This is a genomic window from Campylobacter fetus subsp. fetus (assembly GCF_900475935.1).
Lineage (GTDB): Bacteria > Campylobacterota > Campylobacteria > Campylobacterales > Campylobacteraceae > Campylobacter > Campylobacter fetus.
In genome coordinates this window covers 1611894-1727236 of sequence record NZ_LS483431.1, presented here as the reverse complement: position 1 = coordinate 1727236, position 115343 = coordinate 1611894, and the positions used below count along the sequence as shown (strand labels likewise).

The window sequence follows — 115343 nt, the reverse complement described above, 5'->3', positions numbered from 1 at the left end:
AGCGCGGATAAAAGTATTGGTTTAAATATATTAAAAACTCTTCGTTCTCATAGAGTAAGTGAAGGCGTAAGTAACAGTGATACGCATTATGAGTTGACAAGCGCACTTATAAAAAGTCTGCGCGGTAGCGATATAGATGCTAGTATTTATTATCTAGCAAGGCTTATACAAGGCGGTGAAGAGCCGGCATTTTTAGCTAGACGTATGGTGATATTTGCTAGTGAAGACATAGGAAATGCAAATCCTAACGCACTAAATTTAGCTACTAACGTTATGTTAGCTGTTAGTAAAATAGGCTATCCTGAAGCTAGAATTATATTGGCTCAATGCGCCGTGTATTTGGCAAGTTCACCAAAATCAAACTCAAGTTATAAAGCTATAAATGATGCTATAGAATTTGTAGAAAACAGACCTGCGTTGCCGGTGCCAAAGTATCTCATAAATACAGATAAGGCAAAAAGCGAATATCTATATCCGCATGATTTTGGAGGCTGGGTAGAGCAAAAATATATGAGCACACAAGTTAAATTTTATAAAAGTAATGCAATAGGTTTTGAAAAAACCTTAGATGAATGGATAACAAAATTAAAAGAGAGTTATAATGAAAAGATCTGAATTGAAAATCGGTTTAGCATTGTCTGGAGGAGGCATTAGAGCTGCGATTTATCATCTTGGAGTTCTAAAATATCTAGCCGAAAATAACCTTTTAGAGCAAGTTACGCATATATCGTCAGTATCTGGAGCTAGTATGTGTGTAGGGCTTTTGTATGCTAAAAACAATATGCGTTTTCCTACTAGTAGTGAGTATTTAACTACTATTTTGCCGACTCTTAAAGACCAAATTTTAAACGTAAATTTAGAGCAAAAGGCTATTATAGAAGCTATTTTTAAGTTTAAATTTAATAAAAAAGCTAACGCCATTGCTTTGGCTCTTGCTAAACATTGGGGAATTAATGGAGGATTTGGCGATATATCTAAAAAACCTTTATGGAGTGTTGTTTGCACGAGTTACGAAACAGGTAAACACTTTCGTTTTTCACAAGATATTGTTGGAGACTGGGCTTTTGGATATATTAAAGATTCTAATTTTCCATTAGCTGACGCGATAGCCGCTAGTGCAGCGTTTCCATTTTTGATAGGAACTTACGAGATAGATACTAAGCCTTTTGAATGGTGCGATAAATCAGGAACTAAAATCGAGCCTAAAAGCGATAAATTGCATTTGTGGGATGGTGGCGTTTATGATAATTTTGGTCTTGAGCCGATTTATCAAATGGAAAATAACGGAATGTACTCAGATGATGTTAATTTTTGCATACTTAGTAATGCGGGTAAATCTATATCATTTCAGTCAAAAAAGACAGTCACGCGTATAGTTGATGTAACGACAGATCAAATATCGATCTTAAGAGCTAGAGCATTTCGTGATTTCATTTTTAGAAATAAAAACGGTTATTATCTAAAAATGGGTCGGGATTTTAGTGAAGTTGTTAGACGAGCAAAACAAGATATGAGTTTGGCAGATAAGTATAAAAATGATTTTTTGAGCGAAGAGGACTGCCAAAAAGTGGCAAATTATCCAACTACGCTTAAAAATCCTACTGAACAGGATTTTGATCTTATATTAAGGCAAGGATATGAGAGCATCATATACAATAAACTTGTTTTTGATTTTATAGAGCCATAAAGTTTAATCCGCTTAAATTGAGCTATTTTGCTTATATTAAGCGGACCGAATCTCCTTGTGTTACTTCACCTATAACATATCCGTTACAGTTTGCTAACACGTTAGTAACATTATTTTTTGGTACTACTAAGATCATTCCGACTCCGCAATTAAATGTTCTATCCATCTCGCTAACAGATACGTTTTTAGCTAGAAGTTTAAATATCTCAGGAGTTTTTATTGAGCTTCTTTCTATTTTTGCGCCAAGACCAGATGGAAATACTCTGGGTAGGTTTTCGACTATTCCGCCGCCTGTTATATGTGCTAGAGCAGATATTTTATCTTTTAAATTTAAAAAATCATCTACATAGATACGAGTCGGCTCTAAAAGTGTTTCTATAAGAGTTTTATCTTCAAATTTATCATTTAAATTTAATCCCATTTTCGATACAACTGCACGAGCTAATGAATATCCGTTTGAATGCAAACCAGAGCTAGGCAGAGCTACTAAAATATCACCGTTTTTTACAAATTTAGTTCTATCTATCTCATCTTCTTCGGCAATTCCCACCGCAAACCCTGCTAGATCAAAGTCTTTTCCATCATACATACTAGGCATTTCAGCGGTTTCTCCTCCTATAAGAGCGCATTTTGCAATGATACATCCATCGCTTATACCTTTTACGACTTTTTTGGCACTATCAACATCAAGCTTTGCGCTAGCGTAGTAGTCTAGGAAAAACATAGGCGTAGCAAAGTTACAAATAAGGTCATTTACGCACATAGCTACTAGATCTTGCCCAATAGTTTCTAATCTATTTGAGTCTATAGCAAGGCGAAGCTTAGTTCCTACTCCATCCGTAGCTGCTAAAAGAGTCGGTTTTTGATATCCGCTTGGTAGACGAAATGCTCCTGAAAATGATCCTATACCTCCTATTACATTTGGCGTAAGAGTTGATTTCACAAAAGGTTTTATACCTTCTACAAAGCTATTTCCCGCGTCTATATCTACACCGGCTTCTTTATAACTTATCATTGTTTAACCTTTATTTTTGGCAGGATTTTAGCTAAATTCAGCTTACATTCTATTAAAAGAGCTTCTTATGCTTTTTAGGTAGTCTTTTTAAATTTATAAATTTATGATAGAATGTAATCTATAATTTTTTAAGGAGATATAAGATGAAAACAAGCGAAGTACTCGGTAATACCGATGTTTCCTTGAGATACCCAAAAGCTATCGGACCATACAGCGCTTATCGAGAAGTTGGTGATATGATATTTTGCTCAGGTCAAATTCCGGTAAATCCCAACAACGGTTTAATAGCTAGCAGTATAGAAGATCAAACTACTCAAGCCTTAAAAAATGTCGGAGGTATATTAGAAGAGCTTGGACTTAGTTACAAAAATGTTGTTAAAGCCACCGTATTTTTAACTGATATAAATGATTTTTCAGCTATGAATGAAGTGTATGCTAAGTATTTTAGTGAGCCATATCCGGCTAGAAGTGCGGTTGGCGTTAAAGATCTGCCAAAAGGCGTAAAAATAGAAATAGAGGTAATAGCCCATAAACTCTAAATTCCGCAACGCATATGTTATCACCGGAAACATCGGATCTGGCAAAAGTACAGTCGTAAATATGCTAAAATTGTACGGTTTTAGCGTGATTGATGCAGATAAAATATCTCACGACGTGCTAGATAAGAGTTCTGATAAGATAGCAAAAGAATTTGGAAAAGAGTTTGTTAGCGGAAGCAATGTCGATAGAAAAAAGTTAGGAGCTCTAGTTTTTAAAGATAGAGAAAAATTGAAACTTCTTGAGAGTATTTTACATCCGCAAATAAGATCTATTATATATGAAAAAGCACATTTTTTGGAAGATAAAGGTCTTCCGTACTTTATCGATATTCCGCTATATTTTGAAAAAAACGCATATAATTTTGATAAAGTTGTTTTGATTTATGCTCCGGAGCATATTTTATTGCATAGAGTTATTAGCAGAGATAGACTCAGCAAAGAAGATGCTAAGCTTCGTTTGAGTACGCAGATAGATATAGAAGAAAAAGTGGCTAAGTCCCAATTTGTCATTAAAAATGACGGTAACTTAAAAAATCTAAATTTAGAACTAAATAATTTTATAGAAAAATTAAAGGAAAATTATGCAACTCTCAAAATATAATGCCAGCGGAAATGACTTTGTTATATTTCATACGTTTAAAAGCTTGAATAGAAGAGAGTTGGCTATGAGTTTATGTGATAGATTTAACTCTATAGGAGCAGATGGACTTATAGTTATTTTGCCCAGCAAAGAGTGTGATTTTGAATGGGAGTTTTACAATAGCGATGGGAGTTTAGCATCAATGTGCGGAAATGGTTCAAGAGCAGCCGCGCTTTATGCTTATCAAAACTCACTATGTTCTAAAAACTGCTCATTTAAAACAGGTGCAGGGATCATAAAAGCGAGCATAGACAATGATTTTGTAGAAGTGGCTTTAACGGCGCCAAAAAAGCTGAGTGAGCCATTTATAGAGTACGGTTTTGAGTGGAGTTTTTATGATACGGGAGTTCCTCATTTAGTAACTTTTGTAGATAATCTTTCTAAATTTGATCTCAGCGTTTGTTCCGAACTTAGAAAAAAATACAACGCAAATGTAAATTTCGCTCATCTAAAAGACAACGGAGTTTTAGGGGTGCGCACGTTTGAGCGTGGAGTTGAAAACGAAACAAATGCTTGCGGTACCGGTATGGCGGCTTCATTTTATACTGGAGTCGATCGTTTTAAATTTAATCCCTGTTTAAAAGTAAATCCAAAAAGCAAAGAGGATTTATGGCTTAAATTTGATGGCGAAACTATATATTTTAAAGGCAAGGTCAAACACTGCTTTGATACGAGTATTAGTTAAAATTATACTTATATTTATGGCTGTTAAGTTAGCTGCAGGCTTTTCTCCTAACTATTATATGCTTAGTATAAATGAACAAAAAGTAGAGTTTGCCAAAACTATTTCTAAGCTTACTAAAAATGCAAATACCCAGACTTTGCAAAAACGCGCGTTTGCATTGAATTATCTAAAACAAATTTACCAAAAATCTTTTAGAGATATAGATGTCTCAAATTTAAAACGGCTCGTATCTATCCAAAAAGAGTATAAAATCTCAAATTTATTTGATGAGAGCGAATATAAGTTAAAATTAGACTCCGTGCCAGTTTCTTTAGCTATAGCTCAAGCTACTATAGAGAGCGGTTGGGGAAAGAGTCGTTTTGCAAAAGAAGCAAATAACCTTTTTGGTCACTGGACGTGGGGCGGCAAAGGACTAGTTCCTCTAAATAGAGATGAGGACAAAATGCATAAAATCAAGATATTTAACTCTCTTGATGATTCGGTAAATGCTTACGCTTTAAATTTGAACTCTCATCCTGCTTACGCTCAGTTTCGAGATATGAGAGCTATTTACCGAGAAAAAGGGCTAATATACGATGGTTTAGAGGCTGCAAAAACTATGGAAAATTATTCACAAATGGGTAAAACATATGTAAAACAGCTGGAAAAAACTATTAAATTATACGATCTTACTAAATTTGATTTTTAAATTTAGCCCGGTTTGATCGTAGCGGTATTTTACTTTTTCAAATTATCGTTGATAAAAATTTAAAAAATTTAAAAAATCAAATTCGGAACAAAAATTGCTTATATAACATCAAATTTTAATCCGCAGCAAATGCAGCCAACATAAAGGATAAGATATGATGAGAGCATTATGGGCTGGAGTTACTGGACTTCAAGCTCACCAGATAGCCATGGACGTCGAAGGTGATAATATAGCCAACGTTAATACAGTAGGCTTTAAATATTCACGTGCGAGCTTTGCAGATTTATTTAGTCAAACAGCAAAAGTAGCAACCGCTCCACAAGGCGACTTAGGCGGTAAAAACTCAATGCAAATAGGTTTAGGTACTCAGATAAACTCAGTAACAAAGATATTCAAGCAAGGTTCAGTTCAAACAACAGATAAAAATACAGATTTAGCCATACAAGGTGATGGATTTTTTGTCGTTTCTCCAGACGGTGGAAAAACGTATAAATATACTAGAAACGGAGATTTTAGCCGTGATAGTTTAGGAAATTTTGTCGATAAAAATGGTTATATCGTTCAAGGCTGGCTCCGAAATGAAGATACGGGCACTATAGATCCTACCGGTCCTGTTAAAAATATCCAGATAGAACCGGGTCTTAGCACTCCGGCGCGCGCTACTACCGAAGTAGCTTTAATAGGAAATTTAAACTCAGGAAGTTCGATAGGAACTAAAAGCTCACCTATTTATTCACTTGATTCTAAAAACGGTTGGTTAGATAAAAATGGTAACGGTATATGGGAAGATGGTGAAACTAAAAACGAAAATGATTTGAGCAAAAACGAATACTATGTAGATAAAGATAAACAAGTCAAGGTTAAAGAAACGGGAGTTGATCTAGGAGTTCTCTTTAACGCAACAGGCGAAGCTTTTAACTTAAGAGACGGCCAAGGTATGTGGGTAAGCTACGCCGATGCTAAAGCTACATTCGGTGGTTTAGCTCCCGCTCCAGTAGGAGGACATAGACTCAATATAGCGATAAACGGTATAGAGATACCTTCTACTAGCGTTACCAATATAGAAGATGTGGTAAATAAGATAAATACGATTACTGATAAGACAGGCGTCACTGCTAGCCTTATAAACGGCAACCAAATCCAACTAGTAAATCAAAATAATCTCGGTAGCACCGATACTATGAAAAATATCAAGATAACTAAGCTTAGCGGGGATACTACATCTATGACATCTACAAATGTTATTACGGCTTATAAATATACTTATACCGCTACAGCTACCGGAGGTAACCACTCATACAACGATAGCTCTGCTAGAAAGGTGCATACTACTGAAGATTTAAGAAAAGCTATGCAAACAGATGCAAGGGAGTATGTAAACTATCAAGGAGAAAATGTAAGTCAAGCAGCTACAAATGCTCAACTTGTTGCTACGGCGGCTGTAGGAGCAGATAGGGCTGCTATGCTAAATGCTGCAACAGCTGAAAAAACTAGAGTAGATGCTATAGTTCCTATAAGTCAAGGAGCGATAGCCGCTACTGCCGCTATAATAGCCGCTATAAATGCTACTCCAACTACAGCTACTCCAGCAGAAGTTACTGCTGCTATAAATGCCGCCATATCAAATGATAAATTAGCTGAATATTCGGCTTTAGATTGGTCCGGGGCTATAGATACTGATGCGGCAGCCGGTATTCAGTTACCAGCAGCAGATCCAGACGGTAAATACTCAAATGCAAGCCTTAAAGATAGAAATAGAAACGACGGTGTAGAGATAACCGTAAATGAAAAAGGTCAGTTTGTGGTAAAAAATCCACAAGGCGACGCTGCATACGGAGAAAATGATAGTCATTTAGCCGTAGATGCGACAGGTGCTTTAGTTACAGATGGTAGTGCGTCAGATAATCCTCTAGCTACTACAAATCCGGATGGTACCGTAAATGTCCCTGTAAATAACGATACGTTTACCAACGACTACAATATGCATTTAGCTATCACTGGACTAAGTGATCCAAACACGAATATAAATGAAAATACTAAATTCACGGATGTATTTTCGAGCTTGGGCGGCGGTTTAAGTACCGGAACTGGTGAGAAAACTTCGTCAAATATAGTTATGTCAAGTCACGCTGCTACAACCGAAATTTACGATAGTTTGGGTTCAAAACACGAGATAAAAATGGAATTTAGAAAGATCAGTTATAGCCCTGAAAACGGTACTGAGTGGTCTATGCTTATCCAAGTACCAGAACCAGGTAAAATAAATACCGAAACAGGTGAAGTCGCAAATGTCATAGCAGGTACCGTTAGATTTAAATCCGATGGAAGCTTACTAGGCTATAGTCCATCAAATCTTACTTTCACTGCAAATAACGGTAGTGCTCCAGGACAAAATATAGAGATAAATTTTGGAAAAATCGGAGACTACAACGGATTAAGAAGCAATGATAATACCAGTACTACAGATAACATTGTTCAAGACGGTTACACAGCCGGTACGCTAAATGAGCTAAGAGTAGATGAGAGCGGAACTATCATCGGAGCATTTACAAATGGTAGAAGCTTTGGACTAGCTCAAGTGGCACTTGCTAAATTTACGAATAACGAAGGTTTAGAGAGCGATGGCGGTAACGTATTTGTTCAGACTGCAAACTCTGGAGCTCCTGTTATCGGTTCGGCTCAAACAGCAGGCCGTGGAAAGATAAATGCTTCTAGCCTTGAGATGAGTAACGTTGATCTATCTCGTTCTTTAACTCAGCTTATAGTCGTACAACGTGGATATCAAGCTAACTCAAAAACGATAACCACCGGCGATCAGATGCTTAATACTTTACTTCAATTAAAACAGTAATTTAACTTTTTTAATGCTTTGTTCTTTTAGCTTTTATTTGCTAAAAGAACAAAAATAATTATTTATTTGCACATATAAATTACATTTGCGCTTAGTTTTTGATTTTGTTCATCTGTTATAGGCAGCGCTATGCCATCTCCTTGCATACTCATAGTTTTATAATTTGCTCTTAAAAGAGTAGGTGGCATATCAAAATTTATATCTTTGGTTGTGCATAATTTATTTGTAATTTCTGAATAATGCTTCTCGAAAGATAGTGCTTTTTGAATGATTTTATCATACAGTATCTCTGCGTTTTTGGCTGCTACTTCTGGATCGCTACTTTCTCTTATAGCTGGAGTTACAGATGATATGAATTCGTTTGTTTCAAGTATCGTATCTACATCGGCTAGAAATTTGTTGTATAAGTTGAGGTTTTCTTTTGTGATTTTGCAACTGAGTTTTGCATTGGCATTTTGTCCTACTATAACTTCTTTACCGTTTTCATATGAATAGCTAGGTTCTATACTATAGCTACCTCCCGTGCATATACCGTCTTCTTTTGCACGATTTATGATAGCGTTGAACGTGTTTTTGATAGAATCTTTTTCTAAGGTAGTGAGTGAGCTTTTGTTTCTTAGTAGAGCAGAAGACACGAATCTTGGTTCAGAAATAAATACCGAAGGTTCTACTTTGATACTTTCATCAACATTTCTAGAGAATGTGAGCTCTTTGTCGCTGAATTGATTTTGCATCAAAAACTTTGCATCAAATGTAACTCCTGCTACGAATATAACTAAAAACGCGAGAGCAAATGCCATCTTTTTAAGTAAATTTAACATAATTGTTCCTTTTTTGTATAAATTTTTAAACGTTATTGTACCTTAAAAATCCAAATTTATCTTAAAAAAGATTAATTTAGATATAAGCTTTCATAGGATATAATGCGCTTCTTACTTTTGGTGCGCCTCGGTAGCTCAGCTGGCTAGAGCGCTGGTCTCATAAGCCGGAGGTCGGGAGTTCGAGTCTCCCCCTAGGCACCATATTCTACTATATTTTTTATATATTTTTAAATTTATAATCCGTCATTTAAGTTTTTTATTGATTTACAATTTTATTATAATAAGTTTATATAAATTTAATTTTTAATTTACTATAATTTAGTAATTAATTTATTATTTACTAAATTTAATTATACTAATTCCTTATTAAAATTTTAAGGAGAAATAATGAATAAAGTTTTTAGTTTCTGTGCTGCAGCATGTCTTTTCGTGTCTGCGCTAAATGCTGAGCAAAAATTACCGAGCTCATATAGTGCCGAGGATCTAGCTGATATATTTTATCAACTAAATTACTCTGCAGAGCATCCAAAAGCTAAGATAAATCATACAAAAGGTTTTTGCGCAAGCGGTGTTTTTGAGCCTTCAAAAGAGATTTCAAAATTTGTTAATGTTCCTCTTTTTAAAAAAGATAAGATAGATGCTCAGATAAGATACTCTTTAGGCGGAGCTATCATGGATGATAAAAGCAAACCTCGCGGTATGGCTATAAAAATGCAAGGTGATGGCGATTTATGGACTATGGTTATGCTAAATTTACCTATAGTTTTTGCTAAAAACGCTAAATAATTCGGAGATTTTTTTAAAATGCGTATTCCTGTAGATGGAAAAGTTGATTCTGATTTTATCAAAGAGTCTATGCAAAAAGTAAATTCTTATAGAAACTTTGATAACTATATAAATAGCATCGGAATCACTTCTAGCGTTGCAAATACGCCATTTTTCAGTGCTCATACATTTTGGTTTAAGAGTGCTAAAGATGATAAAATGATAGCTGCTAAATGGAGATTTGAACCTGTTAGTGGTGTGAAGTATTTAAATAAAGATGAGGAAAAAACTCTTAGTAACGACTATTTATCACAAAGATTTAAAGAGCATGTAAAAAGCTCGCCGGTTGAGTATAAAATGTACTTGACTTTGGCAAATGAAAATGATCCTGTAGATGATCCTGCTACTCTTTGGAAAGGAAAACACAAAGAGGTGTTGGCCGGAACTTTAAAAGTATATAAATACGATGGCGAGGGTTGCAACTCTGATGTGTATTTTCCTTCAGAAATACCTTCTGGAGTTGGCGCACCAAAAGATAAGTTATTTGATATAAGAAATGAAGTTTATGCTATAACTTTTGGTAGAAGACAATAAGAGTTAAATAGAGTTCATTTTAGGAAGCTGCTTGTTTTTGCTAAATGCTATTTTGGCGTTTAAAAGGTCATTGTTATCTGGATGAGTGCTAGCTTCCTTCCATCTAGCTTCTCTATGCGGTGTTGATTTGCCTGCTTTTGTAATTTTATTTATTAAATTCGGGCTTATAGCGCCTTGAGATATGAACTCTTTTTTAATATTGCAACCATTTATTTGCATCATATATTTTACATTTTGCATACATTTTTTAGCGTGTTCGCCTTTTGGATCTGCTCCAAGAGTCATAAAAAGACCGATATTTTTATTTTTTATGCTTTGCATAAAAGCTTTCATATCTCTATCTGGATATCCTTTATCTACCCAAAATCCAAGAGCTATAAATTCAAATTCATCTAAATTTACAAAATTTGCGTCTTTGAAGCTGATATAGATACAACTAAGAGATTCAGATACTGCTTTTGCTATCTTTTTTGTGTTACCTGTGACGCTTGAGTATATAACTATGTTTTTCATGCTGTCTCGTTTTCTACTATTTTTTGATATATTCGTTTATATATTATTTCTCAAAATATATCGTTTTATGAGACGGCATTTTATCATATTATTATTAATGCTTATAATTTGTTTTTGTATGTTATCTTAACAATTTATATAGTTTTTTTGGTTGTTTAACTAGCTTTAAATGCTGTTTAAATTTAAAAGAAGTGGATTTAAATTCACTTCTTTTTCTATTTTTTAAGTCCGGAGTATTGTCTACTTTTGATAGAAGAAATATCAGCTATATTTATTTTGCTAGAATTTCATAAATTTTTTCTATACTTTGAGTTATTCTTGGAGTTCCTCTTAATATAAGGGCTGAGGGCACTGAGATTATCTTGCCATCTTTGGCAGCTTTAGTTTTGCTTAAAACAGGATAGAGTTGCAAGAGACTTTTGGAGTTGTTTGCTGTTTCTACAACTATGATAAAGTCGGGATTTTGCTCTAAAATATACTCAGTTTGAATCACCGAAGTAGCCCCTTGCAGATTTTCGGCTATGTTTTTTAGACCTAAGTTATTTGTGATATCTATGGGCAGAGTTCCGCTATTAAAAGCCATTAAATTTAGTGCAGAAAATAGAACTACAACCTTTTTACCACTTAATTTATCTTGATGTGATAACTTAGATTTTATCTCATCTATAAGCTGTTTGCCTTCTTCTTGTTTTTGAGTTATATCTGCTATTTTTTCTATATTTTTATAAATGTCGTTCAAACTGTTTGCATTTAAACTTAATGTTTTTAAGCCTAGATTTTTTAGATCGTTATCTACATTTATAGAGTGGAAACTTGTTATCACAAGATCCGGGTTTATCTCCACTATGCGTTCTAAATTCGGTTTCATATAAGAGCCGACATTTGGAAGTTGTGCGGTTTTATCTTCTGGATAAATTTTAGTCATAGATGAAATGGCTATAGCGGCTATATTATCTTCGGCTTTGAGCATATATAGTATTTCTACCGCAGCAGGATCCAGCACTACTAATTTTACTCCAAATGCAAATTCAAACAGAGCTACAAGTATGATTAATATTTTTTTCATTTTTATCCTTTATTTTTTGGTATTATTATCGAAAAACCGTTATGATTTAGCACGTCGCATTCAAGATTGTAAATTTCTTTTAAAATATCTTTTTTGTATAGTTCTTTTGGAGTACCGCTGTAAGCGACTTTTCCATCTTTTAGCATTATAATTTTATCACAAAATATACTTGCCAAGTTTAGATCATGTAGAACTACTATGCTAAATATATTTAATTTTTTAGTTATCTTTTTGCAAAGACTCATGATCTCGACTGCATAGTTAAGATCAAGAGCGCTTGTAGGCTCATCAAGAAGTAGTATTTTAGGATCTGAGACTATCGCTCTGGCTAGTAAAACTCTTTGAAATTCGCCTCCGCTAAGAGAGTTTGCGGATCTATCTTTAAACTCTTTTAAATTCAAAAGCTCCATTACTTCACTCACTTTTCTATAGTCATCTGAGCCGTAGTTGCCAAATATCCCTTTTATACTCACATATCTTCCCATAAGTATCAAATCCTCTACGCTAAGAGGAAGTGCTAAATCAGATTTTTGCGGTACAAAACCTATAATTTTGGCTAAATCTTTTTGCGAATACTCTTTTAGCGGTTTGAAGTTTATCTTTATAACGCCGCTATTTGGCTGCAGAATTTTTAATATATTTTTAAGAAGAGTTGATTTTCCGCAGCCGTTTGGACCTAAAATTCCTATAAACTCTGCGCTGTTTATCTGAATATTTAGCTTATTTAGTATCTGATTTTTATTAAATTTAAAACTTAAATTTGATATCTCGATACTCACTAGATGACTCCTTTGCTATATTTAATAGCCAAAAATAGAAAAAACGGAGCTCCAAAAAATGCTGTTACGACTCCTATCGGAATTTCTGTCGGATTGAGCACATTTTTAGCTACAAGATCGCAAAATAGTAAAAAAAGTGCACCTGCTAAAGTAGATATAGGTATCAAAACAGCATTGTTTGACGTGCCTAGTATCATTCTTAAAATATGAGGTATGATGAGTCCGACAAAACCTATCATCCCGGTAAATGCAACTGAGAATGCCACGCTTAAAGATGCTACTATGAGCAGTCTTTTTTTTGTTATATCTACATCGGCTCCTAAGCTTTTTGCTTCTTCGTCTCCGCTTAAAAGTAAATTTAACTCATTTCTCTTTTTATAAAAATATATTAGCGAAAGTATCAAAGGTAGAGTTAGCAAGCCTACTTTAAACCAGCTTGCGCCTCCAAGATATCCCATCATCCACGCTATTATCTTAAAACTATCTTCTCCTATAAGATAAGTAGCAAGTGATGTAAAAGCTCCAAGCATAGATGAAAATGCTATGCCTATTATAAGCAAAGTAGCTACAGAGCGACCGTTTTTTGATAGTTTAAATATAACTATAGAAAGAATGCACGAAGCTATAAAAGCAAAAATACCGTAATATATATCCTCTAATCCAAATATATAAGCTACAACCGCCCCAAATGTTGCGCTTGATGCAATTCCTATTATATATGGATCTGCTAGAGGATTTAAAAATATAGTTTGAACGACAACACCGGAGCTGGCCAAAAGAGCTCCTATTAATATAGCCATCACTATGCGAGGAAGTCTTATGTCAATCAGTATAGTTTTTTGCGTATCGCTTAGATCTTGCGAGTATAGATTAAAAATCTCATTAAATCCTACGTTAGCTCCTCCCAAAGCTAGCGAAATGATCGTTAAAACAAGAAGGCAGATTAAAAAGCTTATAATGAGATAGCTTTTAATAGACATATTTAAACTCTACATAATAATTTCTTGCGTTTGCCGGTTTATACTGGTCTTTGATTTTGTCTTGATATGTAAAGTATCTCTTGTCAAATAAATTTTTTATCCCGGCAATGACTAAAAAGCCTTTTGGAAAACTGTATTTTGCCCCTATATCTACTATGGTTTTCGAGTTTATTTTCTCATATCCGTTATCGAGCATATCAGAAAAGTATTTTATATCGCCAAAAACATTTAGATTTCTAATCACTTTGTAGTCTGCTCCGAAAACTAATTTATGTTTTGCCGCTAGAGGTATTCTTTTATTATTAAACTCACCGCTTGTGATTTTTGCATCTACGTATGAATATGTTTGTTTTAAGCTAAGATCATTATCTAACATATATTGACTTGCGTAAAGTTCTATCCCAAGCCTTCTTGTTTTATCTAAATTTATAAAACGCCATAGAGTATGGTCTTCTTCCATTATGTTTCTTATCTCATTTTTTTTATCCGTGATAAATGCCGTAGCGCTCATGTACGAGCCTAGAAAATAGTCTTTAGCGCCGATCTCGTATGTATAAAATATCTCTGATTTTAAATTGTTAAATTTATAAACTGAACCGCGAGTAGCGCCTTGAGGACGTACGCTATTTGTTAGTTGAGTCGGAGATGCAGAGTAAAATCCTCTTTCAAATTTAAAATATATATTTCCGGTATCAGAGTATTTTAAATTTGGAGTTATTTCAAATGCGTGATTATTTGTATCTGGCTGATTTGCAATATTTTTTACCGTTGTCATCGGGCGTGTCGAGTTTGGCATATAAATATTCGTGATAGAACTTCTATCCAAATCATAACTAGCTTTTTCAAATCTATATCCGCTACTTATACTAAACCAGTCGTTAAAATGGTGATTATCCATGACATAAATTGAGTGAGATTTTTTTTCTAAATCTACGTTTATACTGTTTTTTACGGTTACGCCTCTTCTGGAGCCTTGATTATTTCTATATCTTAATCCTTTGTTTATATAGTATTCATAGCCATAAATTAGCTCGCCGTTGCCGTAATCCATACGGTTTTTTAAATTTATTCCATATTTTTTATCTTCAAATCCGCTATTATCATCTAGCTCTTGTTTAATTTTTTGATAATATGGGAAGATATGAAAATCTACGTAATCTCCGTATTTTAAAGCATAATCAAGCGTGAGATCAAGTCTTGTTTCATCTTTGGTCGTTTTTTTACCGCCTTGTTTTGGATCACTATTTACTTGAGCTTTACTAAGAGCGTTTAAAGTGCTAGTTGTTGCGTTATAATAGCTCGAGTTGAGCATTACGCTTTGGTTGTCGTTGATTTGATACGTTGCTCCGCCGCTTGTGTAGTAACCTCTATTTTTCTCGCCGTCTCTGTAGCCTTTCTCATCAAACTTTTTTGCATTGAATTTTAAAAACAGATCATCGTTCGCCATTCCTCCGACTGCGAAATTTAGATCTTTATAGTTGTATGATCCGAATTTGGTAGATAAATTTGTATAAAAATCTCTAGGCTGATTTTTTGTAATTATATTTATAACTCCTCCGCTAGTGCCATTTCCATAAAGTACGCTTCCGCCTCCTGGTATTATCTCTATTTGCTCTATATCATCGACTGATATAGTATTTATAGGCACTGTTGCGTGAGATGTGTCTAGCATATTTAGAGCGACTCCATTTAACATAATTTTTGTTGAGAAATTTGAGTTTATGCCTTGACCTCTCATATCTATAGTTCTGCCAAAACCGGGATCTATAAAGCTTATCGAAGGTTCTGCTTCTAAGATCTCTTCTACGTTTTTATAGCCTTTATTTTGGATATCTTCACTAGTTATGACAATCACGTTTCTTACTTCATCTTTTAGTTTGGTTTCAAATCCGCTAGTTGATATAACTGTGGTATCTAGCCTAATTTGTGTACCAAATACAAGCGTAGCCGCACTTAAGCTGCAAATAGTTATTTTTTTTAACATAGATGAACTCCTTTAATTTAGTTTGATATTCAGTTTTATGTTATTAATATTTACTTGCTCAATATGTAATTAAGATAGGCTTTATCGTTATAATTTATACTTTTGTTTTTGGAAGATTATGTATTTGGTAAATTTATCAAATTTAGCATCAAATTTGAGATTAGAGTTTTTTGCCCTCATCAAACAGACCGGCTTTTCTAATATCACCCATAAAACAGTGATTAACAAAGAAAAATAAGACATAAATAGCTTGCCGGTCTCTTTTGGTTTGACATTTTTCATTACCTCTTATTGTTGTGAGGATTTGCACCATGCGCTCTTTGGATAATTTCAAAACCATCCGTATCATACGCAGCTCCAAAACCTTTTACAAATCTTCCTTTGTTAATTTCTATCTTAATTATGTGAAAATCAGACATATTTTTTATCATTTTTATAGCCGATTCGCTTTTAAATTTACTTTCAAATTTAGAAAACAGACTCTCTTTTTTATCATCTAAAAATATCGCTTTAGATCTAAAACTTGCTCTTTTTCTAGCAAAAACAGTTTTAGCTTTGCTCTCATCTTCTAAAAACATAATTGATATTTTGTCGCTATTTTCTTTTATGGATTTGAAATGTTCGCTAACTTCAGATATAAGTATATAAAAATCATTATTATCTCTCACTACTGGAGCATACGAACAGACGCAGTGATCGCCGTTTAGGCTCGAGATAAGAACGCTGTTAAAGCTATCTATGAAATCTATCATATCTTTTGAAACCGCAGCAATACCTTCTTTTATATCAAGACTACTCATAAGATCTATTATCGCTGTTTTAAATCCTTCGCCGTTTTGTTCGGCTTTTTTTAGAAACGCAACTCGTACTAAAAGTTGATCACACGCTATATCCATACCGTCTTCGTCTATAGAATCAAGCCTTACGTTTGTAGGATTTTGTACCGCCCCAAAGTGTTTGCAAAGCATTATAAGCGTATCTATATGCTCGCTGTTCATATGCTCTATTGCTTTTCGTTTCGCATCCATTTATTCTCCTTTTTTAAAATTAATATTGATATTAAATACCAAAATTTAACATAAATTTTCTTAAAACTTTATAAATATTAAATTTAAAAATTATAAGTTATGATAAATAATTTATAAGTTTTCTATCTATTAGTTCGTATATTCTATCTGCGTATTTGAAATATCTATCATCATGACTTATAGCAAAAACGGTAATTTTTTGCTGTTTAAATAGCTTTAAAATTTCAGTATAAAACTTTGCTCTAAAGTGTGGATCTTGATCTGCTGCCCACTCATCAAGTAGCAAAATATTTCTATTTTCTAATAGCGCATTTATCAGAGCTAATCTCTTTTTTTGACCTTGAGAGAGATTTTGAGGATCTATTTGAGAGTCGTTTGGAGCTCTAAACTCAAGTAGTTCAAACCATTTTTTAGCATCATTTTCTATATCGCTAAATAGATAAAATTCACTAAATACCGCGCTTATAGTATTTTTATAAATTTGAATGTTTGAGCTGTCTATTTTTACGTCATCGATATAAATTTCACCGCTACTGGGCTTCAAAAGTCCCGCTAAAATAAGAAATAAAGTTGATTTTCCGCTGCCGTTTTCTCCTATTAAAAACAGACATTCGCCTCTATCTAATCTCATATTTATATTATCCAATATAAGCTTGTTTTCATAACTAAAACTAATATTTCTAAGTTCGATTCTTTGCCAGTTATCAAAACTCTTATATGTATCAAATTCCTCTTTATACGCGGCTAACTCTAAAGATTTTATCTTTTGAGCGGCAACTTTTGATTTTATTATCGATGGATAGGCAAAAAGCACCATCATAAGCGGAGCTCTTAAAAATAGTATAGTGATAGATATAGTTACGGCTCCGGCCATATCAAGCAGTTCAAATCCAAGACTGAGATAAATAACCAACCCAACAGCTCCTAGCGTCATCATACTTACCCAGTTACTTACTAGCGATTGGTAAAAATCTATGCTTAGCATATTTTTTCTCATATCTTGTACATTTAATCTAAATTTGAGATTAAAAAAATCCGCCGCTCTTTTTAAATTTAGACTAAATTCTTTATGAGCGTCTATAGATGTTTCATAATTTTTGTAGAGTCTATCCTCATTTTTTCTATGCTGCTTAAAAAGATTATATAGTTTTTTGATAAAATACAAACACAAGATAGCCCCAAATCCCAGCCATATAAAAACACTAAAAGCTAAAATAGGAGATAGATATAAAATATAAAAAAACGATACAATCGCAACAAGACCTCCTTGCAAAATCTCAGGTATGCGTACAAATCCATTTGTTATGCTTGCTATATCGCTTGAAAGCAGAGCTATGAGTTTAGCTCTGCCGATTTGCCTTGTATGGTGGTAATCAGTATCTAAAATACGCTTTATTATGCTTAATCGCATATCATAAATATAGTTTTGACTAGCTAAAGATATGGTATATCTAAAAGCCAAAGATGCTATAAAAAATAGTAAAAGTAAAATGATAAAATATAAGATTAAACCGTATTCGCCGCTTGTTATATTTAACAAATATCTATTTATAAACGCAAGAACGGCTAAATTTAGAGCGCTATAAAATACCGATAGTAAAGTTATAGCGCTTAGAATTAGATTTTTATTTTTAAGATTCATTGTCTTTGCGATGGTTTTTTGCTACTTTTGAAAATACAAGCAGATATATATATCCTATAACTCCTGCGGTAAATGAAGCTAATAAAATACCTAGTTTATCTGCGTGGAAGAACTCGTTGCTATCATGATATGCTAATGAATTTACAAACAAACTCATAGTAAATCCTATACCAGTTAGTATACACACTCCATAAAATTGCGTCCAAGACGAACCTTCAGGAAGTTTAGCAAAGCCTAGCTTTATAAAAATATAGCTAAACAGAAAAACTCCTACTTGTTTGCCTATAAGTAATCCAAAGAATATTCCCATTCCTACTGAATTTAAAAGTTGATTTATCTGTACTCCGGCAAGACTTACGCCCGCATTTACAAAAGCAAAAACTGGAAGTATGAAATAGCTGGTTATTCCTTGAAGATCATGTTCAAGCTCTACTAGCAGACTTTTTCCACTATCGTCTCTCATAGGTATAAAAAATGCTGCCACGACTCCTGCAATGGTAGCGTGGACTCCGCTTTTTAGTACGCTTACCCAAAGTATCAAAGTAACTAATATATATGCTGATTTTTTTGATACTTTAAATTTGTTTAATACCCAAAGCGCAAACAAACAGATCCCGGCTATAACAAAAGAGATAAAAGATAGTTTAGTCGTATAAAATATAGCTATTATAACAATAGCGCATAGGTCATCTATGATGGCTAAAGTAAGTAAAAATATTTTAAGACTTGATGGTATTCTTTTACCAAGAAGCATCAAAACTCCTAGCGCAAAAGCTATATCGGTCGCAGTAGGTATAGCCCAGCCTCTAATAGCAAAATCATTTCCGTGATTAAATGCCCAAAATATAACGGCCGGTAGTATCACTCCGCCAAGTGCGCCTATCGTAGGTAGAGCTATTTGAGATGGTTTTGAAAGTTCGCCTTGCAATATTTCTCTTTTTAATTCAAGTCCCACAACAAAGAAAAATATCGCCATCAATCCATCATTTACCCATAAAATCAGTGGTTTTGATAGATTAAAATCCCTAAAACCGACCGTAAATTCAGCTCTTAAAATTTCGGTATAAAAATGGTTTAAAAACCCATTTTGAAATAAAAGTGCTAAAATAGTAGCGATGATAAGTAAAACACCGCCGAATGATTCGTGTTTTACAAAGTTTAAATTTATTTTCATTTATTTCTCCTGATTCTTTAGTTCATATATCTCTTTTATTAAAAGTTGAGGCGTGATAAGACCTCTAAATGAGTTTTTTGATACGGAGACTAAAAGATCTATATTATCTCCGACATGAGGCGTATAGTCGTAGTTAAAAAATATTGCTTCATACGATTTGCCGCCTTTTTGAAGTATGAGTTTTAGATGATTTTCTTCTTTGCCTATAAATTTGGTATTTTTTACTTTTGCACTTTTTAGCTCAAATAACGGTCTTGGATTTCTTTGACCGTATGGTTCAAAATACTCTAAAATCTCCAAAAGCTCATAATCAATCGCATTGTGATCAATTTCGCCTAAAACCTCGTCGCTTCCACTAAAATCATATAAATCTTGTAAAAAGCAGGAGTTATTTACGGCATGTTTAAACTCGTCTAGATTGTTAGTTTCTATAACTAATCCAGCCGCGCCTTTATGTCCGCCAAATCCGCAAAGAAGTTTTTCTTGTGATGCTATAAGGGCCAATATATCAAATTTACCTACGCTTCTAGCACTTCCTTTTGCTCTGCAGCCATCAATGCTAAATACAATTGCGGGCTTTTTATATCTTTTTGCAAGTCTGCTAGCAACTATTCCTATTACGCCCTCGTGCCACTCATTTCCCCAAGTAACTATGATATCTTCGTTATCGTTTACATCTTTTATAGACGATTCGAATAATGCTTTTTCTTGCTCTTTTCTTGAATTATTAAAACAGGTTATCATATCAAGATAACTGTTTGCTTCATCTATAGTTTTACTTCTTAAAAATTTAAAAGACACGCTTGCATCATCCATTCTTCCGGCCGAGTTTATAAGTGGAGCTATAAGAAAGCTTATATCGTCAAATTCAAATTTATCTTTTCCGTAAAAACATTTTATAGCTTCAAAACATGCTCTTTTACTAGAGTTAATTCGAGTTATACCAAGTCTAACTAGTATCCTATTTAAATCTCTCAACTCCATCATATCAGCGATAATTGCTAGCGCTAAAAGATCAATGAATTTGCCCATATCGTAATTTTTTAGACTGCAAACCTCTTTTAACGCTCCAACAAGATACCATGCTACTTGAGCACCGCAAATTTCAATATTTGGAAATGTGCATTCTGGCTGTTTTGGATTTATTATCGCGTAGGCTTGAGGCAAAATTTGCGGAGGCATATGATGATCTGTGATGATAAGATCTATACCTTTTTTGGCGCATAGATCAGCTGCTTCATTTGCACTTATACCGTTATCTACTGTTATTATGAGTGCAACGCTTTCAAGTTCATTAACTATATCTGAGTTAAGACCGTAACCGTCTTTGAATCTATTTGGAATTCGTATTATAAAATCCGTACTCATATCTGTTAAAAACTCAGCCATTATAGCAGTACTAACAACTCCATCTACATCATAATCTCCAACTATAGCTATAAGCTCATTGTTTTGTATCGCAGTTTTGATACGCTCTGCAGCTTTATAAGTATCTTTGAGTTCGCAAGGCAAAGGAATCTCTGAAAGTTTTTTATGTAAGTCGTTACTAAACCTTTTATTAAGCAGATTCCTGATCTCGGTTTTATCTAACATTTTTTATTGTCTATACCGGCTTTTATAAAGCCTAAAATAGCAGGATTCGGTTTTGTTAGACGTGAAGTAAATTCAGGGTGAAACTGCACACCTAGAAAAAACGGATGATCTTGTAGTTCGACTGCTTCTATAAGGCCTTCGCTCTCTCCGCTAACTATAAGACCATTTTTTTCAAATGCTTCTCTGTATTTTGGATTTGCTTCGTACCTGTGTCGGTGTCGCTCTTTTATCTGTTTTGCTCCATTATAAATTCTACTTAAAAGAGAGTTTGGAAGTATATTGCATTTATAGCTTCCAAGTCTCATAGTGCCTCCAAGCGGACTTTTGTGGGTACGTAACTGTTTTTTACCGTTTGCATCTATAAATGAATCTATAAGATATATTATAGGATTTTTGCAGTTTTCTTGAAATTCAATCGAATTCGCATCTTCTAAATTTAAAATATTTCTAGCAAATTCGATCAAACTAAGCTGCATACCAAGGCAAATTCCAAGATATGGTATTTTATTTTCTCTAGCGTATTTTATGGCTTGCATTTTGCCTTCTATACCGCGTGAACCAAAACCTCCTGCTACAAGTATTCCATCTACGTCTTTTAATGTTTCAGATGCGCTATTTTCATCTATTTTTTCACTATCGCACCATTTTAAATGTACTCTTGCATCGAGATTTGCTCCAGCGTGAATGATGCTTTCTGTTAAACTTTTATAACTCTCTTTTAAATCAATATATTTTCCTACAAATGCAATTGTTACGCTATCGCTCGGAGCTATAACTCTTTTTACCAGATTATCCCAATTTTGCATATTTGGTCTTAGATCACCAAGATCTAACACGTCAGCTATAGGCTCAAGTATATCTTGTTTTAAAAAACTAAGCGGAACTTGATATATGCTTTGTAAATCTGGGCTTTCTATAACTGAGTTTCTCTCAACGCCACAGCTAGAAGCTATCTTATCTTTTAATTCGCGATTTATAGGAATTTCTGAGCGGCATATTATCATATCTGGACTTATTCCTATGCGGCGCAGTTCTCCGACGCTATGCTGAGTCGGTTTAGTTTTTAATTCACCGGCAACTTTTATATACGGTACTAAAGTTAAATGAATAAACATACCGTTTTTTCGTCCTACTTCGCTTCTTAAGGCTCTTATCGCTTCTAAGAAAGGAAGCCCCTCTATATCACCTACGGTGCCGCCGATTTCTACTATCAATATATCTTTGCCAACTCCGGCTTTTTTGATTCGTTCTACTATTTCGCCTACGATATGAGGTATAACTTGAATTGTTTTACCAAGATAGTCGCCGCGTCTCTCTTTTTCTATTACCGAGCTATAAACTCTACCTGTAGTGAAGTTGTTATTTTGCGTTAAATTTTCATCTAAAAATCTTTCATAATGTCCAAGATCAAGGTCAGTTTCAGCACCATCATCGGTTACGAAAACTTCACCGTGCTCAAGCGGACTCATTGTGCCTGGATCTACATTTATATACGGATCTGCTTTTAAAATACTTACTTTTAAGCCTACATTTTTAAGCAAAGTGGCGATACTAGCAGCTGCTATGCCTTTTCCAAGACTAGAGAGCACTCCGCCTGTTACAAAAATGTATTTTGTTTGATTCAATTTGCTCATTATCATTCCTTTTCTAAAGCGATTATATCAAAAGTTTTTTTACTATCTGATAAATTTAGTTTTATTGCTTTAGTGCGTTAGCAAATTATATAACATCGAATTTAAAATTTATTTTTATAAATTTATGGCGACTATATAATTTAAATTTTACCTTCAAGAAGTTTTAAATACTCTATAAACGCTTCATTTAAAGTCACCGATGAGTCAAATTTATTTATCCCTTTTTTTAAAATAGCATAACCGTCTCCTCCGTTAGCTAAAAAATCAGTAACCGCTATAGTATAAAGTTTAGATGGATTTATAGGCTCATTTTTAATTTTTAAATTTAAAATAGTTTTATTTGAACTATCTATAGTAAAACTAACGTCTTTTGATATTTGAGCAAATCCTCCGAATCCCGGTTTTATATTGATTATATAATTAAATAATTCCATCACTTCATCACCTTTTAGGCTTACTGCAGATATCGTATTTGGAAAAGGCATAGAGATCAAAATATCTTTTTTACTTACGTCTCCGGCATTTATACCAGATCTTATAGCTCCTGAGTTTATGATACCAAAGTCCGCTTTTATACCAAATTTAAAAAGCAAATTTATCATAGAGTCGGTTACGTGCCTTCCTATGGGCAACTGCTTGAATCTGATCTCGTTATTTTCAAACAGTAACGGCTCTTTTAACGTTATGATTTTACTATTTAAAGCCTCGTCGTGAATCCGTATAAACGGCTCTAAAATTCCGTTCATTTCATCGTCTAAATCAAAATCTTTGCTAGTTAGCTCAACTAAATTCCACTTTATCTTTTTATCTTTTAAATTTAAAACAGCTTTTCCTATATAGCGGTTATTGCTTCCTGCGCTCACTATGGGTACGCCATTTATTACCAAAGGTTTTTGAAATACCGAGTGCGAATGCCCGTCTATTATAAGATCTATACCATGTGTATTATTAGCTAGATCAACCGACGTTATATGCACGGGATCACCTTTAATATCTCCAAGATGTACTAAAGCGATTACAAAATCGGGGTTTGTATTTTTTATTTCATCCAATGTTTCTTTTGCGGCATGGATTTCTGGTAGAAATTCGATCTTTTCTCCATTTGCGCCATCAAATTTTGCCGGAATAGTTATATACTTTGTCGTACTCGTAGTAAGCCCCATTATGGCGACTTTAAATCCATTAAAATCTTTGATAATATATGGTTTTGCGATATAATTATTTTCAAATTTAACATTTGCGCTAAGCCAAGGGAAATTCTAAAGCTCCATTTGCATTTTTAATTTTTCATATGTACCGTCAAATTCGTGATTTCCAAGAGTAGCGGCGTCGTATTTTAGAGCATTAAAAGCTAAAATATCCGGTTTTGCATCAAATATATTTGAAAGCGATGAGCCGGTATTTACATCTCCTGCGTCAAGTAAAAGCGCATTTTTATATTCGTTTCTCATCTGCTTTACTAAGTTAGCTTGCAAAGCTACACCGCCAATTAGCGTACCGTCTTTAGTTTCATATGGCAAAAGAGCGCCGTGGTGATCATTTGTGTGAAGAATTAACAGCTCGTTCTCGTGTTTGTTATTTAAATTTACACAACCGTTAAATATCAATAAAAATGCAGCAAAAATCACTGTTGAAGCGACGTATTTTTTGAGTTTGTTCATATTTGTTCCTAGTATATATTTATTATCTTTTTAGTTAAAAATATAATAAATATATAATTTAAGCATAAGAATACTTTATTAATGTAAATATTTTTTATTTTCTTATTTATATATTTTACGGATATTGAAAATTGATATTTTGATTTTTTTAAGATTTATATAGAAAAATTGATTATATATTTTTAAAGATTAAGTTTTAAGATGAGCATAAAAGGCGATTTTTCCGCCTTTTATAAATTTATGCTTCCAAAATCGCGCCATTGCTCGCGTTTGTGACTAGTTTTTGGTATTGTCTTAACCAGCGGCTATTTACTGGTTTTCCAGCGTATTTCCACTCTTTGCGTCTCGCTTCTATCTCAGTGTCGCTTAAACGTACGTTTATGCTAAATTTATCTACGTCGATATCTATGATGTCACCGTCTTTTAAAAGACCTATCATACCGCCCTCAGCAGCTTCAGGGCTTACGTGCCCTATGCTTAGGCCGCGAGTCGCTCCGCTAAAACGCCCATCGGTTATAAGAGCTACGTCCGCTCCAAGTCCACGTCCTACTATAAGGCTAGTCGGGCTTAACATTTCTTGCATTCCGGGGCCTCCTTTTGGTCCTTCGTATCTTAAAACTACGACGTCGCCTTTTTGTACTTTTCCCTTTGATATGCCTTTTATAGCTTCATCTTGAGAGTTAAAGCAGACCGCTTTTCCGCTAAATTGTCTGCTACCGATGATACCGGCGGCCTTTATCACGCATCCTTGCTCGGCTAAATTTCCAAATAAAATAGCTAGTCCGCCCACTTTTGAGTAAGCATTTTGCACGGTATGGATCACGCTTTCATCTAAAATTTCAGCATTTTTTACTCTATCTCCTAAGCTCTCGCCGCTCACGGTAAGAGCGTCTAAACTTAATAAATCACTATTGAATTTAGCTATCTCGTTTATAACCGCGCTTAGTCCGCCGGCTTTGGCGACGTCTTGCATATGCACACTAGGCAGACTCGGAGCTATTTTAGTTATGTGCGGTACCGAGCGACTTATGTCATTGAGACTAGCGATATCTAACGGATATCCGGCTTCTCGACTGATGGCAAGCATATGAAGTATAGTATTTGAGCTTCCGCCCATCGCCATATCCACTACCATAGCGTTTTTGATAGTTTTTTCATTGATTATATTTCTTATCTGATAGCGCTCATCAAGTGCGATCTCGCAGATCCTACGTGCAGCTTTTCTTATGAGTTCTTCACGTTCAGGGGTAAGCGCAAGTACGGTACCGTTTCCCTCCAGAGCTACGCCCATAGCTTCGCAAAGTGTATTCATCGAGTTTGCGGTAAACATTCCTGAACAGCTTCCGCCACTTGGACAGGCGTTGCACTCGATAAATTTAAGCTCTTTTTCGTCTATCTGTTTTGTTTCATAAGCTCCGACCGCTTCAAAAGCAGAGTTTAGATCCAAAGCTTCTCCTTTGGCTCCGACTCCAGCAGCCATAGGACCGCCGCTTACGAATATAGTTGGCACATTTACCCTAAGTGCGCCCATAAGCATTCCAGGGACGATCTTGTCGCAGTTAGGTATGCAAACAAGCGCATCAAGAGCGTGAGCGTTCATCACTGTTTCAACAGAGTTTGCGATGATCTCGCGGCTTGGAAGTGAGTAAAGCATACCCTCGTGCCCCATAGCGATGCCATCATCAACGCCGATAGTGTTGAACTCAAACGGTACGCAGCCGTTTTTGCGGATTTCGTCTTTTAAAATTTCAGAGTATTTATTTAGGAAAAAATGACCGGGGATTATCTCTATAAAGCTATTTGCTACGCCAATAAACGGTTTTTTAAAGTCGTCGTCTTTAAGTCCGGTCGCTCTTAGAAGTGAGCGATGCGGAGTCCTTGTGTAGCCGTCTTTTATGATATCACTTCGCATGAGTTTTGCCTTTATTTTTAAATTTGCTCCATTTTATCAAAATTTAGTTTAAAATGTTTAAAAATTACAATTTATTCAACTTTAAATAAATTTAAAGTAAAATTAAATTCATTTAAGTCGTTTTTCAAGGATACTTATGCTTTTTAACTCGTTTGAGTTTATATTTGTATTTTTACCTATCACGTTTTTTCTATATTTTTTACTATCTAAATTTAGGCTGATGAAAGCTAGCATTTTTATATTAACAGCGGCATCTTTGGTTTTTTATGGATATTGGAATTTTATCTATGTGCCGCTTATTTTGGTGTCTATCACATTTAACTTTTTTACAGGAAATCATCTTTGTAAAGAGTTTAAATTTAAAAAGATATTTTTGTGGTTTAGCATATTGTGTAATCTAGCCTTTCTCGGATATTACAAATATACGGACTTTTTTATAGAAAATTTTAACGGTATGTTTAGCTCGAATATTCCTTTGCATCATATCATTTTACCACTTGGTATCAGCTTTTTTACATTTACTCAAATTGCGTTTTTAGTGGATTGTTTCAGCGGTAAGGTTAAAGAGACGAATTATCTCAAATACGCTTTATTTGTAACGTATTTTCCGCATCTTTTAGCAGGTCCTATCATACATCACGCTGAAATGATGCCGCAATTTGCAAATTTAAGGCGTAAAAAAATACATTATAAAAATATCAGTATAGGTATATTTTTATTTGCTATTGGACTGTTTAAAAAGGTCGTGATAGCCGATTTTTTTGCTAAATTTGCAAATTATGGATTTGATAGTGTTGCTATGCTTAGTATGAGTGAAGCGTGGATAACAAGTTTGAGTTATACTTTTCAGCTATATTTTGATTTTAGCGGATATACTGATATGGCAATAGGTATCTCATATATGTTTAATATAGTTTTACCTCTAAATTTTAACTCTCCTTATAAATCACTTAGTATTCAAGAGTTTTGGCGTAGATGGCATATGACTCTCTCAAGGTTTTTACGCGATTATATTTATATTCCTCTTGGTGGAAATAGGCTTGGAGAGAGCAGGGCGTATATAAATATTTTTATCGTATTTTTACTTGGTGGATTATGGCATGGCGCCGGTTGGACATTTATTATATGGGGAGCTCTTCACGGAACAGCTCTTATGATTCATCGTTTTTATAGTTCTCATTTTAAACCTTTGCATAGGATTTTGGCGTGGATTATCACCTTTAATTTTATAAATATTACATGGGTATTTTTTAGAGCTAAAGATATGGAGTCTGCTTTTAAGGTATTAAAAGGAATGTTTAATATAAACTCTATAGCCCCAAATAGCGGCTTTATAATTGTGATAAATGAAGCATTTGGTTTTATGGAAAATGTTACTCATAAAATAGCTGCTAGCCTTAGTATCTTTATAGTTACTGCTTTAGCTTTTATAATTTGCGTATTGTTTAAAAACTCAAATGAGATGGTCGCAAACTCTAAATTCGGATATAAGACGGCGATTTTTGTTGTGTTTTTATTTGTGTGTGCGTTTTTTGCTACTAGAAGCGTTCAAGAATCACAATTTTTATATTTTAATTTTTAGGGCAAAATAATGGGTAATTATAAAAGATTTTTAATTATGTTGTTAGCTTTTTTAGTTCTGTTTTTTGCATTTTATTTTGTTTCTTATATTATAATTTTACAAAAATCTTCCTCAAATTTCCACTCTTTTAAAAATTATCTCATATCTAATACCGGAACAAAAAGTAGAATAATAATAGATAGCGGCTCAAACTCGTTTCATAGTATAAACTCTAAAACAATAGAAGAGCATTTCGGTAAAATTACTATAAATTTAGCAGATAACGCAGAGTATCCTTTACAAGCGAAATTATATAGAATTAATAAATTTGCCAATAGCGCAGATATCGTAATACTTCCTTTGGAGTACAGATTTTATTTGAATGATATCGCTCCTAAAATATTTTATGATCATATATTTTTTGAACTTAGCCATTATTTCGTATATTCTCCGCTTTTGTATAAGATAAAATTAATATTCAACACTCCTATTTCTAGTCTATTAAAATCTTTTATAAGATATATTAATACTGACTTTAAAATGCTAAAAAGTTATAATCATGCAGATTATTTTGAAGATTTTAAAAACGGATTAAGAGGAGATCATATATTCAATTCTAAACTTCCATTTAGAAATGATATTACGAATTCATGTAAACAATTTATATTTTTAAAAGAAATAGTTAAAAAAGGTAGTTTAATTAATAAAATTTTTAAAGAGAATTTAGAATTGATGAAAAAGATAGAAAAAGAAAAAGGCGTAAAGTTTATATTTACTTATCCTGCTGTTGTAGGGGATGATTGCTATGATTTTAGTGGCAAAAACGGTGCTGAATATAAAAAGTTTTTAACAGATATTAAAAAACTATGTAATTCAAATGGATTTGAGTTTATAGGCGATTTTCGATCAAGCTATTTTCCTAGAAAACAGATACATGATACATGGTATCATATTTTGCCGGAAGCTAGAGACATTAGAACCAAAAAGCTGATTGAAAATTTAGATAAATCAAATTTTAAAAATGATTTATACGCAGATAGTTTGTCAAATAGTTCTATTTCAAATTAAAATTAAATTATATTATATTAATATTTTCTAAATTTAAGCTATACGTTTGTATAATGCTAGCTTATTAAATTTCAAAGGTAGATTATGTTGCTTACAAATCCCGTGGTGCTTAGCGTTTTGCTTATGTGCGTTTTGTGCTTACTGCGCTTTAACGTTTTTTTAGCCATACTTATCTCGGCTTTAGCTGCTGGAATGCTAGCCGGAAAAGGTTTGGTAGAGACTACGAATTTACTCATAACAGGAATGCAAGGCAACTTAGAAACCGCACTTAGCTACATACTTCTTGGAGCGCTTGCGGCGGCTATCAGTATGACGAATTTAACTCCTATTTTGATACATTACGTTAGTAAATTTATAAGTAAAAAGGTTTTTTGGTTTTCTTTGAGCATAGCTTTTATAGCATGTTTTTCTCAAAATCTCATACCTGTTCATATAGCTTTTATACCTATTTTGATACCACCGTTACTTGCTTTGATGAATAAGCTTAAGATAGACAGACGAGCTGTGGCGTGCGCACTTACTTTTGGATTAAAAGCTCCTTATGTAAGCATTTCAGTCGGTTTTGGTATTTTGTTCCATACTATTCTTAAAAAAGAGTTAAATAGTAACGGTATGAACGTAGAGATAGGCGATATAAGTAGCGTTATGTGGATAGGCGGCGTAGCTATGCTCATCGGTTTAGTTTTGGCGCTGTTTTATTATAGAAAACCTAGAGATTATACGCAAAGCGCTTTAGAAAGTAAAGAGATAAAAGTAGCGGATAAAAAAGATCTTTGTATGGGGCAAAAAGAGTGTGTCGTGCTTGGCGGCGCCGTCATAGCTTTTGGTGTCCAAATTTGGAGTAGCTCTCTTCCTTTAGGAGCTCTTTTGGGGCTTATAGTTATGATAATCTTTGGCGGTATCGAGTATAAAAAGATGGATAAAGTTATGGAGCAAGGTCTTGCTATGATGGCTTTTATCGCTTTTATCATGCTTGTAGCTGCGGGATTTGGTTCTGTTATCAGAGAAACCGGCGGTATAAATGAGCTTATAAATTTTGCAAGTTCTATAAGCGGCGGTAAGCTTGGTGGAGCTATCATTATGCTAGTTATCGGACTACTTGTAACTATGGGTATCGGAACTAGTTTTGGAACTATTCCTATCATAGCCGCGATTTACGTGCCACTTTGCGTGAGCCTTGGATTTAGCGTTTCTGCGACTATACTTTTAGTCGGTATCGCCGCGGCCGTGGGAGACGCCGGAAGTCCTGCTAGTGATAGTACTTTAGGACCGACTTCAGGATTAAATAGCGACGGCAAGCATAGCCACATCTACGATACTTGCGTACCGACTTTTATATTTTTCAATATCCCGCTAATCGTATTTGGCGTGATATTTTCGCTATTTATCTAAATTTAGAATTATTTTAGATAATGAATAAACTTATAAGCTAGTATTTACTTAGCTTTTTGCATACTGCTTTGGTCTTTGATACTGGTATTTGATAAATTTGCCCGGACTAGCTTAGATTATCAGTATCTTTTTTACTCAAGCATACTCACTTTGTCGGCATTTTTGGTGGTTTTGATGTTTGGCGAAGAGGTATTAGGGTTTATCTTATCTCGCTTATGCTAGCCATAGTCTCTGGAGTTTTGGCTAGTGTAAAACAAAGATGAATATAAATTTATGATTTATGCAAAGTAAGTTAAAACGATTATCAACGCTGGTGCAGTGTGCGTTACTATACTAAATAACTTCATATATCTAAAAAGAGTAAAGTTTAATTTACTCTTAATATTATCTCTTATTTTAGCAAATACTCAACTTGAGTTACAACTCGGATATTTTTCTTCTCCTCTAATCCTACGGCCGCATTTTCGATACTAAAAAGCCCTTGAGTCGCCTTTTTTATTTTGCCGACTTCGCTTCCTGAGAGAGTCGCAAATTGCTCGGCTGCTAGTTTAGCGTTTTTTGTCGCTTCGGCTATCATTTGCGGTTTGATATCATTTAGTTTTGTAAATTCAAATGCAATTCTGTTTTCATAGTCTTGACTGATGGCGATATTGTCACTAGCTAGCTCCAAAGATTCTCTTTGTGCTTGTTTTATTTCAGATATTTTATTTGTGCGTATCAGTAAGGTGGCTTTGGCTATGTATGTGTAGCGAATTTTTTGAGAATCCATATAAGGATTTATAGAATTATCAGTAATAGAAGGCGCCTGAATAGTGTAATCACTAGCATTTAAACCTCGTTTATTTAGAAAATTTTCGGCTATTTTCGTTTTTTCTAACACTTTCTTTTGAAGCTCTACTAGGTCATTATCTCCGACCGAAAAACTCATTTGCCATACTGCTAAGTCCGCAAGCACTTCTTTTTCTGCCAATCCCCTGACGCTTACGCTGCGTTCGCTTTTTACGATAGTGCTAAAACCTATAGCCAAAATCACTGCAGCTATGACTATCGAAGCAGGTAAAAATATAAGATTATGTTTATCGATTTGCATATTTCGCCTTTAAATTTGATGCGATAATTATATCAAAATTCTATAATTCCTAGCTTAGCTGACTCCGACTAAGTAGGCGCATTTTTGGCAATAATTTTCAACAATTTTACCTTGCTTAAATCCGTTTTTGATATTTTTTACTCTCTGTGATCTTAAAATTTGAGCTAAACTTTCGCTTTTTATATTACCTAAATTTATAGCTCCTGCGTAATCTATGCAGCAAGGTACAACCACTCCATCGCTCAAAATTCCAAGTTGATCTTTTAATGCATAACAAGTTTTAGTGCTGTTTATTAAATTATCATTTCTCCATTCAAAAGAGGTTTTAAAATTTAATAATACCTTTCTTGCAAGCCGAATTTTTACGTTTTTTTCATAAATTTTTTGAGCAAAATTTAGCTTTATATGTTTTAGATGCTCGCTTAAATTTATATCAAAATGTTTTTCAAATTTATCTAAAACTTGAATCATTTTTTCATTATCACTTAATAAAAAATCGCTTTGAATACGTAAATTTATAAAAGTATCGCTCCTATTTGCTAAACTAAAATCACAAAATTCAAGTAAATTCGCGATATAATCATCTTTAAAATGGTTATTTTCATCCAAAAACGCACTCAAAGAAAATGAAATTTGATGAAAAGGAGGTTTTAAAAGCATATCAAAATCATGATCGCAAATCATTTTCCCAGTCGTAACTAGATCGATTTTTAGGTTGAATTTGGATACTAAATTTATATATTCTTTTAAATTGCTTACTTCTAAAGGATCCCCTAAAATATGCAAACAAATTCTCTTAGTTAAAGGTGATACTTGATACAAAACTTTTTCAAACAGCTCAAGACTCATTGTTTTACGCATTGTTTTCATAAGAGGAGATGGACAAAAACTGCATTTACAAGAGCAGATATCGCTGATTTCAATATATACTTTTTTAAACATAAACTTAGTAAACTTACTTTATAAAATACGTTTGTGCTATATTTTTATTATCGAATGGTGATACGTCGAGCGTTTTGTCGCCTATTTTTGCTCTATATATTTTGTCTTTTTCGCTTTTGCAATAAGTGATGGCAAGACGTGCGCCAAACTCTAAATCCTCTTTTGATGCGTTTTTGCTGATGAATGAATGAGCGCCGATGATATCATCGAATTTTATACTTTCCATCTTTTTTAAATTCAAAGCTTCTAAATAAGCATTGTCTTTTTCATCTCGACCGATTATCATTTTTGCTCCTCCAAGCAGTCGTAAATGGCGGCCGTAGCGCAGACTTTGAAGATCGTCTTCACTCATATTTTTATCAAATTTAATGAAGTCTCTAATGCGATTAGAAAATCCTTCCATCGTGTACAGACATCCTCCCCCCGGAGTTTCAAAATCACTAAAGCCAAATTCATGTGCAAGTTCTAGTTGTCTGCTTCTGCCGCGTCCGTTAAAATCAAGTAAAAGCTCTCTATCTACTAAACCCTCGCGCTCAGGACGAGTAGGTTTTAAAAGTTTCGCGCAAAGCGGTCGCAAAATTATATCATTGTCATCTAAGGCTAGATTTTTTACATGCACCATAGCGTCGTTTCTTTGGCTCATCGGTCGCTGACCGACTACTTCACCGCTGATAACAAAGCTCGCGTCGTAATCCTCTAGCATAGATATAGCTGTTCTAAACATAAAACCATGACAATCAATACAAGGATTAAACTGTTTTCCATATCCGAATTTAGGATTAAAAAGAACCTCTTGCAGATATTTGCTTCTTGCATTTATCACTTCAAAAGTAGCTCCAGCCATTTTAGCTCTACGACTCATAAGCTCTGCTTTATCCGGGTTTCCTCCAAAACCGATATCGATATTTAAAGCATGCACTTCAATACCTTGTGAGCTTATAAGTTTGATAGCAAGCATACTATCAAGCCCTCCGCTAAATAGTGCCAGACATTTTTTATTCATTGAATTCCTTTTAATTGCTTTTTTATATTTTGTAATTGTGCTATTTTTTCAAATTTAGATTTGTCGTTTGAGCTAGCAAGCAAAACGATAGTTTTATCACAAAAGTTGATTTTTAGTATATTTAGTGCTTTTTTTAGTCTATCTAAACTATCGTAAATTTCAAAATTATCATTTAAGCTTAGCTCTCTTATGTGTGGATTATTTGGATTTTGAGAGATAGTTACTGCTTTATAAATTTCATTGTGAGTTACGAACATATCGCTTCCGCAATCTGATTTTACTACCTCTAAATAATCTTTATTTAAAAGCATATTTTTTAAAATTTCAAGCTCTAAAAGATCTTTTTTTGCACTTTTGGTCTCTTTTGCCATCTGCTTTTTGGGTGAATATCTAAAACCATTGCCACAAAGACTAAAGCTATTTGGAGCTAAACTCAGAAGTGAAGATACCAGCGGCACGTATGAGTTTGCCACTATTTCTTTTAGTCCTTTTGTGAATTCCTGTACGCTTTCAAGAGTTTTAGCAACTTCAAGAGGAGTTTTTGGATTTGAGGATTTTATGAGATGTCTTATGTAAAACTCTCCAAGTTCAACCCCGCCTTCTAAACTATTTCTTAACTCATTTGCTCTACCGCTAGCTACAAGCTCAGCCGGATCTTTCCCCCCGCTTATAAGAACTACTCTTCCGTCGCACTCGCTGCTAGCTAACAATTTTGCACTTTTAAATGCAGCATTTACGCCGGCTTCATCGTTATCAAAACTTAAAATAACTTTTATATCAGAACGCTTCAAAAGAGGAATATGTTTTTCGGTAAGTGCAGTTCCAAGCACGGCTACAGCGTTGCTAATTCCTGCTAGATGCAGCATTATGCAGTCCATATATCCTTCGCAAATGATGATTTCGCCTTTTTTAAATATCTGATTTTTGGCTTTATCATATCCGTAAAGCAGTTTTGATTTATCAAATATAGCAGATTGAGGCGAATTTACATATTTTGCCGGATTATTTGATATTGTGCGACCGCCAAATCCGACAAGTTTTCCAAGATGATTATAAATAGGAAAAGTTATGCGGTTTATAAAGCTGGCATAAAGCCCCGTTTCGTTTTGCTTGACTGCTCCTACGTACAGCGCTTCTTTTGGTTCTATCTCTTCATTTTCTAGTAAATTTATAGTTGCTTGAGACGCTCCAGCCCAGCCAAGTTCCCACTTTTCTATCATAGCATCGTTTATACCGCGACTATATAAATAGTTTATAGCTTCACGGTTTTTATAAAGCATACTTTTATAATATAAATTTAAATTTTCTAATATTTTTTTATCATAGTGATGTTCGTTTTTGTTATCTGTGTAATTAAGCGTGAAGTTGTACATATTTGCTAGTTTTTCTATAGCTTCAGGATAGCTTAGTTTTTCATAATCCATTATAAATTTAATACTATCTCCGCCGGCTTTGCATGAAAAACAGTGAAAAATACCTTTGCTAGGACTTACTCTCATAGACGGATTTTTATCATTATGAAACGGGCATACGCATACAAAGTCGCTTCCGGAACGTTTAAGAGGCAGATAACTTCCTACAACGTCTGCTATATCAACGATATTTTTTAAATTTTCAATGCTACTAGCTTCTATCATAAGCGAGATTATACCTTGAATTTGCTATAATGGTCATTAAATTTAATATATAGGTTTGTATTTGGACTTCTTTTTTGTAGAGTATAGAGATCCGATTTTTGGGCTTATTGTATTTTTTGGAGCGCTTCTTTTAATAGCCGTGCTTAGCTATGTTTGGGGTATTTTTTCTATCAAAGATGAAAAACACAGCATAGAGAAATTTGTTAAAAAATTTGAAAATAGTAGCGGACTTAGTGAAAAGCACAAAAAGATGCTTCTTGAACTTGATGTTGATACAAACTCGCTTAGCGTTTTAGCCCTTACATTCGCAAAAAGCGGAGATTTTGATAAGGCTATAAGCGTGTATTTGGTTGCTATCGATAAATCACCCGGTAAAAAGCAGCGTGAGTTTTTATTGGTAGCGTTAGGAAAAATATATCTAAAAGCTGGATTTTTAAAAAAAGCCAGTGAAGTGTTTTTAGAATCTCTCAAACTAAGCCCTAGAAATAGTGAAGCTTTAAGATATCTTGGCGTAACATATGAAAAACTTAGAATGTATGAAAATAGTCTTGAAACTTTAGACGCTTTAAATGAACAAGGTGCGGATACAAAAGCAGAAGTTGCCTATATAAAAGCTCTTATCATAACTAGCAAAACTAGTAAATTTAGTGAAAAAGTGGCTCAAATTCTAAGTCTTAGTGAAGATTTTCCACTTTTAAAAAGAATGGTTTTAGAGCAGTTTATAAAGCATAATGAGCCTTTAGACGGTCTAAGTATGCTGCGTCTTGATGAGTGTATAGACATAGTTTTTAGACTTGATAATCTTTTAAATTTAGAAAATACGGAGTTTAAAGAGCTTTTAGGCGCTAAGGGTCTATCTGATGATAAGCCAAAAGATTTTAATTTAGCTCTTTTAAGGGCCGCAAACGATAATTTTCTTGGAGCAACTCTTAGTTTTAGTTATTTTTGTACCGAGTGCAAAACAAGTTATCCGTTATTTTTCTACCGCTGTCCAAACTGCGCGAGATTAGGAAGTGTAAAAATTTTAACCCACGTTATAAAGGATACTAGTGAAGAAGATATGCCTTTTTAGCGATGGAAGTTGTTTAAATAATCCAGGAGCCGGCGGCTGGGCTTATATACTTGAGTATGAAGGGTATAAAAAATCCTCTAGCGGCGGAGCTGCTTATACTACAAATAACAAAATGGAGATACAAGCCGTGATAGAAGGTTTAAAAGCATTAAAAGAGCCGTGCGAAGTAAGCCTTTATACAGATAGTAGTTACGTAGCAAACGCTATAAATATATGGCTTGATAGTTGGATTAAGAAAAAATTTAAAAATGTAAAAAACGTAGAACTATGGCAGGAGTTGCTAGAACTTCTAAATATTCACAAAGTTAGTGCAAACTGGGTAAAAGCACATAACGGTCATCCGCAAAATGAAGAGTGCGATAAATTGGCAAGAAATCAAGCGATAAAGGCACAAAATGGATAAATTAAATAGATTAGAAGAGCATTTAGGTTATAAATTTAAAAATAAAACGTTGCTAAAAGAGGCGCTAACTCATAAGAGTATGAAAAGTAGCGTAAATAATGAGCGGCTCGAGTTTTTAGGAGATGCTGTTTTGGATCTTATAGTAGGAGAGTATCTATTTTTTAAATTTAAAGATACGGATGAGGGAAATCTCTCAAAGCTAAGAGCGGCTTTGGTAAATGAAAAGAGTTTTGCAAGTATAAGTTCGCAGATAAGATTAGGAGATTTTTTGTATCTGTCTGCTGCCGAGGATAATAATAACGGAAGAAATAAGCCAAGCTTAGTTAGCGATGCTTTAGAAGCACTTATGGGAGCTATATATTTAGAAAGCGGTTTAGAAGCGGTCAAAAAAATTTTTATAAATCTTTTAGAATCTCAGTATAATAATATAGACTTACAAAGCCTTGGGAAAGACTATAAAACGACTTTACAAGAGATTACTCAAGCGAGGTTCGGCGTTACGCCTAGGTACGAGCTTGTAAGTTCAAGCGGACCGGATCATAAAAAAAGTTTTGAAATGGCTGTTTTTTTAAACGACAAGGAGCTTGCTCGCGCTATTGGAAATAGCAAAAAAGAGGCTGAACAGAGTGCTGCGTGGAAAGTTTTGCAAGGAATGAATATATGAATACGTTTGGAAGCAAGCTTAGACTAACTACATTTGGGGAGAGTCACGGAAAAGCTATCGGAGGAGTTTTGGATGGATTTCCTGCCGGAGTAGCTATAGATGAAGAGTTTTTGCAAAGCGAGATGGATAAAAGAAAACCGGGCGGAAAGTACGCTACAAGTAGAAAAGAAGCCGATGAAGTAGAGATATTGAGCGGTATTTTTGAAGGATTTAGTACAGGAACACCTATAGGATTTATAATAAAAAACTCAAATCAGCACTCAAAAGATTATGATAGTATAAAAGATCTTTTCAGACCAGGACACGCGGATTTTACGTATTTTTCTAAATTTGGAGTGCGAGATCATAGAGGCGGAGGCAGAAGTAGCGCTAGAGAAACTGCCGTTCGAGTAGCCGCAGGAGCTTTTGGAGCTATGATGTTAAAAGAGTTTGATATAGATATTAAAAGTGGAGTTTTTAGTATAGGAAAACTCAAATCAAATAAAATTGATTTTGAATTTGCCAGTAAAAGTGAGATTTTTATGCTTGATAGCGATATAGAAGAGGACGCAAAAAATCTTATACTAGATGTAAAAAATAGCAACGATAGCGTAGGAGCTGCTACTCTTACTATTATAAATGGCGTTCCTGCTGGGCTAGGAGAGGTGCTTTATGATAAGCTTGATGCTAGACTCGCGGCTGCTATGATGGGTATAAATGGAGTAAAAGGAGTAGAGATAGGTTTAGGAAGCCAAGCTAGTTTTATTTTAGGAAGTCAAAATAATGATTTTATGGATAAAAACGGATTTATGAGCAATAACGCAGGCGGAATCTTAGGCGGAATCTCAAACGGTGAGCCTATAATGATAAAAACTTATTTTAAGCCGACTCCAAGTATATTTAAAGATCAGCCTACCATAAATTTAAACGGCGATGAGGTGACTTGCGCTTTAAGAGGTCGTCATGATCCTTGTATAGGCATAAGAGGCAGCGTAGTTGCTAATGCTATGGCAAGACTAGTTATATCTGATATGCTTCTTTTAAATGCTAGCTCAAAGCTTTCAAATTTAAAAAAAATCTACTCTTAAAATTTATCTCAAATAAGCTAAAATCCGTTTAGGAGTTTAGCTTCTCGCTTATAAAATTTGCTATAGCCTCGCTAGAGCTTCTTAAATTATAAACCTCATTGTCTCTATAGCTTTTTATTTTGGTTTTAAACTCATCTAAATTTAAATTTTTTATAGCTTTTATTATATCGTTAGAGTTTTTTGCTACTATGTGCAAGTCGCTATTTGCAAGTGAATAATCTACTTTATTTATACGATGTTTTCCAAAGTTTTTACCAAATACATGTTCAGGGTAATACAAAATACATGGTCTAAGATTTGTAAGTGGCAGCGTAAAAGCAAGGCTTGAGTAGTCGCTTACGCAGCAGCAAATTTCACTTATAAGCTCATCGTCTATCTTAGCATGAGATGTTTTTCTCGTGTTTGTATCAAATTTAAAAAGTTCATTTGTACTAAACTCTTTTAAAATATTTTGATTGCAGTCTAATTCCTCTTGTCCTGGTTTTGGTCTAAATATAACTTTATAGCCGTTTTTTAGTAGATCTCTTAAAGCAGGCACGATACTATCTACGCTTTTTGTGCTATATAAAGCTATAAGAATCGATTTTTGCGCTTTGAGATCTTTGTGATTTTTTAAATTTAAATCCAAACTTGGGTAACCAAGCGGTACAAGTTTATTTTTATCTATACCCATATCTAAAAACAGTTTATAATTTGTACGACTAGGAACTATGAAGTAGTCTATGGCCATATTTTGATACTCTTTTATCTCTTCTTCTATGTGAATATCTTTTCTTGCGTAGTAGCTTAAAAGTGCAAGCGGAGTCGTATATCCATGCGGAATCATAATTTTTATAGATTTTGGATGTACCATAAGTTTTTTATTAAATTTCTCAAAATTACCCGTTGCCGCTACTACTTTGAAATTCAAAAATTTAAGATATTCAAAAGGGATAAGCAGTATTTTGTCATCACTGCTTTGAGATGATTTTCGTATTTGGTAATTGAAATAATCTGTAAATATCTCTACAAAGCAAGTTTTGCTATTTTGCAGATATTTTATGATATCGCCAAGATGCTTTCCGTCGCTCATACCAGAATGAAGCAGAGCCGCAGTTTTATGAGGTTCTATTTTTAGATAGCTTAGGATTTCGCTCATTATCCATTTAAATCCATCCACCGGTATCAAATTTAAACTTTTAACTTTTTTGATCAGCTGTTTTTTTAAAATTAGATTTTTTGGATGAGTCGTGTCACAAGCTATTAATGCCAACCCCCCCCTATGGTATTTATTTTGTCTGAGTTTTCTTCTATTTTAAGTCCTGCTTTGAAGTCATCTAAGAATTCGTACGTATGACCTAAAATTTCTAAATTATGGGCGAGCATAAGCGAATGCCCGCCGTTTGGATATATGAAATAATGCATTAATACTCGTAGCTCTCTTCTTCATCTTCATCATCGTAAGAGTAGTCGTTTTCATCATAATTATAACTATCTTTTTTATCGTCGTTAAATTCATCTTCAAAGTTCTTATCAAGATCTTGCTCTTCCATATCATCATCTAATTCTTCATCTAATTCTTCAAAATCTTCACGCATTTTTATCCCCTTTCAAATTTAAGTTTTCAAATTCAATTTTTGGCATCTGCTCTATGTATATGCTATTTGACGGAAATGCAAAACTAGCATCATCGTATTTTTCTACTATATCCATAATCTTTAACATAACATCTTGTTTTGTAGCTAAAAATTCTCCCCATACCACCGTTTTACTGAAGCAGTAAATCAGTATATTTATAGAGCTATCTGCAAATTCGTCAAGCACTACAAAAAGGTTGCTTTTATATCCGGCTAAATCATCTACCGAGATCATATTTTGGCGATATTTCATTCTAAAATCTTTAGAGTTTAGCGCGCTATCTACTCCGCTTTTAGCAATCCCCGGATGGTTTAGCAGCATTGTTCTTATATCGTTTATGCAAGCTTCTATACTCTTTTTTGAACAAGAATAGCTAAGACCTACAGTCATTTTAATCTGTCTGCCGACTTTTCTTCTATTCCAGTTTTTTACGTTTTCGCTCATTATTTTTGAGTTTGGCACAAATACTAAAGCATTATCAAATGTTCTAACAGTAGTTTTTCTAAGTCCTATCTCTACTACAGTTCCCTCGACTCCTGCGCAAACTATCCAATCTCCTTGAGAAAATGAGTTGTCAAACAAAAGCATAATGGAAGCAAAAAAGTTTGCTATTATATCTTTTGTAGCAAGAGCTACTGCAAGTCCTCCTATGCCAAGAGACGCTATAAGGGTACTTATATCAAATCCAAGCCTACTTAAAATCAGTAAAATTGTGATTATAACTACTATAAAATATAAGATCTTTATAATAAGATTTACTACCTCTTTTCTACCACTTTTTTGAGCAATTTTGCTTAAAATAACCATTCCGTATCCATCTAATATACCAAGAACTAGCCATGATATAAGAACTATATAGATTATAGTAAAATAGTTTGCAAAATTTATAGGAACTGGACTCGGGTAGTAAAATATACTAAGGCATATATCTACAGAATACGCTATTAAAAAGACGGAAATCGGTTTTTTGATAACTAGTATAAACTGCTCTTGTAGCTCTTTGTGGGCTATTTTCTTTTCTTTTGATAAAAATGCCGTAAATATGCTAAATACAATCTTTGAAAGCATTCTTCGTATAGATATGAAAAATACAAAAATAACTAAAATAAGAAAAAATTTACCGAAATTAAACGTGTCTTGATCAAACGGAACAAGTTTATTTATGTAGTTTATCACATCTTTTAATTTTAAACTCGAAAACAAAAAGTTGCCTGCTAATAAGTCTGAATGGCTTTTTAAATAGTCCAAAATCTCTTGATAGCTATGTCTTTTGATCTCTAAATTTATAAAATTATCGTTAAATTCAGCTTTTAATTCGTCGCTAAGCGAGTCTTTTAGAGCTTTTATATCTTGATATCCCGATACTTGAACATTTGTTATGGTATTTTCTAGTATAGAGTTTATATCATCTTGTTTTGCATCTTTTAGAAACGCGTTTGCCAAGTTAGATATCGCGCTATAAAATATCTCGTCTAAATTCGCGTTTTCAGCATTTAGTTTTGCTCTTATAAATTTATCAGAAACTTGATTATCCGATAAAAGTTCAGCCTTTTTTTGTAAATTTAGTCTTTCTCGTTTGATTTTATTTAAATTTGCACTATCATAACTTGTTATAAAAAGAGGAATTTGCTCAAGAAGTGCAGCTTTTTTTGATTTTAACGAGTCAAGATCATGTCCTAAACTAGCATTTTTATCTTTGCTCTGCTCGTCTATGATTAAAATTTGATGATTTATCGTGAATATTTCATCTGTTATACTAGTTAACGACTCGTTTGCCTGTAAGCCAATACTAAAAATCAGTAAAAATTTGATTAAAAATTTTATCATAGTCTATGCTCTTTTCAAGTAATTTAAATGTTTTTGTAGGTTCATCATAATTATAAACTTCTCCTGTTTCTATGATGTAGTGCCAACCGTAAATTTTGATCTCTGCGTTTTCTATTTTTTCCTTAGCTCCAGGAAAAGTTAATAGATTTTGAGTGGAGTTTATGATATTTAACCTCTCTGTTATCCATGCTCTTTTAGCAGGACTTAGAGTTTTGTATTTTAAAACCTCTTCTTTTATATCCGATATCAACATCAGCCATCTTTTTACGATAGGAACTTTGCTTAATTGCTCATCGCTATCGTACAAAGCCGCACAGCCTCCGCAGTTGCTATGTCCGCATACGATTATATTTTTTATATGTAAAACATTTATAGCGTATTCTATTGCTGCGGTAGTTGCTAAGAACTCTTCACTTACTCTGTAGTGCGGTACGATATTTCCTATATTTCTTACTACAAAAAGTTCGCCCGGAAGCGTATTTGTTATCAAATTCGGAACAACTCTTGAGTCAGAACATCCGATAAACAGAGTGTGAGGTGTTTGTTTTGTGCCTAATTTTTCAAATAACTCTTTATGCTCTAAGAAATCTTCTTCCATAAATTTAACTGCACCATTTATAACATCATGCACGAAAACTCCTTGCTAATCTATATTACTAGGATGAATAGGTTTGCCAAGTAAAAAGCCTTGAGCGTATTTTATACCGTAGCTAAGTACTTGTTCTAAAATTTCATTAGATGATACGAATTCGGCTACAACATCGTATTTTTGTCTATTTGCAAACTCTACTATAGTTTGTACGACGCTTCTTGCATTTTCGTCAAACGGAAGTTTTTTGATGATCGAACCGTCTATTTTTAAGTAATCGATGTCAAGCTCAAGCATTCTATAGTAATTTGAGTATCCGCTTCCAAAATCATCTATAGAGAGTTTACATCCGTGATCTTTTATGCTTTCTATAAATGGATTTATCGATGCATAGTCGTCTATACCTTCACTTTCTAATATTTCTACAGTAAGGTGGCTAGGCTGTGAGCAAAGAGAAAGTTTTTGCATAAATAGCTTTTTAACAGATTCGTTTACCATGTCTATGCTTGATAAATTTATAGAAAACTTTTTATCGCAAAATGTTTCTAATAGATCAAAAGCTTTGCTTATAACTTGTTTTGTGAGTGCTATATAAAGCGATGTTTGTTTTGCTACTCCTAAGAACTCTCCAGGATAGTGTATTTTATTTTCGGAATCTATGATGCGTATTAGAATTTCATATGACGACAATATAGGTTTATTGCTTGATCTAATATCAAATATGCCTTGACACTCGACTATAACTCTATTTTCATTTAGTGCGTATTGTATCATTCTTGAGATTAGCTGGTTTTTATGATATTGTTGTTCTATTATGTTGTTATCTTGATAAAATGCTATATTTTGGTCGTTCGATATCGCTTCATGGTGAGCTAAGATAGACTGAGTGAGGCGGTTTGTATTTGGAGTGTCTGCCTCCATGCTAACGCCCATTGTGATATTTATATTTGGTAATATTTCTCTGCCTTCGCTTGTTATTATGTCTATATTTTTTACCTTAAAATACTCTAAGATATGTTTTACATCTTTATTTATATTGCTTCCTTCATACCATATACAAAACTCATCTAGTTGTATTCTGTATATGCTTGAGTTCATTTTATATGTTTCTATGCATAGTTTAAGCGTTTCTGATATCGCAGTTAATATAAGATCCACAGTCGATGTTTTATAAAAAAATCTTAAATTTGAAAAGTGATTTACATTTATATAGATGACGATACCTTTTTTCTTATCATCTATTTTTTCCATAAGCGCTATGTGATTTCCTAAACCTGTTAGTTTATCTGTTAGAGCGCTGTTTCTTATCTCTGCAGTTTTAAATCCAAGCTCTTTTGCTATAAGTCTTTCTTTTGTGATATCTTGTTTGACTATGATAGCTCCAGATATTTGTGAATACTCGTCTAAAGTCGGTATGGCTATTATTTTTTCATATATCAAAAGTCCTTTTTTTGACTTGCTTATAAACTCGTTATATCTGCAGATTTGCTTACTTTGGAGTATATCGTCATAGATATTTGTACCTTTTAAATTTGTATTTAAGAAGCTTAAAGTTTTATTTAAAACTTCTGATTTTTTATATCCACTTATCTGTTCAAAAGCAGGATTTGCATCTATGATTTTGCCTTCTCGATTTATGATTAAAATTTGATTTGGACTATTTGCTATCATATCTCCCATCTGGTTTATTTTGGCTGCATTTTTTCTATTTTTTACGCTTGTATAGATATTTCTAGTAGATGATAATATAATAATAAACAAAAGTACGACTACGCTTATCATAAGATCATTGATGTTTGATTTGAAATGCTTATTTATAGCATTTAAAAAGGCGTCTATTTTTTGCGTGGTTTTTAAATTTATATTATCGTACGATAAATTTGAAAGCGCTAAAATACTATTTCCTACATCTTTAATGGCGCTTAAAAGAGAATAATCAAAACTTTTAGTATCTCCTATATCGTTTAATTGCATATTTATATCGTGATTGAACATAGTTGCGTTAAACTCTGTTCCTAACTTGCTAAGAATTATATACGAGTATAGTTTGCTTACAAACTTTAAATTTGATGCGTATTGTATATTTTGACTTATGTATACAAGATCATTGCTTGATATTGATTTTAGAGTTTGGTATTTTTCTATGATAATTTTTTTATTTTCTATAGCCTTTTTTAGGCTCATAAATATCTTTTTATTTTTGATCTTAAAGAAAAATTTAGAAAAGTCTTTTGACATCTCTATTTCGTGAATAAGTCTGTTTATCTCTGTTATTTTAGCGTTCATATCATCGTAATTTATCATAGATAGTTGTTTAGACATTTGAATATCTATATCGTTATTTAATATTTTTATCTCCGATGCTTTGTCAAGCCAAAAGTTATTTTTTGATATAATTTCACTAGTGTGAAATATAAAATACGCACAAAAAAGAGATAACACCAAAACCATAACAACAATTATTTTATTCGTAATATATCTTTTATTCATATAATATCTCCGGAGTGTTTCCCTCTAAAGTAAGTAGAAATTTATATATCAGTTCGCACTCTTCCTCGTTGTGTTTTCTCGAGTGTATCCTTGATCTTATCATTTCGATAGCGTCTCTAAGCTCATTTACGCGTCCATCGTGAAAATACGGTTTTGTAAGAGAGATGTTTCTTAGCGTTGGCACTTTTAATATCTCGTTTGTATTTATCATTTCATTTTTCATAATGCTTATTATATTTCCGCCTAAATTTATTCCGTTATGACAGCTAACGCAGCCAGATCTTATAAATATATCAAGTCCTTTTTGTTCGTCATCGCTGAGTGCGGTTTTATCTCCTGCTAAAAATTTATCAAAACGACTAAGCGGCGTAGTAAGTGCTTTGATAAACTCAGTTAAAGCATCTACTGAATTTTCAAACGTCACGCCGTCTTTGTAGAGATTTTTAAATTTAGCTTCATATTTAGGATTTTTGTTTATTTGAGATACTATAAATTCCTCTTTACTGTTAAGTTCTTTATCGCTAGTTAATGATTTTTTTATCTGTTCACTGAGATTTTTTATATCTCCTTTACTAGAAAATATAAAATTTAAAGAGGAATTCAGCAGAGTCGGAGGATTTAACAGTTTTTGATTTGAAGTTCCGGTTGCGGTGATTTCAAGATTATGACAAGTTTCACAAGAGATAGTTTTATCTTTGCTTAGTCTTTTATCTCTAAAAAGCTCTTTTCCTAGATCTGCTTTTTGCTTGTTATATGCTTTTTGCTGCGTAAGAGGCATAAATATCTCATCTCTGATCTGTCCAAACAAACTCGTGATAATTCCTAAAATCAGAATTAACTTTATCATCAAAATACCAATACTTTCATTATGCCAATGCTTTCATTATACTGATGTTTTTGGCGAGCTATTTTTACTAGCGTATTTTGCAATTGCTAACCTTTTTTAAATGTATCATTTTATAAAAAAAAGGCTTAAAATCAAATCTATCTGTTGGAAATTTAAAATATCTTACTAGCTGCATTTTTCGCAAATACCCTTTATAACGGCACTTTTTATATTTTTACCAGGTAAATTTGGAACTTCGATTTCTTCCATCTCATGGCATGTTTCGCATACAAAATATGCTTTAGCATGATCTGCTAACTCATAAAAACTTTTATGCTCTATTTCATTTTTGATGATCAAATTTTTGCTTAAAAGAAGATCTAAATTTCTATAAATTGTTGTTTTATTTGCTTTGATTTTAGACAAAAACTCATCATAACTTATAGGTTTGTTTGCGTTTTGCAACATCTTTACTAACTCTATTCTAAGCGGAGTTGAAGATATATTATGGCTTTGTAAAAAAGTAGTCGCTTTCATTTAACCACCTCATTTTTTTGGTTAAAATCATATCATAAAAACAGTTAAATTTAAAATATATAATAAAAAATAAGTCAAATTTTAGCCATATTAGAATATAATTTTTGAATTATTTACTGTTAAGTTGCAACTAAGTTGCATTTGATATAATGCTCTGCAAAATATCAAATTTAAAAGGAAAAAGATGAACAAATTTCTTTGCGTTTTATGTATAGGCGCTGCATTTATATATGCAAAACCAGTTGTAACTACTAGCATTTTACCTACGAAGTATTTTGTTGAGCAAATAGCAGGAGATAGTGTAGACGTAAATTATATGGTAAATGCCGGTGCCGATCCTCATATTTATGAGCCGCGTCCCGAACAGATGAAAAATCTAGAAAAAAGCGATATATTTTTTGCCGTTGGAATGGAATACGAAAATACGTGGCTTCCAAGATTTGCTAAAAGCTATCCGAGCTTAGATATAATCAAAACTCAAAAAGGTGTTCCGCTTATAACTAGCGAGGCTCATGAGCATGGAGATCACGACCATGAAAAACACGATCACGCTAAACAACATAAAGATAGTTATTACGGAATTTTTGATGATAATGATGTAAAAGATAGAGATATCAGCGACTGGAACGGAGATTTTAATAGTGTATATCCGTATTTGATCGATGGTAGTCTTGACCCTGTTTTAGAAGCCAAGGCAAGCTCTCCAAATAGCGATAAAAATTTCAACGAGTATAAAAAACAGTATGAAAAAGGCTATAAAAGCAGTATAAATCGTATAGTTATAAACAACGGTAATATAAGTTTTTATACTTCTAACGGTGTAAATACTGGAAAATATGCTTATAAAGGTTATGAAATTCTAACATATAAAAGCGGTAAAAAAGGTGTCAGGTATCAGTTGGAAAATATAGATAAAAATAGTAATGCACCTAAATTTATTCAGTTTAGCGACCATGAGATCGGTCCTGCAAAAATCTCTCATTTTCATATTTATATGGGAGATGATAGTTTTAAAACTCTTAGTTTAGAACTTGAAAATTGGCCTACTTTTTATAAATCAAATATGAAAAAAGCAGATATCATAGAAGATATGTTAGAACATATAGACAGGAATTTTGATACTCATATCTGGGTTGATCCTCTTCTTGTTAAAATACAAGCTAAAAATATAGCCGACGCTTTAATAGCTCATTATCCTAAAAATAAAGCTTTATATGAAGCAAATTTAGCTAAATTTCAAAATGAACTTGATATGCTAGATAGTTATATAAAAGAGCAACTAGCTTCTGTAAAAAATAGAAATTTCATAGTTTACCATCCGTCGTGGGTGTATTTTGCTAAGCGCTACGGCTTAAATCAAATAGCTATAGAGACTGAAGGAAAAGAGCCAAAACCGGCTCAGTTGGCAAATATCATAAAAGAAGCCAAAGAAGAGAACGTAAAAGTTATCTTTGTAGCGCCGCAGTTTTCTAAAAAAGCAGCACAGCTTATAGCTAAAGAAGCCGGTGCAAATGTTGTAGAGATAGATAATTTAGCCGAGGATTGGGTAGAAAGTATGAAAAATACGGCAAATGCATTTAAAGAAGGTTTATGAAAGTAGTTTTTTTAACTTTAATTTTATTATTGCAAAGTGCGTTTGGATGCGCGCTTTGCTCACTTTATTCACCTACGGCTCATACTGAGATAAGTTTTATCGAAGATGATGATAAAATAAAAGATGCAAAAGTCAAATGGATATTTTCTGAGAATTTTACCGAATTGACTTTTAAAACATATGATATAAACTCAAATTTAAAACTAGAAGAAGATGAATTATCAGAGATTCAAAAAGCTCTTTTGGACTATTTGGAGCCTAAAGATTATTTAATGGATTTTTCGTATTATGACGGAGAGGAAAAAAGCAAAAAACTAAATTTAAAAGCAAATGAGGTAAAAACCGCTATCGAGGACGGAAGACTCGTTTTTACATTTTTATTTCCTTTAAATTTGGATTTAAAAGATGGTAGAGTAATTCGAATAAGTATATTTGATACGCAAGAGTATTTTAACTTCAAAATCGCAGATTCTAGTGCATATGAGACAAAAAGTGGACTTTTCATCAATCCAAATATAAATTTAAATATTGCATTTTACGAGATTGATAAAGAGAAAAAAACAAATCCCGATAAGCCTAGTTTAGCTAGTATAATACCTAAAAATACGAACCCCTCAAATGCGGATGAAAGTCCAAAATACGACTCTACGCAAAACGCTACTTTGGATTCTTTAAAAGATATAGATAGAATCGATGAAGAAAAATATAATCTTTTAGCAAAAGTTAGTACAAATTATCTTGATAATTTAAAGATGCTTATTAAAGATAGCAGCGGTTCTGGAGTGTTTGCTATTTTGCTAGTTTCGTTTGTTTATGGATTTTTACATGCTGCTGGTCCGGGACATGGAAAACTTCTTACTACTAGCTATTTTGCGGCTAACCGCGCTAGTTATATGAAGGCGATCAGCTTGTCCTTAAAAATCGGCTTTTTGCATGTTATTGGAGCGTTGATTTTGGTTTATGTTATGATGTTTGTTATAAATGCTTTTATAACAAAAGCTACAAACGAAGCTGCTAGTATCACGACAAAAATCTCGGCCGTCATAATTATATTAATAGCTATTTTTATGATTTTTACTAAATTAAAGATATTTTTCAAATCAAAAAAAATTAAATTTAAAACAATTAGCGATCAATCCAAAATATATACCAAAATTTTTAACTATTCAAATTCGAATCATGAACATAACGGTACTTGCGGCTGTGTTTGCGCCTCTTTTTCTTCAGGATTTCCTCGCTCGGTTTATGAGTGGATGCTTGTTTTTGCCGCAGCTCTTGTACCTTGCCCAGGAACAGTGCTTGTTTTTGTTTTAGCATTTAGTTTAGGTAGTTTTGGTATAGGATTGGCAAGTGCTTTTATGATAGGTCTTGGTATGGCTAGTGTGATATTTATAGCGGCGGTATTTGGTAAAAGTATGAATGATTCGTTATTTAAATTTAAAAATCTTAGAGTTTATCTTGAGTTTTTAGCTCTTGCTTTAATGATAGTTCTTGGTGTTTATATGTTTATTATTTCAAGTAGAGTTAGTGTTTTATGACAGTAGAATTAAAAAACGTAACATTTGGTTATGACGGCTCTACTATCTTAAAAAACATAAGTTTAGTCTATCATTCTAGTGATTTTCTTAGCATAATAGGACCGAACGGAGGCGGCAAAAGCAGTCTTTTGCGTCTTATGTTAGGTCTTATCGCTCCTTTAAAAGGCAGCGTATTAATAGACGGTAAAAGCCCAAAAGAGCTCTGTAAATTTATAGGGTATGTTCCTCAGCATATACCTATAAATAAAGCATTTCCTATGAGTGTTTTAGAAATTGTTTTAATGGGTAGACTGGATAATAAAATATTTGGATTTTACTCAAAAAAAGATAAAGAATTAGCTATGAATGCACTTAAAAAAGTTTCTATGCAAGATTTTTATAAAAGAGGAATAGGAGAATTAAGCGGCGGAGAGAGACAAAGAGTTTATATAGCAAGAGCACTTTGCAGCGATGCTAAAATTCTTATGCTAGATGAGCCTACGGCTAGTATAGACACAGAGGGTCAGGCAGAAATTTATACTAGACTTAAAGATATAAACGCAACTGGTATAGGTATAGTTATAGTAAGTCATGATATAAATATGGCTATAAGTTTTGCTAGTAAGGTTGCTTATGTTAGTCGCGAACTGTTTTTGCATAGCATAGACGGTAGAGACAAGCAGAGTTTTATAGAGCATTTGAGTCGCTCTCACGATCATTTTTGTGATGTTGAGATAGCTTTAAAAAAGTGCGGCTGTAAGGAGCATGTATGATAGACGCTTTTAGTTTTAGTTTTATGCAAAATGCTCTTTTTGCCGGAATATTAGTAAGCGTGGCGTGTGGCATTATGGGCTCTCTTATAGTTGTAAATAAAATGACTTTTATAGCAGGCGGAGTTGCGCACGGAGCATATGGCGGTATAGGAATAGCATTTTTTTTAGGCTTAAGTCCACTTTTGGGTGCTACTTTTTTTGCCATAGCACTTGGACTTTTAATAGCTTTTATAAGCCTTAAAAATAGAGATCGTACAGATAGCATAATAGGTGCTATATGGGCGTTTGGTATGGCTATAGGTATTATTTTTATAGATATTACTCCAGGATATAATAGCGATCTTATGAGTTATCTTTTTGGATCGATTTTGGCTGTTTCTAGCAGTGATTTATGGTTTATGGCTTTCATAGATCTGCTTTTTATAGCTTTTAGTATAGGACTTTATAGGCAAATTTGCGCAGTAAGTTTTGATAGCGAGTTTGCTAAACTTAGAGGAGTCGACACAACGCTTTTATACTATGCAATGACGGCTCTTATGTCTCTTTGCGTGGTAGCCACTATAAGAGTAGTCGGACTTATACTTGTTATAGCTCTTCTTACTATACCTCCTTATATCGCTGAAAAGTTTAGTCCGAATTTAGGTATTATGATGATTTTAGCAGGCGTTATATCTGCACTTTTCACTATTTTTGGTTTGTGGCTTAGTTATAGTTATAATCTTACGAGTGGTGCTAGCATTATCTTAGTCGCCACGATCTGCTTTTTTGGTGTTGAGGTATTTTGCACATTTAAGTCTAAGCTAAAAAATAAAACTCAAATTTAATTTTCAAATTTAAGAGTCGCTTGCTTTATTAAATTTGAACCTATTTCGCTAAACAGCACTCCAAAAAGTATAGCCGTAGCTCCTAGTACCTGCGTTACGCTTAAAATTTCATTTGCGATATAATAACCGGCTAATCCGGCGCTTACTGGCTCAAGCGTGAATATCAAAGCTGTTTTTGTAGCAGTTGTATAAATTTGAGCGTAGCTTTGTACGAAAAATGCAAATACGGTAGCAAATAGAGCGCAGACTATAAGTGCCATTAAAAACTCTGTTTCAAAACTAATTTGAAGTCCTTGAAATAATGAATTTGTATCGCCACTCTCAAAAAATATCGCTCCAAAAAAGCTTAAAATCGTCACGGCAAAAAATTCGCAAATTACCATCGCATAAATATTACATTTGCTAACCAAAACTCCTGTAAATGAGATATGCAAAGCATAACAAACAGCGCAAATAATGGATAGAATTTCGCCTTTACCAAGCCCAAATTCTCCCGTGCCGCTAAGAAAATATAGTCCGATAAAAGCTATAAGAGCTCCTCCAAATGCAAATTTATTCACACTTTGCTTAAAAAATACAAGCATCAAAAACGGTACTAAAACGACGCTTAATCCTGTGATAAATGCTACTGTTGAGCTATATGAGTATTTGAGCGCATATGTCTGAAAAGCAAATCCGCAAAATAACCAAAATCCTAAAAATAAACCATAATAAATTGATTTTTTATCAAATTTACATATTTTGATGCAAAAAACAAACATAAAAATAGTAGCGATTAAAAATCTCCAAAACAAAAAGCTAAAAACATTAACGCTTTTTATAGCTTCGGCTACCGGTACAAACGTCATTCCCCAAGAGATCGCTACAAAAATAAGCAAGATCTCAGCTATGACACTCTTTTTCAACTTAATCTTCTTTCAATAAAAAATGCGTTAATTTTAGCATAATGTAAATTAAGATATAATTACACTCTTTTTAAAATAAGGATAATAATGGAGCTGATTTTTTTATCTATCGCTTTAGCAATGGACAGTGTGGCTATAAGTATGGCAAACGGCGCAAGGTGTATGAACATAAAAGCTTTGCAAATTTTTAAAATGTCTTTTTTGTTTGGAATATTTCAAGCTTTTATGCCGGTTATCGGTTATTTTTTGGGTCTCGCATTTGTTGGGTTTATATCTTATATAGATCATTACGTAGCTTTTGCTATTTTGCTATTTTTAGGTATAAAAATGATAAAAGAGAGTCGACAGATTAGCGTACATTGTAGTTTAAATTTAAGTTTAAGAATGCTTATGTTAGGAGCTTTTGCGACTAGTTTAGATGCGCTTGCCGTAGGAATTACTTTTAGTTTTGAAGAGATAAATATAGCTATCGCGGCTTTTGTGATAGGCTTGGTATGTTTTGTTTTATGCGTTATTGCTAGTTACATGGGCAGAGTTTTGGGCGAAATGTTAGAAAGCAAAGCTCTAGTTCTTGGCGGCGTTATACTTATTTTGATAGGCTGTAAAATTATCATAACTCATCTGATAAATTAAGTCTATATAAACCGTTTTTTATCTTTGTTAAAACGCCTTTTTCCTCTAAGAGCTTGAAGGTCTGAATAACTGTGGGTTTGCTTACTTCGAGCTCATCGCAAATCTCTTTTATAGTATATTTTACAAGATATTTTTCATCCATATTTTCTACTAGAAGCTCCATTATAAGCGTTTTCTTTTCGCCTAGAATTTTTTTAAAGAGTTTTGTTAGAATATTAAATTTAAAATTATACTTATCCATACTAATCCCGCTAAACATATACTTAAAAACACAGCCGCACTTGCAGCGTCTTTTGCTTTTTTAGCTAGTATATGATAGTTTGTCGTAGTAAGGTCTACGGCTCTTTCTATAGATGAGTTGATACACTCTACTACAAGAATCAAAAATAGCACGGCGGCTAAAAGTAGATGTTCGCTTAGGGTTAAATTTAAAAAAACAGATACGATAAGTAGAGGAATTATGATGGCTAGTTCTATTTTAAAGCTTTTTTCGCTAGATATGATATCAAAAAGTCCGCTAAAGGCATATGATGAGTTTTTAAAAAAGCTATATTTCGGTTGATTTCTCACTTTATATCCTTAGCAAATAAGTCCAGATTGTTATCATACACGTTTGAATCTATACTAAAAAATCCAAGCATAGAGTGAAAAACATAGTCTTGTGATAAATTCTCATCTTTTAATCTGCTCAATTCATCTAATTTTTTATTGTCGTTTAACCAAAGTATGGCAGGAACATGTATTTGAAAATCCGGAGCAAAAGCATAAGGCATACCGTGCAAATATAATCCGTTTTCTCCCAAACTCTCGCCGTGATCACTTACGTAAAGGAGCCCGGTCTCAAATTTAGAATCTTTTAGCATATTTATTATTTTATTCATAACATAATCGGTATATAGTATAGTATTATCATATGTATTTACTATTTCATCATGCGTACAGTCTTTTAGTACGGCAGTATCGCAAGTAGGGTTGAACTTATCAAACTCTTTTGGATATCTTTTAAAGTAAGTTGGCCCATGGCTTCCTTGCAGATGAACTACTATAAAGCTGTTTTTTGAAGCGTTTTGTATTTTGGAATTTATATCTTTTAGCATGACTTCATCAAAGCCCTCTCCGCCGTAATTTTTAGCGTTTTGCAGTCTATCGCAGACTCCTTTGCACCATCCAGAATTGTTACCAAACCAGCTTACATCAATATTTGCTACAGTAAATACGTCTAATAAATTACCCGTATTGTTAGCTTTGCTTGGAGAAAACGTTTTTTTTGTTAAATTTGAAAACATACAAGGTACGCTTATAGCAGTAGATGTTCCGCATGAGTAGAAGTTCGTGAAGCTAAGTACGCCGTTTTCTTTCGAGTATGGGTTGGTATCGTTTTTCATATAGTTATTTAACGAGTAATTAGCAGCTCTCGCAGTTTCTCCTACTACAAGTACAAATAATCTTTTTTTATCATCTTTTAGAGTTGCGTCAAGTCCTATTTTTTGAAATTCTGCTTTAGGAGTTAGTGATTTTGTAAATTTAATTATAGAGTATATAGGATAAAACGGAGTTGTAAAAAACCTGATTTCCGGATAGTTTCTAAAAAATGGTATAAAGTTTTTGCTAAATATACCAAAAGAAGCTCCGAAAATGGCTAAAGCCGCTACTATAAAAATAGATCTGATTTTTATCTCGTGCAAAACCTTAGAATAGATAATTTTCGTTTTTACTACGATAATCACGACGAAAACGGCGCCTAAAATCCATAAAATTATATCCCAATTTAGTAGATCTTTCACCTCTTTTACATCCGTTTGCACCGCATTTCTTATCATATCGCTATCTATTATTGTGCCGTACGTGTTCATAAAGTACGCTCCGGCAATTCCGCTAATACCTATAAAAATTGATAATGGTTTAGTTAGATAAGGTAGGAATAATAAGCTAAAAGCTATTATCAATAGTGCAAAAAATAGCACCGGAAGCGTTAAAATAACAATTTTGTTTTCGTAAAAACCTGCTTTATTGATTGCAAATTCAAAAAATTTGTAGTTAAGCAAGGTTATAAAAAGAGCAAAACTCAATATAAAAATATTTGAGCTGATTTTCATGAAGATCCTTAAAATTATTTGTTAAAATTATAATTCAATATGGTAAATAGATAAAAATTTAGTATAAGTATTTTAAATTTGAAGTTATAATTTAAGCAAGAAAATATATAAAAGGATTAAATTTGAAACTAATTTCGTGGAACGTAAATGGACTTAGAGCAGCGCTTGGAAAAGAGTCTTTTTCGTGGCTAGATGAGCATAAACCGGACTTTTTAGCTTTGCAAGAGATCAAAGTAAGTGAAGATAAGATACCAGCAGAAATTTATAATCTGGGATTTGAAAATATATCCGCAAATTCAGCCAAAAGACCTGGCTACTCAGGTGTGATGAGTTTGTCGAATTTAAAATCTCAAAATTTAAAATCGCAGTTTTTTGATGATGATGAAGGCAGAGTTTTGGAACATAAATTTGATAATATACATCTTTTCAATATATACTTTCCAAACGGTCAAAGCGGAGATGAAAGACTAGCATATAAGATGGATTTTTATGACAAATTTCTATCTTATATCAATGCTTTGGTGAGCGAAGGCAAAGGAGTGATATTTTGCGGCGACGTAAATACCGCTCACCGTGAAATCGACCTTAAAAATCCAAAAGCCAACTCCAAAACAAGCGGATTTTTGCCTATTGAAAGGGCGTGGATAGATAAGGTTATCGATAGCGGATTTATAGATACTTTTAGATTTATAAATGGCGACAAAGAGAACGCTTACTCATGGTGGAGCTATAGATTTAACGCAAGAGCTAAAAATGTCGGTTGGCGGATTGATTATTTTTTCATTAGCTCAAATTTAAAAGATAAACTAAAAGACGCCTTTATACTTGATAGCATAGAAGGTAGCGATCACTGTCCAGTGGGTATCGAGATAGATCTATAAAAAAACGGAGGAAAATCATGGATAGTATAGTCACGGTTATCGATATGCAAACTAAGCTTTTAAACGTGATGAGCGATAAAAATTTGTTGCAAAACAGTGTTAAATTTCTAAAAATAGCAAATGATCTAGGACTTAAGGTGATCGCTACGCAGCAGTATAAAAAAGGGCTTGGCGATACCGATGAGCAGATATTAAATTTGATAAATTCCAAAATATTTGATAAGTCGGAATTCTCGGCTTTTAACGTTATAAAAGATGAAATTTCAGGTTATAGAAATGTGATTTTGATCGGAGTAGAAGCTCATATATGCGTATATCAAAGCGCAAAAGATCTGCTAAATAATGGTTATAATGTGACTTTGGTAGACGAGTGTGTGGGCAGTAGAGACGAAAGAAACAAAGAGCTTACTTTTTTAAATTTAAATGGCGTTACCGTAAAATCTGCCGAAATGATAGCGTTTGAGATGATGCGAAGTGCCGAGCATGTCAAATTTAAAGATATCTCAAAGTTGATAAAATAGTTAAAGAGTTATTTTATAACTTTGCGAAATGAGATCAAAAACCATCTTATTTTCCGCCTTTTCAAGCAAAATCGATATCCAGTTCTTTTTGTTCATGTGATAAGCGGAAAAGATGGCTTCGTTATCTTTTAGCAAAATAGCCAAATCTTTCTCGCATTTGACATTCAAAACATCAACCGCGTCATCTCCATTTAGTCCGAGTTTGTTTCTTGGTATATTGATTACGGCTCCGTACCATTTTTGATTTTTTAAATGTCTTAAAATGGCGTATTTCGGATATTTTTTCCATGGATGATCGGGGATCGTACCGTACTTTTCTTTTGCATACTTAAATACGGTCTCTCTGGTCATAATATTTATTTTAAAAATAGTTAATTTATAGTCCGGCGTTTGCTATGGCTTCTGCTTGGTAGTGCGCGATGAGCGGGTCTATGATCTCATCAAAAAGTCCTGCTGCCATAATCGCATCTAGCCTATAAAGAGTGAGATTTATGCGGTGATCGCTGATGCGGTTTTGTGGGTAATTGTACGTGCGGATACGACCGCTTCTATCTCCGGTGCCGACTTGATCTTTTCTCTCTTTGCTTTCTTTTTCTCTGCGTTCGCGCTCTTGCATATCGTAAAGCCTAGCTTTTAAGACCTTTATAGCGGCGTCTTTGTTTTTGTGTTGGCTTTTACCGTCTTGATTGACTACGACTAAGCCTGTTGGTATGTGAGTTACGCGCACGGCACTGTCTGTGGTATTTACCGACTGTCCGCCATGACCCGAGCTTCTCATAACGTCTATTTTAAGATCGTTTGGATTTATATCTATCTCGCTATCTTCTACTTCTGGCATGATGGCTACTGTGATAGCCGAAGTGTGCACTCTACCTTGACTTTCTGTTTCTGGCACCCTTTGAACTCTGTGAGTTCCGCCTTCATACTTAAGTCTTGAGTAAGCACCTTCGCCTTTTATGAGTAAAATCAGCTCTTTATATCCGCCTGCACTTCCTTCACTTGAACTTACTATCTCGTATTTATAGCCTCGCTCTTCGGTATATCTTATATACGCAGTAGCTAAGTCTCCTACAAATAAGGCAGCTTCATCGCCTCCTGTACCGGCGCGTAGCTCTAAAAAGATATTTTTTTCATCGTTTGGATCTTTTGGAAGAAGCAGAAGTTTTATCTCTTCTTCTAGTTTCGGAAGCTCTGTTTCTAGCGCTTTTAGCTCATCTTTAGCTAGTTCGCCTAGTTCTGGATCTTCAAGTAGAGTTTTATTTTCTTCTATACCGTTTAAGATACTTAAGTATCTTTGAGTAGCGTCTTTTATGGATTCTAAGTTTCTTTGCTCTTTTGAGAGTTTAGTCATACGAGATATATCGTTTATGACTTCTGGATCGCTAAGAATAGAGTTTAACTCATTGTAGCGATCTATAAATGGACGTAGTTTGTCAGCTAACATTTAAATTTAAATTATGCAGCTAAAGTACTAACAAGTTTTGCTAAGCGGCTAACTTTTCTAGAAGCGGTCTCTTTTTTAAGGAATCCTTTGCTTACAAAGCTATGGAAGTTTTTATTTGCATCTTTTAAAGCTACTAATGCAGCGTCTTTGTCGCCGCTTGCTACTGCAACTCTTACCGCTTTGGTTAAATTCTTAAGTCTTGTACGGTAAAATCTATTTCTCTCGGTTCTTTTTATAGTTTGTCTTGCTCTTTTTTCAGCAGATTTGTGGTTTGCCATAACTTACCTTTTTTTATAATTTTAGTCGGTGATTATATCCTAAAGATAATTAAATAAATCTGAATTTAAGTCAAATTTAATCATTCTCATTCTGTTTTTTAATGTAATTATTTTCCGTTTTTAAATTTAGAATTGTATTTCATATGCAAATTTAATATTGTTTTTGATAAAATAGCTAGTTAAATTTAAAAAAAGAAGGCAAAAATGAAGCTTTTTGGAACTGATGGAGTTAGAGGCAGAGCCGGAGAGAAGCTAAACGCGATGACTGCGATGAGACTAGCGATGGCTGCTGGAATTTACTTTCGTAAAAACTCAATTACAAATAAAATTTTAGTCGGAAAAGATACCAGAAAAAGCGGATATATGATCGAAACCGCGATAGTAGCCGGACTTACCGCAGTTGGATATAATGTTATACAAATAGGTCCTATGCCGACTCCAGCGATAGCATTTTTGACTGAAGATATGCGCTGTGACGCCGGCATAATGATAAGCGCCAGTCATAATCCATTTGATGATAACGGTATCAAATTTTTTGATAGTTTCGGAAATAAGCTAAGCGTAGAGGCTGAACAAGCCATAGAAAATATATTTTTTCATAATGAAATAATAGAAAACAATCAAAAAATAGGTCTCGAAATCGGTCAGTCAAAAAGAATTGACGATGTTATAGGCAGATACATAGTTCATATCAAAAACTCATTCCCTAAAAGTCTTACTTTAAAAGGTTTAAGAGTTGTTTTGGACGTTGCAAACGGCGCAGTTTATAAAGTCGCTCCGACCGTATTTAGCGAGCTTGGAGCAGAGACAATAGTTTTAAACGATGAACCAAACGGCGGAAATATAAATGATGGCTGCGGTGCTTTGCATCCTGAAAATTTGGCAAAAGAAGTTAAAAGATTAAGAGCCGATATAGGATTTGCTTTTGACGGTGATGCCGATAGACTTGTGGTTGTCGATGAAAATGCAAAAGTTGTCGATGGAGACGCTTTGCTCGGCGTTTTGGCTACTTATCTTGATGAAAATAAGATGCTTGATAAAAAGGAGATAGTAGCCACCGTGATGAGTAATGCCGCACTTGACGACTATCTTGCAAAACACAAAATTAAGCTTCTTCGTTCAAACGTCGGAGATAAATTCGTTCTTGAAATGATGAAAGAAAACGGCATAAATTTCGGCGGTGAGCAGAGCGGACACATCATATTTAGCGATTTTTCAAAGACCGGCGACGGACTTGTTTCAGCTTTGCAAGTAAGCGCTTGTCTCTTAGCTAAAAATAAAAAAGCCAGCGAGATATTCGGGAGTATTAAAGCATATCCACAAAAACTTTCAAATTTGAAAATTATAGAAAAGAGACCTCTTGATGAGCTTAAAGGCTTAAAAGAACTTGAAGACGAGCTTAAAAAACTAGGAATTCGCACTCTTTTTAGATATTCTGGGACTGAAAACGTTATAAGACTTTTGCTTGAGGGAAAAGACGAAGCATTGGTAACTAAAAAGATAGCTGAAGTAGAAAAATTCTTTATAAAAGCATTAAATGAGTAAGGTAATTTTTAAATTTTTATCATATTTTGCAGCTATATTTGCCGTTGATCAGATTATAAAATGGATATTTTTAAACGGATTTAGATATAAAGGCGAGTTTATAGATCTTGTTTTGGTCTTTAATAAAGGTGTGGCATTTTCTATGTTTGAGTTTTTGGGAACAAATTTAAAATACATCCAGTTAGCTCTCATCGCTGTCCTTTTGGGCTATCTTTTTGGACAAAAAGAACTTTTAAAATCCCATCCCGCGGCATTTGGTCTGCTTCTTGGCGGAGGCTGCTCAAATATACTTGATCGATTTGTGCATGGCGGTGTGGTTGACTATATTTTTTGGCATAAATGGTTTAACTTTGCCGTATTTAACTTTGCCGATATGATGATAGATCTGGCGATTTTGATTATTTTGATTCAGAGTTTTATGCATAGGAAAAAGTAATGCAAAGAAATATTTATATAGCGTATGCGCTCTGGTTTTTTCTAGGCGGTTTTGGTGCTCATAGGATATATTGCGGCAAATTTTTGAGCGGATTGTTGCAATTATTGCTATTTTGGATCGGAAGTTTAACCGCTATATTTTTAGTTGGATATATATTTCTTGCTATTTGGGGAATTTGGTGGCTTGCAGATCTGTTTTTTACCTCTAATTGGGTAGAAAAATTAAATTCAGTTAATTGTATAGAAAAAAGCATTAGCGATTCTCATAAATTAAAAAACGTAGAAAAACTATATGAATTGTATAAGAACGGCGCTATGAGTTACGATGAGTATCTCAGGCGTAAAGATGAAATTTTAGGCTAAGATTTAATATTATTTGAATTTATATGGTAAACTAACGGAAAAATTTTATTAAGGAGTTACAAAATGAGCTATGAAGCTTATTTATGGGTCAAATGGCTGCACTATGCTGCGTTTATCTCTTGGATGGCGATGCTATTTTATCAGCCACGACTTTATGTTTATCACGCAGAACACATACAAAATCATGGATTTGTCGATGTAGTAAAAATTCAAGAAAGTAAGCTTTACAACGGTATAGGCTGGATAGCTATGATAATTACCATTTTAAGTGGTCTTTCGATACTGATTTTTGAAAAACCGGAGCTTATGAAACAAGGGTATTTTCATATGAAATTGCTTTGTGTGATTATCTTAGTTGCGTATCATTTTAGCTTGGGGTACTATTTAAAACAGTTTAAGAATAACCGCTGTACAAAAAGCGGAAAGTTTTTTAGAATGTATAATGAAGTGCCGACAATAATAATGTTTATCATTCTATACGCTATGATTATAAAGGTGCAATTATAAAGGTGCATTTGATTTAAATTTGGGTTTTACCCAAATTTAAGCGATATTTTTATATAATCCAAACTCTTTTGGTTCTATAGCTCAGTTGGTAGAGCATCACCTTGACATGGTGGGGGTCACTGGTTCGAGTCCAGTTAGAGCCACCACTAAGTTATTCTTAATATTTCCTTACAGTTCTCAGAAGTACTTATTTGCAACGTTTGAAAGGCTTTTGCCATTCTTGAGAATGCTTACATTTTCTTAGTTTTTTATGCAAATGGCAGCTCTTAAAGGGTTACCTAAGGGGTTACCTAGTGTTTTTGCAATGGGGTTACCAAATATCTCCGCAAAGCACCAAAACAACGCTTTTGAAAGTTGAGAAATGAAAAATATCAGTTTGCTAGTAGCTGCGATAAAAAATCTACTAAAATCAATAAAATTAATTTAAAGGGTTACAATGAGTAAGGCAGTAGAAAAAAAAGAGTTTATTAATGGTATCGATATTCTAGAGCACGAACAATTACAAAGTGATATTTTAGGCTTAGGGTATTTATTATTCAGTTTTATAGATACGTTACATCATAGCGTACCAAACAGTGACCAAATATCAGCGGTAAATTTGATAATAGATGATATTTTAACAAAAATTAGCAAGGATTTAGATGATTTAGTTACCAAAGATTAGACCAATCAATGGCAGCTCTTAAAGGGTTACCTAAGGGGTTACCTAGTGTTTTTGCAATAGGGTTACCAAATATCTCCGCAAAGCACCAAAACAACGCTTTTGAAAGTTTAGGGATTAAAAAAAGGAGTGCGATGACAACAACGATAAGACAAACGACGCCATTAAAAGATAGCGACGTTAAAAAGCTAGAGTATAAAGGAGGTAAATTTAGTAAATACGCATTAGGTGGGGTTGCTAATCTTTACTTGTTTATCTACAAACCAAACTTAAAAGGCAGTAGTATAAAGAAATACAAAATAAAGATTAATGCTAATTTTCACTCCATTACAGATGAGTACAATCAAGAAATGGTCTATCCAGATACCAGCCTAAACAAAGCCAGACATAAAGTCAGGATACTTCAACAAGAGCTTATACAAAAAGCCAAAGAAAGTATCAGCCCTAATTTTGATAAATTAGCAAATGAGTACTTTAAAAATAGAAGTAACAAAATAGCGATTAAAACAGCCGAGAAAGAGCAAGGGCGTTATAAAAACTACATAAAAGAGACTTTAGGCGATAAACCAATCAACAAAATAAGTTATAAAAGCATAGTTGACTTACTGCTAAATATCGAAGCAAAATTCACAAGAGAAACCGCCGAACGTGTAAAAATGGTAATAAATGGAATATTTAAGTACTCATTATCTTTAGGCGTGATAGAAGCAAACCCAACGCCTACCACATCGGTTTTTTACAATCAACAAAGAGTTAGTAAGCCACGTTTAGCCATAATCGAACCAGAAGAGATAAAAGAGCTTATACGCAGTATAAATACGTATAAGAATCCTACTGTTAAAAACGCACTATTTTTTACTATGCTTACAGCTCAAAGACAAAACCAAATACTAAATTTAAAATGGAGCAATATCGAAGTAAAAAACGGCATTACTTTTATACGGTTTAGTTCTGAAATTATGAAAATGAAACGAACACATTTAACCGCTCTAAGTTCTCAAGCCTTAGAGATAATAGAATCTCAAAAAACATTTAGAGTAAATGAGTACGTTTTTGGTATGGTAAATAATAAAGGAATAATGAGCGACTGCACTATGCTTCAAGCTTTAAACGATATGGGCTACAAAGGTAAGCACTCTACACACGGCTTTAGAGCTACATTTAGTACGATAATGGCAGAAAACGAACACAAGCATAATCTAAGTAGCGAGTTAATAGAGCTATGTTTAGCACACAGCACGACAACGATAAAGGGCAAAGTAGCAAGTGCTTACGATAGAAGTTTTAAACTAGAACAGCAATTAATGGCTTATGAATGGTATTCTAATTTTATCAATGATTTAGAACCGTTACAAATAGCTAAATTTAATTAAAAGGATTAATATGGTAAAACAATTTTACACCCCAAAAGAGTTGTCAGACTTAACAGGTATCAGCGTATCGCATTTAGCTCATCTTAGAATGGATAGCTTTAAATACGATGAATACGGCAATTTTAAAGCAGAGTATTTCCCGTTTCTTAAAGTAGGTAAAAAAGTACTTTATCCATCAAAAGAAGTGGACGCCGTGTTGGCTAATCTAATAAATAAAGGGAATTAATGAAAACTAAACATATCTATGAGATTCTATCTGTTATGCTGAATACTGGTGAGCCAGTAACGGCAACAGATTTTAAAATATCTAATGCTAACCAATATTTTGTAATATTAGAGAGTATGAGATTAGTTACGAGAGTTAAAAGCAAAGAAGGTAATTTTAAAGTAGCATATTTTAAAGATAATGAGCAAAAACAAAAGGCCAGAGATTATCTTTCCAAATGCGGCAAAAGTAAAAACTTGATGAGGTTTTAACAAAATAATCTCATCAAGCTGAATAATAAAAACAAAAAAGGCGGTTAGAGCAACAAAACTAAACCGCCTTAAAAGAATATGAATGAGTATTTTATCACAAATAAACCAGATTCTAGCAACTCACAACAAAAATAATCCAAATTTACGTTTAGCCGTTGATACAATAAGAGCTGATTTTAATCGTACAACTCCTATAAAATCAGATACTAAAATAAACGTATTTTTAAACCTACCCGTTACATTTAATCTAAAATGGTATAAGCTAAAAAAGAGCAATTACGACTATGTTAAACTAAAAAAGTATCTGCATAAAGATGAATTAAAACAGTTTATCAATTAGGCAATGGACACGCATTTGAACGCATTTACTATTACTACAAAAAGCCGTTAGATAAAAGCAAAACAAAAGCCACTTTAGTGATTTACGGTTTAAAACAGTATCATCATTGCGCACCAAATGTTAAGCTTATAGACAGCCTTTTAGACTTAGTAAATAATGTTTCAAGTGTTGATTTATGTTTTGATAGACAAGAACCTTTTAATGTGGCAGCTCTTAAATCGATTTTCACACTAGAAACCTACCAAGAAACAACTCATTACGTAAACGATACTGGTATCTACTCGATACCGCACATATGTATTTATGATAAAGCTTTAAAAAACGGTTTGAGAGAACCATTACACAGGATAGAAGCTAAGGCGATAATAAGAAATTACTCCGTACGTAATAGAGTCATAGACCCTAAAAACCCAAAAGAACGCTTAGCCGAACAGTTACAACAAGCCACGCAAGACTTTGATGATATTATCAAACTAGCTACCAATAGACCGCTAATAAGACTTAGCAGACCTTATAAATAAACAATCTTACTTGCTAAACCGCTAAAGGCTAAAACTAATCAAGCTTATTACGCTTATTATACACGCATAAAAAAATCAATGTGTTAAAATCAACCGGTTGATATCTCGCTAATTTCTTGTTTAAGCTTAAAACGTATATTATGATTTGAGTTTTCAAAATAATGGCGTTTAAGAATTGAAAAAAAGAGGACCCTTTACATGATTCCCCGAAGTTCCTAGCGATGAAAATATCTTAATGAAATAAAACAGCTCAAAACCTTACCAAACAAAGGGCACTACATAGTCGCGACTACTTCGCAACTTCCACTTTAAGAAATCGCTCCCCTAATGGACCTGCTAAAAAGCCTTAAAACTCTCTCAATTCTTTAGCAAAAATCTCTTAAGGTTAGAACTAAATAATAGTAATATGATGACATATTTCGGCAAAAATGACAGCCCTAGCCATTGCAAAAATGACAGGGCTAGAGATGTTAAAAATGACAGGGGGGAGTGACAACATATTATTTGACAAAATACCCCCTAAATGCTAAGATACTAAAATAATAACTAAGGGACACAAATGATAGCCGTTTTAATAGACTTATTTAACTTATTCTATTCGGTTTTTAATCTTGTTGTAATACTATTCCCGTTTTTAGTATTTGGGTGGCTTGTAAGCTGGATAGTGTTTAGATAGCACGATAGTGAATTGCTCTTTAAGTCGGACAAATTTTCGGCTAAGACTACATCATTGCCCTATTTAAATCAAAGTATCTTTCAATAAAAAAGTAAAGGTACTGGCAAAAATATCATTTCATACGGGGGTCGCCTAAGCCGCACCCCCTTTCTAACATTGAAAATTATTTTTGAAAAAAGGACAGTTTGCAACTTAGTCGTATTTAACTAAATACGGTAAATAGGCTATTTGAATAACTTAATGATTTTTCAAAGTGTACTATTTTACTTGCTAAACCGCTAAAGGCTAAAACTAGACAATCTTTTTTAGCTTATTACGCTATCATACACGCATAAAAAAGTAAAAAGGTAAGCATATGCAAAGTATCACACTAAAATGCAATGAAAACGCTTTTAAAAGCAAATAAAGGCTAAATTTGAATTACAAGCCTATTGATGACATGATAGATTTTAGAAATAAACATAAAGACGCGTTCAATGATTTCATTGCAACGTTTGGCGGTTGCTTCATTTACGTGCCTAAGTTCAAAAGTGTTGTATCGCCTGAATGCAAAGACTACGCTAGAGAGTTGTACGAAAACATTTACAAGAGTAAAGTAGCAGATAAAGAGTTAAAAAAGAAAGACGCCATAAAAGAGATACAAAGGATTATCCTTAAAGAATACAATATTTCGGTTAGTTTTAGGTATCTTTTTAATGCGATAAATCCTAAATACGAACAACAGTGAACAATGTAACCGCCATAAAAACGGAGTTAGACGCTCAAAGTGAATACCAAGCATTCGCTTTTAACAAAGAGGCAAATAAAGCAACGATATCTAGAATCTAAATTTAAAAAACTAATCAAGCTTTTATCTTATTATGGTATTATTCATACATAAAAAAGTAAAAAGGTAAGCACATGCAAAGTATCACACTAAAAGCAGATGAAACGCTTTTAAAACAAATAATAGAAGTCAGCAAAGCACTAGCAGATAAACAAAACGAGCCTTTAGAGATAAAAAGCAACCAAGCCGAGCCAAAGACCTACAACAGCAAAGCCGAGTTAAAAGCCGACTATAAAAACAGAATTGAAGAAGCGATTAATGGCAGTGCCAAGCTTTACTCAATTGAAGAGCTAACCAAAGAATGCGAACAATGGTAAAATTTAGTCAACGCTTTAAAACAGAATTGCATATTATTTTTAACTTTATCGCACAAGATAGCAAAACAAGAGCTAGAATCTTTAAAGATGAGCTATTAATGCAAAGCAAAGATTTAGCTAATTTGCCCTTTAGATTTAGAAAATCAGTTACGAGCGATAATGATAACGTAAGGGATTTTATTTTTAAAGGCTATGTTATACCGTTTTTAATTCAAGATGACACAATAATCGTTTTAGGCATATACAAAGCCAATGAGTGGAAATTTTAATTCTTAAATATTCTTGCTTTATCTCTTTAGTTTATTTTAACATTTTAAAAGGTATAATTTTAAATAGCCATTAAGATGGTTTTAACCGCCTTCTCTTAATTATTAATAAAGTTTGCTTACTAAAATTAATAAAATAATTAAAATGGCTATAACCATTTTTTTCTCCTTGCTTTAAAAAGCAAGGGGCAATCTTTTTAGATATGAAACTCACAAACCCTAAGCGTTAAAATTTAACTAAAATCATCTAACCTTAAATGTGCGAAAAGTGTAGTTTTCAATACAAAATTTAATAACATCTGTTTCATTTATCTGCTAAATAGGTTCTTTATGTGAATTGATGGTATTTTATAATATTCATTGAAAATTATTTAATATCATAAAATAAGCATATAAACTTTAAATATCACACAAATATTACTAATTAATATTATTAAAATATAAATTAATATTATTAAAAACTTAATATTAACTTTATCGATAAATTAGCGTAAATAAAACAGTAATAAATCAAGCGTTAATAAAAGTTAATGTAAATATTCAGACATAATTAAGTTGTTTTTGCTATTATTTCAGCATTGATTTCGTGTAGTTACTTATAGGCTATTTTAGACTTTTGCACTGTAAAAATCGATATTTAATAACTTTGGTAATTCAGTTAGAGCCACCATTTATACTTATATATCTAAAAATTAATTAAACTTTTAAATTTATACCTTATTTAAGATCTTGCAACGTTGAGCTATGCAAATTTACAAAAAACAAAGTTATAAATTCTTTTTTTATGCTATGATGCATTTTAAAATAGCACTTATATTGCCGGTTAAACTCTTTCTTTATAATTTTTTTGGTTTTATTTAAATTTAACAGAACGTTTTTGAGTTTTTTCTAAATTTGAAACTCTCTTTTCTAATCTAATGTGAATTATTTTAGAGATGATTAAAACCAAACTCGAAACTTTGATTAGAACATCTAAAGCTTTCATATATGCTATCCTTTGTTTTTAAGTTATTATATCATAATTGATTATCTTTATCAAGTATAATATTCAAATTTAAATAAAAATATGCAGCGGTTTTGCTAGAATAGATAAAATACAAAATACTCGAAAAACGCCGCTTTCTACTTACCTAAATTTAAATTTATCTTAATAAGTAAGCTTGTTAATAATATGATTACAACTCAGACTAGGTATTTACTCGGACAAAATGATAAAAATTTTGTGTATGGCGATAATGGAAATTGTACGCGATTAAGTTCAATTGCCAAAAAATAGTTAATGAAAGCTATAGACTTGAGGAATTAAAATATTCCAGATATGATACAACAAATTTTTCTTTTAATAACTTATATGACCCACAAACCAGGCAGTATTCTTGGAGAGGCGAAGACTCTTACCAAAATCAACAATACGATAGGTTTATAAATTTATACAACGATTATATGAGCGAACTTAAAAACAGAGATAGCTATATGGCAGGTCTAAGCGACGAAGAAAAATATCAAAACATAAAATCAAGCGTTATGATAGCCGTAGAAAGAGACTTCACATCTGCGACTGGTCTAACATTCACCTTAGATAACTTACAAAAAGTAAAAGATAGCTTTGAAAAAGATAGAAGCGATACTGCAAATATGCTTATAGACACCGATATACTAACAGCTATAAAAATAAATAAAAACGGAACATTCACTCTTAGATTTAATAGTGGAAGAGAGTTTGTAGTAGATAAACTATATAAAGATACAAGCAAAGTATTTGAAGCAAGGATAGAACTAAACTTAAATATAAATAGACTAAACGAAGAAGAATTAAATACTAAATTAGACTTTAGCGTAAGTGCGGCTAAAATAAGAAATAGTTCAGGAGAGATAGAACTTATATCTTTAAAAGATCTTGGCGTTGAGATGATAAAGAAACTATCTAATGGAGGATATAAGTTATTTACTGATATACAAAACAATAAAAGCATAACAGTAAGCGATATCTATACTAAATATATATTTGGTAATTCAAATTTAGATAATTCTGATAAATCAAGTAATTTAAATTTAAATAACTCAAATTCAAACAAAACCATAAACGAGTAAAGATAAATTCTATCCAAAATCTCTTAGAGTTTGGGCGTGAGCTGTAAATTTGCTTATAATTAAATAAATATTTAGATAGATAAATATAATTAATTGTCTGTCTAAATTTATAATTAAAAATCGTAAATGCAACTAAATATTAACAATTTGATTAAATTTAGCCTAAAATACGGCATTAGTAAGCTTTAATAATCCTAAAATTCAGTTTAACTTAAAATACAATTAGATAAAATCAGATATTTTGTTCTTTCGTTGTATGGAAGAGCAACCGGTAGAAAGAGGAATATAATGAGCGATATAATTGCATATAAAGTAAATGAGCAAATAGTTGATACCCAAAGTTACTGTGGAAACGGTGGCGAAGAGATATTTTTTGATAATTCAAAAGAAGCGTTAGACGTTATAAGACACTCTTGTGCGCATCTTATGGCCGCAGCGATAAAAGAGCTATATCCAAACGCTAAATTTTTCGTAGGACCATGTATAGAAGACGGATTTTACTATGATATGAGAGTTAGTAAAAGCGACGGCGAAAAGCTAGGTGAGAGCGATCTTGAAGAGATAGAAAAAAAGATGAAAGAGCTAGCATTAGCTAAAATCGATATAGTTAAATTTAACTCGACAAAATCAGAAGTCGCAGCAAAATATGCAAGCGACGATCTAAAACAAGAAGTTCTAAAACGCATACCAGATGGCGTCGTTAGCTTGTACTCTCAAGGAAACTTTGAAGATATTTGTCGTGGACCTCACGTACCAAATACGATTTTTACAAGATTTTTTAAACTAACTAGAATAGCCGGAGCATACCTTGGTGGAGATGAAAACCGCGAAATGCTAACTAGAATTTATGGAACCGCTTACGCCGATAAGGAGAGTCTAAAAGAGCATATTCGCATCATTGAAGAGGCTAAAAAGCGCGATCATAGAAAACTCGGCGCAGAGATGAAATTTTTTACATTTGATGATACTATAGGTGTTGGACTTCCTATATGGCTGCCAAATGGCGCAAGGCTTAGAAGTCGTTTAGAACACAAGCTTTATCGTACTCATAGACTTCGCGGTTATGAGCCTGTTCGCGGTCCTGAAATTTTAAAAAGCGATGCTTGGAAAATCAGTGGTCACTACGCGAATTACAAAGAAAATATGTATTTTACCGTGATTGACGAGCAAGAATATGGTATAAAGCCGATGAACTGCGTGGGACACATCAAAGTCTATCAAAGCGAAATTCGCAGTTACCGCGATTTGCCTCTTAAATTTTTTGAATATGGCGTAGTTCATAGACATGAGAAAAGCGGTGTTTTACACGGTCTTTTTAGAGTTCGCGAATTTACTCAAGATGATGCGCATCTATTTTGTATGCCAAGTCAGATAAAAGAAAATGTGTATGAAATTCTAAGTTTTGTCGATACTTTGATGAGTGCATTTGGGTTTACTTACGAAATGGAAATTTCAACAAAACCTGCAAAAGCAGTTGGCGATGACGCTGTTTGGGAGATAGCTACTAAAGCGCTTAAAGATGCTCTTGATGAAAAAGGATTGAAATATGGTATAGACGAGGGCGGCGGCGCATTTTACGGACCAAAGATAGATATAAAAATCACAGATGCGCTTAAGCGTAAATGGCAGTGCGGAACTATACAGGTTGATTTTAATTTGCCTGCTCGTTTTGATCTTGGTTATATAGATGAAAATAACGAAAGAAAACAGCCTGTTATGCTGCATCGTGCCATTATGGGTAGTTTTGAGAGATTTATAGGAATTTTGCTTGAACATACGGCCGGAGAGCTACCATTTTGGATAGCGCCGACACAAGTTGTTATCATACCTATTAGTAATGAACACCATAAATATGCAAATGAGGTACACTCTTTGCTTCTAGATATGGATGTAGATAGTGAAATATTTAATAAAAATGAGACTTTAAATAAAAAAATACGGACAGCAGAGAAACAACGAGTACCGATGATAATCGTACTTGGAGATAATGAGGTTACAAACAGAGGTGTAGCACTTCGTGATAGACGTGCTAGAGAGCAAAAAGATATGAGCTTAGACGAGTTTTTAGGCTTTATTCAATCTAAATTAAATGAGGTGAATATTTGAGCAAAGAGAAGGATGTTTATCTAAACGAAGAAATTCGTGCTAGTGAGGTAAGATGTGTCGGTGATGATGGTACTGCTTATGGTGTTATAAGTAGAGGAGAAGCTCAAGATATCGCAAACCGTATGGGGCTTGATTTGGTTCTTATAGCTCCCGATGCTAAACCGCCGGTTTGTAAGATAATGGACTACGGTAAATTCCGTTATCAGCAAGAAAAGAAGCAAAAAGAAGCAAAAAAGAAGCAAAAAGTTATTGAAGTAAAAGAGATAAAACTCTCAGTAAAAATAGCCCAAAACGACATTAACTACAAGATCAAGCACGCGCAAGAATTTCTTGAAGAAGGCAAGCATGTTAAATTTAGAGTTTTTCTAAAAGGAAGAGAGATGGCTACTCCAGATATAGGCGTTGTTATGCTTGAGCGAATTTGGGAACTTGTAAAAGATTACGCGGATCGCGATAAAGTACCTGCTTTAGAGGGACGTTACGTAAATATGTTAGTAACTCCTAAAAAGGGATAAACTTTAGCCTTGTGGTTACTAGCCCAGGCTAGTTGCCACTTCTTCATAAATAAAACAATAAATTAAATTTAAATAAATTTTTACACAGTTATCTATTATTTTTAAATTTATATATTTTAATGCTATTTTTTTGATACAATAATAAAGTTAAATAGAATTGAATTTATTTTAAGGAGGACAATATGGACGTAAGCGCCATTACAATGTATATGCAAGATAAGGTTCCATCTCAAGGTCTACTGTTGTTGCAAGACAAGCTTAAAGTTGCTTCATAAGAGAAGCTACAAAATATTGCTTTAATTCCATTGAAAAATCCACTGATCGGTCTTATATTAGGTGTTTTATTTGGCGGATTTGGTGTTGATAGGTTTTATAAAGGTGATGTTATACTTGGTATCGCTAAACTTGTGCTGACTATCATAGGATGGATGACTGTGCTTATCGTCATAGGTTATATATTTTTGATAATAGTCTTCGTGTGGGTTATTGCCGACTTCTTTCTAGTATATAAGGGTATCAAGCAAGATAATCTAAATAAAATAATTCAGATACTCGCATGATTTACTCTTAAGATTTAAATTTTATCTCATTATTACAAGTCATGCAAGAGTATTTTTTGCCTTGTATGATTTTGTTGTGGATGGTTATAGATACTATGTGCGTTTTATTTGGACAACCACATGTATATCTGTATTTTTTTGTTGTGCTTGGTTTATTTTGATTGCTAAGTTGTAACTTTCTCCATTCTTCGATTCTGGTATCATGATGAAGTATATGCTCAAGAAGCCATTTTTCAGCTATAATAACTAAATTTTCTTTTAGATCATTTACATTTTTTGCAGTTTTTATGAGATTTGACATACTATTTATAATATCTTTATGGATAGATGAGTGCTGTTCTAAATATGGATATTCTATAAGCTCCATATAGATCTCTTCATCTCTAAAATGCTCCTTCATATACTCAAAAAATTCAGTTATTATATTTCTAATATCTTCTCTTGAGATATTTTTATTAGCATAAATATATGATTTTTTTGCAAGTTCAAATAGCTTTTTGTGCTGTTTATCTATACCATTATTTCCTACACTATATTTATCGTCCCATACCGGTATCATAACCCTACCCTTTTTTGTATAATATAATTACGTAATTATAGTAAATTTATTTTTAATGTTACTTTATATGAAATTTAATTATATAAATTAAAGTATATCTTTAGCCAAATATATGACTAAAGACGTCTTTGATAAGCAATTAAAATGCAATTAAATTTATGTTAAAATTTATTTTTTTTCGCATCATTGACTATTGAATTTGCTATATTTTCTACTTCAATAGATATTTTGTTTGTATCATTAACTATATCAACATTTTGTTTTGTTAATTCATCTACGTTAGCAACAGATTGGTTTATCTGATTCATGGTTTCGGTTTGCTCTTTGATGCTTTGACTCATATCATTTATGCTTTGACTTAGTATATTTACGTTTGCCTCAATCTCTCCTAGCGATTTCCCTGTTCTTTCGGCAAGTTTTCGTACCTCGTCCGCAACAACCGCAAATCCTCTGCCGTGATCTCCTGCGCGCGCTGCTTCTATTGCCGCATTTAATGCTAGCAAGTTTGTTTGATCTGCTATATCTCTAATTATTGTTATAATACTTTTTATATCTTCTGATTGTTTTATAACTTCCATAGTGCGTTCGTTAATCGAAGTCATAGAATTACTCATCTCTTCAATCGCAGCTGCACTTTCTCCTAGTGAGCTAGCTTGACTTTTTGAGCTCTCATTTAACATAATTACAAAATCTTGTAAGTTATTGGCTTTTGCTTGTAGGATATCTGCTTGTTTTAGGTTATCTTTTAACATTTTAGTTATATTTTTTCCTAAAGTATTTATTATCTTTTCAACTTCTCCTCTAGCATTAGGTATGTTAGATGTAAAATCAAGATTTTTAAAATCATCGAATGTTTTTTGGATAACATTTATATCGCTTCCGACTTTTTGCTCAAGCACTTCTAACATAGAGTTTAAAACATCTTTTAGTTTGTTTAGCTGCGGTGAAACCGGAACATTAACTATTCTTGCTTTTAAATTTCCATCCTCAACCTCTTTTACTTTTTGCAAAGATTCGCTAACTAATTGAGCGTCTTTTTTAATAGCATTTTTAATGATACTTATATTATCATTTATCATTGTAGCCATAACTCCAAACTCATCGTTTGATTTTAAGCTTATATCTTTAGGATTATCGTTTTTATAATTTAAGAAATCAAAGAAATTTTTGAGACCAAATACTATATTATTTATCGGTTTTAAATATCTTTTGGCTAGAATTAATACTATAAACGATGAGATAATAATATATAATGCAGACAGCCATAGTTGTTTTTTTAGTATATTATTTATACCTTCTTCAAAAATATTTTTATCCATAGATGCGCAAATTATCCAGTCGCTATGTTTTGAATTCATACAATCTGCGATATTTTGATTTCCGTTAGATCTTGTGTAGCTGATCATTCCGTATTTGTCAATATTTTTATTTTGAAAGTTATTTACGAGACTTAGAGTAGAGTTTGGCGATTTTCCTATTTGATTTTTTTCTTGATGCATAATGATTTTTCCTTCAGAATCTAATATCATTATATATCCGCCTTTTGTCTCTCCAAGCTTTATAATTTTTTTACTTAAATTTTCGGCTTCTAAATTTATACCTAAAACTCCTATAAATTTATTTTCTACATGTATCGGAGCTGCTAAAGTTATATATGTATTATTATCTAAATTTTGATAAGGATCTGTGATGATGAGTTTATTTTTCTTTAAAGCTTCTTGGTACCATGGATATTTTCTCGCATCATATATACTATTTGCTTCTTTTATAGTTCCGTCTGATTTGTATATAGTTCCGTCTGATTCATATACCATATGTATAGACGAAAATTCCGTTATTTTATTTGTAGTTTTTAGTATATTTTGAACTTCTTCGCGGGTTAAATTTGGTTTTGATATCTGTTTTGATATTTGCTCTGCTTTATTGGCATCGAATTCCAGCTCGATATCTAATATATTTTCAGATCCCGCAACTGCTTTTTGCCTTTCTAAAGAGAGAAGTTTTATAGAGTTATCTCTAGAATCTATATAATTGATATATGTAAAACTTATCAGTGCTATTGCAAAGAGTAAGGATACGCCTATGGAGATTTTGCTTGCTATGCTTTTGTTGAAAAACAACATTTTTTATCCTTTGTCATTAAAATTAATTTATTCTAATGAATCTATCTTTTAAATAAGCTTAAAATATATATCTTTACTTGTAAATTCTTTATTAAATAAATAAAAATAAATTATTTATTATCATTCAATATTTATTTAATTTTTAAATTTATTATATAATTTAAACTAAAAAATAGTATTGTTTAGTTTATTAAATTTTATATTATGAAATAGGTTTTTAATTAGTATAGGTTAATATAAATAGTTTAAGACTTAAATTAGCCTTAAACTATTGTTGATAAGTATGTATTGTTTTATAAATTTAAAACTTATCAGACCGGAAGTACTCTGATATTTGGACTAAGATTTTCTTGCAAGATATTTTCTATCGCGTATAGAGTTCCTGTAGCTCCGCTTGCGCAACCGCTGCAAGCCCCGAGATATCTGATATAAATATCTATTTTACCGTCCGCATCTTCTTTTTTAATATCCAAAATTTCCATATTTCCGCCATCCATAACAAGCATCGGACGTATATTTTCATCGATCACAGCTTCTACGGCTTTTAACTGTTTTACAACTGTTAGCTCTTCAAAACTAAGATCGCTATCAAGTCCGCTTCCGCTTATTTTAGCATCAGCTACGGCTCTTAGTCTCTCAGCTTCCATTTCCGCTCTTGTTTCGGCTAAAATATCGACTAGGTAATACTCTCTTTTTTCGTGACCGCCGGGCTTGATACATGACTTACAAAACGCACCTGCTTTTGTGTATTTAGTTATATCTTCTACTGTTTTTAGATCATTTAGCTTGATAACTTCTTTTATAGTTCCAAGACTTACTCTGGCGCATTCACAGACGATTATTTCATCTTCAAAATGTTCTGGATCTACGCCTTTATAGCTAGCCGCAGCGGCTTTTATAACATCGTACGCCATTACTGAGCAGTGCATTTTTTGTGGCGGAACAGCTGGAATTTCCGGATCATCGCGCATAGCTTTTTCAACATCTATATTTGTTATTTTAACGGCTTCATCTACTGTTTTTCCTTTGCAAAGTTCAGCCATATAATCACTAGAAGCTATAGCTGTTCCGCAACCAAAACTTTTAAATTTAGCGTCTTTTATAATGTCCGTGTTTTTTTCCACAGCCCAATATAATCTAACGGCGTCTCCGCAACTTTCAGCTCCGTGATCTGCTATGATGAGCTCACAGCCCATCGCATTTGCTTGTTCTTCCGTGATTTCACCCATATTTTTTGGATGATTCATTGCATCTTGCACCTTTTGTGAATACTCTTCCCATATATTTCCGCTTATTAAGTTACTTTTAGCCATCTTTTCTTTCCTAAATTTGATTTATAATCCAGATTTGTGCCACTCTGGTGCGTAAGCATAGCTACTAGAAATACTTCTTAATCTATGCACAGCGTTTTTTATCTTGTCTATAGCGTAATCAATCTGCTCTTCAGTGTTAAATCTAGATAATGAGAGTCTAAGAGCCGTATGAGCTAGTTCGCTATCTGCTCCTATAGCTTCCATTATAGGATTGCTCTCAAGATCCTCGCTAGCACATGCCGAACCAGTACTTGCTGCGATACCTGCTTGATTTAAATCCCATAGCATAGCTTCTCCTTCCACTCCTTTTATAGAGGCTAGGATTGTATTTGGTACTCTGCTATCTTTTTTGCCTACAACCGTAACTTCAGGAATTTCTAAAAGAGCGTCTTCTAATTTATCTCTTAATCTTCTTACGTGGCTCTCTTCGTATTTTAAAAATTTATTTGCATTTTCGAGAGCTTTTCCCATGGCTACTATGCCGGCCACATTTAGAGTTCCGCTTCTTCTACCGCCCATATGCTCACCGCCGTGGAGCAAACTTGTTAACTGCATACTATTTTTTATAAATAGTCCTCCAACTCCTTTGGGCCCATGAAATTTATGTGCTGAAAAGCTTAGAAAATCCACGTTTGCATCTTGTACGTCAACTGCTATTTTTCCTATTGCTTGAACTGCGTCCGTATGAAAAAGAGCTCCATATTCATGAGCTATTTTAGCAAGCTCTTTGATAGGAAATATCATACCTGTTTCGTTATTTGCCCACATTACTGTGACTAAAGCTACATCTTCTCCCATAACTTTTTTTAAATCATCAGGGGTAATTACGCCTTCGCTATTTACATCTAATCTTGTAATTTCTACGCCAAGATTTTCTAAAAACGAGCAAGTTGCACCTATGGCAGGATGTTCTACCGTAGTCGTTACTATACGTTTTTTGTCCCCTTTTAATATTTTATCTATATAAATACCTTTTAAAACCCAGTTATTGCTCTCGGTTGCGCAGCTAGTAACTATGATATCATCGCTATCTTTTGCGTTTATGCCTGCATAGAGTTGATCCATAGCAGTTCTTAAGGCCGGATGAGTTTGACTTCCATATGAGTGAAGTGAGTTTGGATTACCAAATTTTTCGCCTAAAAACGGTAGCATAAGCTCCAAAGCTTCAGGATCTACCATAGTTGTTGCGTTATTATCTAAATAAACTTTCAAATTTAGCCTTTCTTAATAATTCATCCTAAATTTAATTAGGATAAACTTTATCTTTTATTTCTGAATGATATAACAATTTTTATAAATTTTGCTTTAAAATTTAGTAAATGAAAACAAAAATTATAAAAATTATTTATACTTGATATCTACTATCAAAATATCTAAATTTACAATGCCTGAGTTGCCTTATAGAGCGTTATTTTATCCCTTCAAGCATTTTAATCGTATCTTCAAATTTAAAACCTTCTGTAGGATTTTGTTTCATAAATTCTTCCATAAATCCTTTTTTTGATATCGCGCTGTCTAATTCTTTGTCTATACCTTTTTGATATGCTCCTATTCTTATCAATACTTCGTTTTCTTTGAGCATGGAAAATAGTCTTTTAAATTTAGAAGCATTAGCTCTATGTTCTTTTGAAGTTACATCTCCCATAACACGACTTGCAGAGTTTAAGATATTTATAGGCGGATAAATTCCAAAATCAGTCAATTCTCTGCTTAATACGATATGTCCATCAAGTATGCTTCTGCTTTGATCTGCTATAGGATCGCTCATATCGTCTCCTTCAACCAAAACAGTAAAAAACGCGGTTATGCTGCCTTTTCCTTCCTCTTTTCCCGCTCTTTCCATAAGTTGTGGAAGTATAGTTAATACGCTTGGCGGATAGCCTTTGCTTGTAGGAGGTTCTCCTAAAGCAAGTCCGATTTCTCTTTGAGCCATAGCAAATCTAGTAACGCTGTCCATTATAAATAGTACGTCTCTTCCGCTACTTTTAAAATATTCTGCTACGCTCATAGCACAAAATGCTCCATATTTTCTCATAAGAGGACTATCGTCGCTTGTCGCTACTATTATAACGGTATTTGATAGATCGCCATTTAAGTTTTTTTCTATAAACTCAGGTACTTCACGTCCGCGTTCGCCGATAAGAGCTACAACTTTTATTGGCGCTACGGAGTTTTTTACAATCATTCCCATTAGAGTTGATTTCCCAACTCCGCTTCCTGCAAAAATCCCTAATTTTTGACCTTTGCCGCAGGTTAAAAGTCCATCTATAGTTTTTACTCCGACGCTAAAAGGCTCATTTATAAGTCCTCTTTTCATAGCAGGAATAGGCATCTGCATTATCGGAACGTAAGTCGTAGCTTCTATGGCACCTTTAGAGTCTTTTGGATTCATAAATGGATCTACTACTCTACCCAAAAGTGACTCGCCTACTGGTATGCTCATACCTTGATCACTAGCATACACTCGGTCTCCTATTTTAAATCCTTCTACAAATCCAAAAGGACTTACGCTAGCTCCTGTTTGATTTAATCCAGTTACCATACCAAGCTCATTTTTATTGCCATCTATGCTTATTATTCGTACGATATCACCTATACTCGGACGAAGCCCTGTTATCTCCATATTATTTGTAGTGATTTTTGTAATGATACCGAATATGCTAGATAAGCTTTTACTCTTGCTAAGTTTACTTTTAATATTTTCTAAGCTCAAAATTTCACCGATTTTGGAGAATTAATAAGATCAAAAAACTCTTTTCTAGTTTCCGCATTTTTTATAAATATCCCTCTTAAAGCCGATGTCGTCGTTGTAGAGTTTATCTTTTCTACTCCTCGCATCTCTATGCACATATGTCTTGCTTCGACTACTACTCCAACGCCTTTTGGACTTATTGCATCTTGAAGAGCTTGAGCGATTTGCTCTGTCATTTGCTCTTGAATTTGCAGACGTCTTGCATATATATTTACCATTCTTGGAATTTTGCTAAGTCCTACAACTTTTCCGTCTGGTATATAAGCGACGTGAGCTCTACCGATAATAGGAAGCAAATGATGCTCGCAAATACTGTAAAACTCGATATCTTTTAGCAAAACCATTTCATTGTTGCTGCTATCAAACATTGCGTCATTCAGAACATCTTTTGGATCTTGCCAATATCCGCTTGTAATGAATTCATAAGCTTTTGCAACTCTTTTTGGAGTATTTAAAAGTCCTTCTCTATCTGGATTTTCGCCTAAAATTTCCAGCATTGTTTTAACGCATTTTTCAAATTCGATTTTTCTATTTTGATCAAACATTAATCACCTTAAAAATTTTTGCGATTTTACAATATTTTGACTTTTATAGTAATAAATTTACTAATTTATACTTAAATAAAGCAAAAATTTGATATATTGCGAGATAATTTTTTATCATAATAAAAGGAAAATAATGGAAGTTAAAGCAAAACTTTTAAACACAGCAAATGCTGCTGCGCAAACTGAAGTTAAAGCAAGTGAGCTTAACGCCAAGGTTGAAAATTTAGCTAAGAAAGCTGCTAAAAATATAAAAATTGATGGTTTTAGAAAAGGAAAAGTTCCGGTTGCGCAAGTGTTAAAAAGATACGGAAAAGACTTAGAAAATGATGCTAAAAGTGAAATATTTAGAGATATAGTAAACGAGAGCTTAAAATTGATCGCTAAAAAATCTAGCGATATAATCGGTGAGCCTATGATACTTAAATTTGATGAAAAAGACGGAAATATAGATATTGAGCTTGAAATTTCGTTCAAACCAGAAGTTAAAGTTGATGGTTATGAGGAGATTATTCCTGAATATACAACTCCTAAAGTTACCAAAAAAGAGATCGAAGAGAAGATAAATGAGTTTTTGAAAATGATAGCTCCTCTTGAGAAAGTTGAAAAAGAGAGTTTAGAAAAAGGTGATTTTGCTAAATTTGATTTTGAAGGATTTGTAGATGGCGAAGCTTTTGAGGGTGGGAAAGCCGAAGGCTATCTTCTTGAGATAGGAAGCGGACAGTTTATACCGGGATTTGAAGATGGTATGTTAGGTTTAAAAGTAGGCGAACAAAAAGATGTAAATGTTACTTTTCCTGCGGAGTACGGTGCTGATCATCTTGCCGGAAAATCTGCTGTTTTTAAAGTAAAATTACACGAGATTCAAGGTAAAAAAGCTGGAAAATTAGATGAAGAAACTCTTAAAAAACTAATGCCTAATGAAGAAAATCCAACTGCCGAGCAACTAGAAGATAGAATCAAAGAGCAGATCAGAGCAGATAAATTCCAAAAACTTTTAAATGAGGATTTGAAGCCTAAATTTGCAGATAAAGCAGTAGAAAAATTTAAATTTGATCTACCTAATAATATAGTAGAGCAAGAGATTGATATGCAATTTAGAAGTGCTTGGGGAAATTTTAGTGAAGATGAGATGAAAAAATTCCGCGAAGATAAAGAAGCTCTTAAAAAACAGAGAGAAACTTATAAAAATGAAGCTATAAAAAGCGTTCAGCTTACATTTATCATAGATGAATTAGCAAAGCAAAAAGGTATTACCGTGAGCGATAATGAGCTTTTACAGGCGGTATATTTTGAAGCCTATAGATATGGAATTGACCCAAAAGAGCATTTAGAAAGCTACAAAAAACAAGGCATGCTTCCAGCAGTTAAAATGGCTATGATAGAAGAGAAATTATTTAATAATTTATTTAAAAGTGGTAATAAAGAAGATAAGGGCGAATAATGAGTTATTATATCCCTTACGTAGTTGAAAGAACTAGCAAAGGCGAGAGAAGTTACGATATATATTCTCGCCTTTTAAAAGATCGTATTATAATGCTAAGCGGTGAGATAGAAGATGCAATGGCAAGCGCCATAGTGGCTCAAATGCTATTTTTAGAAGCTGAAGATCCGGACAAAGATATATATCTATATATAAATAGCCCAGGCGGAGTCGTAACGAGCGGATTTAGTATATATGATACTATGAATTATATAAAACCAGATGTTTGCACTATTTGTATAGGACAAGCTGCTAGTATGGGCGCTTTTTTACTTAGTTGCGGAACAAAAGGAAAGCGTTACGCTCTTCCAAACTCGCGTATAATGATCCATCAGCCTTTAGGCGGTGCTAGAGGTCAAGCAACCGATATAGAAATTCAAGCGAAAGAAATTTTACGCTTAAAAGAGGTATTAAATAGCACTTTAGCTAAAAATACAGGTCAAAAACTTGCTAAAATAGCTAAAGATACGGATAGAGACTTTTTTATGAGTGCCCATGAAGCAGCTGAGTATGGACTTATAGATAATGTCTTGGAGAAAAGCTTTAAATAAGTGAGGTTTTAGTGGTTAAGTTAAGAGATGATAAAGATGTTTCGCCAAATATAGTTCAACAAAATCAGATCACTAAGTCTGTTGCTGAGAGAAGTCGCGAAGAAGCGGTAAAAGTAAAAAATTCAGATAAAAACGATGAAGTAGCCGTTGATTTAAATAAATTCTCACAGACTGTTTTAAAACAGTTAAGCGATGACAATATCCAAGCAACTCCTGAAAATTTTGATATATATTTTAGAAAACTTTTAGAGTCTAAGTCCTCGTCATTTCAAAAAAAAGTTTTAGAGCTTATAGATTATGATAAAGATGACGTATTAGAGAAGCAGGCTTTGATCGAAAAAGAGATCAAATTAGGTTTTGGTCAGATTAAAAATATGCTTCAAGTCATCACTCTTATATATAAAAATTTAGTTATTATGAAAGGTATAGTCAAAAAAAGACTAGAAGAGACAAAGGCAAATGCAAATCCGCTTGAGGTGCAAGCTGCTATAAAGTCATTTAGCGACGAATTAGATAAGCTAAATACTCTTATGGAGAGACATTTAGATGTTATTAAAAATAGCTATGAAGATGTAAATCGTATATTCAAAAACGTAGAAGAGCAGTCTATTTATGATTCTAAATTTGGAGTGTATAATAAAAAATATTTCTTAAAAGTATTAGAAGACGAGTTTGATCATGTAAAAAGATATAACTACAATGTAAGTGTTATGCTGATACATGTAAAAGACAGTGTTTTAAACAACATACCTAGTTTGAAAGACAAAAACGGAATACTAAGAAATATAGCTAAAATTTTGCTAAAAACTTCAAGAAGAAGCGATGTCGTAGCGCATTATGGTGATGGATATTTTGGTATGATAATGAAACATACGGATATAGAAGGCGCTAAAAAAGCGTGCGATAGAGTAGGCCAAATGCTCTACCAAACTACATTTTTTATAGCCGAAGATGAGATAGATATGGATATAGAGATATCTGTAGCGGCGTTAAATTTAAAACATAGCGTAGAAGAGACACTTTCAAAAGCCCTTGATGGATTAGCAAAAAGCGGAAAAAGAGCTAAGCTTTATGAGGTTATAGAAGGAAATTAGATGATTTTAGATGTAATTACCTATCCTGATAAAAGACTTTTTGAAAAAAGCGCAGACGTTGTCAAATTTGATAATGAGCTAGCAAAGTTTTTAGATGATATGTATGATACAATGATAGCAAAAAACGGCATAGGGTTAGCTGCTATACAAGTCGGTAAACCAATTAGAGTTTTTATAATAAATTTAATAAACGAAGATGAAGTGCAAGATAAAAATGATCTTTTAGAGATAATCAATCCAAAATTTATATCCAAAGACGGTGAAATCGTATATCAAGAAGGCTGCCTTAGCGTACCTGGGTACTATGAAGATGTGAAACGTGCTAAAGATATTAAAATACAGTTTCAAGATAGATTTGGAAATTTAAAAGAGCTAGAAGCAGATGGACTTTTGTCTGTGGCTATTCAGCATGAAAACGATCATTTAGACGGACATCTTTTTATAGAAAAAATTGGATTTAACAAACGCAAAAAATTTGATAAAGAGTACAAGAAAAAATCAAAGCTAAAACCGATATGAAATCTCTAAAAAGTGCTTGTTTAGGCAGTAAATTACATATCATAGATATAGAATCTACTTTTCTTAGAGCGCTTCCTGGATTTGATATAGTCGGTCTTGCAAGTACTACCATAAAAGAGTCTGTGACTAGAGTGAGATCTGCACTTGTGGTCATAAAAGACTTTAATCTACCTGCTATGAAAATCGTCATAAACTTAAGCCCTAGCGATGTTAAAAAAGACGGCTCGCACTTTGATCTACCTATAGCGCTTCTTATTTTGTTGCAAAAAGAGAAATTTGATAGTGATTTTTTCGTATTTGGAGAACTTAGTTTAGATGGTAGTTTAAAGAGCAGTGCCGAGCTATTTTCTGTGCTCTTATTTCTTAGCGTAAAGACTAAAAGTGCAAATGTTTTACTTCCCAAAGATATCGCGCTAAAAGCTGCAATGATACCGAATTTAACCGTTTTTACGGTTTCAAATTTAAACGAAGCTAGAGATTTTTTCTTAAATGAAGAGTTTAAGCAAAGCTGCAAAATAGTATCGTCTCATCCTCTTTTTGAAAATGTTATAGAAATAAACGATAAAAAATTTGTTCCGAATTTTAATTACGAACTAGATTTTAAGGATATAAAAGGTCAAGAAAGAGCCAAAAGGGCTTGCATTATAAGTGCCGCAGGTATGCATAATATACTTTTTGAAGGAAGCCCAGGGTGTGGAAAATCTATGAGCGCAAAGCGCCTTGCTTATATTCTTCCGCCGCAGAGTTTGAGTGAGATACTTTTAGCTAGTGCGTATCAGTCTTTAAACTCAAATAATTGTGATTTTAGCTCTTTAAGAGCATTTCGCAGTCCACACCATACAAGCACGAGAAGCTCTATTTTTGGCGGTGGAAGCGGTATGGCAAAGATAGGTGAAGTTGCTTTAGCAAATGGCGGAGTTTTATTTTTTGATGAGTTTCCGCATTTCGGTAAACAGGTACTTGAAAGCTTAAGAGAACCGTTAGAAGATAATAAAATCAACATCTCTCGCGTAAATTCAAAAACTAGTTATGAAACTAAGTTTTTATTTGTTGCGGCTATGAATCCTTGCCCTTGCGGAAATGCTTTTAGTAAATTTAACAACTGCAGATGTAGCGATAAAGATATAGCAAGATATCAAAGTATGATCTCAAAAGCTCTTCTTGATAGGATAGATATCTATGTTGCAATGGGTGAAATAAACAGCGAAGATAAACCAAGTCTTAGCAGCGAAGATATGCATCGTATGGTTTTAGAAGCTTTTAAAAAACAGATTGTACGCGGTCAGAGTGAGCTAAACGGAAAGTTAAAAGATGCGGAGATTGCTAAGTTTTGTCAATGCGATAAAGATGCTAAGATTACTTTAAATAAAGCGATTGTTAATTATCATTTGAGTCAACGAGGTATCAATAAAACGCTAAAAGTTGCTAGAACTATAGCCGATCTTGAGGGTAAAGAAAATATTAGTAAAGTTCATATGCTTGAGAGTCTCAGTTATAGGATGAAAATGTGAAAAAATTATTTATAAGCAGTGATAAATTTGATAAAAATTGCATTTTAAATTATGGTTTAAATGAGCTTATTTTACAAGAAAATGCAGCTCTTAGTGTAGCAAATTTAGTAAGGGTAAATTTGAAAATAGGCTCAAAAATCCTTGTTGTTTGCGGAGGCGGAAACAATGCAAGCGACGCTATAGCAGCTGCTAGAATGCTTGAGGGGGATTATGAGTGCGAACTGTTTTTCACCACTTCAAATTTAAATGAAAATTGCAAAACTCAACTAAAAATAGCTAAGCAAATCGGCGTAAAAATGTGTGAAAATTTGAGTTTGGATAGAGTGGATTGCGTAATTGACGGGATATTCGGTAGTGGACTAAATAAAAATTTGGACGAAAAAATCGTGCAAATGTTAAATTTGATAAATAATACTTCCTCTCTTAAGATAGCGATCGACTTTCCAAGCGGACTTGAAAAAAACGGACGCATTTTAGGGGCCTGCTTTAATGCCGATTTTACCGTAACTATGGGTGCGAGAAAACTAGGACTTTATAGCGACGCTGCAAAAGATTTTGTAGGTGAAATAGTATGCTCGAATTTAGGTATTTGCGAAAGTAAATTTTCAAGTTCTAGTAGCGATTTTTTACTTGAGTTTGACGATCTTAGGCTTCCTAGTCGAGAGATTTTAAATACAAATAAGGGCGATTTCGGCCATGCTTTCGTGGCTTGCGGCGAGTTAAGCGGAGCTGCTAAAATTTGTGCTAAAGCTGCGCTAAAAATGGGCTCCGGTAGAGTTAGTGTTGTAAATTTAAATGGACAAAATATAAATTTAGATGAAGAGATCATGCAAAAAAATAGTTTCAAAGGAGCGGACGCGGTCGCTGTTGGAATGGGGCTTGGAGAAGCTAAATTTGATATAAACGAGATATTGACTAGACCTTGCGTGGTCGATGCAGATATGTTTTATAAAAAAGAAATTTTGAGTTTTATGGTTAAAGATGACGCCATTTTAACTCCTCATCCAAAAGAGTTTTCTAGTCTTTTAAATATAGCCGGATTTGGAAATTTCAGTATAGAAGATGTGCAAAGAAGCCGCTTTGAGCTGTCTAGAGAATTTTCTAAAACCTTTTCTTGCGTTTTGGTTTTAAAAGGCGCAAACGCCATTATAGCCAAAAACGGCGTACTTTACGTATCAAATTTAGGCACCCCGAGTTTAGCAGTAGCAGGAAGCGGCGACGCACTTTGCGGAATACTTCTTGGATTTTTGGCTCAAGGTTTTAGCCCGCTTGACTCAGCGATAAGTGGAGTTTTAGCTCATCAAAAAACGGCGCAAAATTACAAAGCAAACGATTATAGTTTCACGCCAAATGACATTATAGAAGGACTTAAATGGTTGTAAAAAATATAGCTATATTGTTTAGCGGTAGCGGTTCAAATTTAGAAGCGATACTAGAAAAAGTGCACGGAAAAGTTTTTGGAGACGTAAAAATAGTCGCAAAACTACTCATTTGCAACAAAACTGACGCTTATGGGATAGAGAGAGCTAAAAAATTCGGGCTTGAAACTCTCATTATCGATAGTTCTAAGTTTATCTCAAGAGAGGAATTTGATGCGGCTTTGGTTAAAGAGATAGAAAAAAACGAGATAGATTTGACTGTTTTAGCCGGTTTTATGAGGATTTTAACTCATGTTTTTACTTCAAAAATAAAAGCAATTAATCTTCATCCGAGCATTTTACCGCTTTTTAAAGGCGCTCATGCCATAAAAGAGAGCTTTGATAGCGATATGGCTGTCGGCGGAGTGAGCGTTCATTCTGTCAGCGAAGAGCTAGACGGTGGTAAAATCATAGCTCAAGAGACATTTCAAAGAAACTCGAAAACTTTTGAAGAGTGGGAAGAGACCATTCACAAGATAGAACACGAAATTTTACCAAAAACGATCATAAATATTTTAACAAACAAGGAAAATAATGCTTGAGTGGATTTACTCTCCGGAGGCTTGGATAAGCTTACTTACACTAACTAGTTTGGAAATAGTTTTAGGTATAGATAATATAATTTTTATAGCCATTTTGTGTGGCAAACTTCCTGCTCATCAAAGAGATAGAGCTAGAGTTTTAGGGCTTGGACTTGCTATGGTGACTAGAATTTTATTGCTTTTGAGCTTATTTTGGATCATGAAGCTTACAACTCCTTTGTTTAGCTTATTTGATTATGAAATTTCAGGAAGAGATCTCGTGTTGATAGCCGGAGGTCTGTTTTTGATAGCAAAATCCACTTTAGAGCTTCACTCTCATGCAACCGGAGAAAACGAGGAAGATAGCTTAAAAGCAAAAGGTGCTTCTAATTTCTTTGCTACCATAGTCCAAATAGGCATTTTGGATATCGTATTTTCATTAGATAGCGTTATAACCGCTGTTGGGATGGCCGATCATATAGAAATCATGATTATAGCTGTGATATTGGCTGTTTTGGTTATGCTGCTTGCTAGCGGATCTATAAGTCGTTTCGTAGATAATAATCCAACTATAAAAGTTCTTGCTTTGGCTTTTCTTATAATGATAGGAATAGCGCTTGTAGGAGAGGGATTTAAATTTCATATTCCAAAAGGATATATATACTTTGCGATGGCATTTTCTCTCGCGGTTGAGATGATAAATTTGTACGCAAAAAGGAAGCATTCTAAGTAATTATATGAATTTGGCTTTATTTTAAGCTAAATTCAGTTTTTAAGATTGTTTTAATTGACAATGTATAAAAAAGTAGATATAATTCTAACTCTTAATTTGAAGTAGTGAGACTCATGCTTCGGGGTGTAGCGCAGTCTGGTTAGCGCACTTGGTTTGGGACCAAGGGGCCGAAGGTTCGAATCCTTTCACCCCGACCATTTGGTGAGTGTAGCTCAGTCGGTTAGAGCATCAGATTGTGGTCCTGAGGGTCGTGGGTTCGATTCCCATCACTCACCCCATTTTAGATCGATGGATTTCAAGTTGCGCTCGTAGCTCAATTGGATAGAGCGACAGACTTCGGATCTGTAGGTTATGGGTTCGACCCCTATCGGGCGCGCCATTTTAAGTTAGATGCTGAGTTTTTGCAGCTTTTTTGTTATTTATTTTTAGCTATGCGCTCATAGCTCAGCTGGATAGAGCAACGGCCTTCTAAGCCGTAGGCCAGAGGTTCGAATCCTCTTGGGCGTACCATTTATTTTATGCGGACGTGGTGAAATTGGCAGACACGCCAGACTTAGGATCTGGTGCCTTACGGTGTGGAGGTTCAAGTCCTCTCGTCCGCACCATTCAATTTTTTATCAAATTCTTTTCAAATCATCTAATATATTTAATTCAAATTCTACTAAATTTATTAATTAATATTTTTAAGCTATAAGTCTTTGAGGATTTTATCAAAGACTTATCAAGGTTCTTAAGTTTTTGATGTGCTTAAGGTTGGGTTTTTAAGATATATATTTTGCTTTTTATGCTATTTTAAACTAAATCATTATTTTGCGAGTATGTCTTTAGATATTTTTTTGTCTTTTTTGCAAAAATAAAGTCATTTGTTTCCGTCTTTGACTTATCTTTAAAGTAGTTTGGATTTGGGTTTTCCAAAAGTTGATAGGCTAGTTGCTTATTTGTTTTTTGTATTAGTGCTTGCCATATCAAATAACTCGGTAAGCTGATCCGAGTTCTCCCAGTTTAGCTGAAAATTAGTCATAAGCTCTTCAAATCTTTTTAAGTACTCTTTTTTATCAAATTTGAGATTTTGAAGCCCTAATTTTATATCTATTTTACCGTATCCTAAAGCTTTTGCCATACCGATATTGTGCATACAAACATCGCTTCGGTTATGAAACGTTATAGCGCTAATCAAGGCTCCGATCTCTACTGGTCTGAGATTATGAAATTTGAGCTTGCCTTTAAATACCGTATTTTGATTTAAGGGAGTAAAAGTCGTACGAACATCTTGATTGTCGTTCGGTAAGCTTGGTTTCATAAGTTCATTATGAAGCGGATATCTTTTCCAGCCCGATATCTTAGCATCTTCATTTATCAGCGTGATATATGGATTTGCTTTTTTGGTTTGTTGTATATAATTTGGATTTGGAGTACCTAATATTACCTCTGCCTTTGTAGCAAAGTTATACGGCGGAATAGCTTTAAAATGAGAAAAATAGACTCTCCCTTTTAGAGCTTTTTTTGAGTTTATAACCGTGCCGAATATAGTTTCACTAAGATCTAGCTTGTCTTCTTTATAATCTGTTTGTTTGGCAGCGTCAGCTATAGTTTTGTTATAAGCTAGTTTAAATAGCTGAGTTATACCGATAGCTTCGATTTTGCCGCCTTTTTCTACGAAAAATACCGGTATTTTTTCCTTAAATTCTTTGATGATATATTTTCCGTCTATGGATTTGTTGTTATTATAAACTTTTAAAAATTTTTTATTAGCATCATCCGTAACTTCTATATATTTACCGCTATCTTTAAATATGAATTCATGGTGAATGTCTCCGGTAAAAACTAATTGACCGCTCTGAGCGTTTTTGTTATCATTTGATAATAATGCTACTGTACGGGATTTTTCCTTTTTGGTCGTAAATTTAACCTTATTTAATAAATAGTATTTCGTATATTTATCTTTCGCAGTTTTTAGGGATTTGAGCTCCGGATAATTTTTTTCTAAATCTTTATGCGATATAGTTATGATATTGCCACAATCTAGGAGCTTAGTATTTCCGTCTATTTTTACTAAAAATCCACATTTGTTTGCTTTTCCTATAAGTGAATTATTCGTCATATCTCTTACGATTAATACGCCATTAAATTTACTATCGATTTTTATCTTCCCAAAACTCATGATCTCTAGAACGTTTCTTATCATGCCTTTTACGCTACTACTTGGTATATAATACTCTTTTTCACCGTTTTCATTTATGTGATGACAAAACTCCAACGCTTCCTTATTATCTTTCGATGCATGATTTTTGATAAAAATCGGGCTTTTAGCGGTGATAGTTATATCTATCTCTCCGCTTTGGGCGTCGCTAAATGGTATATCGTGGCTAACATTATCAGCCCAGTCTGGATAAAATATTTGCTCATTTAGCGGAACAAAATTATATAGTGTGGTTATCATTTTTTCTCCTTATGTCCAAAGCCGGCAAATACTACTTTTTGCAACTTAAGTGTTGCTAAATTCAAGCAAAATTCATCTGAGCGTTCTTGCCAAATTTGGACCGTTTTTACTAGTAAATCATCTATATCGCTTATATAAATTTGCTCATCGTCGCTTTGTATATCTTTATCTGATAAATTCGTTTCATCTACTAGCCAAGTACTGTTTATCTGTCTTATAGCTATGGATTTGTTGAGCGTCTCATCAAAAAAGTGAGCCTCATAAATAAATCCTTTTATACTACTAAAATCCACATTTATATCGCTTTTTTGCTTCCAAATTCTATCTTGTTTATGCTCTTTTAGATCTTCATTGCTAATTTGCAAGTAGCCAACGCAATTTTTTAGTGAGTTTATATAGTTTTGTATATCTTTTTGGGTTTTAAATTCGTTCATTTACTCTCCTTTAGCTCAGTACCGTTTTTCAAAACTTTTCCGCTAAATATACCATGACCTTTTGTAGTAGCCCCACCAAGTGGCAAACGTCCTAAAGTCACGTCTAAAAGAGCATTTTCAAAGGCTTTAATGAGATTTTCACCTATGTTTTGCTCATTTTTGATACTGATTTTGATGAGGTAAGAGTCCTTGTCTTTTGCGATAGTTTTTTCTTGAAATAACATCCCGTCCATCGCTCCGCCCGTGAATCTATCTATGGACACATGGTCAAAAATCTTTGTTTGAGCGTCGTTTGCTTTAAAACAATCGCTCATTAAAATATTGCCTTTTTTGCCCTTTTTATCCGTATTTTTTTCCTCGCCGAAAAGCGGAACGACAAGATCTTTTAAGTCTTTTATATCTTTTCTTTTTTTTGCTTCTCTTAAAGCCTCTTCAAAACTCTTATCCACCGTGATGCCTTCTAATTTGCATATATGGTACAATGTTCTATGAAGTAAAGCACCTTTTATGCTGCTTGCAGGTATAAGAACTTTTGGATTTGAAATGGAGCTGGTATCGTATGATATGGTTTGTTCAAAAACCGGAGTCATATCGGCGTCCGAGTCTCCAAAGCCGCTGCCGAACATAAAAAAATTATCCGGAGTTATATTTAGTTCGTACTTAGTAAGCTTTTGACCAGTTTGACTTTGTTTTTGATATACGTTTTTTAGCTCAAGATCTTGTGTTTTGTTTGAATATACGTTTTTTAGCTCAAAATTTAGTGAACTACTATACTCGCTCACGTCCAAATATCCGTATCTAATACGCTTTATTTCAAACTCTCCAAAGCCCTTTGACGAGCCTCCGCCAAGCCTAAAATCATCGTCTATAAGCAAGGATAAAATATCATTAAAACTCTCTTTATCATCTTCTACTAACTCGATACTAAATTTAAACTTAGAGCCTTTAAATACTACTTCTTCATTAAATTTAGACCTATCTATCGCCAAGCCTTTTTCGTTAATGGCGGTATGCTCCCTAAGTGGTAAATTTTCAAACAGACTCAAAAAGTCATCTTTTTCTAAAAGTAGTGTCTCACAGACTTTTGCTGTTTTATCTAGCAAAAGAGCGTTGGAGATTATGATTTTAGAGCCGTTTTCTTTGCCAAATATGTCATCTGTTTTATCTTTAAATTTATCTTGAAATTTGACCCTTAAAACTCCTGCTATAGATGAGCCAAGTATCATCGGTAAGTTATTCCAGTCTTTTTGAACTGGCGAATCTTGCAAAAAATCTACTGATTGTGAACCTACTTTTAGAGGCGTGAGCGCTTCTAGCGTTACGTGTGCTACATGCCTTTTAGTTGCCATTTTTGCTCCTTATTTTCATAGCAAATAGTTTTATAAATTTACACTTATCTTTTTGTATAGACTCAATAATGTTTATAAGCTGTTTTGCTTGTTCATCACTCCATTTTTTTATACCATTTTTTATACTATTTTCTATATTTGCAAGGAGATTTTCATCGTCGCTTGTATCACAAATTTGTCTGATATTTCCCCATTGAGATGATGAAATACTGCTAAAATAACAATATTTTTCATTTATAAGCTTAGATACTTCATTTGCTATTTTTAAATTTGTATCTGATGATTCGCGTTTAGCTTTTAGAAATTTAGTTAAAGAAGTTTTGGGTTCGGTCTTTGCTTTTATGCTATCTCTTTTATCGGTATTTTTTAGCTTAGGTTCATTTTCTTTTAGAAAATTTGGATTTATGATTATATCTCCGAAGCCTTCACTTTTATATGCTCCGACACCGTTTTTTATAATAGAAGTTTGCTCAGGCGTAAGTTTTTTGACCGCTATGACGCTTCCTTTATTTATGCAAAGTCTCTCAGACTCAAAACGCGCTTTTTTCCCGTTGTAAGGCGTAAAAGACGAGTTGCGTATATTTGTTTTTTCATAACAAATGTCTATATCTTTGCAGATAAAACTCAAATCATATGTTGGATTTCCATGGTCGTCTATGAGTACTAAGCGGCTATTTGCATATAAAAAATCATAATTTTCATAGTCATTAAATGTTTTTATATTATTACTTTTATAGTCTTGCAAGTATGATATTTTTATTAGTCCGTACTGGGCAGACTTTGATTTGCCGAGCTTGTAACTGTTTTGCAATGTAGATATAATCAAGTTTTCATCTTTGCACTCATTTTTTAGTTTTACCGAAAATCTCCATATTGAGCCTTTTGGAAGAGATTTATAACCAAACATTGCGCTATCTTTGCTTTTTCTTTGTTGCGTATCGTATGATGATTTTTGCGAGTATGAGTGACTTATTAATACCTGCTCTAAATCTTCAGTGATATATCCAACTCTTAATTGTTTAAGCTGACCTAGCTTATTTGATTCTTCTTTGCTTATCATATGTTTGTTACATATGATTTTATTGTCTAATTTTTTATGATAAAACGAATACGGCGTTTTATATGTTATTTTACCGTTATAGACCATATGGGCATCGTTAAAGCATATGTTTCCACTATAAAACAGATCAAAACTATCACTAAATTTATCATAATTTTGAGCGACCATACCTAAAAAGTTACTTCCTGGTATAAAATCAAGATAGTTTATATTTCCTTCCGTATTTGAGGTTGCAGGCAATACGATATCACTTAAAAATTTTACTTCAAAAAATAGCTCTTTCATTTTTGCCCCTCTACACAAAACTCACATCTACCAAGTCCGCGGTTACGGTTTAATCCGATTTGTTTTATCATTCTTAGTGATTTTCTTATTTTATCTTCAAATTCATCTGGTATATCTCTTATCTCGCCTTGCAACTCTAATGGAATGACAACTTCTATCACTCTTAATGAGTCGTCTTTTGCATTACCATTATCATCTATACTAGTTTGTGCGATTATATCATATAGATATGGTTGTAATGAATTTGCTATGATATAATCCGTGTCTTGTTGCTCTAAAGTCGCATTTGAAAAATAGCATTCCCCCATATGCTCTTTATCTCCAAAGCAGATTTTTGTAAAGTTAGGATCTATCAAATTTGCCATCTCTCTTAACAAGCCTTTTATGGTTTTACCGGGAGCAAAAGGAAGTCCGTTGCTATCTTTAATAACTATACTATTAAATTTAGCGCCACCGCTTAAACCGCTGCTTAGATGCCAGTAGTCATAAAATTTTAGTCGGTAGTTTAGGTTCATAGTCGCTCCTTTATCTTTTGTGTGACTGCATGGATCTGCAATATATCATAGATGGGGGTTTTGTTTTTTTCATCTTTTTTTGTAATAAGATGTTTATTTGATAAATTTGCAAATAATTTTGATATAAACTCTCTATCTGCCCAAGATCTATCTAGCATTTCGTTGATCCTATCTAGCATAAACTCAGCGTAAGATTTATTATCTAGCACTCTTATCCATTCTCTAAGACTGGAGATCGGACTACGTTCATCAGCGTAATTTCTGCATACTTCTATCAAATTTTCTATACTAGGCTGGTTTTGTTTATTTAGATAATAAGGTCCAAAGTCAAATGATATATTTTGACTTTTTACGCTGAGTTCGTCTTGTACAAATTTATCCCAAGTCTGGAAATTTGAACTTTGCACGTTATGAAACATAAGGCACGATGAGGGTTCGTTTGGATTTAGATTTTTGGTATGATTTTTTGCTACGCCACATAAACTTTCTGCTAAATTTATGGCGTAATGAAATGGGAATTTTTCATTGCAAAATGCGATACCGGCGCAAGCCGTTAAATTGTATTTTGTAAATTTGGTTGTGAGTTCTTCAAATTTAGTTAGATATATTTTTGTAAAATCAAGCGCAAAATCCGCATCACAAATGATAGTCATATCATCTCCGCCAAGGATTATCTCTCTAAATTTATCTTTTTTGATAGTCTTTGTTGCCATATCAAAAGCTTCTTTTGTGGCTTTATTTAAATTTTTAGAAAAATCGGAGATATTTTTAATATTAGGAATGAGATCTCCAAGATTGTTTCCGTCGGCATGTATAACTGCGATTTTATTTTTTTTATTTTTTATGGCTGAAATTTCATTTTTATCGCTTTTTTTATATTTTTGAAGAGAGCCTTTGTCTATCTTTTCCGTGTTGCTAATCTTTTTTTCATTTGGCACGGAGGGTCTAGCGGTATTTCTCACAAAGTCCATTATACTAAATCTTATATCTAGCGGTATAGCGGCTTTGTTCCTGCCGGCTTTTAGCTTGTCGTCTAAGAGTTTTAACTCATTTGTTGTCGGATTATTGTTATTTATTTCTACGACTGCTTGAGAAATGCTTATACCGTACGCTTTTTGCATAACTTTTTTTGGAAATTCTTTTACGATTTTTTCTAGTGCGTTTTTATCGCTTAAGATAATTTTGATATTTCCTGCTGCATTCAGATAAATTTCGTGATTATTTACTCTATAGCTTTGTTCAAAATCATCGTGAATACTCTTTAGTATTTCACTTGCTCCTACTATCTGAGCTAGTTTATTTGTCTTGAAGATAAACTCTTGAATACCTTGTATACTAGCACCATATAGATATTTTGACATTTATATCCTTTATTTGTTTATGTGTATAGTTTTGATTGTTTTGATAAATAATATAAGATTTTAAAATTATCGCTACAAAAGTTCTGTCATACTACTGTCATTTGGTTCCCAGTCGAATTTATCATTACCTTCTTTATTTGTTATAGGTTCGTCATCGCTTTTATCAATCGTAGGTTTGCTACTATCTACAAAAATTGTTATTTTATTTTCTTTTACGTCTTGTACGTTTTTTATATTTTCAAAAAATTCTTTTTTTGTTGTATATCGTATAGAATAATGTGGTTTGGAGTGAAATCCACCTAGAATTCCAAGTAGTTCAGCTCTAGTAAAATATTTTCGCTTAATCGTTATAGGTAGTTTAAATTTCTTTTTGATTCCGTTTTTATCTATTTTTTCAATAAAAATATCTATCTCTTGATTGCTTTCTTTTAGTTCCTTGCTTATTTCAATATAAGCAATAAAAGCTATCACAGCAAGTGCAACTCCGCAAACCGTATTAAGATCTCTATACAATTCTGTTAATACGGATTCTTTATATAATGTTATAGAAATCAAACCTATAATGATTACAACTAAAAAAATAGCTATATTTCTTAGACGTTTGAACTTATCTATAATATTTTTTAAGCATTTGCAAGAACTATTTTTATCCATTCAACCCTCCTTTTTTATAAAAAACCATGACATTTTGTTTTTTATAAATTTATGTTTAAATTTAACTATTTTACTTAATAAAATATTAATATAAAATTAAAATATTAAATAAATATATTTTTAAATCTATGTTTAAATATGGTAATTATTTTTTGGAATTTGCCGGTATTAAAACTATACTTTTTATTTATCGGATTTAGTTAATCTACGCGATTTTATTTAAATTTAAAAATGTATATGATAAGATAAAAATATAATTTTTGATTAATAGAATTTGGTGACCCCTACGAGACTCGAACTCGTGTTACCGCCGTGAAAGGGCGATGTCCTAACCGCTAGACGAAGGGGCCACTTTCGCGGTTTTGTTTTGGAAGTGAGATTATACTCTGTTATTACTTAAATACCACTTAAAAGTATAACAAATTTAATAATTTATTATATAATAGTGTTTCGATTTTTAATCTAATTTTAAAAGGAAAAGTTTTGTTTAGAACTTATGGGTTGCTTTTGCTCGTTTTTTATATCTCTGTTTTGAGCGGATGTGCGACTCTTAGTAGTGAACGCTCAAAAAGCATAACTCTGCTTATAAAGTCGAAAAATCTCAAAATAAACGACGCTGGATTTATACATTTTTATAAAAATTATACGAATTTACAAATATACGCAAGCGGAAAAAGTATATTGGATCTTCGCATAAAAGATCAAATTTGCGTAAACGGTGCTTGCGACGATAAACTGGTTTTTAATCAGAAATTCTTTTTAAGCTCTCATTACGCCGGACTTTTAGAAGATATTTTAAATCAAAATCCGATCTATTTCGGAGCTGATTTAGTAACTACTATCTGTGGATTTGAGCAAATAATAAGTAAAATTTCAGTAGAATACAAAGTTTGTGACGGCAAAATGAGTTTTGTCGATCAAAAAAACGACATAAAAATTATCATGAAAGAGATTGATTGAAATACATAGGAGCGCACGTAAGTGCTAGTGGCGGAGTAAGCAATGCTCCATTAAATGCTAAAAGTATCGGAGCGGACGCATTTGCTTTATTTGTCAAAAATCAAAGACAATGGAGCGCAAAACCACTTACTAAATCAGAAATATCCTCTTTTAAAACGAATTTAAAAAATGCAAATATATCTTTAGAGCATATACTACCTCACAATAGCTATCTTATAAATTTAGGTCATCCAGATCCGCAGCAAAGGAAAAAAAGCATAGATGCGTTTTTAGATGAAATTTATAGATGCGATTTGCTTGATTTAAAGATGATAAATTTTCATCCAGGATCACATCTAAAAGAGATTGATGAAAACATCTGCCTTTCAAATATATCTAATTCGATAAATTATATACTAGAAAACTCAAGCGGCATTAAATTAGTTATAGAAAATACGGCCGGTCAAGGCAGCAATATGGGTTTTAAATTTGAGCATCTAGGCTACTTGGTAAAAAACAGTTGCGATAAAAATCGCATCGGAGTTTGTATTGATACTTGCCATTTATTTTGTAGCGGATATGATATCAGAAGCAAGAGCGCTTATGAAAAAACCATGGACGATTTTGGTAAAATAGTTGGATTTGAGTTTCTTAGCGGTATGCATTTAAATGATAGCAAATGCGATTTAGCAAGCCGCAAAGATCGTCATGAAAGCCTTGGAAAAGGCTGTATAGGCTGGAGTGGATTTGAAAATATTATGAATGACAAAAGGATAGATGAGATACCTCTTATTTTAGAAACGATAGATAATAGTATATGGGCTGACGAGATCATAGCTCTTAGAAATTTAATAAAAGGAAATTGATGATAAATTTAAAAAGAGCTTTGTTGCTTGCAAGCTGTGCAAGTTTAGCAAATGCTGCTGGCTATAAAATACCAGAACAAAGTAGCGACGCCGTAGCTTTAAGTGCGTCAAACATAGCTTATAGTTTTGGCCCTGACGCAGCTTATTACAATCCTGCAAATATGATGTATTTTGAAGATAGTAGACACTATTTTGAAAATTCATTTTCATATATACATCTTGGCTCAAGCACGTTTAATCCACAATTTCCAAATGCACACAATTACGCCGTCTCATCTAAAAATGCAGATTTTTTAATACCTACTTTTAACTTTATATCTCCAGAATACATACCAAATTGGCGTTTTGGATTAAGCTTTGCCGTTCCATCGGGACTTGATATGAGATGGGTGGATAAATATCCGGCTTCTACGGCTAGATTATTTTCTCTTAGAGTATTTGAGATAAATCCTAGCGTAGCTTATAGAGTGAATGACAAGATTAGTATAGGAGCCGGAGCAAGGGCTATTTACTCTTATGGCAAGGTAGATACAAATCCTTATGGAATGGTATCTAATTCGTTTTTGCTAGAAGCAAATAGACATATAGACGGCAATGATTTAAGCTTTGGATGGAACGTTGCTGCTACTTATAGACCATTTTCAAATTTAAGTTTTGCTGCTACTTATAGATCGAAAGTCAATCTGGATTTAAAAGGCGATGCGAATATAGTTTCGAAAACTACTCCTAATTTATCCGCTTTAGCCGGATTTAACGGATTTTATAACGGCTCTGTCGATGTGAAAATTCCTCTGCCTGCTGCCCTAAATTTGGCTATGGCTTACAAAGTCAAAGATGTAACTTTTCTGGCCGCCTTGGAGAGAAGTTTTTGGTCGGAGTTGGTAAGTTTTAATTTTAATTATGCAACTAGAGTTCCTTCTGAGGAAGTTTTTGATCATCCAGTAGAGAAAAAATGGAAAGATTCAAACACATATAGATTTGGTATAGTGTGGGATGTAAATGATAAATTAAGACTTATGAGCGGTTTTGCATATGATGAGAGTCCTAGCAATGTAAATTATATAGGTTTTGAATTACCTGATACTAGAGCATATATATATTCACTTGGTATTAATTATAAATTTAGAGACGATCTTGAGTTTGCAATCGGCTACTTGTATCAGCAAAGAAAAGATAGACATATAAATAAAGAAGATAACGTCGCTTCTTTTAATAATATAGTGGGAGAGATGGCAAACGGAGATGCGCAGATTCTAAATTTCGGTATAAAATATAGGTTTTAATCATGGAATACAAATTTAATAATTATTATGAGATGCTTATAAGCTCAGCGAACGAGCATCCAAAAAGTATAGCTATATTTGACGATAAAAAGAAGATTAGTTATGAAGAGTTGAGAAACAAAGTCGATATGTGTGCGGCTTTTTTGCAAAGTAACTCGATATCTTACTCAGATAAAGTCGCCATGATAGTTACAAATTCACCCGAATTTATAGTAGCATTTTTAGCAATAACATCTATAGGCGCAGTGGCTGTACCGATAAATACATTTTTAAAGAAAAATGAGTTTGAGTATATTTTAAATGATTGTGACGCAAAAATGCTTATCGTATCAAATTCGCATTTAGAAGAAATTTTAGGTTTAGAACGTAAAACAAATTTACGTAAGATAGCAGTTATCGGCGAATATGAAAAACCTAATGACAAATACACTTCATTTTATTTATATGAAGAGTTTTCGCCATGCAAAATTAATCAAAACGTGAGTATAGACGATATATCTAGTATTATATATACTTCAGGAACAACAGGTCATCCAAAAGGTGCGGTTATAAGCTACAAAAATGTTTTTTCAAATTTAGTTGGTATAAATAGAATTTTTACGATCACCAACAAAGATAGATTTATCGTGTATTTGCCGATGTTTCATAGTTTTACTCTTACTGTGATGGTACTTTTGCCACTATTTAGCGCAAGCGCTGCTGTGATAGTAAAGTCGGTATTTCCGTTTTCAAATGTACTAAAACAGACGCTGTTAAAACGTGTAAGCGTATTTTTAGGAGTGCCTGCTATATACGCGGCTATGGCAAAAGCTAAAATTCCTTGGTATTTTAAGTGGTTTAACTCTATTAGATATTTTGTGTGCGGCTCAGCACCTCTTGCAAAACAGACTATTGATGATTTTGCAAAAATTTTTCCGCGCGCTCAGCTTTTAGAAGGTTATGGGCTTAGCGAGTGCAGTCCTTTAGTGAGCGTAAATCGTCCTGAACATAAAAAAATTTCAAGCGTCGGACTTCCTCTTGCGGAGTACAACGTAAAAATCGTAGATGATGAAATGATGGAAAAAAATATCGGCGAAGTTGGCGAGATAATCGTAAAAGGTGATAACGTTATGCAAGGATATCTAAATAATCCAGGCGCTACAGATGATACCATAATAAACGGCTGGTTAAGAACCGGAGATCTTGGAAAAATCGATGAAGATGGATTTTTATATATAGTCGATAGGTTAAAAGATCTTATCATATCAAAAGGACAAAATATCTATCCAAGAGAGATAGAAGAGATAATTTATAGATTAGAAGAGATAGAAGCTTGCGCCGTTATAGGTATAAAAGATGAGAGCGAAGATGAAGATGTAGTAGCTTTTGTGCAGTTAAAAGATGGTATAAATATAGAAGCCATAAAGATAAAAGAGTTTTTAAAGAAACATTTAGCAAATTTTAAAATACCAAAACATATATATTTTGCAGATGAACTTCCAAAGAACGCTGCCGGAAAAGTACTTAAGCGCGTCTTAAAAGATAAAGTAAAGGATAAATTAGGTTGAAGTATTTAAAAGATTTTTTAAACGATAATCGAAGCTCAGAGATATTTCAAATTCTAGAATGCGATAAGGACGAGCTAGAAATTTTGAAATACATGACGAGAAGTTTTATACAAGGCGTTAGCCAGATGAGTGTTTTTGATCTGTTAAATACGGTTTTTACAGATAAGGATTTTGGATATTTGGATTATATTTCAAATTTAAAAAATCTAATTGATTTGGGATATATCTCACAAAACTTTTCATTTTTTAAAGAAAATGCAAAACAAAAATCAAGCAGACTTAGTATGTTATACACCGAAGTTGAGTTAAGCGAGCTATTTTTAGTATTGCTTGAAGATGGTAAAGCTACTAGTCAAGTGCCGCCAAATGAGCCTTATAACGATCATTTGGAATATTTGAAGGATCAGTTTTTAAGAATTGAACTATACCAAAAAAAGGTTAGCAATCATAGTCAAAACTCAAAAGCAAAGCTTGATAAAAAGATAGCCATCACCGAAAATCTCATAGAGCATCGCCTTAAAATAAGCAAAATTCCATTAGCCTGTGAGCAAATATTTAAAGAAAACAGCTTAAATTCAAAAGAGCAGGTCATCTTTCTAGCGCTTTTAAAAGAGGAATATAGCGGAGAATTTGAGGCTTTGCGCGATTTAAATACTCTTATAAGTTTAGTTAGCAAAGACGATATGGAGCGAATGAAAAGCAGAAGCTTGCTTGAAGATGGATCAAATTTGCTTGAAAGTGGACTTATAGATTATGATGAGGTATTAAATGCGTTTGGCAGCGTAAGCAGGAGTTTTTTTATTACTGAAGAGATTTTGCAGCTTATAATGCACCCTCAAAATTCCAAAAAAACAAAAAAATTAAAACTAGAGACTCTGGTTAAAGAGAGTGACATATTTGAACTTATAGAGCCAAATAGCGACTTGAACGACGTTGTTTTAAATGAGCAAACTAAAGAGCTTTTGGATGATATATTAAAACAAGTAGATAAAAAAGTACTAACTAGACTAAATACCTGGGGCATCAAATCAAGAAAAAGCGCTCAAGTGAAAGTGATTTTTTACGGAAGTCCGGGCACCGGAAAGACGATGAGTGCGTTAAGTCTTGCTAAAAGCCTTAAAAAACAAATTCTAAGCTTTGATTGTTCTAAGATTTTGAGTAAATACGTCGGCGAGAGTGAGCAAAACGTACGAAAGATATTTGATACGTATAAGGAAATTTGCTCAAAGACTAAAACAGAACCTGTTTTGTTGCTAAATGAAGCCGATCAGTTTCTTTCTACTCGTATAGAAACTAGCTCTGGAAGCGATAAGATGCACAATCAAATGCAAAATATATTTCTAGAGCAGATTGAAAAATTTGAAGGCGTTCTTATAGCTACTACAAATTTTATGCAGAGTCTGGATCACGCTTTTTCAAGGAGATTTGATTATAAAATTGAGTTTAAAAAGCCTGATTTTAAAGCTAGACTCGAAATTTGGAAAAGAGTGCTTCCGCAAAATGGTAGTTTTGAAAGCGGATTTAGCATAGAAAAGCTTGCTAAACATGCACTTAGCGGCGCCCAGATAATGCTTGTGCTTAAAAACGCCGCACTTAAAACAGCTATCAGCGAAGATGGAATTTTTACTATGAAGATATTTGAAAATGAGATAAAACGAGAGATTAGTTCCGCGTTTGATGAGGATAAAAGAGTAGGGCTTTTATAAATTTATTATATTGTATTGCGGACAAAATAAGTAATATAAATTTAATTAATACTATATTTTGTCCATCTGAATTTAACTACTTTTGCGTATGTGTTTAAATTTGGAAAAAATAGCTTTTAAAAGATTTTTCAAATTTTAATTGCTCTACTTTAAATTTATAATTTATCCATAATTCTTAAACGTTTTTTATATTTTATCTTAGCATCGTCTCTAAAAGTAGCTCTTACTTTGTCCATACCGATGTAAAACTCTTTCATCAGCACTACGCATAAATATCTTCCGAAATCAGTTAAAATTATCTCTTTGTCTATTATTTTGATGGCATTTGTAGTTTTTAAAAGTGTTATTTCTAAGTATAAATCAAGTTTTAAATTTACTTCGTTTTCGCGGTTAAATTTATCAATATTTATCTTTCCATCAAATAACTGCGTTAAAAAGAGATATCTTATTTTATCTCTTTTTTTAAATTTACATTTTGCTATAATAGCACTTCTGTAGGCATTTACGCGTTCGCTATACTCATCAAGATTAAAAGCATTTATAAGAAGTTCGCCGTTTAAAAAACTAAAAGCACCGCTTCCTACTCCTACGTACTGGTTGCCCGTACCGACATATTCATCTTTTAAATTCGAGCTTTGTTTAGAAAACGACCAAGCATTATTTTGATAGTAATTTTTAAATTTAGAACATATTATCTCGTAAAATTCACGTTCATTATCTTTGCTGCTGTGACCTAAACTAGCTGCGATCTTATCTTTTGTTATATTTGATTTCATAAGCGGATAAAATGTAACTTGCTCGCTATCTATGGCGGTTGCTGTTTGTATATCATAAAGTAGTTCGTCTTTAGTTTGAAACGGAAAGTTAAATATCAGATCTATGCTTGTAATAGGAAGTATGCCGACTGCTTTTGATAATTTTTCTATAAGTAAATCTTTTGAGCCGAATTTAGAATATCTGGCTACTTTTTTTAGTATTTCATCGTTAAAACTTTGTACTCCTATACTAAGCCTATCAATAAGTCCCGAAAAGCATTTTAGATTGTTAGGTTCTATATGGTTTGGATCTGTTTCGCAAGAAATTTCGTTTATATTAAATAGTTTTTTTGCGTGTTCAAGCGTTTTTAAGAGCTCATTTTCATTTATAAGAGTCGTTCCGCCACCAACATACATAGAATGAAAGTCAAATCCTGCTTCTTTGATCTGTTCCATTTCAAGTCTCAAGCTGTAAAAATATTTTTTAGCCGCACTCTCATCATAATCATATTTATGAAACGAGCAAAACGGACAAAATGTATGGCAAAAAGGCACATGTGCGTAGAGCATATATGTTTTGTTTGTGTCTGCTATTTTTGGCAGATTATTTTGTAATATATCAATATTTAGCCCATTATACAGCGATCTTTGCATTTTAAAATCCGCGTACTTTATAGCAAGATTCTGGGCTATGTTTGAAAAAGTCATAATATTATAATCCTTGCTAATAAAAATTAGCGTAGATTATAACATAATAAATATAAAATTAATATTTAAATTTAAGTAAAATTCCAGTTAATCCAGTTTAACTATCTCGCTAATCACTTCTACTAGCTCTTCTGCGCTGCCTATCTTTTCTAAATTTATCAGATATTTTCCTTTGATGATAAAAGCTGGAGTTCCATTTAATTTTGCTACTTCAAATCCATCGTCAAATCTTTGTATCTGTTTTTTGCCGGCGTCGCTTTTGGCATAATCTATGATATCTTGCACGCTTACATCTTTATTTAGTTGATTTTTTAATACGTCTATGGCAACTTGATAAAATGCATTTGCATCGTTATATCTTTTTCTTTGTTTGAAATTTGCTTCAAAATACGCTTTTAAAATTTGATGGAACGATGATTTAACGCTTAAAGAGTTTATACCGCTTTTTCCGTCTAGCATTTTTGCATATGCTAATACTTCAGCCATTTGGTAACCGTACTCGCCCATCTGTTTTACTTGCCACTCTTCGTATTTAAACTCCGGAAAAAACTCGGAAACAAATTTTAAAGTTCCATTTTTAAAGTGGTTATAGCAGTGGATACAGCCGTAACTTAATAATTCTATTATTTTATCGTCTGCGTTTGGAATTTGTTGAGCTTTGGTTAGTTTTATATATTCGGTTCCTTCTGTAGCCGCACTTAAAAAAGTAGATATCGCCAATGCTCCAATTAGTACTGTTTTTTTAAATTCGAAACCCATTTTTATCCTTTATTTTAAATTTTTAAAACTTAGCGGAAGCTCTAAATTTAAATCTTTTACAAGCTTTATAACATTTTGAAGCTCATCGATAGATTTGCTAGTAACTCTTACTTCTTCACCTCTTATACTTGCATTTACCTTGAGTTTTTCATCTTTTATAGCTTTTGTGATTTTTTTTGCATTTAAGCTATCTAAAGTATCGTTTAGTTTTAAACTGCATTTGGTATTTGCACCGCCTGCGCTCTCTCTTTTTAACTCGGTTATAGCAACAGGAGGAATCTCTCTTTTTATTAGTTTGCTCAAAACTATATCTTTTAAAGCATCTATTTTGCTATCGCTTGAGCTAATAAGAGTTATAGTTTTTTCTTTTTCGTTTAGCTCTATTTGGGCTTTTAAGCCTTTAAAGTCAAAACGGCTTGAAACTTCTTTTTTCGCTGTTTCAAGAGCATTTTTGACCTCCATAATATCTACGCTTGCGCTTATATCAAAGCTATGTTCATCAGCCATTTTTATCCTTTTATAAAATCTCTAATATTTTTTGCTACTAGCTCCACAAGGCATTTTCTAGCTTCTACGCTTGCCCATGCAATGTGCGGAGTGATGAGGAGTCTATTTTTGTTTTTTACGTTTAAAAACGGATGATCTTCTCTCATAGGCTCAGTTTCTAAAACATCGGTTGCAAAGTAGATATTTTTTTCATCAACTAATTTTGCAACGGCGTTTTCATCGACTATTCCGCCTCTACCCGAATTTACGATTATAGCACCGTCTTTTAAATTTGAAAGCACTTTTTCATCAAATAGGTTTTTTGTATTTGCATTTAGAGGTGCGTGTATGCTGATGATATCTGATTTTAGTAACTCATCAAAACTAACTTTTTGAAACTCATTACTACTGTTTTTACCGCTTGTTGAGTAGTAAGAAACTATGCAGCCAAAAGACTTTGCTACTCTTGCTACTTTAGTTCCGATGGTTCCTAATCCAACAACTGTGAATTTTTTTCCGCTTAACTCATAAATAGGATCATTTAAATGCACGAAAATAGGGCTTTTAGCCCAGCCGACTCTATCTTTGCAGTAGCTGTCGTAATACTTTGTTTGATTAGTTATTGATAAAAGATTTGCAAAAGTCTGCTGTACAACGCTATTTGTAGAGTAGCCAGCAACATTTTTAACGGCTATTCCTGCTTTAGCCGCAGCGTCAAGATCTACATTATTTACTCCGGTTGCAGTTACGCAGATGAGTTTTAAATTTAAAGAATTTATAACTTCTTGCGTGATTAAAACTTTATTTGTAAGTACTATATCGGCATCTTTTAATCTGTTTATGGTCTCATTTGGTGCAGTTTTAGGATAGCTGATAAACTCCCCAAACTCACTAAATACGGATTTTAAATCAATATCGTTTCCAAGCGTGTCGGCATCTAAGCATACTATTTTCATATTTTATCCTTTTTTTGTTTCTATCACAATTATATCAAAAAACTCTTATAACTATAATTGTTTATAAAAATTTTATCCATAATATGAAATTATAGTAACATTTTGATACGGATCACTTCCAGCGACTGAAAATATCGTGTTTTATTTCAAGAGTATCTAGCCACTTTCCTATCACGAAGTTTTCCATATCTTTAAGACTTTTTATCTCGGAATAATACCCTATAATAGGCGGCGCTATGATAACTCCAAGTGTTGCTAAATCCGCCATTTGTCTAAGACTGATAGCAGATAAAGGCATTTCTCTTACGCCTAAAATAAGTTTTTTATGCTCTTTTATCATAACTGCAGCCGCTCTTAAAATCAGATTATCACTGATGCTAGAAGCTATTTTGGCTAAAGAGTTTATGGAGCAAGGTGCGATTATCATATTTTCAAATTTAGACGAACCACTAGCCGGAGCAGCCCAAATTTCATTATTTGAATAAATTCGTATATTTTTATCGACTTTTTCGTTAAATCCCTCTTTTTGCATAGAGATCAACGCATTTTCGCTGATAATCATATGCGTATCATTTTCCAAACTAGCAATAGCATTTGCTAGTTTGATTCCTAGATGAGCACCGCTAGCACCGCTTATAGCTACTAAAGTTTTCACTATTTTATCACGTGTCCTACAAATTTAGAGTAGTTATCAAGCACTAATCCGCCTTTTCTAAATCCAAGTGCCGAACCTTCAAATGCAAAAAATAGTCCGGCTTGATAGCTATTTTCTTTACTATCTTTATTAAAATCTGCAAATTCTTGATATAAAAACTTTCCGTTTGCATATTCTCCGTCTGTTTCAAGCTCAGTTTCGCCGTTTTCATTTATAATGCTTATATTTGCTCCTTCTCTGGCTAAAAACGGTTTTTTGACCTGTTTTTTGCCTTTTAACGGTTCAAAACTACTTTCTAATAAAAGCGGGTGATTTGGGTATAGATCCCAAAGTATTTTCATGATGCCTTTGCTTTGAAATAAAAGCGTATAGGCTGGATTTAGGATAATTGCTTTTTGATTTTCGATAATATTTTTTAAGATAAGTGCTAACTCACCTTCTTCTACCGCGATATTTTCCCATGGGATTAGTTTGAACCAATATTCGTAATTTTCCCCATTGTAAGAAATTCCGTTTTCATCACTGAAATCTACTTGATTAGCAAAGGCAAATTCGGTTTTAAATCCTGCGTCTATAGCCGCGCTTTGTAAAAGTCTTGTTGTATTTTCATCTTCTATGTTGTTTGCTATTGAACTAAATAATATCCCCCATCCTTCATAATACTCGTCAAATTTACTAGTATCTTCTTCAAGAGTTATTAGCCTGCGAAAATTCTCTACTAAGCTATCGTATAGATCATTAAACTGCGCCTCTTCATCCATACCGTTAAACTTAAGCATAGCCCACTGGACTATAGCTGTTTCAAACAGGCTAGTTGGCGTATCTGCGTTAAACTCAATGAGTTTTATCTGTTTGCCGTCAAGTCCTCCGGCAAGATCAAATCTTCCATAAAGATGCCAATGCACATCATTTTCCCAACTATGTTTTATCGTATCGATAAGATTAAAAGGAATTCCTAGCTCGTGAAAAAGATTGTTATCGATAACATATTGAGCTGCTGTTACATACATATCATATAACTCATTTGCAGCTTTATAGTATGCTTCGCACTCATCTTGACTCACGACTACCAACTCATCTGCTACGTATGGAGTGTTGTCTGGATCTGTATGCCAGCTAAAGCCGATACTTTCTAAATACTCATTATCTAATGCTTTTATACTTTTTAAATTCATAATATCCCTTAATTATTTTATAAACTATTACTGATTTTTGCAGCTTTGCTAAGGAGTTTATCGCGCTCTTTCTCGTCAACATTTCCATACATAAGTTGAGTCATAATCTGCATAAAATCAAAAACCTTAAACATCTCTTCATCGTTTTTTGCTATACTTTTTAGCTCATTCATCTTGTTTTCAAGTTCATCAAGTTTCGCAGAACTTTCATCTAAGAGTTTAGAAAAGCTATTATCTTTGTTAAATTTATTAGTTATGTTTATATAGCTATTAAAAATAGATTTCAACTCATTTACGGCTTGCATATTTTCTCCTTTAAATTTTGAGAATATCAAGCAAATTCTAAGCCAAATTTAAATCACAAATATCAGCCGCCGCTCGTTGTAGAAGTTGAACTGCTAGTTGCTGCTTTATTTCCTCCGAAAAATCCACTTTTACCGGCGTTTGCTTTGGAGCTAGCTGCTGCAGTGCCGGCTTTATTGAAGCTGTTTACGCTTCTGTTATAAGCTGATGGATTTTTATACGCGCCTTGACGCTGATTTTGATAGCCAGGTGAGTTAAATAGCTTACTTCCTATCCAGCTTCCTATGATTGCGCCAGCCGCACTAGCTAAAATAGTTTCTCCAAGGCTCATACCGCCTCCGCTTACACTAGCGTTTTGATTTGTTAGTCCGCTAGTTCCGGCATCTATTTTGGCATTTTCTTCTTGCATAAGCTTATCGAGTTCGTTTTGGCTTAAAAGTCTTTCGCTTATAGCTCCGTCGGCACCCGGCTCTCTTAAAAATACTCTTGTTTCATTGCTTGGGAATTCGTCTGCTATTTTATAGCTTCCATCGCTATTTTTTTCGATAAATACTGTTGCGCCTTGTTTTTGGCTAGCTTCTTGCACTGCCGAACCTCCACTGTTTTGTTCGGTATTTCCGCATGCCGCTAAACCAAATATAAGTATAGCTCCAACGCCGCTGATTTTGCTTATCTCTTTTAATGTTTTTATATGTTTCACATTTTCTCCTTTACTTTTTCATAACTAAGTCCGGCTTTTATATATATAACTCCATTTTCTAGCTTTGAAAGTTTGCCTTTTTTCACACATTTTAGCAGATAATTTTGAAGTTTTTTTAACTTTTTAGGTTTTATTTTTAAATTTAATAAAAAATCACTCAAAGTTATCCAATTTTTATCTTTTATCTCTTCGTATTCTACATCTATTGCTAATGGTTTTTGCGTTTGCGAAGGTAAATTTAATGAGTTTTCTAACATTTGCAAAAATCTTTTTAGTCTTTCGTCGCTGTTTTTATAGATCTCTTTTATCTCTTCATTTTTGGCTAGTAAAAGCTGCTCTTTTTCTTTAAAAATTCTATCTTTATCCGCAGATAACCGCTTATTTATCTCTTTGAGGTTTTCGATTTGAGAGAGTAAAAAATTTGTGAATTCATCTTGATTTTTCGTTTTTATAGTTTTGTTAGAAGGTTTCTTTACTGTTTTATCATCTAAAATAACATATTTAACTCCGTTAATCTCTTCGCTTTTTAAAGAGTTTCTACGAATTCTATTATAAACGGCCTCTTTTGTGATACCCAAAATTTCAGCTGCTTCTTTAATAGAAACCTTCATTTTTCGCCTTCGGAGTTATTTTAGTTAAATATTATAATTAAATTTATCTAAAATCTTAGTTAAACTTAGTCTTGGCTATTTTTTGCTAGCATAGCTATTTTAAAATTTTTAAAGGCAGATAAATGCTTATAGCCGCTTTTATATTTTTAATCACTATGGTTTTAGTTATATGGCAGCCAAAAGGTTTTGGAATCGGCACTTCAGCCGTTTTAGGAGCTGCTATGGCTTATATGTTTAATGTGGTTAGTGTTGATGATATTTTAGAAGTCGTAAGTATAGTTTGGGACGCGACTTTAACGTTTATCGGAATAATTTTATTTTCAATGGTTCTTGATAAGATAGGTTTTTTTGAGTGGAGTGCTCTTTTTGTTGCAAAACTTGCTAAAAATAGTGCGAAAAAGATGTTTATTTACTTGATTTTGCTCGGAGCTTTTGTTTCGGCTCTATTTGCAAATGACGCTGCTGCGCTTATTTTAACACCTATAATACTTGCCAAAATGAAAATTTTAAAACTAAATTTAAAAACCATAACCGCGTTTTTGTTATCAGGTGGATTTATCAGCGACGCAGCTTCTCTTCCTTTTGTCTTTTCAAATTTAACAAATATAATTACGGCAAACTACTATAAAATCAGCTTTTCAACATATATGTATGATATGAGTTTTGCATTTGTTGCTAGTGTTATAACTTCTACTTTGTTTTTATGGCTGATTTTTAGGCGAGATATACCGAAAAGCGTAAACGCAAGCCTATTAAAAGAACCAAAAACAGCTATAAAAAGCGTTAAACTTTTTAAGTTTAGCTGGATATTTTTAATTATGCTTTTATGTGGTTATTTTTTAGGAGATTTTTTAGGACTTCCGGTGAGTTTGTTTGCTCTTGGAGGAGCTATTATATTTTTATGCGTAGCGGCAAAATCAAAAGTGGTAAGTGCAAAAGATCTACTAAAAACTGCTCCTTGGCAGATAGTGTGGTTTAGTATAGGTTTGTATGTTGTTGTTTTTGGACTTAAAAATGCAGGATTGTTGGAATTTGTTAGGGATATTTTAGTTTATTTTAGCTCATTTGGGGAATTTTCTTTTGTGATGGCTAGTGGATTTCTTTCGGCTATTTTAAGCGCTGTTATGAATAATTTACCGGCTATCATGATAATGGATATTTCTCTTGATGGCATATCGAGTAAGGCTGCGATTTATGCAAATATAATAGGCTCGAATGTAGGAGTAAAACTAACTCCGTTTGGCTCTTTGGCTACATTGCTTTGGCTTTTTATACTGCAAAAAAACGGTATTCGTATAAGTATAAAAAGCTTTTTTAAATTTAGTTTTATGATAACTCCTCCAGTGCTTTTTGTTGTTTTAATTAGCATATATATCTGGGTTAGCTAGTTTTATCGAAAATCAATCTGCCGCACTCAAGCATAAGTATTCTATCAAAATACTCTTTTGCTATAAATTTATCATGCGTTATAAATATCATTGCGGTTTTATGAAGAGTTTTATAGTGCATAAGAGTATGCATTATCTCGCTTTTTAGTCTCTTATCGAGCGCGCTTGTGACTTCATCTAAGATCAGAATTTTTGGTTTTATCAGCATAGCTCTAGCGATACCAAGCCTTTGTCTCTCACCTCCGCTAAGCTCTTTTGGAAATCTATCTAAAATAGAATAAGGCAGCTTTGCGTCACTTAAAATATGCTCAAATTCATCTTTTTTATCTATCTTAAAACGTTTTAAAACGCTTATTAATAGATCTTTTACGCGCTTTGATGGATTTAGTGCGGTTAGCTGATCTTGAAATACGTATTGAATATTTTGTCTGAACTCTGCATTTTTTAAATTTAATATATCCTTTCTGTTATAAATTATGCTTCCTCTGTTGATACTCTCTAGCCTAGCTATGCATTTTGCAAGTGTACTTTTTCCGCTTCCGCTAGCCCCCATAAGAGCTACGCTTTCTCCGCTTTTTAGATAAAAGCTGATATCTTTTAAAACTTCAGTTTTACCATATGATTTTTTTAAATTTATAATTTCTAAGCTCATGAAAAATATCCTATTTTATCTCCGAAATACGTCATACGTCCGTCTTCTAAAACCAGTACTTCATCGCATAGTGTAAATGCTAAATTTTCATCGTGAGTTATGACTACTTTTTGTATATTTAGTCTTAAAAGTATTTCTATAACTCTGTTTGTATTTGTTTCATCAAGCGAGCTGGTAACTTCATCAAGTAGAAGTATTTTGGCATCTAATGCTAAATTTAGAGCGATTTGAACTCTACTAGCGATCCCTCGGCTAAGTTCGTACGGATACATTTCCCACGCTTGTTTTGGTATGTGTAATTCATCAAAAATTTGATTAGCCGAGCTTGCATTATTTTTTAAAACCGTTTTAAACGTATCTTTTATCTTGAGATATGGATAAAAGCAGCTTATACAGTCTTGAAATATATAAGCAGGTTTTTCATCTGTTTGCAGTTTAGCATAATCGGCTTTTACGTTATTTGGCAAAATAGAGCAGATGGCTTTACAAAGCGTACTTTTTCCGCTTCCGCTGCTACCTAAGATTGCTAAATTTGAGTTTGAGATAAAACTGATATTGTGTAAAATTTGAGTATTCTTAGCTTTTATGTTTAAATTTAAAACCTCAATCATATTTTTGCACTCTTTCTCCAACTAGCATCAGCGATAAAATAGTAACGAAAATAGCCAATCCTGGTGTCAAAACAAGCCACCAAGCACCTGTAAATATCGCTTTTGCGGCTTCATTTAGCATATTTCCAAGACTAGCTTCGCCAACCATAAGCCCAAGCCCAAAAAAACTAAGTAGCGCTTCTGTGCTTATGGCATGAGCGCAGATATTTATAAATATCACAAATACGCTATTTTTAGCCACCGGTAAAATTTCATAAAACATAATCTCAAATCGCTCGGCACCAAGAACTTTTGCGTTTAGTATAAACTCGTTTTTGCTTATGCTTAAAAACTCATCATGTATCACTTTTGCACCGCTTCCAAAGGAAAATATCGCCAAAAGTAAACTTATAGTAAAAATATTAAATCCTTTATCGCTAAATGCACTAAATAGCAGTATAAATAGTAAATTAGGCAGAGATAAAAACGCATCTAAAAAACGCATTAAAAAAGTTTTTACGATTTTTGGCGAATTAAGTGCCAAAAAAGCAAAACCAAAAGCAAAAATTATGGCAAAAACTCCGCTTAAAAGTCCTATAAAAATTGAATTTCTAAATGCAAATAAAATCCTAGAAAGCTCATCTCTTCCTAAAAAATCCGTACCTAAAATATTTTTTAAATTTGGAGCTAATTTTATAGCGTTTAAATTTACTTCATTTGGATCAAACGGTGCAAACATCGGTAAAATTATTATCAATCCAAAAAAAATAGTCGTATAAATAGTAATTTTTTTCATTGCTAAAATCTCGGATTTAAGATTTTGGCTGATATTTCGACTATTAAATTTATAAAAACTACAAAGATAGTGCTTAAAAGTATGATGATGAGTGCTAATGGATAATCTTTGTCTAAAAGTGCGTTTATGGTCGTATTCCCAAGTCCTCCGATGGAAAAAACGGTTTCTACGACATAAGTTCCACTTAAAATCACCGCGGAGTTTGCGCCGAAATAACTTATAACAGGCAATAATGAGTATCTTAAAACAAGTTTTAGATAAATATCTTTTTTATCGACTCCCCAAGATCTATAGCTAGTAACAAAAGGTTCTTTCAAGGCTTCTAAAACAGTAGTTCTAACTAGTCTGATATATATGGCAAGATGAGATAAACTAAGAACTAAAATCGGAAGTATCATATGATGTGCTAAATCTATAAAATTCCCCTGGGTTCCTATATCATATGCTCCTGAACTAGGAAAAATTCCTAAAATAACACTAAAAAACATTATAAAAATAAGACTCAGCCAAAAACTAGGAACGCTAAAAAACGATAAAGTTATTATCATAACTATTTTATCAAATAAAGAACCTTGAAAAATAGCGCTAAGACCTCCTAAAATTACGGCTAAAAGAAAGCTAAGAAAAAAACTTATTGTGCCAAGAATGAGAGTATAAGGAAGCCTGTCTTTTATGATATCTATAACTTTTTCTCCGCTTACAAAGCTAAATCCAAAGTCGCCTCTTATAAAATTTAAAAACCATTCAAAATATCGCACCATTAGAGGTCTATCAAGTCCTAAATTAGCTAAGATTCTCTCTTTTAAAGCTGGATTTAAGGCTTGAATGTTGTCTCCATAAAGTCCTGATACGATATTTCCACTAGAAAACTCTATCATTATAAATATAAATAAGCTAAAAATACAAATGAGAAAAATAGTCTGGACTGCTCTTTTAGCAGCAAATATCCACACTAATTTTTACTCCACTCTTCTATATTATGAGTAAATCTGGCTCCATGATGACCAAGAATAGTAGGCTTAATACCGCTTATTTTGTCGCTGTACGCTAATGGATATTGCAAATAAACTAAAAATGCAAACGGCGGATCTTCATGTAAGGCGTTTATAAATTTAGAATACCATAGTTTTCTCTCTTCTGTCTTATCTGTCGTTCTAGCTTTTAAAAGTGTTTCATCAACCGTTTTATCGCTATAATGATTGTAATTCCAACCGTTTTCATTTTTGGCGGCGTCCATTTTAGAGCTAAATACTCTATAAGTTTGCACATCAGGATCAAGCGGACTTCCCCAGCCGATAATGAAACTATCTACTTTATCTATCTCAAATGCTCCGTGATTTTTAGCTATAGCTCGAGCTTTTATGCCGATTTTAGATAATTCGCTTTGGATGATGTTGGCAAGTGTTACTCTGAACGGATCGCCATTAAATGCATAGATATCAAACTCAAGTCGTTTCCCGTTTTTTTGTAAAACCTTGTTTTTTAGCTCCCAGCCATCATTTGCTAAGATCTCTTTAGCTTTTTCTATGTTGTATTCATATATTTTTGCGTTTTTATCGTTTGCCCAGCTTTTTTGTATAGGATTATTAGCGCTAAATCCATATCCATGAAGTATTTTCGTAGCGATCAATTCCCTGTCTATAGCATAATTGATAGCTTGTCTTACGGCCAAAGATTTTAGTATTTCATTATCAAAATTAAACATCAAAGCCCTATAATCAGCACTATCTAGTTTCATGATTTTGATATTTTTATCATTTTGCAACTCTTTTACTAAATTTGATTCTATAAGAGCCACGTCAAGATCGCCTCTTTTTATCTCATATGTTCTTATATTGTAATCAGGCACGATTTTAAGAATTACTTTATCTGCTTTTGGTTTACCTCGGTAAAAGTCTTTGTTGGCTTCAAAACTTATATAGCTGCCTTTTTGCCATTTTTTAAATTTAAATGGACCGGTGCCGATCGGATTTTGATTAAATTTATCACTATTTATATCTTTGCCATCTAAAATATGTTTTGGTAAAACTCCTATGCTAAGCGCATCAAGAAGTGGTGGAAACGGTGATTTTAACATGATTTTTAACTCATATTTATTTATGACTTCTACACTTTGAACCTCTTCAAAACTCGCTTTAGCAGGAGCATTTAGTTTATCATTTAGTGCTTGTTCTATAGTAAATTTAACATCTTCGGCGCTAAATTTTTCTCCATCGTGCCAAAGTGCATCATCTCTTAAGTAAAACGTCCAGACAAGACCGTCTTCGCTTACTTTCCAGCTTTTTGCCAAGTCTGGTTCGATTTTCATATCCGGAGTAAATTTGGTAAGTCCGCTAAATACAAAATCAAGAGCGGTATCGTGATCTTCATCAAATAGCGGATTTATGCGCGATGTTTCGTTTTCTATACCGATTACTATCGTATCTTTTGGTGTTGCGGCAAAAATATTAATAGCTAATAAACTTGCTAAAATGAGATTTCTAATCATAATGTTTCCTTGTGTTGATTGGTAATATTGATTGTATTTTAATATTATCTTACTTAAATATATATTAGATAATTTTATTTAATATATAAATTTAGAAGAATTTTTAAATTTGATTGTATTTTAAATTTAGTTTATTATTTTAAGCGATAAACTATCGGTACTGATAATCTAGCATCTTCATTTAGCGCGGGGAACTCTTTTGAAGCTATTTTTATAGTTTCCATAGCACTTAAATCTAGTAGCTCATAACCTGAACTTTTGCTTACTTTTAGGTCCTTTAAAATACCTCTTTTTAGCCATAAAAACTCTACCCAAACCTCTCCGCTCATTCTCATTCTTCTTGCTTGTCTCGGGTAAAAACCTGCTTTATCGATAGCAGCTTTAATCTCTTTTAAATGAGGATTATCACTTTTACCGTATGTAAGAGTTTGAATCGTGTTTTTAGGTGCGATATTTGTTTGAGATGGTGAAATACGCGGGATTTGTTCGATGTTTTGTATATCTGCTGTTTTGGCTGTTTCTACTTTGTGCGTAAATTCGGTTTTTATCTGTTTATTGATATGTTTTTGTATCTTTTTAACCGTTTTTTTAATAGGTTTTGGTTTTATAGGCTCTATTTTATCTACCGTAGGTTCTGCTATATGAGGTATATCAGGAGTCGGCATAGGCGAGTTTTGCACAGGTGGAGCTATGAAGTCTTGCATACTTAGTACAAAACTCTCTTCTTTATGGTTTTGAAACTCTAACCTTAAAATCGAAGTAGCTTGGTAAAACAATAAAACAATAGGTAAAAATATAATAGATGATATGAAAAATGCTTGAGTTTTATGGTTAAAATATGTGCGAATAAGCTCTCTCATTGCTCTTTTTCCGTAACTATCTGAAATTTATCGTGTCCTTTTAGCTTCAAGCTGTCCACTATCACAACAAAACTGCTAAATTTAGCGTCTTTATCACTTTTTAGCTCAACTAAAGTGTCTGGATTTAATGTTTGAATTCTATTTTTTAGATCTTCTACACTTGCTTCATTTTCGTCTAAATAAAATTTGTTATCTTTATCTATTATTATAGAAAGTCTATTTTTATCGTCTTCTAAGCTTTGTGCAGATTGGCTTTGCGGAAGATCTACTTTTATCTTTCCTTGAGCTATAAACGTAGATATACTAAGCACTATTGCTAATAAAACTAGGATAATATCAATAAACGGAATGATATTTAAACCCTCATTTTTAGGCAATTTTATCATTAGATTTCCTTGTTTTATACCTGTTGATTACCAAATTTACTTTTCTTAAAAGAGCATTGTAGGCTATCAAACTAGGAATAGCGACAAAAAGTCCAAGAGCTGTAGCTTTAAGAGCCAAAGATAGACCTGAAACTACAGATTTTACGTCGATATTTCCTGCTAAGCTCATATCGTAAAATGTGATCATAATGCCTATAACTGTACCTAAAAGTCCTACATATGGAGCATTAGAATATATGATATAAAGCGTGGTTAAATTTTCACTTATACTATCTTCTAAATCTTCTTGATTGTTATATTCATTTATATCTATTTTATTTAAAAATAATACTCTTTCTATAACACACCAAATAGCTATAAAAGCCATTAATCCAAGTATGATAAAGATGATTAAATCGATATATTGCTTTAGAAATTCCATTTTTTACTTTCTTAA

118 protein-coding genes, 8 tRNA genes and 2 pseudogenes (1 of these 128 only partly in view) are annotated in these 115343 nt (G+C 33.3%); 60 read left to right on the top strand and 68 right to left on the bottom strand.

The annotated features are described in order from the left end of the window. Positions 1 to 615: the 3' portion of a replication-associated recombination protein A gene (locus tag DQN38_RS08660; protein WP_065843625.1), read on the top strand. Its footprint begins 579 nt before the window's first position; 615 of the gene's 1194 nt are visible here — the last part of the coding sequence; its start codon lies off the left edge, out of view; it ends in the stop codon at positions 613 to 615. Then, complete coding sequence (locus DQN38_RS08655) at positions 602 to 1687, top strand: patatin-like phospholipase family protein (protein ID WP_038454343.1); 1086 nt, start codon at positions 602 to 604, stop codon at positions 1685 to 1687. The genes DQN38_RS08660 and DQN38_RS08655 overlap by 14 nt, the downstream gene beginning before the upstream one ends. Positions 1688 to 1718: 31 nt before the next feature. On the opposite strand, the gene purM is transcribed toward DQN38_RS08655, so the two are convergent. Beyond that, entirely contained in the window at positions 1719 to 2702 is a 984-nt protein-coding gene (gene purM / locus DQN38_RS08650; RefSeq protein WP_002847810.1) for a phosphoribosylformylglycinamidine cyclo-ligase, read from the bottom strand. Between the two features lie 143 nt (positions 2703 to 2845). Between purM and DQN38_RS08645 the strand changes: the two genes are divergently transcribed. From DQN38_RS08645 to flgE, 5 genes are all read left to right on the top strand, one after another. After that, on the top strand, positions 2846 to 3241 hold the full coding sequence (locus tag DQN38_RS08645) for a RidA family protein (RefSeq protein WP_002847808.1): 396 nt from the start codon (positions 2846 to 2848) through the stop codon (positions 3239 to 3241). Then, a complete protein-coding gene (coaE, locus tag DQN38_RS08640; protein ID WP_038454341.1) occupies positions 3231 to 3842 on the top strand; it encodes a dephospho-CoA kinase in 612 nt (203 codons plus the stop codon). The genes DQN38_RS08645 and coaE overlap by 11 nt, the downstream gene beginning before the upstream one ends. Then, a complete protein-coding gene (gene dapF / locus DQN38_RS08635) occupies positions 3823 to 4566 on the top strand; it encodes a diaminopimelate epimerase (RefSeq protein ID WP_065843624.1) in 744 nt (247 codons plus the stop codon). Before coaE ends, dapF begins: the two co-directional genes overlap by 20 nt. Positions 4567 to 4582: 16 nt before the next feature. Next, positions 4583 to 5254, top strand: coding sequence for a glucosaminidase domain-containing protein (locus tag DQN38_RS08630; RefSeq protein WP_029662442.1), 672 nt, complete (start codon positions 4583 to 4585; stop codon positions 5252 to 5254). Positions 5255 to 5408: 154 nt separating this feature from the next. After that, the gene (flgE, locus tag DQN38_RS08625) at positions 5409 to 8105 is read left to right on the top strand and encodes a flagellar hook protein FlgE (protein ID WP_065843623.1); all 2697 of its coding nucleotides are present in this window, start codon (positions 5409 to 5411) and stop codon (positions 8103 to 8105) included. A 62-nt stretch (positions 8106 to 8167) separates the two neighbouring features. Here flgE and DQN38_RS08620 read toward each other — a convergent pair whose 3' ends face one another. Next, positions 8168 to 8926 (bottom strand): hypothetical protein, encoded by a 759-nt coding sequence (locus DQN38_RS08620; RefSeq protein WP_002847791.1) that lies wholly within the window; start codon positions 8924 to 8926, stop codon positions 8168 to 8170. Between the two features lie 124 nt (positions 8927 to 9050). Here DQN38_RS08620 and DQN38_RS08615 point away from each other — a divergent pair. Then, positions 9051 to 9127 (top strand) — tRNA-Met (locus tag DQN38_RS08615). Between the two features lie 186 nt (positions 9128 to 9313). Further along, positions 9314 to 10285 (top strand): annotated as a pseudogene (locus DQN38_RS09350) (catalase). A 3-nt stretch (positions 10286 to 10288) separates the two neighbouring features. On the opposite strand, the gene DQN38_RS08605 reads toward DQN38_RS09350, so the two are convergent. The 15 genes from DQN38_RS08605 to DQN38_RS09175 form a co-directional block, all read right to left on the bottom strand. Next, a complete protein-coding gene (locus tag DQN38_RS08605; RefSeq protein ID WP_002847790.1) occupies positions 10289 to 10798 on the bottom strand; it encodes a flavodoxin family protein in 510 nt (169 codons plus the stop codon). A 271-nt stretch (positions 10799 to 11069) separates the two neighbouring features. After that, on the bottom strand, positions 11070 to 11864 hold the full coding sequence (locus DQN38_RS08600; RefSeq protein WP_065843622.1) for an ABC transporter substrate-binding protein: 795 nt from the start codon (positions 11862 to 11864) through the stop codon (positions 11070 to 11072). A gap of 2 nt (positions 11865 to 11866) precedes the next feature. Next, positions 11867 to 12643: an ABC transporter ATP-binding protein gene (locus DQN38_RS08595; RefSeq protein WP_038454328.1), complete on the bottom strand. Its 777-nt coding sequence runs from the start codon at positions 12641 to 12643 to the stop codon at positions 11867 to 11869. After that, on the bottom strand, positions 12643 to 13623 hold the full coding sequence (locus tag DQN38_RS08590; protein ID WP_065843621.1) for a FecCD family ABC transporter permease: 981 nt from the start codon (positions 13621 to 13623) through the stop codon (positions 12643 to 12645). Before DQN38_RS08590 ends, DQN38_RS08595 begins: the two co-directional genes overlap by 1 nt. Beyond that, entirely contained in the window at positions 13613 to 15607 is a 1995-nt protein-coding gene (locus tag DQN38_RS08585) for a TonB-dependent receptor (protein ID WP_065843620.1), read from the bottom strand. Before DQN38_RS08585 ends, DQN38_RS08590 begins: the two co-directional genes overlap by 11 nt. A gap of 87 nt (positions 15608 to 15694) precedes the next feature. After that, entirely contained in the window at positions 15695 to 15889 is a 195-nt protein-coding gene (locus tag DQN38_RS08580; RefSeq protein WP_011732334.1) for a hypothetical protein, read from the bottom strand. Then, on the bottom strand, positions 15889 to 16635 hold the full coding sequence (locus DQN38_RS08575; RefSeq protein WP_065843619.1) for a HugZ family heme oxygenase: 747 nt from the start codon (positions 16633 to 16635) through the stop codon (positions 15889 to 15891). The genes DQN38_RS08580 and DQN38_RS08575 overlap by 1 nt, the downstream gene beginning before the upstream one ends. Positions 16636 to 16732: 97 nt before the next feature. Beyond that, positions 16733 to 18277 carry an ATP-binding cassette domain-containing protein gene (locus DQN38_RS08570; RefSeq protein WP_081303737.1) on the bottom strand — a complete coding sequence of 515 codons (1545 nt, stop codon included), beginning with the start codon at positions 18275 to 18277 and terminating at the stop codon, positions 16733 to 16735. Beyond that, on the bottom strand, positions 18267 to 19451 hold the full coding sequence (gene nhaA / locus DQN38_RS08565) for a Na+/H+ antiporter NhaA (protein WP_002850877.1): 1185 nt from the start codon (positions 19449 to 19451) through the stop codon (positions 18267 to 18269). Before nhaA ends, DQN38_RS08570 begins: the two co-directional genes overlap by 11 nt. Beyond that, entirely contained in the window at positions 19452 to 21044 is a 1593-nt protein-coding gene (gene recJ, locus DQN38_RS08560) for a single-stranded-DNA-specific exonuclease RecJ (protein ID WP_002850876.1), read from the bottom strand. It lies immediately after the preceding gene. Then, the gene (locus DQN38_RS08555) at positions 21038 to 22669 is read right to left on the bottom strand and encodes a CTP synthase (RefSeq protein WP_182995131.1); all 1632 of its coding nucleotides are present in this window, start codon (positions 22667 to 22669) and stop codon (positions 21038 to 21040) included. Before DQN38_RS08555 ends, recJ begins: the two co-directional genes overlap by 7 nt. Before the next feature lie 149 nt (positions 22670 to 22818). Next, on the bottom strand, positions 22819 to 23841 hold the full coding sequence (locus DQN38_RS08550; RefSeq protein WP_065843616.1) for a bifunctional metallophosphatase/5'-nucleotidase: 1023 nt from the start codon (positions 23839 to 23841) through the stop codon (positions 22819 to 22821). 96 nt (positions 23842 to 23937) lie between these two features. After that, positions 23938 to 24339, bottom strand: coding sequence for a metallophosphoesterase (locus tag DQN38_RS08545; protein WP_065843615.1), 402 nt, complete (start codon positions 24337 to 24339; stop codon positions 23938 to 23940). Positions 24340 to 24577: 238 nt separating this feature from the next. Next, complete coding sequence (gene ilvD / locus DQN38_RS08540; RefSeq protein WP_038454321.1) at positions 24578 to 26251, bottom strand: dihydroxy-acid dehydratase; 1674 nt, start codon at positions 26249 to 26251, stop codon at positions 24578 to 24580. A gap of 108 nt (positions 26252 to 26359) precedes the next feature. Continuing rightward, positions 26360 to 26485, bottom strand: a complete 126-nt coding sequence (locus tag DQN38_RS09175; RefSeq protein ID WP_259459119.1) for a hypothetical protein — start codon at positions 26483 to 26485, stop codon at positions 26360 to 26362. Here DQN38_RS09175 and DQN38_RS08535 point away from each other — a divergent pair. From DQN38_RS08535 to DQN38_RS08525, 3 genes are all read left to right on the top strand, one after another. Beyond that, positions 26472 to 27833, top strand: a complete 1362-nt coding sequence (locus DQN38_RS08535) for an MBOAT family O-acyltransferase (RefSeq protein ID WP_225897139.1) — start codon at positions 26472 to 26474, stop codon at positions 27831 to 27833. The genes DQN38_RS09175 and DQN38_RS08535 overlap by 14 nt on opposite strands. A 9-nt stretch (positions 27834 to 27842) precedes the next feature. Continuing rightward, positions 27843 to 28880: a hypothetical protein gene (locus DQN38_RS08530; protein WP_065843613.1), complete on the top strand. Its 1038-nt coding sequence runs from the start codon at positions 27843 to 27845 to the stop codon at positions 28878 to 28880. 84 nt (positions 28881 to 28964) lie between these two features. Further along, a complete protein-coding gene (locus DQN38_RS08525; RefSeq protein ID WP_081303736.1) occupies positions 28965 to 30272 on the top strand; it encodes a Na+/H+ antiporter family protein in 1308 nt (435 codons plus the stop codon). Between the two features lie 391 nt (positions 30273 to 30663). Here the strand turns inward: DQN38_RS08525 and DQN38_RS08520 are convergent, their stop codons facing one another. The 4 genes from DQN38_RS08520 to dnaG are packed head-to-tail and all read right to left on the bottom strand — an operon-like array spanning position 30664 to position 34944. Then, positions 30664 to 31362, bottom strand: a complete 699-nt coding sequence (locus tag DQN38_RS08520) for an SIMPL domain-containing protein (protein ID WP_002850869.1) — start codon at positions 31360 to 31362, stop codon at positions 30664 to 30666. A gap of 54 nt (positions 31363 to 31416) precedes the next feature. Continuing rightward, on the bottom strand, positions 31417 to 32304 hold the full coding sequence (locus DQN38_RS08515) for a radical SAM/SPASM domain-containing protein (RefSeq protein ID WP_065843612.1): 888 nt from the start codon (positions 32302 to 32304) through the stop codon (positions 31417 to 31419). Positions 32305 to 32317: 13 nt separating this feature from the next. Continuing rightward, on the bottom strand, positions 32318 to 33307 hold the full coding sequence (locus DQN38_RS08510; protein WP_065843611.1) for an argininosuccinate synthase domain-containing protein: 990 nt from the start codon (positions 33305 to 33307) through the stop codon (positions 32318 to 32320). Beyond that, a complete protein-coding gene (gene dnaG, locus DQN38_RS08505; protein WP_065843610.1) occupies positions 33304 to 34944 on the bottom strand; it encodes a DNA primase in 1641 nt (546 codons plus the stop codon). Before dnaG ends, DQN38_RS08510 begins: the two co-directional genes overlap by 4 nt. 61 nt (positions 34945 to 35005) lie before the next feature. Here dnaG and DQN38_RS08500 point away from each other — a divergent pair, with 61 nt between their 5' ends. The 4 genes from DQN38_RS08500 to aroC are packed head-to-tail and all read left to right on the top strand — an operon-like array spanning position 35006 to position 38150. After that, positions 35006 to 36016: a tetratricopeptide repeat protein gene (locus DQN38_RS08500; RefSeq protein WP_065843609.1), complete on the top strand. Its 1011-nt coding sequence runs from the start codon at positions 35006 to 35008 to the stop codon at positions 36014 to 36016. Then, positions 35994 to 36419, top strand: a complete 426-nt coding sequence (rnhA, locus tag DQN38_RS08495) for a ribonuclease HI (RefSeq protein ID WP_002850862.1) — start codon at positions 35994 to 35996, stop codon at positions 36417 to 36419. Before DQN38_RS08500 ends, rnhA begins: the two co-directional genes overlap by 23 nt. Further along, positions 36412 to 37083 (top strand): ribonuclease III, encoded by a 672-nt coding sequence (gene rnc / locus DQN38_RS08490; protein WP_010400315.1) that lies wholly within the window; start codon positions 36412 to 36414, stop codon positions 37081 to 37083. The genes rnhA and rnc overlap by 8 nt, the downstream gene beginning before the upstream one ends. Further along, positions 37080 to 38150, top strand: a complete 1071-nt coding sequence (gene aroC, locus DQN38_RS08485; RefSeq protein ID WP_002850860.1) for a chorismate synthase — start codon at positions 37080 to 37082, stop codon at positions 38148 to 38150. The genes rnc and aroC overlap by 4 nt, the downstream gene beginning before the upstream one ends. Before the next feature lie 28 nt (positions 38151 to 38178). Here the strand turns inward: aroC and DQN38_RS08480 are convergent, their stop codons facing one another. From DQN38_RS08480 to DQN38_RS08455, 8 genes are all read right to left on the bottom strand, one after another. After that, a complete protein-coding gene (locus DQN38_RS08480) occupies positions 38179 to 39402 on the bottom strand; it encodes a hypothetical protein (protein WP_002850857.1) in 1224 nt (407 codons plus the stop codon). After that, the gene (locus DQN38_RS08975; RefSeq protein ID WP_162832104.1) at positions 39393 to 39554 is read right to left on the bottom strand and encodes a hypothetical protein; all 162 of its coding nucleotides are present in this window, start codon (positions 39552 to 39554) and stop codon (positions 39393 to 39395) included. The genes DQN38_RS08480 and DQN38_RS08975 overlap by 10 nt, the downstream gene beginning before the upstream one ends. Then, entirely contained in the window at positions 39554 to 39727 is a 174-nt protein-coding gene (locus DQN38_RS08970; RefSeq protein ID WP_002850853.1) for a hypothetical protein, read from the bottom strand. Before DQN38_RS08970 ends, DQN38_RS08975 begins: the two co-directional genes overlap by 1 nt. Continuing rightward, positions 39720 to 41594 (bottom strand): mechanosensitive ion channel family protein, encoded by a 1875-nt coding sequence (locus tag DQN38_RS08475; RefSeq protein ID WP_002850838.1) that lies wholly within the window; start codon positions 41592 to 41594, stop codon positions 39720 to 39722. The genes DQN38_RS08970 and DQN38_RS08475 overlap by 8 nt, the downstream gene beginning before the upstream one ends. Continuing rightward, on the bottom strand, positions 41557 to 42225 hold the full coding sequence (locus DQN38_RS08470) for a carbonic anhydrase (RefSeq protein ID WP_002850835.1): 669 nt from the start codon (positions 42223 to 42225) through the stop codon (positions 41557 to 41559). The genes DQN38_RS08475 and DQN38_RS08470 overlap by 38 nt, the downstream gene beginning before the upstream one ends. Before the next feature lie 12 nt (positions 42226 to 42237). Then, positions 42238 to 44673 carry a bifunctional diguanylate cyclase/phosphodiesterase gene (locus DQN38_RS08465; protein ID WP_170117953.1) on the bottom strand — a complete coding sequence of 812 codons (2436 nt, stop codon included), beginning with the start codon at positions 44671 to 44673 and terminating at the stop codon, positions 42238 to 42240. Further along, complete coding sequence (locus DQN38_RS08460; RefSeq protein WP_065843908.1) at positions 44666 to 45520, bottom strand: cytochrome-c peroxidase; 855 nt, start codon at positions 45518 to 45520, stop codon at positions 44666 to 44668. Before DQN38_RS08460 ends, DQN38_RS08465 begins: the two co-directional genes overlap by 8 nt. 165 nt (positions 45521 to 45685) lie before the next feature. Next, on the bottom strand, positions 45686 to 46036 hold the full coding sequence (locus tag DQN38_RS08455) for a Fur family transcriptional regulator (RefSeq protein WP_002850829.1): 351 nt from the start codon (positions 46034 to 46036) through the stop codon (positions 45686 to 45688). A gap of 184 nt (positions 46037 to 46220) precedes the next feature. Here DQN38_RS08455 and DQN38_RS08450 point away from each other — a divergent pair, with 184 nt between their 5' ends. Genes DQN38_RS08450 through DQN38_RS08435 form a run of 4 tightly spaced genes read left to right on the top strand, consistent with a single transcriptional unit; the run spans position 46221 to position 50744 of the window. Then, positions 46221 to 47630, top strand: coding sequence for a metal ABC transporter solute-binding protein, Zn/Mn family (locus DQN38_RS08450; RefSeq protein WP_065843907.1), 1410 nt, complete (start codon positions 46221 to 46223; stop codon positions 47628 to 47630). Next, positions 47627 to 49168 (top strand): HoxN/HupN/NixA family nickel/cobalt transporter, encoded by a 1542-nt coding sequence (locus tag DQN38_RS08445; protein ID WP_065843906.1) that lies wholly within the window; start codon positions 47627 to 47629, stop codon positions 49166 to 49168. Before DQN38_RS08450 ends, DQN38_RS08445 begins: the two co-directional genes overlap by 4 nt. After that, entirely contained in the window at positions 49165 to 49920 is a 756-nt protein-coding gene (locus tag DQN38_RS08440; protein WP_065843905.1) for a metal ABC transporter ATP-binding protein, read from the top strand. Before DQN38_RS08445 ends, DQN38_RS08440 begins: the two co-directional genes overlap by 4 nt. Next, a complete protein-coding gene (locus tag DQN38_RS08435) occupies positions 49917 to 50744 on the top strand; it encodes a metal ABC transporter permease (RefSeq protein ID WP_011732323.1) in 828 nt (275 codons plus the stop codon). The genes DQN38_RS08440 and DQN38_RS08435 overlap by 4 nt, the downstream gene beginning before the upstream one ends. On the opposite strand, the gene DQN38_RS08430 is transcribed toward DQN38_RS08435, so the two are convergent. After that, positions 50741 to 51649: a DMT family transporter gene (locus DQN38_RS08430; protein ID WP_065843904.1), complete on the bottom strand. Its 909-nt coding sequence runs from the start codon at positions 51647 to 51649 to the stop codon at positions 50741 to 50743. The genes DQN38_RS08435 and DQN38_RS08430 overlap by 4 nt on opposite strands. Positions 51650 to 51736: 87 nt before the next feature. On the opposite strand from DQN38_RS08430, the gene DQN38_RS08425 reads away from it, so the two are divergent. After that, positions 51737 to 52282 carry a manganese efflux pump MntP gene (locus DQN38_RS08425; protein ID WP_011732322.1) on the top strand — a complete coding sequence of 182 codons (546 nt, stop codon included), beginning with the start codon at positions 51737 to 51739 and terminating at the stop codon, positions 52280 to 52282. Here DQN38_RS08425 and DQN38_RS08420 read toward each other — a convergent pair. From DQN38_RS08420 to DQN38_RS08410, 3 genes are read right to left on the bottom strand one after another with little or no spacing between them, the layout of a single operon-like run. Further along, entirely contained in the window at positions 52260 to 52523 is a 264-nt protein-coding gene (locus tag DQN38_RS08420; RefSeq protein WP_024305260.1) for a winged helix-turn-helix domain-containing protein, read from the bottom strand. The genes DQN38_RS08425 and DQN38_RS08420 overlap by 23 nt on opposite strands. Continuing rightward, on the bottom strand, positions 52490 to 52852 hold the full coding sequence (locus DQN38_RS08415; protein ID WP_002850819.1) for a diacylglycerol kinase: 363 nt from the start codon (positions 52850 to 52852) through the stop codon (positions 52490 to 52492). The genes DQN38_RS08420 and DQN38_RS08415 overlap by 34 nt, the downstream gene beginning before the upstream one ends. Beyond that, positions 52849 to 54378 carry a phosphoethanolamine transferase gene (locus DQN38_RS08410; protein WP_024305259.1) on the bottom strand — a complete coding sequence of 510 codons (1530 nt, stop codon included), beginning with the start codon at positions 54376 to 54378 and terminating at the stop codon, positions 52849 to 52851. The genes DQN38_RS08415 and DQN38_RS08410 overlap by 4 nt, the downstream gene beginning before the upstream one ends. 122 nt (positions 54379 to 54500) lie before the next feature. Here DQN38_RS08410 and DQN38_RS08405 point away from each other — a divergent pair, with 122 nt between their 5' ends. Both DQN38_RS08405 and DQN38_RS08400 read left to right on the top strand, forming a co-directional pair. After that, the gene (locus DQN38_RS08405; RefSeq protein ID WP_011732320.1) at positions 54501 to 55259 is read left to right on the top strand and encodes an exodeoxyribonuclease III; all 759 of its coding nucleotides are present in this window, start codon (positions 54501 to 54503) and stop codon (positions 55257 to 55259) included. Between the two features lie 17 nt (positions 55260 to 55276). After that, positions 55277 to 55780, top strand: a complete 504-nt coding sequence (locus DQN38_RS08400; protein ID WP_011732319.1) for an isochorismatase family protein — start codon at positions 55277 to 55279, stop codon at positions 55778 to 55780. Here the strand turns inward: DQN38_RS08400 and DQN38_RS08395 are convergent, their stop codons facing one another. Genes DQN38_RS08395 through rpsT form a run of 3 tightly spaced genes read right to left on the bottom strand, consistent with a single transcriptional unit; the run spans position 55781 to position 57502 of the window. Beyond that, complete coding sequence (locus tag DQN38_RS08395) at positions 55781 to 56131, bottom strand: MmcQ/YjbR family DNA-binding protein (protein WP_065843903.1); 351 nt, start codon at positions 56129 to 56131, stop codon at positions 55781 to 55783. 25 nt (positions 56132 to 56156) lie between these two features. Further along, on the bottom strand, positions 56157 to 57224 hold the full coding sequence (gene prfA / locus DQN38_RS08390; protein ID WP_002850812.1) for a peptide chain release factor 1: 1068 nt from the start codon (positions 57222 to 57224) through the stop codon (positions 56157 to 56159). 11 nt (positions 57225 to 57235) lie between these two features. Next, positions 57236 to 57502, bottom strand: coding sequence for a 30S ribosomal protein S20 (rpsT, locus tag DQN38_RS08385; protein ID WP_002850811.1), 267 nt, complete (start codon positions 57500 to 57502; stop codon positions 57236 to 57238). Positions 57503 to 57706: 204 nt separating this feature from the next. Here rpsT and glmM point away from each other — a divergent pair, with 204 nt between their 5' ends. The 14 genes from glmM (at position 57707) to DQN38_RS08320 (ending at position 65812) form a co-directional block, all read left to right on the top strand. Continuing rightward, entirely contained in the window at positions 57707 to 59047 is a 1341-nt protein-coding gene (gene glmM, locus DQN38_RS08380) for a phosphoglucosamine mutase (protein WP_002850809.1), read from the top strand. Further along, a complete protein-coding gene (gene lspA, locus DQN38_RS08375; protein WP_038454281.1) occupies positions 59040 to 59483 on the top strand; it encodes a signal peptidase II in 444 nt (147 codons plus the stop codon). Before glmM ends, lspA begins: the two co-directional genes overlap by 8 nt. Beyond that, on the top strand, positions 59483 to 59845 hold the full coding sequence (locus tag DQN38_RS08370) for an NINE protein (RefSeq protein WP_002850805.1): 363 nt from the start codon (positions 59483 to 59485) through the stop codon (positions 59843 to 59845). Before lspA ends, DQN38_RS08370 begins: the two co-directional genes overlap by 1 nt. 63 nt (positions 59846 to 59908) lie before the next feature. After that, positions 59909 to 60352 (top strand): CopD family protein, encoded by a 444-nt coding sequence (locus DQN38_RS08365; protein ID WP_065843902.1) that lies wholly within the window; start codon positions 59909 to 59911, stop codon positions 60350 to 60352. Positions 60353 to 60422: 70 nt separating this feature from the next. Next, positions 60423 to 60498 (top strand) — tRNA-Val (locus DQN38_RS08360). Between the two features lie 290 nt (positions 60499 to 60788). After that, on the top strand, positions 60789 to 61016 hold the full coding sequence (locus DQN38_RS08355) for a hypothetical protein (protein WP_065843901.1): 228 nt from the start codon (positions 60789 to 60791) through the stop codon (positions 61014 to 61016). Positions 61017 to 61147: 131 nt separating this feature from the next. Continuing rightward, entirely contained in the window at positions 61148 to 62386 is a 1239-nt protein-coding gene (locus tag DQN38_RS08350) for a tyrosine-type recombinase/integrase (RefSeq protein ID WP_065843900.1), read from the top strand. Between the two features lie 10 nt (positions 62387 to 62396). Then, the gene (locus tag DQN38_RS08345; protein WP_065843899.1) at positions 62397 to 62612 is read left to right on the top strand and encodes a MerR family transcriptional regulator; all 216 of its coding nucleotides are present in this window, start codon (positions 62397 to 62399) and stop codon (positions 62610 to 62612) included. Further along, a complete protein-coding gene (locus DQN38_RS08340) occupies positions 62612 to 62863 on the top strand; it encodes a hypothetical protein (RefSeq protein WP_035170991.1) in 252 nt (83 codons plus the stop codon). The genes DQN38_RS08345 and DQN38_RS08340 overlap by 1 nt, the downstream gene beginning before the upstream one ends. 82 nt (positions 62864 to 62945) lie before the next feature. Then, on the top strand, positions 62946 to 63203 hold the full coding sequence (locus tag DQN38_RS08965) for a hypothetical protein (RefSeq protein ID WP_170117952.1): 258 nt from the start codon (positions 62946 to 62948) through the stop codon (positions 63201 to 63203). 77 nt (positions 63204 to 63280) lie between these two features. Beyond that, positions 63281 to 63724 (top strand): hypothetical protein, encoded by a 444-nt coding sequence (locus tag DQN38_RS08960; protein WP_170117951.1) that lies wholly within the window; start codon positions 63281 to 63283, stop codon positions 63722 to 63724. Positions 63725 to 64815: 1091 nt separating this feature from the next. Then, positions 64816 to 65127, top strand: a complete 312-nt coding sequence (locus DQN38_RS08330; RefSeq protein WP_002850798.1) for a hypothetical protein — start codon at positions 64816 to 64818, stop codon at positions 65125 to 65127. 173 nt (positions 65128 to 65300) lie between these two features. After that, positions 65301 to 65543, top strand: a complete 243-nt coding sequence (locus DQN38_RS08325; RefSeq protein WP_065843898.1) for a hypothetical protein — start codon at positions 65301 to 65303, stop codon at positions 65541 to 65543. Beyond that, positions 65537 to 65812: a type II toxin-antitoxin system RelE/ParE family toxin gene (locus tag DQN38_RS08320; RefSeq protein WP_065843897.1), complete on the top strand. Its 276-nt coding sequence runs from the start codon at positions 65537 to 65539 to the stop codon at positions 65810 to 65812. The genes DQN38_RS08325 and DQN38_RS08320 overlap by 7 nt, the downstream gene beginning before the upstream one ends. 850 nt (positions 65813 to 66662) lie before the next feature. On the opposite strand, the gene DQN38_RS09170 is transcribed toward DQN38_RS08320, so the two are convergent. Further along, positions 66663 to 66794 carry a hypothetical protein gene (locus DQN38_RS09170; RefSeq protein WP_002850786.1) on the bottom strand — a complete coding sequence of 44 codons (132 nt, stop codon included), beginning with the start codon at positions 66792 to 66794 and terminating at the stop codon, positions 66663 to 66665. Between the two features lie 458 nt (positions 66795 to 67252). Here DQN38_RS09170 and DQN38_RS08315 point away from each other — a divergent pair, with 458 nt between their 5' ends. The 4 genes and pseudogenes from DQN38_RS08315 to DQN38_RS08300 all read left to right on the top strand — a co-directional run bounded on the left by DQN38_RS08315 (position 67253) and on the right by DQN38_RS08300 (position 71081). Then, on the top strand, positions 67253 to 67900 hold the full coding sequence (locus tag DQN38_RS08315) for a hypothetical protein (RefSeq protein WP_111738245.1): 648 nt from the start codon (positions 67253 to 67255) through the stop codon (positions 67898 to 67900). A 285-nt stretch (positions 67901 to 68185) separates the two neighbouring features. After that, positions 68186 to 70006 carry a threonine--tRNA ligase gene (thrS, locus tag DQN38_RS08310; RefSeq protein WP_111738265.1) on the top strand — a complete coding sequence of 607 codons (1821 nt, stop codon included), beginning with the start codon at positions 68186 to 68188 and terminating at the stop codon, positions 70004 to 70006. After that, positions 70003 to 70521, top strand: coding sequence for a translation initiation factor IF-3 (gene infC, locus DQN38_RS08305; RefSeq protein WP_002850783.1), 519 nt, complete (start codon positions 70003 to 70005; stop codon positions 70519 to 70521). Before thrS ends, infC begins: the two co-directional genes overlap by 4 nt. A 182-nt stretch (positions 70522 to 70703) precedes the next feature. Next, positions 70704 to 71081 (top strand): annotated as a pseudogene (locus DQN38_RS08300) (NINE protein). 7 nt (positions 71082 to 71088) lie between these two features. Here the strand turns inward: DQN38_RS08300 and DQN38_RS08295 are convergent. The 6 genes from DQN38_RS08295 to folE all read right to left on the bottom strand — a co-directional run bounded on the left by DQN38_RS08295 (position 71089) and on the right by folE (position 78373). Further along, on the bottom strand, positions 71089 to 71640 hold the full coding sequence (locus DQN38_RS08295; RefSeq protein WP_011732311.1) for a bacteriohemerythrin: 552 nt from the start codon (positions 71638 to 71640) through the stop codon (positions 71089 to 71091). 161 nt (positions 71641 to 71801) lie between these two features. Beyond that, entirely contained in the window at positions 71802 to 73763 is a 1962-nt protein-coding gene (locus tag DQN38_RS08290) for a methyl-accepting chemotaxis protein (RefSeq protein ID WP_011732310.1), read from the bottom strand. 311 nt (positions 73764 to 74074) lie between these two features. Continuing rightward, positions 74075 to 75076, bottom strand: a complete 1002-nt coding sequence (locus DQN38_RS08285) for an iron-sulfur cluster assembly scaffold protein NifU (protein WP_002850779.1) — start codon at positions 75074 to 75076, stop codon at positions 74075 to 74077. A gap of 21 nt (positions 75077 to 75097) precedes the next feature. Beyond that, entirely contained in the window at positions 75098 to 76288 is a 1191-nt protein-coding gene (locus DQN38_RS08280) for a NifS family cysteine desulfurase (protein WP_002850776.1), read from the bottom strand. A 196-nt stretch (positions 76289 to 76484) separates the two neighbouring features. Further along, complete coding sequence (gene fliI, locus DQN38_RS08275; RefSeq protein ID WP_002850774.1) at positions 76485 to 77789, bottom strand: flagellar protein export ATPase FliI; 1305 nt, start codon at positions 77787 to 77789, stop codon at positions 76485 to 76487. Further along, a complete protein-coding gene (gene folE, locus DQN38_RS08270) occupies positions 77786 to 78373 on the bottom strand; it encodes a GTP cyclohydrolase I FolE (protein ID WP_002850772.1) in 588 nt (195 codons plus the stop codon). Before folE ends, fliI begins: the two co-directional genes overlap by 4 nt. Positions 78374 to 78506: 133 nt before the next feature. Between folE and tig the strand changes: the two genes are divergently transcribed. The 13 genes from tig (at position 78507) to DQN38_RS08205 (ending at position 86805) form a co-directional block, all read left to right on the top strand. After that, positions 78507 to 79814 carry a trigger factor gene (tig, locus tag DQN38_RS08265; RefSeq protein ID WP_065843684.1) on the top strand — a complete coding sequence of 436 codons (1308 nt, stop codon included), beginning with the start codon at positions 78507 to 78509 and terminating at the stop codon, positions 79812 to 79814. Next, positions 79814 to 80404 carry an ATP-dependent Clp endopeptidase proteolytic subunit ClpP gene (gene clpP / locus DQN38_RS08260; protein WP_002850769.1) on the top strand — a complete coding sequence of 197 codons (591 nt, stop codon included), beginning with the start codon at positions 79814 to 79816 and terminating at the stop codon, positions 80402 to 80404. Before tig ends, clpP begins: the two co-directional genes overlap by 1 nt. An 11-nt stretch (positions 80405 to 80415) precedes the next feature. Further along, entirely contained in the window at positions 80416 to 81498 is a 1083-nt protein-coding gene (locus tag DQN38_RS08255; RefSeq protein WP_052122006.1) for a GGDEF domain-containing protein, read from the top strand. Continuing rightward, positions 81499 to 82017: a peptide deformylase gene (gene def / locus DQN38_RS08250; RefSeq protein WP_002850762.1), complete on the top strand. Its 519-nt coding sequence runs from the start codon at positions 81499 to 81501 to the stop codon at positions 82015 to 82017. Then, positions 82014 to 83528: a YifB family Mg chelatase-like AAA ATPase gene (locus DQN38_RS08245; RefSeq protein WP_111738244.1), complete on the top strand. Its 1515-nt coding sequence runs from the start codon at positions 82014 to 82016 to the stop codon at positions 83526 to 83528. Before def ends, DQN38_RS08245 begins: the two co-directional genes overlap by 4 nt. Further along, entirely contained in the window at positions 83525 to 84910 is a 1386-nt protein-coding gene (locus DQN38_RS08240) for a bifunctional ADP-dependent NAD(P)H-hydrate dehydratase/NAD(P)H-hydrate epimerase (RefSeq protein WP_065843683.1), read from the top strand. Before DQN38_RS08245 ends, DQN38_RS08240 begins: the two co-directional genes overlap by 4 nt. Then, positions 84901 to 85488, top strand: a complete 588-nt coding sequence (gene purN / locus DQN38_RS08235; RefSeq protein ID WP_002850758.1) for a phosphoribosylglycinamide formyltransferase — start codon at positions 84901 to 84903, stop codon at positions 85486 to 85488. Before DQN38_RS08240 ends, purN begins: the two co-directional genes overlap by 10 nt. Next, a complete protein-coding gene (locus tag DQN38_RS08230; protein WP_002850756.1) occupies positions 85481 to 86200 on the top strand; it encodes a TerC family protein in 720 nt (239 codons plus the stop codon). The genes purN and DQN38_RS08230 overlap by 8 nt, the downstream gene beginning before the upstream one ends. A 119-nt stretch (positions 86201 to 86319) precedes the next feature. Beyond that, positions 86320 to 86397, top strand: a tRNA-Pro gene (locus DQN38_RS08225). A 4-nt stretch (positions 86398 to 86401) separates the two neighbouring features. Next, a tRNA-His gene (locus DQN38_RS08220) sits at positions 86402 to 86478 on the top strand. Positions 86479 to 86502: 24 nt separating this feature from the next. Then, positions 86503 to 86579: transfer RNA gene (locus tag DQN38_RS08215), tRNA-Arg, on the top strand. A 54-nt stretch (positions 86580 to 86633) separates the two neighbouring features. Further along, positions 86634 to 86710, top strand: a tRNA-Arg gene (locus tag DQN38_RS08210). A gap of 10 nt (positions 86711 to 86720) precedes the next feature. Next, positions 86721 to 86805 (top strand) — tRNA-Leu (locus DQN38_RS08205). Between the two features lie 329 nt (positions 86806 to 87134). On the opposite strand, the gene DQN38_RS08200 is transcribed toward DQN38_RS08205, so the two are convergent. From DQN38_RS08200 to DQN38_RS08165, 8 genes are all read right to left on the bottom strand, one after another. Continuing rightward, complete coding sequence (locus tag DQN38_RS08200) at positions 87135 to 88640, bottom strand: TIGR03986 family type III CRISPR-associated RAMP protein (protein ID WP_002850754.1); 1506 nt, start codon at positions 88638 to 88640, stop codon at positions 87135 to 87137. Then, entirely contained in the window at positions 88637 to 89074 is a 438-nt protein-coding gene (locus tag DQN38_RS08195; protein WP_002850752.1) for a TIGR04423 family type III CRISPR-associated protein, read from the bottom strand. Before DQN38_RS08195 ends, DQN38_RS08200 begins: the two co-directional genes overlap by 4 nt. Further along, positions 89071 to 90423, bottom strand: a complete 1353-nt coding sequence (locus tag DQN38_RS08190; RefSeq protein ID WP_065843682.1) for an RAMP superfamily CRISPR-associated protein — start codon at positions 90421 to 90423, stop codon at positions 89071 to 89073. The genes DQN38_RS08195 and DQN38_RS08190 overlap by 4 nt, the downstream gene beginning before the upstream one ends. Beyond that, positions 90413 to 91768, bottom strand: a complete 1356-nt coding sequence (locus DQN38_RS08185; RefSeq protein WP_065843681.1) for a hypothetical protein — start codon at positions 91766 to 91768, stop codon at positions 90413 to 90415. The genes DQN38_RS08190 and DQN38_RS08185 overlap by 11 nt, the downstream gene beginning before the upstream one ends. After that, complete coding sequence (locus tag DQN38_RS08180) at positions 91765 to 92283, bottom strand: RAMP superfamily CRISPR-associated protein (RefSeq protein ID WP_065843680.1); 519 nt, start codon at positions 92281 to 92283, stop codon at positions 91765 to 91767. The genes DQN38_RS08185 and DQN38_RS08180 overlap by 4 nt, the downstream gene beginning before the upstream one ends. Then, the gene (locus DQN38_RS08175) at positions 92280 to 93644 is read right to left on the bottom strand and encodes a Cas10/Cmr2 second palm domain-containing protein (protein ID WP_111738243.1); all 1365 of its coding nucleotides are present in this window, start codon (positions 93642 to 93644) and stop codon (positions 92280 to 92282) included. Before DQN38_RS08175 ends, DQN38_RS08180 begins: the two co-directional genes overlap by 4 nt. A 72-nt stretch (positions 93645 to 93716) precedes the next feature. Continuing rightward, positions 93717 to 94298: a hypothetical protein gene (locus DQN38_RS08170; protein ID WP_002850746.1), complete on the bottom strand. Its 582-nt coding sequence runs from the start codon at positions 94296 to 94298 to the stop codon at positions 93717 to 93719. Between the two features lie 275 nt (positions 94299 to 94573). Further along, positions 94574 to 94648: transfer RNA gene (locus DQN38_RS08165), tRNA-Glu, on the bottom strand. A 133-nt stretch (positions 94649 to 94781) separates the two neighbouring features. Between DQN38_RS08165 and DQN38_RS08160 the strand changes: the two genes are divergently transcribed. Genes DQN38_RS08160 through DQN38_RS08140 form a run of 5 tightly spaced genes read left to right on the top strand, consistent with a single transcriptional unit; the run spans position 94782 to position 100639 of the window. Next, on the top strand, positions 94782 to 95258 hold the full coding sequence (locus DQN38_RS08160; RefSeq protein ID WP_002850744.1) for a hypothetical protein: 477 nt from the start codon (positions 94782 to 94784) through the stop codon (positions 95256 to 95258). Beyond that, entirely contained in the window at positions 95255 to 96103 is an 849-nt protein-coding gene (gene nfo, locus DQN38_RS08155) for a deoxyribonuclease IV (protein ID WP_042960544.1), read from the top strand. Before DQN38_RS08160 ends, nfo begins: the two co-directional genes overlap by 4 nt. Next, positions 96103 to 97386: an OmpP1/FadL family transporter gene (locus DQN38_RS08150; protein WP_002850742.1), complete on the top strand. Its 1284-nt coding sequence runs from the start codon at positions 96103 to 96105 to the stop codon at positions 97384 to 97386. The genes nfo and DQN38_RS08150 overlap by 1 nt, the downstream gene beginning before the upstream one ends. 2 nt (positions 97387 to 97388) lie before the next feature. Further along, positions 97389 to 98933 carry a fatty acid--CoA ligase gene (locus DQN38_RS08145; RefSeq protein ID WP_024305177.1) on the top strand — a complete coding sequence of 515 codons (1545 nt, stop codon included), beginning with the start codon at positions 97389 to 97391 and terminating at the stop codon, positions 98931 to 98933. Further along, on the top strand, positions 98930 to 100639 hold the full coding sequence (locus DQN38_RS08140) for an ATP-binding protein (protein ID WP_011732304.1): 1710 nt from the start codon (positions 98930 to 98932) through the stop codon (positions 100637 to 100639). The genes DQN38_RS08145 and DQN38_RS08140 overlap by 4 nt, the downstream gene beginning before the upstream one ends. Positions 100640 to 100794: 155 nt before the next feature. Here the strand turns inward: DQN38_RS08140 and DQN38_RS08135 are convergent, their stop codons facing one another. The 9 genes from DQN38_RS08135 to DQN38_RS08095 form a co-directional block, all read right to left on the bottom strand. Next, entirely contained in the window at positions 100795 to 102102 is a 1308-nt protein-coding gene (locus DQN38_RS08135; protein WP_010401553.1) for a coproporphyrinogen III oxidase family protein, read from the bottom strand. An 87-nt stretch (positions 102103 to 102189) separates the two neighbouring features. Further along, a complete protein-coding gene (locus DQN38_RS08130) occupies positions 102190 to 102861 on the bottom strand; it encodes a thioredoxin domain-containing protein (RefSeq protein WP_002850741.1) in 672 nt (223 codons plus the stop codon). A gap of 9 nt (positions 102862 to 102870) precedes the next feature. Then, positions 102871 to 103368, bottom strand: coding sequence for a YajQ family cyclic di-GMP-binding protein (locus DQN38_RS08125; protein ID WP_038454250.1), 498 nt, complete (start codon positions 103366 to 103368; stop codon positions 102871 to 102873). Between the two features lie 2 nt (positions 103369 to 103370). Beyond that, positions 103371 to 104303 carry a D-2-hydroxyacid dehydrogenase gene (locus tag DQN38_RS08120; protein WP_002850739.1) on the bottom strand — a complete coding sequence of 311 codons (933 nt, stop codon included), beginning with the start codon at positions 104301 to 104303 and terminating at the stop codon, positions 103371 to 103373. A gap of 112 nt (positions 104304 to 104415) precedes the next feature. After that, on the bottom strand, positions 104416 to 104958 hold the full coding sequence (locus DQN38_RS08115; RefSeq protein WP_002850738.1) for a UbiX family flavin prenyltransferase: 543 nt from the start codon (positions 104956 to 104958) through the stop codon (positions 104416 to 104418). Then, positions 104958 to 106136, bottom strand: a complete 1179-nt coding sequence (locus tag DQN38_RS08110; protein ID WP_024305178.1) for a glutathionylspermidine synthase family protein — start codon at positions 106134 to 106136, stop codon at positions 104958 to 104960. Before DQN38_RS08110 ends, DQN38_RS08115 begins: the two co-directional genes overlap by 1 nt. Positions 106137 to 106150: 14 nt before the next feature. Further along, a complete protein-coding gene (locus DQN38_RS08105; protein ID WP_038454246.1) occupies positions 106151 to 106438 on the bottom strand; it encodes a hypothetical protein in 288 nt (95 codons plus the stop codon). A 62-nt stretch (positions 106439 to 106500) separates the two neighbouring features. Continuing rightward, positions 106501 to 107136, bottom strand: a complete 636-nt coding sequence (locus tag DQN38_RS08100; protein WP_065843678.1) for a UPF0323 family lipoprotein — start codon at positions 107134 to 107136, stop codon at positions 106501 to 106503. Beyond that, entirely contained in the window at positions 107133 to 107747 is a 615-nt protein-coding gene (locus DQN38_RS08095; RefSeq protein WP_011732303.1) for a hypothetical protein, read from the bottom strand. The genes DQN38_RS08100 and DQN38_RS08095 overlap by 4 nt, the downstream gene beginning before the upstream one ends. Before the next feature lie 122 nt (positions 107748 to 107869). Here DQN38_RS08095 and DQN38_RS08090 point away from each other — a divergent pair, with 122 nt between their 5' ends. After that, positions 107870 to 109135 carry an arsenic transporter gene (locus tag DQN38_RS08090; protein WP_065843677.1) on the top strand — a complete coding sequence of 422 codons (1266 nt, stop codon included), beginning with the start codon at positions 107870 to 107872 and terminating at the stop codon, positions 109133 to 109135. Here the strand turns inward: DQN38_RS08090 and DQN38_RS08085 are convergent. The 8 genes from DQN38_RS08085 to exbB form a co-directional block, all read right to left on the bottom strand. Further along, positions 109128 to 109787, bottom strand: coding sequence for an ABC transporter ATP-binding protein (locus tag DQN38_RS08085; RefSeq protein WP_011732302.1), 660 nt, complete (start codon positions 109785 to 109787; stop codon positions 109128 to 109130). The genes DQN38_RS08090 and DQN38_RS08085 overlap by 8 nt on opposite strands. After that, positions 109784 to 110398 (bottom strand): ATP-binding cassette domain-containing protein, encoded by a 615-nt coding sequence (locus DQN38_RS08080; protein ID WP_002850733.1) that lies wholly within the window; start codon positions 110396 to 110398, stop codon positions 109784 to 109786. The genes DQN38_RS08085 and DQN38_RS08080 overlap by 4 nt, the downstream gene beginning before the upstream one ends. After that, a complete protein-coding gene (locus DQN38_RS08075; RefSeq protein ID WP_065843676.1) occupies positions 110391 to 111173 on the bottom strand; it encodes an ABC transporter permease in 783 nt (260 codons plus the stop codon). Before DQN38_RS08075 ends, DQN38_RS08080 begins: the two co-directional genes overlap by 8 nt. Positions 111174 to 111175: 2 nt before the next feature. Continuing rightward, positions 111176 to 112126, bottom strand: coding sequence for an ABC transporter permease (locus DQN38_RS08070; protein ID WP_065843675.1), 951 nt, complete (start codon positions 112124 to 112126; stop codon positions 111176 to 111178). Further along, complete coding sequence (locus DQN38_RS08065; RefSeq protein WP_024305179.1) at positions 112126 to 113661, bottom strand: ABC transporter substrate-binding protein; 1536 nt, start codon at positions 113659 to 113661, stop codon at positions 112126 to 112128. The genes DQN38_RS08070 and DQN38_RS08065 overlap by 1 nt, the downstream gene beginning before the upstream one ends. Positions 113662 to 113795: 134 nt before the next feature. Beyond that, on the bottom strand, positions 113796 to 114521 hold the full coding sequence (locus DQN38_RS08060; RefSeq protein WP_081303743.1) for an energy transducer TonB: 726 nt from the start codon (positions 114519 to 114521) through the stop codon (positions 113796 to 113798). Continuing rightward, complete coding sequence (gene exbD, locus DQN38_RS08055; RefSeq protein ID WP_002850728.1) at positions 114518 to 114907, bottom strand: TonB system transport protein ExbD; 390 nt, start codon at positions 114905 to 114907, stop codon at positions 114518 to 114520. Before exbD ends, DQN38_RS08060 begins: the two co-directional genes overlap by 4 nt. Continuing rightward, a complete protein-coding gene (gene exbB / locus DQN38_RS08050) occupies positions 114891 to 115328 on the bottom strand; it encodes a TonB-system energizer ExbB (RefSeq protein WP_002850727.1) in 438 nt (145 codons plus the stop codon). The genes exbD and exbB overlap by 17 nt, the downstream gene beginning before the upstream one ends. Between the last annotated feature and the right edge of the window lie 15 nt (positions 115329 to 115343).

Excerpts from the sequence above, each read along its gene's own strand:
- DQN38_RS08395 (WP_065843903.1), bottom strand. The coding sequence starts at position 56,131 with ATGACCAGAGAGACCGTATTTAAGTATGCAAAAGAAAAGTACGGTACG.
- DQN38_RS08365 (WP_065843902.1), top strand. The coding sequence starts at position 59,909 with ATGAGCTATGAAGCTTATTTATGGGTCAAATGGCTGCACTATGCTGCG.
- DQN38_RS08580 (WP_011732334.1), bottom strand. The coding sequence starts at position 15,889 with ATGAAAAATGTCAAACCAAAAGAGACCGGCAAGCTATTTATGTCTTAT.
- DQN38_RS08350 (WP_065843900.1), top strand. The coding sequence starts at position 61,148 with ATGACAACAACGATAAGACAAACGACGCCATTAAAAGATAGCGACGTT.
- DQN38_RS08605 (WP_002847790.1), bottom strand. The coding sequence starts at position 10,798 with ATGAAAAACATAGTTATATACTCAAGCGTCACAGGTAACACAAAAAAG.
- DQN38_RS08590 (WP_065843621.1), bottom strand. The coding sequence starts at position 13,623 with ATGTCTATTAAAAGCTATCTCATTATAAGCTTTTTAATCTGCCTTCTT.
- DQN38_RS08410 (WP_024305259.1), bottom strand. The coding sequence starts at position 54,378 with ATGAAAATCAGCTCAAATATTTTTATATTGAGTTTTGCTCTTTTTATA.
- purM (WP_002847810.1), bottom strand. The coding sequence starts at position 2,702 with ATGATAAGTTATAAAGAAGCCGGTGTAGATATAGACGCGGGAAATAGC.
- DQN38_RS08575 (WP_065843619.1), bottom strand. The coding sequence starts at position 16,635 with ATGGATGCGAAACGAAAAGCAATAGAGCATATGAACAGCGAGCATATA.
- DQN38_RS08200 (WP_002850754.1), bottom strand. The coding sequence starts at position 88,640 with ATGATAACCACACTATATAATTTTGTTCCGCTAAATGAGCAAATATTT.
- DQN38_RS08120 (WP_002850739.1), bottom strand. The coding sequence starts at position 104,303 with ATGAAAATAGTATGCTTAGATGCCGACACGCTTGGAAACGATATTGAT.
- DQN38_RS08440 (WP_065843905.1), top strand. The coding sequence starts at position 49,165 with ATGACAGTAGAATTAAAAAACGTAACATTTGGTTATGACGGCTCTACT.
- def (WP_002850762.1), top strand. The coding sequence starts at position 81,499 with ATGATTTTAGATGTAATTACCTATCCTGATAAAAGACTTTTTGAAAAA.
- DQN38_RS08475 (WP_002850838.1), bottom strand. The coding sequence starts at position 41,594 with ATGATAAAATTTTTAATCAAATTTTTACTGATTTTTAGTATTGGCTTA.
- prfA (WP_002850812.1), bottom strand. The coding sequence starts at position 57,224 with ATGTTAGCTGACAAACTACGTCCATTTATAGATCGCTACAATGAGTTA.
- DQN38_RS08965 (WP_170117952.1), top strand. The coding sequence starts at position 62,946 with ATGAGTATTTTATCACAAATAAACCAGATTCTAGCAACTCACAACAAA.
- DQN38_RS08530 (WP_065843613.1), top strand. The coding sequence starts at position 27,843 with ATGGGTAATTATAAAAGATTTTTAATTATGTTGTTAGCTTTTTTAGTT.
- DQN38_RS08325 (WP_065843898.1), top strand. The coding sequence starts at position 65,301 with ATGCAAAGTATCACACTAAAAGCAGATGAAACGCTTTTAAAACAAATA.
- DQN38_RS08525 (WP_081303736.1), top strand. The coding sequence starts at position 28,965 with ATGTTGCTTACAAATCCCGTGGTGCTTAGCGTTTTGCTTATGTGCGTT.
- DQN38_RS08510 (WP_065843611.1), bottom strand. The coding sequence starts at position 33,307 with ATGAATAAAAAATGTCTGGCACTATTTAGCGGAGGGCTTGATAGTATG.
- DQN38_RS08340 (WP_035170991.1), top strand. The coding sequence starts at position 62,612 with ATGAAAACTAAACATATCTATGAGATTCTATCTGTTATGCTGAATACT.
- DQN38_RS08175 (WP_111738243.1), bottom strand. The coding sequence starts at position 93,644 with ATGTCAAAATATCTATATGGTGCTAGTATACAAGGTATTCAAGAGTTT.
- DQN38_RS08085 (WP_011732302.1), bottom strand. The coding sequence starts at position 109,787 with ATGAGCTTAGAAATTATAAATTTAAAAAAATCATATGGTAAAACTGAA.
- DQN38_RS08520 (WP_002850869.1), bottom strand. The coding sequence starts at position 31,362 with ATGCAAATCGATAAACATAATCTTATATTTTTACCTGCTTCGATAGTC.
- DQN38_RS08445 (WP_065843906.1), top strand. The coding sequence starts at position 47,627 with ATGAAAGTAGTTTTTTTAACTTTAATTTTATTATTGCAAAGTGCGTTT.
- DQN38_RS08515 (WP_065843612.1), bottom strand. The coding sequence starts at position 32,304 with ATGTTTAAAAAAGTATATATTGAAATCAGCGATATCTGCTCTTGTAAA.
- DQN38_RS09175 (WP_259459119.1), bottom strand. The coding sequence starts at position 26,485 with ATGCTAGCTTTCATCAGCCTAAATTTAGATAGTAAAAAATATAGAAAA.
- DQN38_RS08975 (WP_162832104.1), bottom strand. The coding sequence starts at position 39,554 with ATGCATTATTTCATATATCCAAACGGCGGGCATTCGCTTATGCTCGCC.
- dapF (WP_065843624.1), top strand. The coding sequence starts at position 3,823 with ATGCAACTCTCAAAATATAATGCCAGCGGAAATGACTTTGTTATATTT.
- DQN38_RS08345 (WP_065843899.1), top strand. The coding sequence starts at position 62,397 with ATGGTAAAACAATTTTACACCCCAAAAGAGTTGTCAGACTTAACAGGT.
- DQN38_RS08370 (WP_002850805.1), top strand. The coding sequence starts at position 59,483 with ATGCAAAGAAATATTTATATAGCGTATGCGCTCTGGTTTTTTCTAGGC.
- DQN38_RS08435 (WP_011732323.1), top strand. The coding sequence starts at position 49,917 with ATGATAGACGCTTTTAGTTTTAGTTTTATGCAAAATGCTCTTTTTGCC.
- DQN38_RS08315 (WP_111738245.1), top strand. The coding sequence starts at position 67,253 with ATGAGCGAACTTAAAAACAGAGATAGCTATATGGCAGGTCTAAGCGAC.
- DQN38_RS08460 (WP_065843908.1), bottom strand. The coding sequence starts at position 45,520 with ATGATAAAGTTAATTCTGATTTTAGGAATTATCACGAGTTTGTTTGGA.
- DQN38_RS08420 (WP_024305260.1), bottom strand. The coding sequence starts at position 52,523 with ATGGATAAGTATAATTTTAAATTTAATATTCTAACAAAACTCTTTAAA.
- DQN38_RS08320 (WP_065843897.1), top strand. The coding sequence starts at position 65,537 with ATGGTAAAATTTAGTCAACGCTTTAAAACAGAATTGCATATTATTTTT.
- exbB (WP_002850727.1), bottom strand. The coding sequence starts at position 115,328 with ATGGAATTTCTAAAGCAATATATCGATTTAATCATCTTTATCATACTT.
- DQN38_RS08970 (WP_002850853.1), bottom strand. The coding sequence starts at position 39,727 with ATGCGTGAAGATTTTGAAGAATTAGATGAAGAATTAGATGATGATATG.
- clpP (WP_002850769.1), top strand. The coding sequence starts at position 79,814 with ATGAGTTATTATATCCCTTACGTAGTTGAAAGAACTAGCAAAGGCGAG.
- recJ (WP_002850876.1), bottom strand. The coding sequence starts at position 21,044 with ATGTTAGATAAAACCGAGATCAGGAATCTGCTTAATAAAAGGTTTAGT.
- DQN38_RS08455 (WP_002850829.1), bottom strand. The coding sequence starts at position 46,036 with ATGAAAGCGACTACTTTTTTACAAAGCCATAATATATCTTCAACTCCG.
- lspA (WP_038454281.1), top strand. The coding sequence starts at position 59,040 with ATGAGTAAGGTAATTTTTAAATTTTTATCATATTTTGCAGCTATATTT.
- glmM (WP_002850809.1), top strand. The coding sequence starts at position 57,707 with ATGAAGCTTTTTGGAACTGATGGAGTTAGAGGCAGAGCCGGAGAGAAG.
- DQN38_RS08285 (WP_002850779.1), bottom strand. The coding sequence starts at position 75,076 with ATGGCTAAAAGTAACTTAATAAGCGGAAATATATGGGAAGAGTATTCA.
- DQN38_RS08425 (WP_011732322.1), top strand. The coding sequence starts at position 51,737 with ATGGAGCTGATTTTTTTATCTATCGCTTTAGCAATGGACAGTGTGGCT.
- DQN38_RS08125 (WP_038454250.1), bottom strand. The coding sequence starts at position 103,368 with ATGGCTGATGAACATAGCTTTGATATAAGCGCAAGCGTAGATATTATG.
- DQN38_RS08290 (WP_011732310.1), bottom strand. The coding sequence starts at position 73,763 with ATGTTGTTTTTCAACAAAAGCATAGCAAGCAAAATCTCCATAGGCGTA.
- DQN38_RS08655 (WP_038454343.1), top strand. The coding sequence starts at position 602 with ATGAAAAGATCTGAATTGAAAATCGGTTTAGCATTGTCTGGAGGAGGC.
- DQN38_RS08130 (WP_002850741.1), bottom strand. The coding sequence starts at position 102,861 with ATGGGTTTCGAATTTAAAAAAACAGTACTAATTGGAGCATTGGCGATA.
- DQN38_RS08105 (WP_038454246.1), bottom strand. The coding sequence starts at position 106,438 with ATGCAAGCCGTAAATGAGTTGAAATCTATTTTTAATAGCTATATAAAC.
- DQN38_RS08150 (WP_002850742.1), top strand. The coding sequence starts at position 96,103 with ATGATAAATTTAAAAAGAGCTTTGTTGCTTGCAAGCTGTGCAAGTTTA.
- DQN38_RS08585 (WP_065843620.1), bottom strand. The coding sequence starts at position 15,607 with ATGTTAAAAAAAATAACTATTTGCAGCTTAAGTGCGGCTACGCTTGTA.
- DQN38_RS08190 (WP_065843682.1), bottom strand. The coding sequence starts at position 90,423 with ATGGCAACTAAAAGGCATGTAGCACACGTAACGCTAGAAGCGCTCACG.
- DQN38_RS08095 (WP_011732303.1), bottom strand. The coding sequence starts at position 107,747 with ATGAAGGTTTCTATTAAAGAAGCAGCTGAAATTTTGGGTATCACAAAA.
- purN (WP_002850758.1), top strand. The coding sequence starts at position 84,901 with ATGGTTGTAAAAAATATAGCTATATTGTTTAGCGGTAGCGGTTCAAAT.
- DQN38_RS08535 (WP_225897139.1), top strand. The coding sequence starts at position 26,472 with ATGAAAGCTAGCATTTTTATATTAACAGCGGCATCTTTGGTTTTTTAT.
- DQN38_RS08180 (WP_065843680.1), bottom strand. The coding sequence starts at position 92,283 with ATGAACCTAAACTACCGACTAAAATTTTATGACTACTGGCATCTAAGC.
- DQN38_RS08570 (WP_081303737.1), bottom strand. The coding sequence starts at position 18,277 with ATGAATCTTAAAAATAAAAATCTAATTCTAAGCGCTATAACTTTACTA.
- DQN38_RS08080 (WP_002850733.1), bottom strand. The coding sequence starts at position 110,398 with ATGATTGAGGTTTTAAATTTAAACATAAAAGCTAAGAATACTCAAATT.
- tig (WP_065843684.1), top strand. The coding sequence starts at position 78,507 with ATGGAAGTTAAAGCAAAACTTTTAAACACAGCAAATGCTGCTGCGCAA.
- flgE (WP_065843623.1), top strand. The coding sequence starts at position 5,409 with ATGATGAGAGCATTATGGGCTGGAGTTACTGGACTTCAAGCTCACCAG.
- DQN38_RS08620 (WP_002847791.1), bottom strand. The coding sequence starts at position 8,926 with ATGTTAAATTTACTTAAAAAGATGGCATTTGCTCTCGCGTTTTTAGTT.
- DQN38_RS08185 (WP_065843681.1), bottom strand. The coding sequence starts at position 91,768 with ATGAAAGAGCTATTTTTTGAAGTAAAATTTTTAAGTGATATCGTATTG.
- DQN38_RS08090 (WP_065843677.1), top strand. The coding sequence starts at position 107,870 with ATGCTTATAGCCGCTTTTATATTTTTAATCACTATGGTTTTAGTTATA.
- dnaG (WP_065843610.1), bottom strand. The coding sequence starts at position 34,944 with ATGATAGAAGCTAGTAGCATTGAAAATTTAAAAAATATCGTTGATATA.
- rnc (WP_010400315.1), top strand. The coding sequence starts at position 36,412 with ATGGATAAATTAAATAGATTAGAAGAGCATTTAGGTTATAAATTTAAA.
- DQN38_RS08195 (WP_002850752.1), bottom strand. The coding sequence starts at position 89,074 with ATGAACGAATTTAAAACCCAAAAAGATATACAAAACTATATAAACTCA.
- DQN38_RS08400 (WP_011732319.1), top strand. The coding sequence starts at position 55,277 with ATGGATAGTATAGTCACGGTTATCGATATGCAAACTAAGCTTTTAAAC.
- DQN38_RS08450 (WP_065843907.1), top strand. The coding sequence starts at position 46,221 with ATGAACAAATTTCTTTGCGTTTTATGTATAGGCGCTGCATTTATATAT.
- DQN38_RS09170 (WP_002850786.1), bottom strand. The coding sequence starts at position 66,794 with ATGAAAGCTTTAGATGTTCTAATCAAAGTTTCGAGTTTGGTTTTAATC.
- folE (WP_002850772.1), bottom strand. The coding sequence starts at position 78,373 with ATGTTTGATCAAAATAGAAAAATCGAATTTGAAAAATGCGTTAAAACA.
- DQN38_RS08355 (WP_065843901.1), top strand. The coding sequence starts at position 60,789 with ATGAGTAAGGCAGTAGAAAAAAAAGAGTTTATTAATGGTATCGATATT.
- DQN38_RS08065 (WP_024305179.1), bottom strand. The coding sequence starts at position 113,661 with ATGATTAGAAATCTCATTTTAGCAAGTTTATTAGCTATTAATATTTTT.
- DQN38_RS08170 (WP_002850746.1), bottom strand. The coding sequence starts at position 94,298 with ATGGATAAAAATAGTTCTTGCAAATGCTTAAAAAATATTATAGATAAG.
- rpsT (WP_002850811.1), bottom strand. The coding sequence starts at position 57,502 with ATGGCAAACCACAAATCTGCTGAAAAAAGAGCAAGACAAACTATAAAA.
- DQN38_RS08630 (WP_029662442.1), top strand. The coding sequence starts at position 4,583 with ATGGCTGTTAAGTTAGCTGCAGGCTTTTCTCCTAACTATTATATGCTT.
- DQN38_RS08075 (WP_065843676.1), bottom strand. The coding sequence starts at position 111,173 with ATGAAAAAAATTACTATTTATACGACTATTTTTTTTGGATTGATAATA.
- DQN38_RS08645 (WP_002847808.1), top strand. The coding sequence starts at position 2,846 with ATGAAAACAAGCGAAGTACTCGGTAATACCGATGTTTCCTTGAGATAC.
- nhaA (WP_002850877.1), bottom strand. The coding sequence starts at position 19,451 with ATGAAAATAAATTTAAACTTTGTAAAACACGAATCATTCGGCGGTGTT.
- ilvD (WP_038454321.1), bottom strand. The coding sequence starts at position 26,251 with ATGCGAAGTGATATCATAAAAGACGGCTACACAAGGACTCCGCATCGC.
- DQN38_RS08060 (WP_081303743.1), bottom strand. The coding sequence starts at position 114,521 with ATGAGAGAGCTTATTCGCACATATTTTAACCATAAAACTCAAGCATTT.
- DQN38_RS08245 (WP_111738244.1), top strand. The coding sequence starts at position 82,014 with ATGAAATCTCTAAAAAGTGCTTGTTTAGGCAGTAAATTACATATCATA.
- DQN38_RS08230 (WP_002850756.1), top strand. The coding sequence starts at position 85,481 with ATGCTTGAGTGGATTTACTCTCCGGAGGCTTGGATAAGCTTACTTACA.
- DQN38_RS08145 (WP_024305177.1), top strand. The coding sequence starts at position 97,389 with ATGGAATACAAATTTAATAATTATTATGAGATGCTTATAAGCTCAGCG.
- exbD (WP_002850728.1), bottom strand. The coding sequence starts at position 114,907 with ATGATAAAATTGCCTAAAAATGAGGGTTTAAATATCATTCCGTTTATT.
- DQN38_RS08135 (WP_010401553.1), bottom strand. The coding sequence starts at position 102,102 with ATGACTTTTTCAAACATAGCCCAGAATCTTGCTATAAAGTACGCGGAT.
- DQN38_RS08600 (WP_065843622.1), bottom strand. The coding sequence starts at position 11,864 with ATGAAAAAAATATTAATCATACTTGTAGCTCTGTTTGAATTTGCATTT.
- DQN38_RS08465 (WP_170117953.1), bottom strand. The coding sequence starts at position 44,673 with ATGAATAAAAGATATATTACGAATAAAATAATTGTTGTTATGGTTTTG.
- DQN38_RS08295 (WP_011732311.1), bottom strand. The coding sequence starts at position 71,640 with ATGATACCGGTATGGGACGATAAATATAGTGTAGGAAATAATGGTATA.
- DQN38_RS08550 (WP_065843616.1), bottom strand. The coding sequence starts at position 23,841 with ATGGGGCTTACTACGAGTACGACAAAGTATATAACTATTCCGGCAAAA.
- DQN38_RS08545 (WP_065843615.1), bottom strand. The coding sequence starts at position 24,339 with ATGAACAAACTCAAAAAATACGTCGCTTCAACAGTGATTTTTGCTGCA.
- aroC (WP_002850860.1), top strand. The coding sequence starts at position 37,080 with ATGAATACGTTTGGAAGCAAGCTTAGACTAACTACATTTGGGGAGAGT.